This window comes from Amphritea sp., assembly GCF_048266285.1.
Classification (GTDB): Bacteria; Pseudomonadota; Gammaproteobacteria; order Pseudomonadales; family Balneatricaceae; genus Amphritea.
The window spans coordinates 115,344-228,592 of sequence record NZ_JBLWZV010000004.1 but is presented as its reverse complement, the minus strand read 5'-3'; the positions used below and the strand labels follow the sequence as shown (position 1 = coordinate 228,592).

Sequence of the window (113,249 nt, the reverse complement as noted above, 5' to 3'; positions counted from 1 at the left end):
CTTGTTTTTAATTAGCTGATAATCTGTGTTTTTGGACAATAACTGTTGAATAAAAGCGAACAAAGGTTGGTGTGATGGATACGATTGCTGCAATTCCCGTTTTTGTTGCTGTGGTTCAGTATGGTGGATTTTCCCCTGCGGCTCGCTTTTTGGGTATCTCTAAATCGGCGGTGAGCAAGCGTATTACGTTGTTAGAGCAGCAACTGGGGGTCAAATTATTGCACCGGACAACGCGAAAGCTGAGCTTAACGGAGGTGGGGGAACGTTATTTTGAGCATGCGCTTAAAGCGACCGAGGCCGCCCGTGACGCAGAAGATGCAGTGGCCCAACTTCAGGGGGAGCCGCAGGGACGTTTACGAATAAATTCACCGATGTCGTTTGGCCGGTTGCATATGGCACCGATGATCCCTGAATTTTTAAAACGCTATCCTAAAATCAGTATCGACCTGGTGATGGATGATAAACGACTCGAGATGGTGAGTGGCGGGTTTGATATCGCCATTCGTGGTGGTGAATTATCGGATTCTAGCCTGATTGCCCGTCGACTTGGCCGTTTTAACAGTGTTTTATGTGCCTCTCCTGAATATCTAGAGACTCAGGGTTATCCGTTAGTACTGGATGACCTGTTAGAGCATAACTGTCTCTCTTTTAGTTATTCCAATGATGTGCGTGAATGGCACTTTACGAAAGATAACCAGCGGCAGTCGGTAATGGTGTCGGGTAACTATCAGGTTAATAACAGTGAGGCGTTGCAGGAAGCGGTGCTTAGAGGGTTGGGTATTGCGCGCTTACCGACCTTTGTGGCTGGGCCGGATATTCGCGCTGGCAGACTGGTGGTCTTGTTTCCTGAATATCAGATGCCGGTGCAGGATTATAACGCGGTGTTTATTGAGCGACAGTATATGCCTGCGAAGGTGCGGGTATTTTTAGATTTTGCCATCGAGTATTTTGGCAGTGAGACGCCCTATTGGGAGCAGGGTATCGCTATCTAACGCAGTATTGTTGTCTTTTGCTCAACATTGTTTTTATTTTAAGAGTGGTTATTAATCATTAATAAACAATCTAATCTATTTGTCAGATGTGGTGATCACGGCGTTGAGTGGTGACACCTTTAATAATCGATCAATAGATGAGGGTTTAATAATGGAATTTTTTGCAACCGTTGCAGCACGTCGCGCGATCAAACACTATGCCGATAAACCGGTGACTGAAGCTGACTTTGAACGCATCATGCAGGCAGTATTGCTTTCTCCTACTTCATATAATATTCAGCATTGGCGGTTTGTTCGGGTCACTGATTCGCAACTACGTACTGAACTTCAGGCTGCTGCTTGGGGACAAACACAGATAACCGAGGCTGCTGAGTTGGTGATTGTGTGTGCTGACACTCAAGCCTGGTCAGATAACCCTCAGCGTTATTGGGCCAATGCTCCGGCGGATGTGCAGGCGATGATGTTGCCTATGCTGGCCTCTTTTTATCAGGGCAAAGGGTTGTTACAGCGTGATGAGGCGATGCGTTCTAGCGGAATGGCGGCACAAACCTTTATGTTGGCGGCTAAGGCCTTGGGATATGATACTTGCCCTATGATCGGTTTTGATAATGAGCGGGTGGCTGAGATGGTTAATTTACCCGCAGGCCATGTGATCAGTATGTTCATCACGCTTGGTTCGGCGGACAAGCCTGCAAACCCTAGGGCTGGGCAAATCCCGCTGACCGAGGTATTAATTGAAAACCGCTTTTAATGTTGCCGCAGGTTGCGTTATTCATCCAGCATGACGCAACCTGTTAGAAAGGGTTGTAAACAGCGGCATAGAGAGCGAAGCCTATCCAGCTGAGCCATAATAAGCCCCAGCTTAATCGACTCTGTTTGTAAATGGTCACTATCTCTGGAGCGTCTGAATTATTAGCGTTATTCGGCTGTTGTGCTTGTTGCAGTTTGCGCTTTTGTTTGTCTAATTCACGGGCTTTTTCTTTGTGACGCTTTTTGTATTCCTCGATTCCTTTCTGAATACCCTGAGCAATAAGTCTGGTTTGTTCTTTCGTTTGTCCTGGACGCTGGGTGGCTTTAGCCACCTGTAATGCTTCGGTTACCACCTGTCCAGATACTTTTTGTTTCTTAGCCATAGTCACTCCCTCGGTTTGAGCTGTATTATCTCACGATAACGGGTGACAATGTCTGTTAACAGAAATAAGGATATGTACATGGCCGCTTCAAACCTTCTAGCCTTAATTGACGATATCGCGTCCCTGCTTGATGATGTTGCCGGGATGACGAAAGTCGCCGCCCGTAAAACAGCTGGGGTGCTAGGGGATGATCTGGCGTTGAATGCTGAGCAAGTCTCGGGTGTTAAAGCCGAACGAGAGCTTCCGGTGGTTTGGGCGGTGGCAAAGGGCTCTTTTGTTAACAAGGCTATTCTGGTGCCAGCGGCGCTGGCGATCAGTTACTTTATCCCTTGGTTGATCGTGCCTCTGTTGATGATTGGCGGGTTGTTTCTCTGCTTTGAAGGCTTTGAAAAAGTGTTTCATGCGTTGTTCCATTCACCAGCAGAGAAGGCGGCCCATAAAGCGGAGCTAAAACACGCACTCGAGGATAGTGCAGTTGATTTGGTTGCTTTTGAAAAAGAGAAGATCAAAGGGGCAGTGCGTACCGACTTTATACTCTCCGCCGAGATTATTGTTTTAACGTTAGGCACGGTGGCCGGCGCGTCATTGGTTACCCAGTTGGGAGTGCTGGTGGGCATTTCGCTCATAGTGACGGTGGGGGTCTATGGATTGGTGGCGGGTATTGTTAAGTTGGATGATCTCGGACTTTATATGGTGCGTAAACCCGGTGCGGCCGACCTAACTAAAACTATTGGCCGTGGCATTTTAACGGCGGCGCCGATGCTGATGAAAGGACTCTCTGTGTTAGGTACGGTGGCGATGTTTATGGTGGGCGGCGGCATCTTAGTCCATGGTTTGCCGTTTTTACATCACTTTATCCAGCATTTGACCGAGGGGTTGAATGCGGTTGTTGTGATGTTGTTACCGGTATTGTTAGAAGCGTTGATCGGTGTTGCCGCTGGCGGTGTTGTCTTTATGGTGATTAGCTTGGGTAAAAAACTGGCGGGGAAAGCCGAGGCGGCTTGATCTTTAGTCGTTGGTTTTCTGACTGGAGGAGGGGCACAGGTGTTTGGGTTAAATAACCCTGAGCTAAGATAAAGGCAAAAAGTAAGCTACAAAAAGGGCCGATGCATTATATATCGGCCTTTTTTGTTTCGAGCAGCTAATTACTTAGCGGCTTCGTAAGCTGTTTGCGCTTCGATGATCGCAGCTTTAGCGGCGTCAACGCCTTCCCAGCCTTCAACTTTAACCCATTTGCCTTCTTCTAGACCTTTGTAGTTCTCGAAGAAATGCTTGATGCGGGCCAATAGAATGTCTGGCAGGTCAGTGACGTCTTGCACGTCTTTGTAGGCTTTGCTCAGTTTGTCGTGTGGTACGGCAACGAGTTTAGCATCTTCACCGGCTTCGTCGGTCATGTTCAGTACGCCAACGGGGCGGCAGCGAATCACAGAACCGGGTACTACTGGGTAAGGTGTTACTACCAGTACGTCCAGTGCATCGCCATCATCAGCCAAGGTGTTGTTGATGTAACCGTAGTTGGCTGGGTAGAACATAGGCGCCGCCATGAAACGGTCAACGAAGATTGCATCAGAATCTTTGTCGATCTCGTATTTAACCGGATCGCTATCCGCTGGAATCTCGATGATTACATTGATGTCGTTTGGCAGATCATTGCCAGCAGGGACTTTTTCAAAGCTCATGTGTCGCCTTCCTGTTTAAGTGTTAAATCTGTTTAGAATTCTAGGGCTGCATTATATACAGCCCTTGATCATAAGTTGAATACGACTTAAAGATCATAAACTGAGAATTCAGTTAGTCCTTAGCGTGATATTTCATCATGGTTTCGACTTCAGCTTTTGAACCTAGGCCGACGGAAACGCGTTGATGAATTTTTTCTGGCTGGACATCCATAATGTGCCCGTAGCAAGTTGTGCTTAAGCCGCCAGCTTGTTCGATAAGGTAACTCATTGGATTACCTTCATACATCAGACGTAGCTTGCCGGGCTTGCTTGGATCACGATTATCCCATGGGTAAAGGAAGATGCCGCCACGGGTGAGGATGCGATGAACTTCGGCCACCATAGAGGCAACCCAGCGCATATTATAACGTTTGCCCAGTGGGCCTTCTTCACCTTGAAGCAGGTCGGAAACATAGGCTTGCATTTCGGGTTCCCAGAAACGCTGATTTGACATGTTGATGCCAAATTCTTGGGTATGCTCAGGCACTGTGACATTCTCTTCGGTGAGAATGAAATCGCCACCGTGGCTCAGCGTAAACATCTGTACGCCGTTACCGGTAGTGAGAACCAATACCGCACAAGGGCCATACAAAACATAACCGGCGGCGATCTGCTTGCGGCCGCATTGCATGAAGGCCGCTTCTGAACCGCCATCAAGACCTTCAGGGCGTTCTAAAATAGAGAAAATAGTACCGACGGACACGTTAACATCGATATTGGATGAGCCATCCAATGGGTCGAACGTGACAAGGTATTTACCCTCTGGGTTACCGGCAACAGGGTAGTCTTCCTCTTCAGAAGCGATACCCGCAACAGTTGAGTTATCTAACAGCACGGCTTTAAGAATATCGTTAGAGATGATGTCCAGTTTTTTCTGGGTTTCACCCTGAACATTAACGCCTTCGGAGGTGCCCAATACGCCCGCCAGAGCGCCTTCACGCAGTTTAATGGCGATCTCTTTACAGGACAGCATCAGGCTGTCAATCAGTTCAATAAGATCATCGGGAGTGTCGTGGTGCTTGAGGTACTGGTTCAGCAGTCGCATGTGGCCAAAAAACCTGTGGATTTGAGGGGTTAAAAGTTGTGCTGATTTTACGCTGAATTAAGGGTGAATTACACCGTTGAGCGGGTAATTAACGTAAAAAAACGACAATTGTGTGAATCGTGATTTATTTTTTGCAAGTTTTTTTGTGATGCTTCAATAACCGGGTAGCTGAGTTGCTATGATCAACAATGAAAAAGAGCATAACCGAAGTGTCTTAACTGTTATTATGCTGACATTATTTTAGAGTCTAATTGCTGATCTGGAGAAGCTATCCGTGCATGTTCATATATTGGGAATTTGTGGCACCTTTATGGGTAGTTTGGCGGTGCTGGCAAAGGAGCTAGGCCACCGGGTGAGTGGTTCCGATGCCAATGTTTATCCACCCATGAGTACGCAACTCGAACAGCAGGGAATCAGTTTGATTGAAGGCTATGATCCAGCTCAGCTCGATCCCGCGCCGGATATGATTATTGTTGGTAATGCGATGACTCGGGGAAACCCCTGTGTTGAAGCGATGTTAGACCGTGGCCTACCTTATACCTCAGGCCCCCAGTGGTTATCAGATAACTTATTACGGGACAAATGGGTATTGGCGGTTGCAGGGACTCATGGCAAAACCACCACTGCGACGATGTTGGCTTGGCTGTTGGAATTTGCCGAGATGTCACCGGGTTTTCTGATTGGTGGGGTGCCGAACAATTTTGACCGCTCCGCGCGGGTGGGTGAGTGCCCCTTTTTTGTGATCGAAGCGGATGAATATGACACCGCTTTTTTTGATAAGCGCTCTAAGTTTGTTCATTACCATCCGCGTACCTTAGTGCTGAATAATCTTGAATTTGATCATGGTGATATCTTTGATGACCTCGCGGCAATTCAGCGGCAGTTTCATCATGTGGTCAGAATAGTACCCGCTAACGGTCAGGTGATTATGCCGGCAGGTGTCGCCGCGCTGGATCAGGTAATTGAGCAGGGGTGTTGGACGCCGCTTGTGAAAACCTCGGTGGGCACCGCTCAACAGCTAGATAGTGCAGCTGAATGGCAGGCACGTTTGCTTAAGGATGATGGTTCTGAGTTTGAGGTGTTGCATCAAGGCGAACTCGTTGGCACGGTGCGTTGGCAGATGACCGGCTTACATTCGGTTAATAATGGCTTAATGGCGCTGGTAGCAGCCCGTCATGTGGGCGTACAAATCACCCATGGGATTGAAGGCTTATGTCAATTCGGTGGTGTGAAGCGGCGCATGGAGCTGATCGGTGAGGTAGCGGGCGTTCGGGTATATGATGATTTTGCCCACCATCCCACCGCTATCGAAACCACCCTGCAGGGGATTCGCGCCCAGGTAGGTGATGCGCCGGTGATCGCCGTGATTGAACCCCGTTCTAATACCATGCGTATGGGTATGCATCGGCAGGCGTTAGCGGCCTCGGCAAGACTGGCGGATAAGGTTTATTGGTATCAGCCGGCTGGCTTGGAATGGTCATTACAGGATGTGGTTGATCACTGTGAGAACCCCGCAGTGTTGATGCGAGATACGGCAGATATTATTTCTCAGTTGGTTGCTGATGTTCAGCCGGGCAGCCATATCGTGATTATGAGTAATGGTAGTTTTGACGGAATTCACCTGCGTCTGGTCGACGCATTACAAATACAGCAGCAAGGCTGATGGAGTCGAACGTGGCAGAGGCTTATAAAGACAGAATTACGCTCGCCATCACCGGGGCGTCAGGTGCACAGTATGGTTTACGCTTGCTGGAATGCTTGATTGCCGCTCGGTGTCAGGTGTTGGTGATGATCTCGAAAGCCGCACAGGTGGTTATCGCGACGGAAACCGATGAACGATTGCCCGGTTCTGCTAAAGAGCAGGAGGTCTGGTTGACGCAGCGGTTTGCGGCGACGCCGGGGCAACTGCGGGTTTATGGCCGAGAGCAATGGATGGCACCGGTGGCATCGGGGTCAGGCGCGCCGAGTAAAATGGTGGTGTGTCCCTGTTCGACAGGTACATTGTCGGCTATCGCGACGGGGGCGAGTAACAACCTGATTGAGCGGGCGGCAGATGTGGCTCTTAAAGAGCGTCGGCAGTTAATTCTTGTGCCACGGGAAGCGCCTTATTCTGAAATCCATCTAGAGCATATGCTTAAATTGACGCGGATGGGCACGGTGGTAATTCCTGCAAGCCCTGGTTTTTATAACCGTCCACAAAGCGTTGAAGATATGGTCGATTTTGTCGTGGCGCGGATTCTTAATCAGTTGCAAATAGAGCAGCAGCTGATGCCGCGTTGGGGTGAGGATAGCCTTTCCTGATCATAGCGCTTAAAATGCAGCGCTTTTGAGGCGTTGCTGCGTCAACCTGTTTACTTTGACATACCGGATAATTGAGATGGCCAAAATTCTTGCCCTGGATACATCCACAGACGCCTGTTCTGTCGCGCTTTCGATTGATGGCGAAATTCAGGAAGATTTTCGTATTATTCCACGCCAACATACCCGCCAGTTATTACCGATGGTCGATGAGATGCTGACTACGGCAGGGCTTAAAGTTAAGCAATTGGATGCCATCGCGTTTGGCCGAGGACCGGGTTCTTTTGCGGGTATTCGTATCGCCACCGGTGCCGCCCAGGGATTAGCATTTGCGGCTGAGCTGCCGGTCTTGCCGATATCGACCTTGGCGGCGATCGCCCTGAAGGCTGCTCGGGAATATCAGGTTGAGCGGATTGTCAGTACGCTGGATGCGCGGATGAACGAGTTGTATAGCTGTGATTACGAAATGCGTGACGGTTTGCCCGTTGCGTTGCGTCATGAAACGGTTAGTGCACCAGAAAATATAGTTGTGCCTGCCGGCGAACGGTGGTTTGCCGCAGGAAAAGGCTGGGTCTATCTCGATAATATGTCGGCTGAGGTACAGCACGCGGTCGGTACCCCGGTACTCGATATCTATCCTTCGGCAGGGCTGATGTGCGAGCTGGCGATGGATGCCTTTGCCCGTGGCGAAGGGGTGTCAGCGGAAGAGGCTCAACCTATTTATTTGCGCGATACCATCTCTTGGAAAAAAATCAGTGAGCAAAAAAAGAAAGGCCAGTAAACCTCTGTTTTTAACAGAACGATTTTATATTCACGGGCTGTGCTAGTTAAGCGAAGTGCGTAGCTTTGGTTGTTCAACATCCTGTGCGCAGTTAATAAGTGCTTTCAATTTAAAAGATTATTAGGAGATTCTTTATCATGGATTGGTTTCAGGTGGTATTTTTGGCGTTATTGCAGGGCCTGACTGAATTTTTGCCGATCTCAAGTTCTGCGCATCTGATTTTACCGTCACAGCTGTTTGGCTGGACCGATCAGGGCTTAGCATTTGATGTGGGTGTGCATATTGGTTCTTTGACTGCGGTAATGATCTATTTTCGTCAGGATATCTGGCGCATGATTGTCGCTTGGACCGGCAGTTTGGCCGGGCGGGGCAAAAGCACCGATTCTCGCTTGGCTTGGTATGTGATTTGGGCGACCTTGCCGGCGGTTGTGGCTGGTTTTATGTTTAACTCGGCGGTCGATCATTATGGGCGCAGTATTTTAGTGATCGCTGGTGCGACCCTTATTTTTGGTGCACTGCTTTGGTGGGCTGATTTTAGTCGGACAGAGGTTCGTCCGTTAGAAAAAATTACCCTTAGGGATGCCGTTATTATTGGTTTAGCCCAAGCGGTGGCGTTGATTCCAGGAACATCTCGTTCCGGTATTACTATTACGGCAGGGCTGATGTTGGGGTTGACTCGCCAATCGGCCGCCCGGTTCTCTTTTTTGCTATCAATTCCGGTTATTCTTGGGGCTGGTTTACTCAAAGGCGTCGAGCTGGTGCAGACCGGTACACTGGACCAATGGACAATGGTGTTAGGGGGAACCGTACTTGCCGCGATCAGTGCCTATGCCTGTATCCATCTGTTTTTGCAGTGGTTGGATAAAATCGGCATGTTGCCCTTTGTTATTTACCGATTGTTACTGGGCTTCGTGTTGCTCGGTGTTTATTTTATGGTCTGACCTGATGGCAGACGTTGATTTTAAAAAGGTGCCGTTTTGACCCCGCAATCCGAACCCGTTAACTCCGCTGGTATTGCCCTGTGTTATGTCGATGAAGCAGGGCAAGAGGACGCTCAGCAGTTAGCGAGTCGTTTGAGCCTGCCGTTGTTAGACCAATATGATCTTAGGGATGAGCAGTTTTCTCAGTTGCTGATCTGCGAGTCTGGTCGTCGCTGTTTGCAGCAAACGGGCCGTAAAGCGCCGGGCCCGGTGTTGGCGGATTTTGTTTCGGGGGCGGTGGCACATCGGCGAAAATTTGGTGGCGGTAAAGGGCAGATGATTGCCAAAGCGGTCGGAATTAAAGGATCGGTGCGTCCACAGGTAGCCGATGTTACTGCCGGGCTTGGGCGCGATAGTTTTGTGCTAGCAACCTTAGGCTGCGAGGTGCAGATGGTGGAGCGTTCACCGATTATTCATGCGTTGCTAGAAAGTGGCTTGCAGCAGGCGCAGAGGGATCCAGACGTGGCGGACATTGCGGCTCGGATGCAACTGGTGAATGCCGATAGTATTGACTGGCTAGCCGATCAGTTAACCACTGAGTGTAAGCCGCAGGTGATCTATGTCGATCCGATGTTTCCGCATACCGATAAGTCAGCATTGGTGAAAAAAGAGATGCGGGTGTTTCGTGATATTGTTGGTGACGATCAGGACTCGGCGACTCTGCTTGAGCGGGCGTTAGCACTTGCGGAATATCGGGTGGTGGTTAAACGTCCCCGTAAAGCGCCCACCATTGAGGGGCAGGCCCCCAGTTATCAGCTTAATGGTAAATCCAGTCGTTATGATATTTACACCTTAAAAAGCTTGTTATAACCGGGCGGCTTCTGGCGGTACTCGCTTAATAATGGGGAGGAGGCACATCATCTTCAGGTGCACTGATTTGATCGGGTGCAAACTGTTTCACCTGCTGGTGGAGAGTTTTAATAATTTGCGTTAAGCGTGCAATTTCAGCCCCCTGATTAGCCATCTCTGCACTCATTTTATCTAGCGCATCTTCCTGAAAAGCGACCCGTGATTCCAGATCTTCGAGTAACTGTTGTAGCTTCATAAAATTGTCATTTCCCCTACGTGTTTTGCCCAGTGGCAATTAATTAGTCGTAATTATACCTTATTCTGGTGCTGTATCAGTGTTTGGGGGGCTAAGCTATTGAAAAAAAGCATAAAACTATGTATATAGAATGGTCTGGGTTCTATTTATCCTGAACTCTGTTGATATTCAATAACTTTAATTAATTATAAGAGATCTATATGAGTGTTAATCAACTTATACGTAGTGTAGTTGTCAGCGCACTCGCCACTGCCATTATCCTTTTTGTACAAGGATCATTGCCAGGTGAAGGCGGGCTGCCGGTTTTTAATATTCTTGTTGTGTTTGCGGTTGTACTCGTTAGCTGTGTTATTGCTGGCTGGGGTTCCGGTAGTGAAGAGGAAGCGGATGAAAATGATGATCGCGAGTTAGGTACTGTAAAGTGGTTTAATGTGTCAAAGGGGTTTGGCTTTATTACCCGTGAAAATGGCGACGATGTGTTCGTTCATTTTCGTAATATTCGGGGGCGCGGTCACCGTTCGCTGACCGAAGGTCAGAGTGTTCGGTTTACGGTGAAAGAGAGTGATAAAGGTTTACAGGCAGAAGATGTGTCTGTTGCCCGCACCTAAGCTAGCCTTTGATTAAAAACGGGAGCATTGGCTCCCGTTTTTTTATGCCTGCGAAAGTCTTATCGCCATCGGTTATATCGATTAGATTAAATTAAGATCGGCGCAACGCTTAAATAAGGCTTCCCGGCTGCAATAACCTGCGCTAATCATCTCCAGCCCAGCATCAGTTTGCACGCCGAGGAAAGGAAATCCTTGGACACCATGCTGCTGACAGAAGCTAAGATCATCAAAGAATGTTTGAGCTGTTTTCTCGCTGCTCATTTGAGCGATAAATTGTTCGCGGTTTAAACCGATCTTTTCTGCTAGGCCCGCCAATACTGGAACATCGGATGGGTTCTGTGCTTCTTGATAGTAGGCTTGCTGAATGGCTTCAGTCATCAGCATGCCGTTGCCCGTCATCATCTGTTCGGCGCTGATGACCGCCCGGCAAGCAGGGTAGGTGGATCTACGGGGTTGGCATCTCTGCCAAAATTCATAGTTAAACGGTGCCCCTGTGCGTTGCTCGATGTTGCGCCATGTTTGGGCAATCGCTGTTTGCATCTGTGGCTGCATGGGTTGGTCACTGTCGGGCGCTAAGCCGCCCATATGGCAAACAAGCTTTATCCCCGGACGTAACTGGCTGATCATCTCTTTTAGTTGAGGGTGAAAGGCGTAACACCAGCTACACATAGGGTCCATAACGTAAATCAGCGTCATATAAGGCTCCGCCCAGAAGGCTTCATTAATTGAGGTTTTAGTTATATCAGATAAAAAGACGTAATTAATGATAAATATTGTTTATTTGCATTGCATAAGTGCCGATGTATCAGTAGTATACGCCCCACGTTGATGCGGGGTGGAGCAGCCTGGTAGCTCGTCGGGCTCATAACCCGAAGGTCGTCAGTTCAAATCTGGCCCCCGCTACCACAACGGAAAATCAGGCTAACCGAAAGGTTGGCTTTTTTTTCGTCTGAAATTTGGCTTGTAGAATATCGTTAGGAAAGCGTCGGGCTCGGCTCTCTATAAAAGCCTAGGAAGGTCATCAGTTCAAATCTAGCCCCCGCTACCAACGTAATAATTAAAGGTGCATCGAAAGATATGCCTTTTTTTGTGCGTGAAATTTGAGAATACATCGATCATTGTAAGAAAGGCGTCGGGCTCGGCTCTTTATAAACGCCTGGGAAGGTCGTCAGTTCCAACTTAGCCCCGGCTACCACAACGGAAAATCAGGCTAATCGAATGTTCAGCTGTCCAAAGAGTTGATTTACCCGATCATACTGTCGAGGTCTGCTTTGCGGATAACATGACAGTAGATCATATTGATGATTTCTAGTTCCTGTTGGTGAATCTCATCAGTTGCGGCGGCACAGCAATCATCAACCACCAGTACTTCAAAGCTTTCATCGGCTAGGCTTCGTACCGTCGATGAGATGCATTGATCGGTAAAAATGCCCGCGACAATGACCTGCTTGATCCCTATATTATGAAGTGTCAGTCGTAGGTTGGTGCCGGTGAGGGCTGAGTCTGTGGTCTTTAACACGGTGATTTCATCGCCGATCGGGGAAAGCGCTGACACAATCTGACTATCTTCACGTGCCTGTGGTAAAAGTAAGTAGTTAAAGCCAGGTTTTTTCTGACTAAGAGAGCGGTCTCTGCCATTCTCTGTTTGGCAAGCGATACGGGCAAAGATGACTTCTATATTATGTTGTCGTGAAAAGGCGATTAACTCGGCGGTGTTAGGGATAACGGTGTTATTCATCCGCTGGAAAAATGGCTGCCAGCGCCGATTTTCTTGCGTATCGTCTTTCGCCTCAAGGTAGGTGTTCTGTATGTCGACGACCAATAGGGCTGTTTGCTGAGGTTGCAGATGGATATCTTCCGGTTCCTCTGCGGTGGCATAGTAAAAAGATCGATAGGCTGTTTTCCAGTTCCACGTCATTTGTTTCTCCTGAGTAATATCAATATGTTGCACAACTACATAGACTGAGTTAATTTAATTTCATGGTTACCAATAAAAAAACAAAGCGTCAGAAACGCATCATTGAAGAGCTTGGTTTTCAGCCTGGATTGCGTATTACTGAGTTGGCTGAAAAGTTGAGTGTCTCGGCAGAAACTGTTCGTCGAGATCTGGATGAGTTGACCGAGCAGGGGATTATTGATCGAACCTACGGCGGTGCTGTGATACGCAAAAATATGCAAGAGCCGGTGTTGAATGAACGTCAGAACTTGATGGTGGAGGAGCGTCAGAAGATTGCCCGCGCCGCCGTGCCTGTTCTGATGGGTGGTAAGCATTTTATGATCGGTTCGGGTGCGACTACCGTGCATCTCGCTAGGCGTATGGCGTACGAGATGAATAATATTACCGTGTTTACGCACTCTTTTGGGGTTGCTACGGTGTTGTCGCTGAATCCGACCATTAAAGTGTTGATGGCGCCAGGCTGTTATTTTGCGCCAGAAGGCGCGTTGCATGGATCGCAAACTATTCGTTACTTGCAAAATTTCCGAGCTGATTGGGCGATCTTGGGAGCCAGTGGCCTTGATCTGGATGGCGGAAGTGATGCCGTCATTGAAGCCGGTGAGGTGTACGGCGCGATGATTGCCCGTTCGACCCGCACCATGATTGTGGCGGATCATAGTAAGTTTAATCTGACTTTTGCCGCTAATTATTGTCGCTGGGAGGAGGTAGATGCGCTGGTCTCTGATGTTCGCCCGACGCAAGCATTGGCCGATGTTATTGAGGCGGCAGGAACATCGGTCGTCACGTTTGATAAGTGAGTCACCGTGTAAGACGGACGCCTCTGTATATGTCATACAATTCAACTAGGTAGCCTGCCCAGCACTGTTTTTATTGCCTCTATGAAATAATCGGCTTCTTCAAGGTTCAGGCATAAAGGCGGACGTATTTTGAGAGTATGGCCATAAGGGCCTGCAGCACCGATTAATACGTGCTCATCACGCAACCCATTGATAACCTGTGTTGCCAGTGACGGGGAAGGCTCGGCCGTAAGTGGGTCGCACAGGTCTAGGCCGATAAATAGACCTGCACCTCGAACTTCACCGATACGTAAGTCAGTTTCACTCAGCTTGGTGAATTGCTGTTTTAGGTAGCCACCAATATTTTTTGCATTCGCTTGCAAGCCCTCCTGTTCGATAACATCCATAACGGCCATCGCTGCTGCCGCGGCGGCGGGTGTGCCTCCAAAAGTATTGAAATATCCTACATCGTGACAAAACGTTTCCAAAAGGTCTGGTTTGACCACCAGAGCGGCGACGGGGTAACCATTGCCCATCGGCTTTCCCATGGTAACCATATCGGGTATCACGTTATGCCGCTGGAAACCCCAAAAGCAGTCACCGGTGCGGCCAAAGCCGGGTTGTACTTCATCGGCGATATAGAGACCTCCCGCCTGGTGTATGGTCTCGATGGCGGGCTTTAAAAATCCGGCGGGATCACTAAACACCCCATCACTGGAAAAAATAGAATCGCACAGTAGTGCGGCAATGCCATAACCCCTCGTCTTTAATAGTGCTATCGCTTCTACTACGGCTTGATTAAAGCCTGTTTCAACATCATTACCAAAGGCGGCAGTACAGGGGGCAGGCACTGTTACCACATGATCGGGGCAGGAGCCGTTTTTAAGCGCGGAAGGCGACACCTGTGTGACATATTCTGTATTGCCGTGGTAAGCGGTCGAGGTGACGATAAAACCTTGAGAGCCGGTATTGGCTTTCGCGATGCGCATGGCTAGATCATTGGCTTCGCTGCCGCTACAGGTCATCACGACATTTTTTAATGTCGATGGCAAAGTCGACTTTAGTTTTTCCAGATAGCTTTCGGTGACATCACTCAGGTAGCGAGAATTGGTGTTGAGTGTTGCTAATTGTTTGGCAATTGCCGCGGACACCTGCGGGTGGCAATGACCAACAGAGGGCACATTATTATAAAAATCAAGATAGCGAACGCCGGCGGCATCCGTCATCCAGCAGCCGCTGGCGGATACCATCTCTATGGGTTGTTTATAGAACAATACTGAGGCGGCGCCGATATTCTCGGTACGGCGTTTTAGCAGAGGGTTGGCGATAGCTTCCTGATTTCTGGCATCGAAAGCATTCATATCCAGAATGCCACGTTTATTATTCGACATGCGCTTTACCACTATTGATGACTAGAGATGTATTGTGCCGCCATATTGACGGTGACAGCAGTGAATTCGGTACCCAGCTCTTGGGCTGTAGGTGTTTCACTATGACTGGCGAGCCAGGCTGTTAACAACACGCGGCGTAAAAGAATAAAGGTTGGAAACATCGCTTCATCGACGGCTGAAAGCGGGCGGTGATCACGATAACCTTGAATCCAGGCTGATTGCAGGCTGGCTACAAGAGGATCGTCCTCTATAAAACTGATGGCTGCAGCAAAGTCATACATAAACCAACTGAGGCCGCAATCATCGAAGTCAATCACTCCTAAGCGGTTACCGTCGACCAGTAGGTTGGCTAGCCGCAAATCGGCATGTACTAGGCCAAAGCGACGATCTCCCATGCCGTATGCTTCGAGTTGATGGCGGATAATCAAGCAGGCTTCTTCGATAGTCTGTCGGCCGGAGTCAGTCAGGCCAGCAGCGGCGCGCCAATCACCCCATAAGGGGCTGGCACCTAACATGGTGTCGAAGTTCCACGTTTTGCGGACAAAGGTAACTGGCCGAACCCAGTTTTGTGAATGATTGTGCAGCTTGGCGCTAATGCTCCCCAGTTGCTGAAAGCCATTGATGAGTTCGGAGTCGGTGGAGGGTTCTTTTCCCGACATAAAGCTGAAGGCAACCACATCGCGTATTTCATTGTTAGTGCTAAATGAAGCAATAGCGGTCCCCGCCTGTGTCGCGATGGGCTTAGGCGTGTCTACAATCTCTTGCTGTCTTAGATCATTAATCCATAACAGTTCTGACTGAATTTCCTCTCGGGTGTGATAGCCCGGGCGATGAACCCGTAGTATGAGCTGTTTATCTTGTGTCGGGTCATAGGCTAAACAGGTCATATTTTCCGAGATGGTCAATAGTCGTACTTCAGTCTGATCAGATAAACCCCATTCACCGACCAAGCTCTGAGTCCCACGGAGTAGCTCATCCAGTAATTGATCGTCATATAAACCACTCATAAAGGGTTTCTCCTGGGGCTATTGTTTGATTGTTGTTGTTGAAGGTTAAACATAAAATGTTTGACTTACAACATTTATTGATGCAATTTGTGTGTACTTGATCAAAATGTAGCCTGATTTGTTGCAGTGTAACCCATTGCATTTGAATCCTGAGAATTGATAAGAGGGATAGACAATGAAACTTTCTAGACGTGATTTCGCCAAAGCATTGGCGGCTTCAGCCGGTATGGCTGCACTGGGTAATCCTTTTGGGCATTTGAATGCAGCTGAGAGTGCTCACCTGAACATTCTTTGTTGGGAAGGTTACAACACAGATGAGGTTTTGGGACCGTTTCGTCGCCTTAACCCAGGGGCAACTATCCGCGCAGAGAGTGGGACATCCGACCCCGATATGATTAATAAGTTACGTGCCGGAGAGGTTAATGTCTGGGATCTGATTAACGTTAACCAGCCTTGGGCTCGGGCTCAGCTTTACCCTGCTGGCTTGATTAAGCCGCTTAATAAAGAACGCTTTATGCCTTACTTTGACAAGATGGCCCCTGCTTTTAAAGAACCTTATCCATTGGCGTTTGCTGACGATGGTGAGTTGATTGGGATGCCGCAACGTTATGGTCCTTTCTCCTTTGTTGTCAATACCGACAAAATTAGCCAGAAAACCGCTGAAGAAGAGGGCTGGAACCTATTTCTTGATCCAAGTATGAAAGGTCGATATGGCGTTCTTACCTATGATAATTGGAACGTCATTCATATGTGTATTACGGCGGGCGTGAATCCGTTTAAACCTCTACAAGAGGCCGATTTTGTTGCCTTTAAAGAGACCGCTGAAACCATCTTTGGTGGCGCTAAGCTGCTATCGGATGACTTAGTGGCGATGAATACCGCACTGGTGAATGGTGAAATTGACGCATACTTCACCGGCGGGACCTATACCGCTAGCCCTGCTCGTCTCGATGGTTTGTCAAATATTCGCGCCATTACGCCGAAATCAGGCCCGATTGACGGTAAAGGCGGCGTTGCTTGGATTGAGTTGACCTCTTTGGTGAACAACCCTAAGCCAACAACCTTGGCGGAAGACTTTCTTGAGTTTGTGCAACAACCAGAAATTGCTAAAGCCGTCGGTTTTGCCGAAGGCACCTATAACCCAGTAAGCCAGATGGGTGACCCGAAGGTATTTAGTTTGTGGTCTGCTGAGGAGCTGGATGCGATCCAATGGGACACTATTGAAGAGGAGATGTCGCTATCGGTTGAGTATGACAAAGTGGCGTCATATGACGAACTGATCACCATTTATAACGCCGTGAAACGGGCTTGATGCTATGCCGGCAACCTTAAATCATTAGCTAAGTCTGTAATAGTTTAAGGCTGCCGGTTCGGTTGAGGCCGGAAACTTCACGGGCAACGGTTATGACATGTTTATAGTTTGGATGAGAATCAATGAAGGCATTACCGATTTTAAGCATTGCTGGGTTGTATAAAAAATTTGGTGAGTTTACGGCCCTCAATAGTATCGACCTTGATGTGAAAGAGGGGGAGTTTTTAGCCATCGTCGGACCTTCTGGCAGCGGTAAAACAACCCTGATTCGGTTGCTGGTGGGGATGGATGAAGCAAACGAAGGTACCATCTGGTTGCGTAATAAACGCATCGATACAGTGCCAGCTAATAAGCGGCCCACCTGTATGGTATTTCAATCATTAGCGCTGTTTCCCCATATGACGGTGGGACAGAATATTGAGTTTCCTTTAAAGATTAAAGGGGTTAATGCGGCAGAGCGTAAGCAACGCGCCTTAGAATTATTAGATCTGTTGCGCTTACCTCAAGATTACTATGACAAAGGTGTCAATCAATGTTCCGGCGGAGAGAAGCAGCGGGTGGCTTTAGCGCGGGCATTGGCGTTTGATCCTGAAATACTCTTTTTTGATGAGCCGCTATCGGCATTGGATTACCGGCTACGTAAGACATTAGAGAAAGAGTTAAAAGATCTTCATGCCCGTACCGGCAAAACCTTTATCTATATTACTCATAGCCTTGAAGAAGCGATGGGTATGAGTGATCGTATCGCGATTATGCGCAAAGGTGAATTTGAGCAAATAGCGCCTGCCGATGAAATTTATACTCAGCCTGTCAGCCGTTTTGTTGCCGAGTTTATGGGTGATGTAAATTTGTTTGATATCGGCCATTCAGCGGCAGATGAACTTCAGATCTCTAAGGCGGCAGCTAGTTCGCTGAGTTTACAGGATGAGGTGGGGGCACTTATGGTGCGCCCAGAAAATGTAAAATTTATCAGTGCGGATGGTGATGCCGACCTTAAAATACAGGGAACAATTACAGCCGACTTTAATCTTGGTTCACGCATTCAGTATGAGGTCCACACCCCTCATGGTAAGCGCTTAATTGTTGAGGCTCTGCGTGATGATATGTATCAGGGAGCGCTGAATGATGAGGTCACATTAGGCTGGAGCGCCAACCACAGTCACTTGATTAGGGAGAGGGTCTAATGCAACGTTTAGATCAACGCTTAGGAGCCTTGTGTGCGTTGCCGATTATAGTGCTGTTAACCTTGTCATTTTTGGCGCCTTTAGGCGTGGTGGCAGCTTTTTCTATTATGCCGGAGAAAGTCTTCTCACTGGCTAATATGCCGGATTTCTCAGCCTACGCAGAGATTTTTAAACAGGGTTATTGGAAATCGCTGGCGTGGTCTTTAGGCATGGCGTTTGCGGCGACGTTATGTTTGCTTATTATTTGTTGGCCGTTAGCCTTTGCCATGGCCAAAGTATTTAAAAAGTTCACGCTTGTGCTAACCATTGGTGTGGTGATGACGCTGTTTGTCTCTGAAAATATCCGCATGTTTGGTTGGGTGCTGACACTCATGAAAGGTGGGCTGGTTGAAGGCTATCTGCGCCATTGGTTTGGGTTTGGCTTTGATGGACTGCTGTATAATGTGCCCATCATCGTTTTTGGTCTCGTCTATGTTTACTTTCCCTTTATGCTATTTCCTCTGGCGCAGGGTATTTCGATGGTGCCCGATGATGCTCGTCAGGCAGCGGCAGATTTAGGTGCTAGCCGCGCACGGATTTTTTGGGAGATTGATTTACCGCTGGCCGCACCTGGTATTGTGGTTGGCGCGTTACTCACCTTTGTCTTGGCCGCTGGTGCACTGGCTGAATCCAAGCTGTTGGGCGGGCAGGCGGTGATTGTGATCGCCGATGAGATTGAAACTGCCTTCACCTATGGGCAAAACTGGCCCCTAGGGTCCGCTTTATCAATGCTGCTTATTACGCTGATTGGCGGGTTGTCATTGTGGGTGGTTAGCCGTGTCGATCTGGATACTATTATGGGAGGCAAGCGCTAATGGCTCAGTCATCACGAACAAATCGAGCATTATTGGTTTACGGTATTGCGGCATTGGTGTTTCTTTACCTACCATTAATTGCGGTGTTTTTTGCTTCTATATCGAAAGGGCGTTATCTCTCGTTCCCTATTCGTGCGTATGACACCAAGTGGTATGGCGCAGCATTGCAAAGTGATACGGTGACTGAATTGTTACGTATCTCGTTACAGGTTGCCGGCATCGTAACCATTATTAGTATGGTCGTGGGGTTCTTTGGCGCACTGGCGTTTGCCCGTTACCATTGGCGTTTTAGGAAGCTTTATCAGAAACTGATTCTGCTGCCGATTTTCTTTCCCCAAACGGTTTTAGGCTTGGCTCTGTTGATGTGGTTTAACGCCCTTGAGGTGATTCCGACCTGGCATACGGCGGTGATTGCGCATCTTGTTTGGATCTCACCAATCGCAACACTAATTATCTCGATCAGGGCGTTTAGTTTTGATCCGACACTGGAAGAAGCTGCGCGTGATATGGGCTGCTCAACATTTCAGATCATGAGGGAGATTACAATTCCTTTGTTGATGCCGGGTGTTATTTCAGCAGGATTGTTTGCTTTTCTACTGAGTTGGGGGAATTTCCCGCTATCGTTATTTACCACGGGTGCGGATTCAACGTTGCCGGAATGGTTATATGCCAAGATGGTGTCTGGTTATTCACCGCTGGTGCCGACGGTCGGTATCTTGACGGTGCTTTCTTCCGCCTTGGTGTTAGCGATTGCACTGATAGCGCCCTCTGTGCCGGCGTTTTTAGCACGTTTTAAAAAGCCAAATACGCTTTAAGGAGATGAGTGATATGTTAACTTCTATCGCAGGAAAAACCTGTATTGTAACCGGTGCATCGAAAGGCATTGGTAAAGGTATTGCTCACGTTTTTGCCGCACAAGGGGCAAAGGTGATGATCGTTGCTCGTGGAGAAGCCGACGCGGTAAGCGCCGTTAAAGAGATTGTGGCGGCAGGCGGCGAGGCTGACTACTGTTGTTGCGATATGTCTGAATGGAGTCAGGTTGAAGCGATGTTTGCTAAGACTGCTGAGGTGTTTGGTAGTGTCGATATCGTTTGTGCTAACGCCGGTATTTTTCCACAGGTGAAAATTGCCGATATGAACCCGGACGATTGGGATCATGTGATGTCGACTAATTTGAAAAGCACATTTCTGACGGTGAAAGCAGCAATCCCTTATTTTGAAAAAGCTGGAGAGGGTCGAGTGGTGGTTACTTCATCCATTACGGGTCCTGTCACTGGGTTTCCTGGTTGGTCTCATTATGGCGCATCAAAAGCTGGGCAGTTGGGCTTTATGAAAACCGCCGCGATGGAACTGTCACGCTATAACACCACCATCAATGCGGTAATGCCTGGCAATATCTATACGGAGGGTTTGCAGGGATTAGGGCAGGATTATCTGGATACCATGGCTGCGTCTATTCCACTGAAGCGGTTGGGAACAGTGGCGGATATTGCTAATGCTGCACTGTTCTTTGCCTCTAAAGAAGCGGCGTATATTACCGGTCAGCAGATCATTGTTGATGGCGGTCAGATTTTACCTGAATCGTTGGAAGCGATCGCCGAGATTTGATTGGCTAAGGGAAAGGCACTTATTTTAAGTCGAACTGAATGATGTTGCGGGCGTATCGGGTGGCCTTGAAGGCGTTGTTGTAAGCTGTCGTGATAGTGAGGTGCTTAGGCCGTTTGGTCATTCGGTATTACCCGATATGATTTGTTAGGCAGAAAAACTAGCCCATCAATGATGGGCTAGGTAGAAGCTGAGAGCGTGGTTACTTTTTGAAGCGCTCTTCCGCTAGGGTATTCGCAATCTCACCGGTGGGGCGTTGTTGTTCGTTGGCGCGATTGAAAATCTCGCTGAGAGTGTCGTCAATCGTTTCGATATGAGCACGCACTTTGTTGTGATCATGGCCGATACGATCATAGAAAATATCGATGATACCTCCGGCATTCAGCACATAATCGGGTGCATAGAGAATGCCCCGTTCACGTAACATCTGATCATGGCGCGGTGCGGCCAATTGATTGTTGGCTGCTCCTGCTATAACACGGGCTTTGATCTGTGGAATAGTGTCCTCGTTGAGGATTGCGCCGAGTGCACAGGGCGCAATAACATCCACATCCAATGATAAAATTTCACTTTGTGCCACTGGGGTAGCGCCAAACTGCTGCACCGCGCGTTGTACCTGATCTGGATGGATATCGGTGACATAGAGTTCTGCGCCAGCGTGGTGTAGATATTCTGCCAGCCGATAACCGACATTACCGATTCCTTGAATGGCGACTTGAAGGCCGTTCAGTTCAGTGCGGCCTAGTTGATGGCGCACCGCCGTTTTTAAACCGATAAAGGTGCCATAGGCAGTGGCAGGTGAAGGATCGCCGTTACTCGGTTGACCATCGATACCTAAGTGCGCGGTGATACCGGCCACGTTGTGGGTATGTTGTGCCATGACTTGCAGGTCGGCGACAGAGGTTCCCGAGTCTTCAGCGGCAATATACTGATGCCCAGTGCGTTCAAGAAAACGCCCCATCGCGGCTAACAGATCCGCCGTTTTATGCTGGCGCGGATCGCCGATAATGACGGATTTACCGCCGCCGAGATCTAGGTTGGCGAGGGCTGATTTATAGGTCATTCCCCGGGATAGGCGCAGTACGTCGTTGAGGGCTTCCGCGTCCGAGCGGTAGTTCCACATGCGACAGCCACCTAGCGCTGGGCCGCGATGGGTATTATGGATAGCGATAATGGCTTTTAGGCCGGTTATCTTATCGTGGCAGAAGACTACCTGTTCGTGGTTATCAAATTCGGTATGACTAAAAACAGACATAACGGTTTTCCTGAAGCTGCTGAGTGTTGATGTTTAAACCGCGACCTGTGACTGTGTGCTGTCCAGTTGGCGAATGCGTCCTAATAGTTGCTGACGTGTCTGCTGTGCTTTTTCGTAGGCGGCATCTTTCACCGGACCATAGCCACGAATAACGGCGGGCAGTCTCGCCAGTTCAACGGCATCTTGAAGGTTATCAACACTAAGATTGTTCATGATGGCGGCGATATCCTGTTCATATTCACGGATTAAGCGTCGTTCAAGGCGACGGTCAGCGCTGTAACTAAAGATATCCAGCGGTGTACCTCGCAAGGTTTTGGCGCGCGCCAGCAGACGGAACAGCGGTAGAATCTTTTCGCTGAAGGTGCGTTTTTTAGGTCGCTCTGTGGCGCTATTAATACGTGATATCAGTGGTGGTGCTAGATTAAATTCGAGTTTGAAATCGCCTTCAAACTGGCTTTCTAGCTGCTGCCTGAAATCGGCAGACGTGAGTAAGCGCGCCACTTCATATTCATCTTTATAGGCGAGCACTTTGGCATAGTTTTCAGCCACGGCTAGACTCAGTGAGTGGCCTTTTCCCAGTGTTTTTTCAGCATCACTGACCTGTTTGACCAGCGTTGCATAGCGTTTTGCCAGTGCGGCATTTTGATACTGTTGCAGGTGCTCAGTTTCCAGGCTGACCAGTTCATCGAGTCCTGGCATCATTTTGACTGGCTCGATATTGGTTGCTGGGGTGGCGATCTGCTCAACTTGTTGCAGATTATGGGCGGCACGACGTCCCCATAACAGTGCTTGTTTATTGGCATCGGCGGCAACACCGTTCAGTTCGATCGCCTGTTCGATAGATGCCAGTGTGAGTGGAATCAACCCTTGTTGCCAAGCATAACCGATGCAGAAAAGGTTAACCGCCATACCATCACCGAGTAGATTGGTGGCGAGGGTGGTGGCATCGAGGCAGAAACTGCTCTGTGGCTTAGCGGTATTACGGATAACCTGTTCCATCGCTGCATTGGGCACCTGCACATCCGGATCTCGGGTAAACGCAGCGGGCATGGTTTCATGGGTGTTGATGACCACTTGGCTGCGTGCGCGGTCGAGTTTACCCAGTGCCTCTTCACTCGCGCCGACCATCAAATCAAAGCCGATGAGTAAGTCTGCCTCGCCCGCAGGAATGCGCACGGTATGAATCTGCTCCTGCGTATCGGCAATACGTATGTGACTCATGACGGCGCCAAACTTCTGGGCTAGACCGATCTGATCCAATACCCCAGCACCTTTACCTTCGATATGTGCTGCCATTCCGAGCAGGGCGCTCACGGTGACAACGCCGGTGCCACCAACGCCGGTGAGTAGAATATTGTAGGGCGTAGAGCATTGAGGAAGCTGTGGGGTGGGCAGTTCAGGGAAGCTGCTGAGCTTGCCTAAAGGTTCCGGTTTGCGCAGCTTGCCGCCCTTGACAGTGACAAAACTGGGGCAAAAACCACGCACACAACTGAAGTCTTTATTACAGGCGGATTGATCGATCGCCCGCTTGCGACCACGGCTGGTTTCTTTGGGCAGTAACGATAGACAGTTAGATTGCACGCCGCAATCGCCACAGCCTTCGCAGACATCCTGATTAATAACGACTCGTTTTTGCGGATCGCTTAACTCTCCGCGCTTACGGCGACGACGTTTTTCGGCGGCACAGGTCTGATCGTAGACCATCGCGGTACAGCCGGGAATATCACGTAGTTCTAGCTGAACCTGTTGTAAGTCATCTCGATGGTGAAAAGTAACGCCTTCAGCAAAGGCTGAACGGCTAGGGTATTTATCCGGTTCATCACTGACAACGGCGATGCGGTGCACCCCTTCGCCATAGAGCTGGTGGGTAATCTGTTGTACGGTGAGCTGACCATCGATCGGTTGGCCGCCCGTCATGGCGACGGCATCGTTGTATAGCACCTTATAGGTGATATTGGCCTTAGAGGCGATCGCGGCTCTGATGGCTAATAAGCCTGAGTGGAAATAGGTACCATCGCCGAGGTTTTGGAATACATGATTGTTGTCGGTAAAGGGGGCTTGGCCTATCCACGTTGCGCCTTCGCCGCCCATTTGGGTAAACGTATCGGTGCCGCGATCCATCCAGGTGGCCATATAATGACAACCGATTCCGCCTAGCGCGCGGCTGCCTTCGGGTACGACGGTCGAGGTGTTGTGCGGACAGCCAGAGCAAAAGTGAGGCGTACGCTCTAATAGTGCCCGAGGCTGTGACAGTTCATATTCTTTCTCTGTCAGGAAGGCGAGCCGCTGAGTAACTTGTTCACTGTTATAAAACGGTGCGATACGGGCGGCAATGGCACGCGCAATCATCGCGGGGGTGAGTTCGCTGAGGCTAGTTAGTAGCTCATTACCGAGCGTATCTTTTTTGCCGACAATGGTCGGGCGGGTCGTTTGAGCACGATCTTGCCAGCTATAGAGGTGTTCTTTGAGCTGGTCTTCGATAAGACCGCGCTTCTCTTCAATGACCAGAATTTCATCTAAACCATCGGCAAACTCATAGATGCCTTCGGGTTCTAGCGGCCATGGCATCGCCACTTTATACAGGCGGATGCCGAGTTCGGCGGCTTGCTGGTGGCTGATACCCAGGTCTTCCAATGCTTGTAAGACATCCAGATAGGATTTGCCGGTGGTGACAATGCCAAAACGAGGCTGCGGGGTATCAATAATAATTTTATCTAATCGATTATGGCGGCAAAATGCTTGTGCGGCACGAATTTTATAGCGATGTAAGCGCTCTTCCTGTTGCATGGGTTTGTCGGGCCAGCGGGCATTAAGGCCGTCGGCGGGTAGCTCGAAATCATCAGGAGTATTGATGGCTAAGCGATCATGATCTAGATTCGCTGAGATTGCTGAATCCATCACTTCTGCCAGCGCTTTCAAACCAACCCAGCAGCCGCTGTAGCGTGACATTGCCCAACCGTAGAGACCGTAATCCAGCATCTCTTGGATTCCGGCAGGATAAAGCACCGGGATCATCGCATCCATAAAAGCGTAATCGCTTTGGTGTGGTAGGGTCGATGATTTGCAAGCATGATCATCGCCGGCAATCGCTAGCACACCACCGTACTGAGAGGTACCGAAGGCATTGGCATGTTTCAGCACATCGCCAGTACGATCGACACCGGGGCCTTTGCCATACCAGAGGCCGAACACGCCATCGTAACGAGCGCCTTCAAAGACGTTAACCTGTTGTGATCCCCAGACCGCCGTTGCGCCGAGGTCTTCATTTACCCCCGGTTGAAAGACGATATTTGCGGCTTCTAAGTGGTCGCGTATCTGCCACAGTGTTTTGTCAAAGTTGCCTAATGGCGATCCCCGATAACCAGAAATAAAACCAGCGGTGTTGTGGCCTGCTTTTTTATCGCGCGCGGCTTGCAACATCGGCAGTCGAGCTAACGCTTGGCTACCGGTGATATATACTCGGCCCGATTGCTTGTCCCACTTATCTTGTAAAGAAACAGAATTTGTCATGCGGATGGCTCCAGGTTCTGAACGGCACAGGTCTGTGTTTCGTTACAGAACGAATCAGAAAATAGGTCAACAGATCAATGATGGATCAGATGCTAGACGGCAAACTATGTCGATGATGGATAATCGGTTTTCGCGCAGCGAAAGATGCGTTGGAGTAGGTTATTGCAAAAGGTAACGCAGATTGGCACAGCAGGGTGCGCCGAAAAGAGTGGCGGTTATTCATGGTGATTACCTTTAGCCTTCGCTGGATCACAGCTAGGTCTATATATTGTTTTTATTTTACCGGGGATAAGCCGGTTGGTATTTTAGGCTCTAGTGTCACCCTTCTGAGGTGCACTTGAGCTAAACATTAGTCCGGGTTGTGGGGCAAGTCAACCAAGAAAATGATCTGTAATATGGCTGATATTTAAAGTTAAAGTTGTAAAAGGCGATAGATGCAGGAAATTATCCTGTTTGGGTAATTTGAGATAATTCCCGGCTTTCGTTGAAATTCAACGGATATCGCTGATGATCAGCATTTTTAGCGCTTAGAAGTTTGTACTGAAGTTTTTTTGATTTTAGAGGATATTCATTTTTACAGAATCGCTGTTTTTATCGCGATGTAATGCTGAGTTAACTACTTTATCAGGGTGCTTATTAAAGAACCGAATCGGAGGCCTTTCTTGTTTTATTTCAGGCTAAGCAAGCCGGGTCTCGATGAGCTTATTTTTCCGTTGTGGCGATGGGCAGAGTTATTCATAACAGCCTGTAGACTGTTATGCCTTTGGGCTTCGCTGCTGCGCACCTTAATGCAAGTCGCGCTCTAAGCACAGCTTATGAATTGACGACCTTCCTTAGCGTTTATAGATAGTCGGGCCCGACGCTTTTCTTACAATGATCGATGCATTCTCAAATTTCAGACGAAAAAAAGCCAACCTTTCGATTAGCCTGGTTTTTCGTTGTGGTAGCGGGGGCTAAGTTGGAACAGATGACCTTCCCGAGCGTTTATAAAGAGCCGAGCCCGACGCCTTTTTTACAATCTTAGATGTATTCTCAAATTTCAGACGAAAAAAAAGCTAACCCTTCGGTTAGCCTGATCTTCCGTTGTGGTAGCGGGGGCTAAGTTTGAACTGATGACCTTCCCGAGTGTTTATAGAGGGTCGAGCCCGACGCCTTTCTTACAATGATCGATGTATTCTCAAATTTCAGGCACAAAAAAAGGCATATCTTTCGATACACCTTTAATTATTACGTTGGTAGCGGGGGCTAAGTTGGAACTGACGACCTTCCCGAGCGTTTATAAAGAGTCGAGCCCGACGCTTTTCTTACAATGATCGATGCATTCTCAAATTTCAGACGAAAAAAAAGCCAACCCTTCGGTTAGCCTAATCTTCCGTTGTGGTAGCGGGGGCTAAGTTGGAACTGACGACCTTCCCGAGTGTTTATAAAGAGCCGAGCCCGACGCCTTTCTTACAATGATCGATGTATTCTCAAATTCCAGGCACAAAAAAAGGCATATCTTTCGATACACCTTTAATTATTACGTTGGTAGCGGGGGCCAGATTTGAACTGACGACCTTCGGGTTATGAGCCCGACGAGCTACCAGGCTGCTCCACCCCGCATCAACGTGGGGCGTATAATACAGAGCACCCACCCCCTTGGCAAATGTTTTAGCTAAATTTATTCAATAATCTTAATAAATAGATTTGGTCTCGCCAAAATCGGTCGGCAAGAGGATAGGCAACACTATCGGCACACGGCTACATTAACAGATTGGTTGCCAGTAATAGCATAAGCCCCATCCCCAGCACATCGGTGAAGGTGGTGAGAAAAATACTACTGGCCATGGCGGGGTCGGCGCCCCATTTCCTTAAGGTCAGCGGTACCAGTACGCCAAAAATACCACTGCCGATACAGGCACCTATCATTGCGATAAGAATAACTAAGGCAAGGGTTGCTGGGTCGCCAGTGTTGCTCAGGGTGGCGTAGACCCACATGGCTAAAGCGGCAACTAAACCCACGAAGAAGCCATTCATCGCACCGAGAATGACTTCTTTTCTTAATATTTTAGTCAGAGGCATGTCGCGAAGCTCACCCAATGTCATACCTCGTAAAGTGATCGCTAGGGCTTGGCAGCCGGTGTTACCACTTTGGCCTGCCAGCACGGGTAAAAAAACCGCGAGGACAACGATACGCGCGATGGTGTCTTCAAACATTCCGACAACAAAGGCCGCAGCAAAGGCGGTTAGAAGGTTGATTTGTAACCAAGGGTGGCGCATCCGAAAGGCTTTAAGGATGGGGGTTGATATGCGCTCCTCTTTATCTACACCGACCATTGCACCCGCTTGGGCACTGATCTCGGTGGCGACATATTCAAATAATCGCCAGCCATAGATGAGCCCTAGCAATACCCCTTTTTCATCGGTGACGGGGTAGAGGCGGTGTCGTCTGGCCAGAGCGGCGTTCACCGCTTCTGGCATGCGCACCTCTGGGGTGAAACGAAACGGTTGTGGTGTCATGATCTGCTCTAGTGTTTGCCCTGGACTAGCGAGCAGTAGATCGCGCATGGCCAACACGCCAAGCAGTATATTGCTGTCGTCGGTGACATAGAGGTAAGTGATAGTGATCGATGGTGGCATTTTTACAATATAAGCGAGGGCGCTGGCAACAGTATCATCCGGCGATAAAATGCCAAAGGGCTCGACCATTAAGGGGGCGATGGTGCCGTCGATACCTTCAAGAGGTTCCGTGGGGTTGTTCTCCGTTGGCGTATGGTCGGCGAGGTGGGCCGCTATATCGAGCGCGCAGTCATTGGGAAGCTGATTGAGTGTATGACGAATCTCATCGGGTGTTTCCTGAGCCAATAAAGACGCAGCTAATGCTGGATCCATCTCGGTTAATGCCGTAGGGCCTGCAGGTGTTGCGGAGTGTTCGGTATTCATTCAAGCGATCCTTTAGCCGTTAATGCCAGCGCCAGCTTAATATTCTTGATCTTACCGTGATGGAGTTGTTGTCTGAACCATAGTTCAGGCAGCGGGGATGCGCCATTAATGATGGTTCATAGAACGATATGGGTGATGCCTCTCTGGGGGTATGAAGAGAGGCTTTCTTTACGGCGAAGGTTAGAACGCGGTGAGTAAAGAATAGACAATTGAGATATTTATACTTGTGAAAATAGGGTAATATTAGTTAAGATGTTAATTATAACTGAGCTAGGTATCCAACCGTCGCTAATGGCTGGTGGAATCGCTCAAATGAAAGCAGCCTATACTGGTAGGTCGAATCGATAACGGTTTGATGGGTTCAGGAATCGCCTGCAGCAATAAAATAAGAGGATAGTGAGATGGGCAAACTGGCGCTCGTAGCTAAGATTACACATGTTCCAAGTATGTATCTGTCTGAGCTAGACGGTCCGCAGAAAGGTACTCGTCAATCGGCCATTGATGGTCATATCGAAATCGGTAAGCGCTGTCGAGAACTCGGGGTTGATACCATTGTCGTATTTGATACCCACTGGTTAGTGAATGCTAACTACCACATCAATTGTGGACCTCATTTTAAAGGTAATTATACCAGTGGTGAACTGCCGCACTTTATCTCTAATATGGAGTATGAGTACGATGGTAATCCTGAGTTAGGCAAGATATTGGCAGAAGAATGTAACCTGCAGGGTGTTGAAACTCTGGCTCATGATGCGACCTCTCTAGCGCCTGAGTATGGCACATTGGTACCTATGCGTTATATGAACGAAGACCGTCACTTTAAAGTGATTTCGGTATCGGCGCTGTGTACTGTCCATTACCTCAATGACTCAGCTCGTCTCGGTTGGGCGATGCGTGAAGCGATTGAAAAGCATTACGATGGTACGGTGGCTATTTTTGCCAGTGGCTCTCTTTCACACCGCTTTGCTCAGAATGGTCAGGCGCCCGAGTTTGCCAATAAAATCTGGAGTCCGTTCCTCGAGACGCTGGATAAAGAAGTGGTTGAAATGTGGCAGCGGGGTGATTGGAAAACCTTCTGCGAGATGCTGCCTGAATATGCCGCTAAAGGTCATGGTGAAGGCTTTATGCATGATACCGCAATGATGCTGGGCGCATTGGGGTGGTCTGATTATGAAGGTAAGTCTGAGATTCTGACACCGTATTTTGGTAGTTCAGGTACTGGTCAGATTAACTGTGTCTTCCCTGTGACGGAGCAGGATGGTTCAGCCGTGCCAGGCCCTCAGGCATCGGTAACAGGCAAGTTTGAGCCGGGTTCCAGCCGTTTGTAAAGTGTTGATTGAGAAGGCTTAACGCTTTTTCTTTCCCTCTGAAAAAGGCTCGCACATGCGAGCCTTTTTTGTGGTTTTTATAACACTTCAAAGAAGTGCATTTCGACGAGATCGGGCCTGCGAATGCCGGTGCCGATAAACATCCGTTCACAGATCCATTTTAAGGAGAGGGAGTCGGTTTCAAATGTTGGGCTGCATCTAAAATAGATTTCTGAAGGATCAACCGGCTCCCCTTTGATCAAGCGCGCCGTTATTTCCGGTTCTGCTACGCGAATCGCACGGTTGTGCACATAGATACGCTCACCGCTGTCTAACTCTAAGACGTAATGGGCATCGAGGTTCGCCATGCGAGGAGTGAGGATGAGCTGATAGTCGGCCCCGCCTGAGAGTACTTTGCCGGACCACCCATGACCTTCCACCGTACCCCCCGTAATAGGAATGACCCGTCGTTGCCCATGTTGAGCATGGCCAATTTCTTGAGGAGTATCGACCTTCACCTTTAATTCGGCAAAATGTTTTAGCGTCGGTGCTGTATGCATAATAGCGGTTTCCTTGGTAGGTTGATGATGTTGAGTGTTTCGTATATCGATAACTTTTGAAAGTAATAATGACCATGTTTTGCCTATAGGAAAAATATTGAGGGGGCCTACATTACTTTGTATTCTTATGTATAGTCTTTTTGTTAATATGTTAATTAGTATGTATTGTTTAGAATGTCAACAAATCATAGAATGTATCGCATTCGCGGTGATGATAATGATACTTGGCCCGAAAAATATGAGAGTCGATTCTGGTTGTTATCAAGCAGAAGTCTAAACAGCTACATTTATGGAAAGATCCCAATGTGAGTTTTGTGACGGCGGGGTTTGCTCAACGTGTAATCAATCAGGAAACTGAAAAAATGAAAAAAATAACAAAGTTGCTAGCAACCGCCGGTGTTTGTGCTGGCATGTTTATGTCTTTCAATGCTGCGGCGGTGACGACGCTTAAAGTGGGTACTTGGTTGCCTCCAACCGCTCCCCAAAACGCCGTTGTTTGGCCTACTTGGGCGAAGTGGGTTGAAGAAGCCACTGAAGGACGTGTGAAAGTCGAACTGGAATATGGCCTAGGCCATCCTAAGTCGATGTTTGACTTGGTAGAAGATCAGGTAATCGATGCGAGCTTTACCGTTAACGGTTATGTCCCGGGTCGTTTTGCATTGGGTAATATTGCTGAGCTACCTGGCGAGAGCCCTGATGCTGAAAAAGCGTCCGTTGCATTATGGAAGGTACAGCAAAAGTATTTTAATGCGGCCAACGAATATGATGGTCTGAAGCTGTTGGGCTTGTTTGTACATGGTCCAGGCCAGCTGCATACCACTTTCCCCGTGAACTCCCTCGCGGATCTAAAAGATAAGAAAATGCGCATTGGCGGCGGTGTCGTTAATGAAGTAGGGGATATATTAGAAGTGACTCAGGTTGGCGCGCCAGCACCTAAGATCTACGAGATGATGCAGCAAGGTGTTGTTGAAGGTGTTTTCTTACCGGTGCTTGATCTGAAATATCTGCGTGTGGCTGAGGTATCAAAATACCTGACCGCTTTCCCTGATGGAATGTATACTACAACCTTTAGTTTCTTTATGAATCCGGATTCCTTCGATGCATTGAGTGAGAAAGATCAGCAAGCGTTGATGAGTGTTTCTGGTGAGAAACTATCCCGTTTAGCAGGTAAAAGCTGGGGGGATGCTGATCTTGACGGCTATGCTGCCGCAGAAGAAAACGGCATTAAGGTTAATAAGCTGAGCGCAACAGATCCAATGGTTCTTGAATTTGAAGCGAAAACAGCCGGTATGGCAGATGAGTGGGTTGAACGTGCGAATGCTAAGCATGTTGACGGTAAAGCGGCTCTGGAAATGTACCGTTCACTGGCTAAATAACAGCCGGTAAAACGTATCGATCGTTTTTACCGAGGGGTTGGCGGTTATCTCTTTTATTGAGGTAACTGCCAGCCCTTTTTTTGTGCCGGGAACCCTCTTATCCGCGTTTGCAAAAGCGGGTTATTCGGCAGAGCGTTGTTAATGTAATCGTGAGTAGAAGAGGGAGTGGCGTGATTAGTTTGAATTGCTGGCTTGATGCTTATCGAGTTGTCTGATTAAACCGTAGAGCGCGGCAATATAAGGCGTTTGTTTACCGAGTTTCTCTGCTATCTCATAGACAACACCTATGAGGGCTTGATATTCCAGTGGTCGACCGGCTTCGACATCCTGTAGCATTGATGTTTTAAAGGCACCGAGCTTGCGGGTTGCGGCATTTCTTTCTTCGGGTGTTTGTTCAACGACGCAGCCTAATGCGTTACCTATCTCTAAGGCTTCGGTCATCGCTTTACAGCAAAACTGATTAAGCAGTGGGTCGTCGAGGATGCAGTCGGCGGTCGCGCGCGTTAACGCCGATATCGGATTCATGGTCATATTACCGAGTAGTTTGAACCAGATATCCTGTTGAATCTGCGGCGATATAGTTATCTCAAAGCCGGCTTGTTGAAGTAGTTCTGCGACCTGGTTGGTCGTTGGGGATATGCCGTATGGCTCACCAATAATAAGGTGGTTGCCCATATTGAGGCGAATCACACCCGGTGATATAGCGGCTGCGGCGACATGAATAACACAGCCGATCACCTGGTGACTGGGGATAACGTGGCGTAGATTGCCCTGTGGATCGACTGTTTGGAGAATCTTATCAGCGGGGGCCTGAGTTAGGCCATCGAAGAACCACCAAGGCACGCCATTCATTGCCAGCAGTACGCGTGTGTGTTCGCCGATGAGTGGGCTGATACTTTGGATAATTTGATTGAGTGCCGGTTGTTTAACCGCAATGATAATGAGATCTTGGATGCCGAGTTCATCCGGCTGTGACACCGCCGTCACCGGATAGAAACGGGTATTATCATGCTCAGAAAGGCCCACGCCATGTTGCTGTAAGGCTTGCAGTGTGGCCCCCCGGGCAATGACTGATACGTTAGCGTTAGCCGCACTGAGTCGTGCTGCTATGAGTCCACCGATTGCACCTGCGCCGTATACGCATACTTTCATAGAGGGGGCCTGTACTCGATTAACGTTTGAATGAAGGGTCCTGTTTTTCAACGAGTCGCTTCATGGCGGCGAATACATCTTCGCCAGCACCAAATTTAGGGTCAAAATTGAGAGAATCCGCAGTGCATTTCTTCACAATCGCTTCAGGAATCTCTCGGACTTTGCCCATTGCCATTGACGCACATTGTACCTCACACGCACGGTTGACCAACCACATGAGTGAAAATGCTTGAGCTAAGCTTGCACCAATGACGACAGGTCCGTGATTACGCAGCATCAGGACGGGTTTATCGCCGGCACTGGCAAGAATGCGCTCACCTTCATCGAGGTGAACGGTGATGCCTTCAAATTCATGATAAGCCACTTTATTGTAAAGTTGCGCCGAGTAAAAGTTGCTATAGGAGAGGCCGTCTTCTAAGCAGCAAACCGCCAGTGTAGCTGTTGTGTGTACGTGCATGACGCAGTGGCCGTCGGCAACTTTGTCATGGATTTGGCTATGGAAGGTAAAGCCTGCTGGATTGATTGGCCAGTCAGAATGGTCAACGATGGTGCCATTCACATCGACTTTAACTAGGTTCGAGGCGGTAACTTCACTGTAGTGCAGCCCAAATGGATTGATTAGAAAGTGTCCTTCCTCACCGGGAACGCGCAACGAGATATGGTTGTAGATCGATTCGTCCCACTTCATATACGCAAAAATACGATACATCGCCGCTAAGTCAATACGAGCATTCCACTCGGCTTCGCTGAATCTTGATGGGCGTTCATAATAACGGTTAGATAAAGACATAGGCTTTCCTCACATTTATGCTGTGTGCTTGTTGGTTAATATATTAATCAAAACTGGCGCAATAAAAAGAATAATAAATATTGGTCGGTTCAATATTTTTCTTATATGCTGGCATGATGAATACCAAACAATTGATCTATTTTCTGAAAACCGCTGAGTTATGCAGTATAGCTGCAGCGGCTCGTGAGCTTGATATTGCTCAGCCGAGTATCAGTCTACAGCTAGAAAATCTGGAGCATGAGCTGGGCACCTCGTTGTTTGATCGGGACTATCGCGGGGTGCGGCTAACCGAAAGTGGTCAGCTCTTTAAAGCTCATGCGCAGTCTATTATGCGTCAGGTTGATCAGGCCAAGCTAGATATCCGTCAGTCGGAGCAGGAGCCTGCGGGTCGGTTAGTTTTGGGAATGACTCAGCCGATTGGTAATGTGGTGTCTGTGCCGCTGCTGAAGCTGGTTGAGCAGCGTTACCCAAAAATAGAGCTGGATCTGTTTGCCGGGCTGTCTTATAGCTTGTCTTCGCAGCTATTGAGTGGCGAGATTGATCTGGCAATCTCATCACCGGATGGTAGCGATACGAAACAGCTTACCCGCGAGCAATTATTTAAAGAGAAACTGTATTTGGCGATGGGTGATACGCCGCAAGTTAGTTCGCAGAAACCGTTACGCCAGCGCAGCTGTATATCGTTTGCCGAATTGGCAAAGCATGAAGTGATTGTTACCGGACGGCAAGATTCGTTGGGCTATGTGTTGCGCCAGTATGAGCAGCAGGTGGGAGTTAAGGTACGGCATCGACCCGGTTTTGGGCAGTTGATGACGACACTGCGATATGTATCCGATGGCTACGGTATGTTATTGAGCCCATCCTCCTCTTTTTATCACTTAGAGGAAACAGGGCAAATTCATGCGCTTGAAATTATCGAGCCGGGTATGGAACGTGATGTTTATATCACCACCGCCGCCAACCGGCCTCGCACTTCGTTAATGCGCGCTATTATTCCACTGATTTACGAGGTGGTGCAACAAGAGCAGCAAGCGGGTCGTTGGCGAGGGGAGTTTATTCCTGAGGTCGGCTAAGTTGAGAGGGTGGCAAGGGATGAGTTCACAGCGGGTCGCGTTAAGAGAGAGAGGTCTATTCCGTTCAGTGAATAAAAAGCCACCTGTCAAGAGTGGACAGGTGGCAATGCTCAGCTGACTTTAGAAACGAAGGGGGCTTCTAATGTCAGCTAGTCCTTTATTTCATTAGAATTGAATATTGATACCCGCTGCGACATTGTCAGGGGAAGTATCATAGTCTGCGGCTTCAACCCAAGCGGATACGTGCTGACTAAACGATTTCTTTACCTGTAATACAACGCCATTATTATCATTTGTATTGATATCGGAATCCTTATTTACGTAGCCTGCGGCAAGAGATAGGCTCCCATCCAAATGATAACGGCCTACAACACCGTAAGCGTCGAAATCTCCAGCTGAGCCGAAGGTGTCTTGATTTGATTCATAGGTAGCACCGATGCTGATATGGTCAAAATCATAGCCGGCGGTTAAGGCGTAGCGGGTATAATCTTCATTGCTACCCCCTAGGGCTTGATTCGCTTGGACAACACCGAAGCCAATATTGAGTTTTTTATCGTCATACAGCGCCCGCACCGCGAGCACATCGGAATCGACTCCATTCGCTTCTGGAATCGAAATCGATGAGAAGGTCACTTTGATATTATTAACGGCGGGTGTTATGTAGGCTATCACATCCTGAGCTTCTGCCGCTTGGTTAAAAATGGGCATGCCGGAAGGTGCGACACTGCCTGAGTGGGTTTCGTTATATTCAAAGATATTGATGTTGCTGTATAGGTCTCTAAGTTGACCACTGGCTGTACGGGGTGCAATGACAAAGGTGCCATATGCGGTGGGAATGATAACTTTGGCATCTTTGATGTGAATATCAGCTTCACCTTCAGTACCGCCAGTGTCCTTGCTATTGATCGCATCAGAAATATCAGCATTGATCATGTAAATCATTTTGAAGCTATCGAGTTTAACAAGCCCTTTGATACCGAGCTCGAGTTCGAAGGCTTCTGGATCGAAATCTTTATCCTCAACAGCAACAGCACCTAAACTAGAGAATAGGGTTAGTTTAGGTATTGGGAATTCAGGCTCGGAGGCTTGAGCATGACTGGCTAGAGTAATGGCAAGGGAAAGCGAAGCAATAGAGATCGTAAGTGTTTGTTTCATTATTATAATATTCCAGTTTTTTATTTATTGTCTTTGTAGTTAATATATTAAATAAGTATGGAGTATATGTTTTTTATATTTCACTAGATGAAATGCAAACGGGTTTTTTTACAGTTGATTGTTTTGAGTATGGTATGTGTTTGTGAATGTGTTAATGAAATATGATTAGTTATTTGTTGGTTCAGCTCTAAAGATGCTTTTAAGTTGGATGGGCAGGGTACTATCTTAAAATACTGTTAATTATAATAATGCTTCTATCTCATTAATCGTGTTTTTTATTTTTATAATGATTGTATTATCTACGTGTTGTTGGTCGATAGATTGTGCTTCCCAAGAGAGTAAGATAACACCGATTATGACATTGAGTTTCGTTACCGGGAACACAATGGACACTCTACTCGAACGGTCTGAGCTGACATCAGAGGTGATTGGCTTCTGATATAGATATGTTTGTGTCTTGATTAATTCAATTTTTTGCTTAAGCCAGAGAGGATCACGGTCGAGTAGAAGCGCTTCTCTGCCTCCTTGTGACCTTATCTCCTGTAGTAATGACGCGCGTGCGGCTTGTGGTAGAAATGCAAAATAGGTTAACCCCGCTTCAGAGGTTAGCATGGGCAGTGTCGTTTCATGGGAATAAGAATCTGTTAATGGCTGAGTAGCAGGCTGTGTCGAGCTAATAAGGCTCATACGGTTTGCTTGCGGAGCCCAGAGCTCGACGGTTGCCGCTAATTCTGAACAGAGTCGATTGATTATAGGCGTTGCAGCAACCGACAGCTTTAAATGGCGTGCATTTTGGTTGATGCAGTTGGAAAAAATATAGCCACCCATTTCGTCCGAGCGTTTAACCCAGCCAACATCGATTAAGGTTTTAAGAATTCGTAGTAGCGTCGCTTTATTAATTTGGGTGGAGTGGTGAAGTTCCGCCAATGTTATGGGGTTATGTCTAATGATTTCTTCAAGAACAAACATACCACGGGCAAGCGCATTGATAGATTTACTCATTGTGTTAGCCTGAATATTGTCTATAGGGCATCTGCAGGTAATAAACCTGTCATTGAACTGGTTTAAAAAGCTGGCCCTAGACCTTCTTGCATAGAAGGTTGAAAGGCCAGAAAGTATCGCCAGGATAAAGCAAATGGCAGTGCTGAATGGTTAGCTTCAGATCTGCCGAATATTATTTATAATGTTAGCGCTGCGGCATATCGGCGGTGTTATATACCAGGCTGACGGTTGCATCGCTTGGAATAGCCGGCATCGTTTCATTCCACATTAGCCATTGATGTCGCATCTCCTCCAGTTTTTCAGGATAAACCTTTTTCAGATTTGCCCGTTCTCTTGCATCATTAGTGATATTAAAGAGATATTCATGTTCATCGACTTTTAAATATTTAAATTCACCGACGCGTAGTGCGCGCTGGTCTCGATGATTCATGCGCCAGTAGAGGGGTCTTTCAAATAGTTCAATGTCGCCGGTAATAACGGGTAGCAGCGAAACACCATCAACGGGATAGCTGGGATCATACTCTCCTTGGCCGATTTCCAGTAGGGTGCGTGACCAGTCCATTGTCATGCAATGTTGCATGCTCGTAGTACCCTTTTCGATACCCTTGGGCCAGCGCGCGATCCAAGGAACTCGAATGCCGCCTTCGGTAAGATCCATTTTGCCGCCGACCAAAGGCCAGTTATCGGAGAAGCGCTCACCGCCATTGTCGCTGGTAAAGACAATAATTGTATCTTCAGTCAGGCCATGTTGCTCTAAGGTATCCATGATCTTGCCGATACCTTCATCCATGTGGTGAATCATCTTGCGATAGGTGTGAATATTACCGCCTTCTAGGTGATAGAGAGTAGAGATCTCTTTTGATAATTCTTCATCATCTCTGCTTTCCCAAGGCCAGTGGGGCGCTGTGTAATGAACACTCAAAAAGAATGGTTTTTGTTCGTCATCTATTGCACGTCGGTTAATAAAATCGACCGAGTGTTCTGAAATAAGATCAGTGAGATAGCCGATCTCTCGATGTTCTTCTTCATTTATCCATAGATCGTGATCACCATAACCACTCTTGTGGCTAAAGTAGTCTGCAGCACCCGCCATAATGCCAAAGAATTCATCATAGCCAGACGCCCGAGGTCCGAAATGAGGAGGGTATCCTAGATGCCATTTACCCATGAGGCCGGTGTAATAACCTGCTTTTTTCAGCTGTCCTGGTAATGTTGGGATATTGGGGGGTAAGCCAAGTACGTCGCTACCCTTGGATTTAGTGTTGATGGGCTCTTCCAAAGCACCACGTAAGCGGTACTGGTAAGCCATGCTCATTAGGGCGAAGCGGGTAGGTGAGCACACCGGTGAGTTGGCATATCCATCAAGAAATAGCATGCCCTCTTCAGCTAGCTTATCAATATTTGGCGATACCTGACCGAATTGAGCTTCTCGGCCACCATAACAACCCAGATCGGCATAGCCCAGATCATCGGCCACAATGTAGATAATATTTGTCATTAGACAGCTCCTTTTGTACGGGGCAGAAATTTAAGGTCTTTACGCTGGTGCCAGAACCAAAGAATAAGCGCGAGACTTATACCTACTTGATCCCAAATAACACCTGGGGCGAATAACATAATGGCTGCCGCTAATCGGGCAGCAATTTCGTAATAACGGAGTTTGTGAATATGAAACCCACTCAGTGCTGTGGCCGTCAGCATGATGCCAACAATTAACTTAAGCAGCAGCCAGCACCATGTCAGCAAGTCAAACTCCACACCGGCTGCGCCGACAGTCAATAACATCGGATTGAAGGCAAAGGTGAATGGAATAATGAAAATCATGATACCGACTCTAGATGCTTGTACTGATGTCCCTATTGGGCCGCCCCCGGAGATACTTGCTGCGGCAAAAGCGGCAATAGCAACGGGTGGTGTGATGGCTGATGCAATGGCGATAAAGAAGACAAACATGTGGGCGGTTAGGGGAGCTAGTCCTAGTTGTTCCATGGCAGGAATAGCAATGGTTGCAACCGTGACATAGGCAGGCAATGTCGGCATACCCATACCTAATACAATGCAGCAGAAAGCCGCGAGTAAAAGTGAAATAAGCAGCGAGTCGGTGACGAGACTTGTCAAAAGAATACCGAATTTCACCGGTACACCGGTTGCTGAAAGTGCCGATATAACGATACTGACAGCAGCGATGGCCATCAATAATCCTGCAAAGGTTTTACCCCCGTCACAAAGGCTCTGAAGTAGTATGGCGGGTTTAGTCCGAACGGCTGGGTTAATTAGGCTCAGCGGTAGCAGTAATGCGAGTGCTGAAATAGATGCGCCGGAAGGCGAGAGCCCATATATCAGTAGCGAAACAATCAGACCGATAGGTAAGAAGATGAGTAACAAGTTGAGATAATCTTGCCGTACGGGTTGATCGACACCGGCAATCTCGTCATTGGCTTTAATACCTAGGCGGCGAGACTCAAATACGATCATGGCAAACAGACTGCCATAATAAGCAATAGCCGGAACCAGTACTGCGATAATTACCGTGAGGTAGCTGACACCGACAAAGTCTGCCATGACCAGTGCCGCAGCACCCATAATGGGAGGCATAATCTGTCCGCCGGTAGAGGCAGCCGCTTCCACAGCACCGGCAAAATTAGGTGAAAAACCCCGTTTAGTGATCATCGGGATGGTGACAACCCCGGTCCCCACCACATTACCAACGGCACTACCAGAGACGGTGCCAAATAAGCCTGAAGAGAGTACAGCGGCATGTGCAGGGCCTCCCGCAGTACGTTTCATCAATGAAAAGGCAATGCGGATCATTGAGTTGCCGGCACCGACACTCTCGAGCATCGAGCCGAGGATAATAAAGGGAAATACGGTGGTAATCACAATGCTAAAAGTACTACCTAAAATGCCTGAGTCGAGGCTGTAGAGTAAGTTTTGTGCCAACGTTTCAGCGATGCCGGTGTTGATCGTTTGTAGAGGGCCAGGCCACCAGTGACCCGTCGCCATATAAAGAATGCCGAAGATTCCTAGCAGCGCGACGGGGGCTCCCCATAAGCGCCAGCAATAGAAGAGAGCACCACCAGCCGCGATTAAAGCGATCCACATCTGTTCATTATCAAACAGAAACATACCGTCATCGAGCATGATGCTGATGTTGTAAAAAGAGAGGCATGAGCCTATTAAGCCAATAGCGAGGACAACGCTCGTTAATGCGATCCAAGCATTAGTCTTTCCATCACGATATTGTTTAACAATGCCTAAGGTGACGACCAATATACAAAGGCCGAAGAATGTTGCCCTGAAGAAAATCATCGGGAAGGGACCCAAGCGAAAATCCCCAATGGCGGGCATGATGTTGGCAAGACCGTATAACGTCACAATAAGACAGAGAACGGAACTCATCCAAAATAATGGATCAAAGGATGGCTTTGATGAGGGATGCATAGATAACTCCGTAAGCAGGCGGGAGCCTGCTTATATGGCGGTAATTAAATGATTATTGAATGAGCAGCTTGGGAGGAATGGTTATACCCGCTTCTCTGTAATAGCGAATAGCGCCTGGATGAAGTGGTGCATTAACCCCGGCAAAATAGTCGGTGTCTGAAAGCTGTGAAAGCATCGCGTTGTTTTTGGCGACCTCTTCACGGTGTTCAAAGTAAGTCTTTGTTAATTTGTAGGCGATCTCTTCAGAGAAGTCTTTATGTGCTGTCATCATCATAAGTGTTTGCCAGCTTATGACGGGTGATTTATTAACTTGCCCAGGGTAAGTGTTAGGAGGAATCACAACCACTTGCAAGCCCAAACTCTCATCCGGAACCTGACTCACATCGGCTAAACTGAGTAAGCGAATGTCGTGAGACAGGCTTAGTTCGGCAAGTGTTTGTGAGCCAATGCTTGTATTGGCTACGTAAAGGTCGAATTGACCATCTTGGAAGCTTTGTGTGGCCGCTCCCCATGGCGCTTTAACCGGATCATATGTGCCCTCGACAAGGCCGCCTTTGGCGCCTAGGGCTATGACTTGAGCATTAGCAGCACCAGCAGGGGGGCCTATATAGACTCGCTTACCTGCCGCGTCAGGCCAATTTTTAATATTGTCATCGGCCCAGGAGATTGCATGATAGGTGCCACCCGGTATGCCGAACAGCGAGCGAACATTGGCGGCCAAAGCGCTAGCTTTGTCTCCCATCTGCTTATAGGGACCTGAATTTTTTGTCATTGCGTTATATGAGAGGGGTGGAGCGACTGCCAGATCCAGTTTGCCTGCGGCGACTTTAAGCAGTGATTTAGTCAGTGTCTGGTTTAGCGATAATTGCAGCTCAATATCATTATTGGCCCAGTAGCCCGCCATCGCTTGTGGAATCATTCCAAGCAAACTATTGGGGCTCGCAGATTCCATTGAAACTTGCTCTGCTTGTGAGGTGGTAGCGGCCATAGAGCCGATCAATGTTGCAGCACATAGGCTGTTACGTAGCCATTTAGTGGAGTTAGACATAGAAGTTACCGAGTTATTGTTGTTTTAAATTTCGTAGATAGGTTACGGTAGGTTGAATGCGTAGTAAAATGATTATTTGTTGCTCCAATCAATCAAAAATGAATATCTGAAGCCTATGAATCCTAAGCACCTCTCTTATCTTGCAACTATTATTGATAAGGGCTCTATCACCGCCGCATCAGATGCGTTGCGGGTGGCCCAGCCAACATTGACCCGAGCAATGGCAACCCTAGAAATGCAGGCGGGCACGCCGCTATTATTGAGAAGTCGTTACGGTGTAAAAAGCACGCCTTTTGGTGAAGTATTGGCAAGGGAAGGGCGATCGATTATTCAAAGTTTACAGTTGGCGCAGGAGCAGGTGGCACATCAGAAACTGGGGGTTAAATCTGAATTTAGAATAGCAACCGGGCCATTATTAGGGCTTGGTGTCATGCCGGATATTCTTGAGCGCCTGACTCAGGCGCATCCGACTTCAGCTTGTACTGTTACCTGCGGTTCACCGGCCATTACATTACCGCAAATGTCTGAAGGCCGCTTTGATATTATGTTGGCCCCCACAACTGATGATCGTTTTATTCAAGGCGTTCAACGTCGGTTGGTGATGGAAGATCATATTGGGATCTTCTGCGATAAGAGCCACCCACTGGCGCAAAAGAAAATCGTTAAAATTGAGGACCTAGAGGCGTCTGACTGGCTCAGCCTTGGTTTAACTACTACCTTTGAAAATCAGGTATTAGAGTTGTTGATGACGGCTGGTTTAAAGGAAATTAGGACAAAAATAGCCTTTGGTAATGATGCCGCTATTTTGGCGACTATGTTGTCACGTGGTCGTTATTTGGCTGTATTACCACGTATTCCTATGGCTGCTTTGCCTGCGTCACTTGGTGATTTTGTCGAGTTAGAACTGGATCTGACAATTAAAGTGAAGCGTTATCTTTACCTATGGGTTAGGGAGGATGTATTGGATAGCCCAATTTTTCTCACCTTCGAAGAGGCTATGGCAGACTTTGTTAGTATGATAGAAGCAAAATCAGCTTGAGGACGTTGTTTTTTAGCTGAGCGATTAAGGTTTTGTTAGCATCATCGCAATTGCGCTATCGACCATTTCATCCAGTTGGCTTTGTTCAGTATAAATACCATCATTTAACAGCCGGCAAAGCCCGTGCAATGTTGCCCAACAGACTTGTGCGGTTCTTAACGGTGAGTCGCTTAAACGAATAACATCTTGTTCACAAAGGCGTTCAATCCAGTTTAACCAGCTCTTGAAGTGTTGGCGGGATATGATTTGCAGGGCTTCGGTGGGTGAGCCATGTCGCCAGATCTCCCGGCCAAACATCAGATCGTACTGCTCCCGGTGCTGATAGGCGCGTTTGATATAGTGGTGAAAATATTCGGTAAAAATGAGTTTTAATGGCTCGTTTTTCTCTCGGATTCTGACCTCTTCTAGCAGTTTTTCGACATTCTTAAACCCCTGTTCGGCAATGGCACACAATAGGGCGTTTTTATCTTTGAAGTGATGATAGGGCGCGGTGCGGGAAACACCGACGCGGTCGGCTAGTTTACGCATTGATAGGCTTTCACTACCGCCCTCGGCGATCATATCGGTCGCGGCTTGCAACAGTGTTTGGTACAAATCACCATGATGATAATTGCGTGTGGTTGCTGAGGTATTGGTCGTTTTCATCAAGGCAATTTATCAACCAATCTTGACAGTGTCAAAATATCGCTTTATCTTGACACTGTCCAGTTCATTGTAAGCGACTTTTTTGCTGTGTCTTTAACAGCCTGTGTTGGTCGTATGATCAGAAAATAAGAATATTGAGGAACCCATAACATGAGCCATACCAGCCAGAATTTTCCACATCTGTTAGCCCCGTTAGACTTGGTCTTTACCACCCTAAAGAACCGGGTGCTGATGGGCTCAATGCATATTGGCTTAGAAGAGAAGCCTGGTGGATTTGAGCGGATGGCTGCATTTTATGCCGAGCGCGTTCGAGGCGGTGTGGGCCTGATTGTGACGGGCGGTATTGCGCCTAACCAAGAAGGTGGTGTGGTGGCCGGTGGCGCTGTCATGGCGACTGAGCAGGATGTTGAAAATCACCGTATTGTGACCGATGCGGTACATGCCGATGGCGGTAAAATCTGTATGCAAATTCTGCATACGGGACGTTATGCCTATAATCCGAAATTGATCGCACCCTCGGCGATAAAAGCGCCGATTAATCCATTCCCCCCCCATGAAGTGACGGTGGATGAGATTGAACAGCAGATTGAAGATTTTGTTCGCTGTGCAGGGCTGGCTCAACAGGCGGGCTACGATGGCGTTGAGGTGATGGGCTCCGAAGGCTATTTTATTAATCAGTTTATCGCTCGGCGGACTAACCAGCGAGAGGATGACTGGGGTGGTGAATATGATAACCGGATTCGTTTTGCCGTAGAGGTCGTTAAACGCGTACGACAGCGGGTAGGCACTAATTTTATTATTATCTACCGTCTATCCATGTTAGATCTGGTGGAAGGCGGTAGTAGTTTTGATGAAGTTGTTGCTCTAGGTAAGGCGATAGAGCAAGCAGGGGCAACCATTATCAATTCCGGTATTGGTTGGCATGAAGCGCGTATTCCCACTATCGCGACGAAAGTACCTCGAGCGGCCTTTACCTGGGCGACCGCTAAAGTGCGTCAGGCATTATCGGTGCCGGTGATCGCCTCTAACCGAATTAATATGCCGGAGGTTGCTGAACAGGTATTAGCCCGTGGCGATGCGGATATGGTATCGATGGCACGGCCATTTTTAGCAGATCCGGAGTTTGTTCGTAAAGCAGCAGAAGGACGCAGTGATGAGATCAATACCTGTATTGGCTGTAATCAGGCCTGCCTAGATCATATTTTTGTTGGCAAGCTGACCAGCTGTCTGGTTAATCCCCGGGCTTGCCATGAAACTGAGCTTATTATCACGCCGGCCGAACAGGTGAAAAAGTTGGCCGTGATTGGTGCAGGTCCGGCAGGTTTGGCATTTGCGACCACGGCGGCTCAGCGAGGCCATGAGGTTACTCTGTTTGATGCGGCCGATGAGATCGGTGGGCAGTTCAATATTGCCCGAAAAATTCCAGGTAAAGAGGAGTTTAATGAGACGCTGCGTTACTATCGCCGCCGCATAGAGCTGGATGGGGTTAATTTAAAACTCTCCCACAGGGTGAGTGTTGATGAGCTGCAGCAGAGTGATTTCGACGAAGTGATTATTGCGACGGGTATTGTGCCTCGAGTGCCTGCGATTGAAGGAATCGACCATCCGAAAGTGATGGGGTATCTGGATCTTATTCGCGGTGCGAAGGTGGGCCAATCGGTTGCAGTGATTGGTGCCGGTGGTATCGGTTTTGATATCAGCGAATATCTGACTCATCAAGGGCCGTCCACTAGTCAGGATATTCCCGCCTTTATGCGTGATTGGGGTATTGATATGACGATGTCCTCCCGTGGCGGTGTTGAAGGGGTTACTCCCGCACCCGAGCCTGCGGCTCGGCAGGTCTACCTGTTACAACGCAAAGCCTCGAAAGTCGGCGGTGGTTTGGGTAAAACAACCGGTTGGGCGCATCGTTTAGGTTTGCAGAAGCGCCACGTAGAGATGCTTGCTGGGTGTGAGTACCAGCGCATCGATGATGAGGGTCTACACCTGAGTATTAATGGTGAAGAGCGGTTGCTAACGGTGGATAATATTATCCTCTGTGCTGGGCAGGAGCCGTTGCGAGTGCTAACGGAGGGACTGACTAAGCCGTATCATCTGATTGGTGGGGCTGACTTGGCGACCGAGTTGGATGCTAAGCGAGCCATTGATCAAGGAACACGTCTAGCGGTGCAGTTGTAAGCCCTGCTGTGTTTTAATTCATAGGGCTGCGTTGCTAGCCACTAAACTAAAAAAGCCGTCGATATCACTATCGACGGCTTTTTTGTTGGCTTTCATGTTTGCATGGGGTTTGCCCAGCAAAAGTGTTAATACTTAGATAGCGCAACCGCCGTGGCCATTCTTGGCATTATATTGTTGATGATATTCCTCCGCCCGCCAAAACTCAGCGGCTGGTGTGATCTCTGTCACGATGGGGTTGCCGAAGATGCCGCTCTTATCTAGCACGACCTTACTTTGTTCCGCCATGATACGTTGCTGATCATTATGGTAAAAAATTTCTGAACGGTACTGATCGCCGATATCAGGGCCCTGACGGTTAAGGGTGGTTGGATCATGCATCTGCCAGAATATATCCAACAGGGTGTCATAACTGACGGCCTGTTCATCAAATTCAAGCTGCACCACTTCGGCATGGCCGGTGGTTTTGTTGCAGATTTCTTGATAGGTGGGATTTTGTGTATGTCCACCCATGTAGCCTACAGCGGTTGAGGTAACTCCGGGTGTATTGGCAAAACGTGCTTCAACTCCCCAAAAGCATCCTGCTGCAAATGTTGCGGTTGGCATACTGTGACTCCTGTGAAAAAACCGATATCTAAGTGGATATTAGACGTTTTTTGACTGTTTTGGATCACTTTTTTCATATATTTATCGATGTTTCGGTGAGATGGCTTTTTCGTTAACGGTTGATGTCCTGTCATCTGTGTTGCTCGATGATGATGGTGACGTAGACGGGTCGTGCGTTGAAGCTGGCTATGGGGCGGTGTATCAAGGATTGAGTCGGTCTGTGCGGGGTTGTTATGTGATCATGATTTTGCCCATTACTGGAGCAGTAATCCTGCTTAACTGAGCTTTTCCTTTAGTCAGCACTTTGATCTTTGTCTCTTAATATTGAATAGATTGGTTTGAGGCCCCTACCTGTGCAGGGGCTTTTTATCCGTGTAAAAAGATGAGGGATGTGTGAATTACGCTTGTTGACGGGTTGCCGTGATCAGTACATCGCGGATGTTTATATGTTGTGGCTGCGAATACATAAACATAGCCGTACGAGCGATATCATCAGCGGCTAGTATTCCGCCCATCGATTCTTTCCAAGCCTCATAGTTATCAATAATCTCCTGCGAGGTGGTGTGACTCAGTAGTTCGGTCTCTACTGCACCTGGGCAGATCGTCATGATACGGACGTTGTGATCGGCAACCTCTTCACGCACGTTCTCACTGATGGCGGAAACAGCGAACTTACTGCCCACATACGCGGCATGATTCGGGAATGATTTTTTACCGGCAATCGAACTGATATTGATGATCGTACCGCTGCGGCGGGCTTTCATATCACTGAGTACCGCCTGCATGCTGTTCAGCACGGCGAGAACATTCACCTCATACATTCGCTGCCATTCGATTGGGTCTTGAGTATCGACTTGACCCAGCAGCATTACGCCGGCGTTATTGATCAGACAATCGACAGGGCCATGTATCCCTTCTGCTTCTTGGATGGCTGAGCGTAGCGCTTCGGCATCGGTCACATCGACCTGACGGCATAGAGTATTAGGTAGTTGTAGCGCTTGCAGGTTGTCTATACGGCGGGCGACGAGCAGTAATGGGTGTCCGGCGGCCGAAAATTGTTGTGCCATGGCTGCGCCAATGCCAGAGCTAGCGCCGGTGATTACGATAAGTGGTTGAGTCATCATTTTATCTCGGGAGTTAAATACCAAAAGGTATTGAAGTGAATCGATGTTGCAGATAATAGACCTCTGTATTAGGGTGATAAATATCCTCAATCTGAAATAATTGTTTGGTATATATGAACAATATCTCGTGGCGCGGTATTCGTGCCTTTATCTATGTCGCCGAGTCAGGCGGTTTTACGGCGGCGGCTGAGGTTTCTGGTTTTTCTAAGGGGCACCTGAGCCAATTGGTCTCAGAACTGGAAGCGGTATTGAGTGTGCAGCTGTTGTATCGTACAACGAGGCAGTTGCGGTTGACGGAGATCGGTCAGGGCTATTATGAACGCTGTAAATTGGCGATGCAGCAGTTGGATGCGGCGGCGGAATGGGCGAGTCAATCGACAGATGAGCTGAAAGGTGTGATTCGCATGAATGCGGTGGGTGGCTTGATCGGCGAAGAGCTGTTAGCGCCGCTGGTGATTGATTTTCAGCGACAGCATCCGGGGATCTGTGTGGATCTGGATTTTTCCAGTGTACAGGTGGATTTGATCGCTAATCATTATGATCTGGTGATGCGGATGGGTGAGTTACCGGACTCGAGTTTGATTGCTCGTAAGCTGCACCGGGTGACAACGCGTTATGTGGCCAGTCCCGATTTTTTGCAGAGTAATCACCCTATTGAAAATCCAGAAGATCTGAAAACATTGTCATTAATTTATGGCAGTGTGGATCACTGGACGTTGAGTCGGGGGAGCGAGCGCAGAACCGTGCATGTTGAGCAGGGTATCAAAGTGACGAGTGGCCGAGTGATGCGGCAGGCGGCATTGGCTGGATTAGGTGTTACGCGGCTTGCCGATGTGTATGTGCAAGCGGATCTCCAGCAGGGTCGATTAGTCGAGGTGTTGCCTGATTGGTCGGAAAATACACAGCTAACACTGTTATGTCCGCCGTTGCGACATCAGTTGAAGCGGGTGAGAGCGTTGAGCGAGTGGCTCAAAGGGCGATTCGAGGATCGTTATCAACAAGCTCTGCAACGAGGCGTTGATCACTAACGGGAGAGGGAGGCGGCATTTAAAGGTAAAAAAACCGGTCGATACGATAATATCGACCGGTTTAGACGCGTGACGGTGAAGTGTGTTAGCCGTTGGCTAATGCATCCAGTTTCTGTTTTAGTAGACCCTGTACTTGGCCAGGGTTAGCTTTGCCCTGAGACGCTTGCATCACCTTACCCATAAAGAAGCCGATCATCTTGCCGCGCTTATCGGGCTCAGCATTCACATACTGATCAACCTGTGGCTGATTAGCGGCGATGACATCATCGACCATCGATTCGATCGCACCACTATCGGTTACCTGTTTCAGGCCTTTGGATTCGATAACCTCATCCGCCGAGCCTTCGCCCGCCCACATCGCTTCGAACACCTGCTTGGCTATTTTGCCGGTAATGGTGTTGTCTTTGATGCGCAATAACAGACCGCCGAGCTGTTCAGCTGAAACCGGTGAATCTTTAATGTCGGTATCATTCTGATTAAGAAGCTTGGACAGTTCGCCCATCACCCAGTTAGCGGCTAGTTTGGCATCGCCTGCAGTGTTGGCGGCGGTTTCAAAATAGTGGCTCAGATCACGATAAGCGGATAGTACCATCGCATCATAATCACTCAGTTTATACTGCTCTAAGAAGCGCGCTTTACGAGCGTCGGGTAACTCTGGCAGCGTCTCACGCAACTGATTGACGTAGTCATCATCGATGACGATCGGCAGTAGGTCAGGGCAGGGGAAGTAACGGTAATCGTTGGCTTCTTCCTTGCTTCGCATTGAGCGAGTTTCATCTTTGTTGGCATCATACAGACGGGTTTCCTGAGTGATATGGCCACCGTCTTCGAGAATATCGATCTGGCGGATAATCTCGCCTTTGATCGCTTTTTCAATAAAGCGGAAAGAGTTGATGTTCTTACTTTCGGTACGGTTACCGAACTCTTCTTCACCCTTATAACGTACCGATACGTTGCAGTCACAACGGAAAGAACCTTCCGCCATGTTGCCGTCACAGATACCGAGGTTGGTAACGATGGCATGAATTTTCTTCACGTAGGCAACGGCTTCTTCGGCGCTGCGCATGTCCGGCTCGGAGACGATCTCTAGCAGCGGTGTGCCTGCGCGGTTAAGATCGATGCCGGTCATGTTTGGAAACTCTTCATGCAGCGATTTACCTGCATCCTCTTCCAAGTGAGCTCGGGTAACTCCGACACGTTTGATGGTGCCATCGTCGAGGGTGATATCCACATAGCCGGTACCAACGATCGGGTGGAACAGTTGGCTGGTTTGATAACCTTTTGGTAGATCGGGATAAAAGTAGTTTTTACGGTCGAACACCGAGGTGTAGCCGATCTCAGCGTCGATCGCTAAGCCAAATAATACCGCCATCCGCAGAGCTTCACCGTTAAATACCGGTAAGGTGCCTGGCAGCGCGAGATCGACCGCGCAGGCTTGAGTATTCGGCTCGGCACCAAAGGCGGTGCTGGCACCCGAAAATATTTTGGACTTAGTCGCCAGTTGGGCGTGAATCTCAAGCCCGATGACTGCTTCCCATTCCATTATGTAAACCTCTTATTGCAGCAAATTGACATGTTTGAGCAGCCATGCTGCTGCGTTAAATTCTGTATCGCATTAGGCCAGACGTTTATTGGCCGGGCGTTTGTGTGTGCCAGTCGGTGGCTTGCTGGAACTGATGCGCGGCATTCAGTAAGCGCTCTTCAGCAAAGTAGTTGCCGATCAGTTGCAGGCCTACCGGTAATCCGTTAGCAAAACCGCAGGGAACCGAAATGCCCGGCATACCTGCTAAGTTGAGCGATATGGTGAAAATATCTTCCATATACATGGCAACGGGATCGGAAGTCTTTTCGCCTAGTTTAAAGGCGGGATGCGGGGTGGTTGGCCCCATAATGACATCGACTTCGGACAGCGCGTTAACATAATCCTGCTGAATTAACCGGCGGATCTGTAATGCTTTCTTGTAGTAGGCATCATAGAAGCCTTCTGACAGCGCATAGGTGCCGACCATGATGCGACGTTTAACTTCTTCGCCAAAGCCTTCGCCGCGGCTACGCTTGTACATATCTTCGAGATCGACGGGGTCTTCACAGCGATAACCGTAACGTACGCCATCAAAGCGTGACAGATTGGAAGACGCTTCAGCCGGGGCAATAATATAGTATGCCGGAATCGCCAAATGAGTATTTGGCAGACTGACTTCTTTGACCGTCGCGCCGAGGGCTTCAAATTCACGGATCGCGTTTTGGACCTGAGCGGTGATCTGCGGATCGATCTCGCCGGAGAAAAACTCTTTAGGCAGACCGATCTTTAAACCCTTCAGGGAATCGTTCAGTTTAAGAGTGTAATCCGGTACCGGCTGATCCAAGCTGGTGGAGTCTTTTGGATCGAACCCAGCCATCACATTCAGCATCATGGCGGTATCTTCGGCGGTACGGGCCATTGGGCCGCCTTGATCGAGTGATGAGGCGTAGGCGATCATGCCGTAGCGGGATACGCGGCCGTAGGTCGGCTTCAGTCCGGTAATACCACACAGCGCTGCTGGCTGACGAATTGAACCACCGGTGTCTGAGCCGGTCGCCGCTGGCGTTAGGCCGCCGGCAATCGCTGCCGCAGAGCCGCCGGATGATCCACCGGGAACACAATCGGTATTCCAAGGGTTACGGGCAGGGCCGTAGAAGCTGGACTCATTAGAAGAGCCCATGGCGAACTCATCCATATTGGTTTTACCCAGGCTAACCGCGCCCGCACGATTGAAGTGCTCAATCACGGTGGCGTTGTAAGGCGAGATAAAGTTATCCAGCATCTTTGAGCCGCAACTGGTGCGAACGCCTTCGGTGCAGAAGATATCTTTATGGGCAACGGGCAGCCCGGTAAAGGCATCGGCATTGCCAGCTGCACGACGTTGGTCGGCGGCGTTGGCCTGAGCCAGAGCTTGCTCTGGGGTAACAGTGATAAAGCTGTTTAGTGTGCCGTCTTCGGCACTGATCCGGTCAAGGTAGTTCTGGGTCAGTTCTACACTACTGAATTCACCCGTTGCTAACCCCTGCGCCAGTTCGGCGAGTGTTTTGTCTAACATAACGTTTTTAAATCCTTCAAGCGGATGTCTGGTCCGGCATTACTCGATTACTTTAGGCACCTGAAACAGGCCTGCTTCAACGGCCGGGGCGACGGTCTGAAGATGATCGCGCTGGTTTCCTTCGGTTACCTCATCCAGACGTAAACGCTGAATAGCATCCATGGGATGTGCCATCGGCGTAATATCTTGGGTATCGACGGCTTGCATCTGGTCGACCAGGTCAAGAATATTGCTGAGGTTCTCGGCATATTCTTGAATATCTTGCTCGGCGATATTTAATCTTGCCAGATGAGCGATCTTTTCGACGTCTGTGCGGTCTAACGACATTATTGGATTCTCATTGCTGTGTAATTTGGTCTGATAACTAAATAAAGCGCTACGTTAACACATTTGCAGCTTGCCCAAAATCCCCGCCATTGCTACAGTGGGCCTGTTTTTTTGATCAAGTGAATGTGCAGTCGCACAATCTAAGGCGGACAACCGATGTTTAAGAAGATTCGAGGGATTTTTTCCAGTGACCTTTCCATTGATTTGGGCACTGCCAACACCCTTATTTATGTTCGCGATAAAGACATTGTACTGAACGAGCCGTCCGTTGTTGCTATTCGTCAGAGCAGCAATGGGGCACAGAAAACCGTGGCAGCAGTCGGTACCGATGCGAAACGGATGTTAGGTCGTACGCCGGGTAATATTACCGCTATCCGGCCGATGAAAGATGGTGTTATCGCAGATTTCCATGTTACTGAAAAAATGTTGCAACATTTTATCAGTAAAGTGCATGGCAACAGTTTTTTGACGCCAAGCCCACGGGTCTTGGTGTGTGTTCCCTGTCAATCGACACAGGTTGAGCGCCGAGCAATCAAAGAGTCGGCCATGGGTGCCGGTGCGCGTGAAGTATATCTTATTGAAGAACCAATGGCGGCAGCGATTGGTGCGGGCCTGCCCGTTGACGAAGCGAACGGTTCAATGGTGGTTGATATTGGTGGTGGTACCACTGAGATCGCGATTATCTCTTTGAATGGTATTGTTTACGCTGAATCTGTGCGAGTCGGTGGTGATCGTTTTGATGAAGGTATTGTTACCTACGTTCGACGTAACTACGGCAGCCTGATCGGCGATGCCACTGCTGAGCGGATTAAACAGGAGATAGGTACCGCCTATCCAACTTCTGAAACGCTTGAAATCGACGTGCGTGGTCGTAATCTGGCTGAGGGTATTCCTCGTAGCTTTACGCTCAACAGTAATGAGATTATGGAAGCGTTGCAGGAGCCTCTTTCGGCGATTGTTCAATCCGTCAAGAGCGCTCTGGAACAGTGCCCACCGGAACTGGCCTCTGATATTGCTGAACGCGGTATTGTGCTGACCGGTGGTGGTGCGTTATTGCGTAACCTCGATAAGCTGATCAGTGAAGAAACCGGTCTGCCGGTAATTGTTGCCGATGACCCGCTGACATGTGTTGCTCGTGGTGGTGGCCGTGCCCTAGAGTTGCTAGATAAGCATGCATTTGAACTGCTCACCTTTGAATAAGTCTGACTGATCTGAATGCTTGATTTACCCGATGTAACGGAACAGTTCCACCAGGGGGTGTTCCATCGCTAGTATCTTCATTAGCGGGTCCTTACGGACCCGCTTTGTTGTTCTTGTCGTGTTATCGCTGCTGCTGATTGTATTGGATCTAAAATGGTCCAGCATGCATCAGACACGCTCCTATCTTTCTTTGCTGATCACGCCGTTGCAATGGCTTGTCGACACACCGGCTCAGGTTGCTGATGAACTCAGTGATGTGCTGGTGGATCGTAGTCAGCTGACCGATGAGAACCGTCGTTTACGTCAAGAAGCGTTGCTATTAAAGCAACGGGTGTTACAGGTATCTGCCTTGACCGCAGAGAATGTTCGCCTGAGAGAATTGCTTAATGGTCGGCAGCGACTGGAGCAGGATGTCTTTTTGACCGAGTTGATTGGGGTGAATCCCGACCCGTTCCAGCACCAAATTGTCCTTAATAGGGGATCGGAAGATCACGCTTATGTGGGACAGGCGGTATTAGATTCCGGCGGTATTATGGGCCAGGTGGTCGAAGTAAGTCACTATACCAGCCGGGCGATGTTGATTACTGATTCACGTCACGCCATACCCGTTGAAGTGAACCGTAATGGTTTTCGCTCGATTGCGTTAGGTAATGGCTCGGTGAATCAGCTTGAACTCGTGCATGTGCCTGATACCGCCGATATTCGTGAAGGTGATTTGCTGGTCTCCTCCGGTTTAGGTGGGCGCTTTCCCCGCGGGTATCCGGTAGCGAAGGTGGTGAGTGTGCAGCGAGACCCGGGTGAGCCTTTTGCCCTAGTTAAGGCCGAACCTGCCGCGATGCTGAATAAAAGCCGTCATATTTTGCTGGTGGATATGCCGCCTAAAGCAGATGAATTGCCGGCGGTGGTCGAACCTGTTCATAGTGAAAAGATAAAACCAAAGCCGGAAGATGCTGAATCTGAAACGGCGGAGAGTGCCGGTGAATAATCAGGGCGGTGGCGGCTCGATTATACTAGCGACCTTTTTATTGGGTTATATACTCAGTCAGATGCCGTTGCCGCAATTTGCGGAATGGTTCCGTCCAGAGTGGGTCGCGATGATTTTGATTTACTGGGTTATGGCCTTGCCAGAACGAGTTGGCTTGGGCACGGCTGCGGTGGTCGGATTAGGGTTGGATCTTATCAAGGGCAGCCCAATGGGATTGAATGTTTTATCGCTGTTGATTATTGCCTATCTGACGTTGCTGTTATACAAACGTTTGCGCATGTTTCCGTTGATTCAGCAGGCGATCATGGTGATGATCCTCGTGGGCATTAATCAGCTGATTTTCAATTGGGTGCACAGCTTAATGGGCACTCGCAGCGATAGTCTGATTTTTCTTCTTCCTGCGGTCATGAGCGCTATTTTATGGCCCTGGTTATTTATTGTTCTAAGAGGCTTACGCAGAGCTTTTAGAGTCTCCTAATGCTGGCAGGCCTAGGTGAGTTCAACTGATCAAGGCCGCGTTTTATCCCCGGTGCTACCCATGTCTGAAACTACCTACAATACGCCTGAACTCATATTGGCTTCGGCATCCCCTCGTCGCTTAGAACTGCTGCAACAGATTGGTGTTGTTTGTCAGGTAAAGCCAGTTCATATTCCTGAAGTGCCACAACCCGGAGAATCCCCCGCTGCTTTCGTTGAACGTCTCGCGCGGGAAAAAGCTTGTGCTGGATTAGCATCTACGCTTGCCGGTGAGGTGGTGCTGGGTGCCGATACGGTAGTGGTGAGTAATGGGCAGATTTTGGGTAAGCCTGCCAATAGAGAAGATGCGTTACGTATGCTACAGCAGCTTTCGGGTGCCGAGCATCAAGTAATGACCGCTGTTGCGGTGACAAATCGGGAACGAATTCTCTGTCAGGTAGTCACTACAGATGTACGCTTTCAAATATTAAGCCAAGCTCAATGTGAGCAGTATTGGGATACCGGTGAACCCTGCGATAAGGCAGGAGCCTATGGTATTCAGGGGTTAGGCGCGGTGTTTGTTGCTGCGATTAAGGGGAGTTACTCGGCCGTTGTTGGGTTGCCTTTGACAGAAACAGCCGCATTATTAGCTGCGTTTAGAATTCCGGTGTGGCAGCGCAGCAGTTTAGCGTCTAAAGATGAGTCACTTTAGGTGGGCTGCTGATGTTGATGGTTCGAGTTATTGATCGCTTTTACAACTTATAGCTTTTAGTATTTATATGATGATTTTATAAAGTGTACGGTACTTACCGCTCGAAAAGAGCGTCTATCGCGTTAACGTACCAAGACAGATAATACTACGGAGCCAACTTAACGGTCTCCTAGGGATGGATTATGAGTGAAGAGATTCTGATTAACTTTACCCCGATTGAGACCCGTGTTGCGGTTATCGAGAATGGTATGCCGCAGGAGATCTACGTCGAGCGAGCTGAACGACGTGGTATTGTTGGCAATATCTATAAGGGTAAAGTGGTACGTGTGTTGCCGGGGATGCAGGCAGCCTTTGTTGATATTGGCCTTGAACGGGCCGCGTTTATTCATGTAGATGAACTGCAGCACCCGGATGAAGAGAGTGGTACATCCGGTAAATCAAACCTGACTATTAATCGCTTGTTGCGTGAGGGGCAATCCCTAACGGTGCAAGTTACCAAAGACCCTCTGGGCACTAAAGGCGCTCGCCTGACCACCAACCTTTCTATTCCTTCTCGTTACTTGGTGTATATGCCGGGTAATGAGCATATCGGTATCTCTCAGCGAATCGAAGATAACGAAGAGCGAGAGCGGCTTCGCGCGGCGGTTGAAGAAGTGGTTGCCGGCATGGAAGATCAGAATGCCAAGGTGGGGGGCTTTATTTTACGTACCGTCTCTGAGGGCGTTTCAGAGCCAGAATTGAAGCAAGATATTCTTTTTCTATGCCGGTTATGGGAATCGATCGCCCGTAAAGTGGAAGAATTCGGCGCGCCATCCTGTATTTATGAAGACCTACCTTTGAATATGCGAGCGCTGCGGGATATGGCCCATGCCGGGATCGAGCGTATCCGGGTTGATTCTAAAGAGACCTTTCAACGTTCGCAGCAGTTTGCCGAAGCCTTAGTGCCGGAAATTAGCAGTATTCTTGAATACTACCCCGGTGAACGGCCTATTTTCGATCTCTACAATATCGAAGAGGAGATTCAAAAAGCGCTGGGGCGTAAAGTTGAGTTGAAGTCCGGAGGGTATCTAATTTTTGATCAAACTGAAGCGATGACCACGGTAGATATCAATACCGGGGCATATGTTGGGCATCGAAACTTAGAAGAAACGATTTTTAAAACCAACCTAGAAGCCGCCACGGCGATTGGTCGCCAGCTACGGCTGCGCAATCTAGGCGGCATCATTATTATCGACTTTATCGATATGCTGGATGAAGATCACCAACGCCAAGTGCTACGAACCTTAGAACGGGTGTTGGAAAAAGATCATGTTAAGTGCAAACTAACAGGTGTTTCTGAGTTGGGCTTAGTGGAAATGACCCGCAAACGCACCCGCGAGAGTTTAGAGCATATTCTCTGTGAACCTTGTGAGCATTGTCAGGGCCGGGGATCAGTAAAAACCCCTGAAACTGTCTGTTATGAGATTTTTCGGGAAATTCTGCGACAACATCGGGCCTATGATACCGATTCTTATCTGGTGTTGGCATCCGATCGTGTCGTGGCAATGTTGCTCGATGAGGCATCCGACCATGTGGCTGAACTGGAAGCCTTCATCGCAAAAACAATCCGTTTTCAGGTTGAGCCGATGTATGGTCCTGAACAGTATGATGTGGTGTTAAGATAATAGTGTCATCCATTGTTTGGCTATTAAAGGCGCTGAATCGCTGGTTAGGTTGGGTTGTTGTTATCTCAATACTGGCGATAGCCTTACTCACCGTGGTGGTGCGTTTGTTGCTGCCTGCGGTATGGGATTATCGAGCTGATATTGAACAATATCTGAGTGAACGCTTACGCACTGAAGTGACCATTCGAGATATTAACGCCAGTTGGGAGGGTAAATTTCCCCGCTTGCTGTTACAAGATGTGGTGATTGCTGATCATCGCTCGCAGAATATTGGCCGGATAGAATTAGGTCAGCTGGTGTTGGGCTTTAACCCCGTTAGTAGCTTGTTACAGTGGCAACCGGTGTTAAGTAAAGTGGAGCTCTGGTCGCTGCATACCCAGGCGAAGCTGGTCAGTTGGCCCCACGCGGCAAAAACGAATACGACGGACGCCACCACAGAATCTTCATCGTCTGACCCATTAGCGACCCTATGGTTGCAACCTCATATATTTTTCTACGATACACAGATCGACCTAACCTTACCCTCTGGTAAGCAAATGTTGTTGCAGAGTGAACGGTTTAATCTAGAAAATAGCTCACATCAGCATCACTTCGCCGGTGAGCTACAGATAACCTATGAACAACGTGAAGCCGCGGCAACCTTAAGAATCGAATCCGATAGCCATCTTATTAATCCTGATACTAATTTTGATTTTTACCTTAAGTTGGCGGGCATCGATACACCGTTAATGGATGCCGCGCGGGAGTTGTTCCCGGTTCCTGCGTCACTCGAGCAGTTGGAGTTAAATAGCGAGATCTGGGGTAATTGGTCACAAGGGCGGTTGACGCGGATATTTGGCGATGTGGCCGGAGGGCGGTTACAGTTGCAGACGGATCAGCCATCCTTGGCGGAGCTGTCTATTCAAGACTTAGCCACCGGTTTTGCTTTGCTTCAGCCAGAGAAAGGGCGTTATCAGCTGCAGATAAACAACTTTGCGGCACGTATTAATAATCAGCCACTGAGTCTGCCGCAGCTGGTGATTAATCGTCAGCAAAACCGAGTCGAATCGGTCGCATTAAGTGAATTCAATGTAACGGAGATTGCCGCCTTTCTGGAAAATCAGCCGTTTGTACCGGAAGATCTGCGTAATGTGCTAACAACCATAGCGCCAAGCGGAATGATTCATCGTCTGCTACTGCAGTGGCCGCTGTCTTCATCGTCGTTAGCAGCATCAGAGGCTAAGGCTGAAGGGCAGATCGTTGCTACTGCTGTTACTGATATCGCTGTCGATAGCACCGCATCTGAGGCGGTCTCTACCGTAGTAGACTCTTCCCAACCGCTTGCTGAAACGGCCACGCCTGTGGTGTCCGATGATCAGTCTCAGGACTGGACACAGTTGACGCTGCAAGGGGACTTGGAAGAGGTTGCATTTAAAGGTGCCTATGGGGCACCCGCGATGTCCGGTGTTAGCGGATTACTTCAGCTTCAGTATGGCGTCGATGGACTAGAGGGGCGCATCGACCTGCGCAGCGATCGACTCGGTTTGCACTTTCCTGATGTGTTTGATCAAGGCTGGCTCTTTAGTGAAGCCGAGGGTGTAACTCACTTTAGTCTGGCGCAGAATATTTTGCACCTTAGTAGTGAATACGTTGAGTTACATAAAGAGGGGATTAATGCGAGTGGGCGATGGAGTTTATATCTGCCACTGGACAGTGAGATACAGAGTGAGTTGACACTGCTAATTGGTGTAAAAGACTCCGATGGTCGTTTGGCGCCTGAATTGATTCCCGATCATGAAATTGATCCGGGTATTAAAGCCTGGGTTGCTCAATCGATTAAACAGGGGAGGCTGAATCAGGGGGGCTTTATGCTCCATACTGGCACCCGGAGTATCCCTTCTCGTCAGTCTCCCACGGTGCAGATGTTTATGGATATCGCCAGTGCCGAGGTGGATTATCAATCAGGTTGGCCGGCGGTAAAAGCGGCGGATGCCTCATTACTGTTACGTGATCAAGGGTTAGCGATTAGCGTTAGTCGCGGGCAAATGTACGATAGCCAGGTGGAGCATGGTTGGGTCTATCTGCCGCCGGGTTCTCAAGATCTGCACATTATTGCGAGTATCAAAGGTGATAGTGCTGATATCGCGTCGACCCTGTTGAATAGTCCGGTGCTTGAGGGTGGCAATGCCGAGTTAAAAAACTGGGCCCTTAAAGGGCCAGCTCAGACCCGCTTGAAGTTGAAGATCCCGCTGAGTGGTGGTGATCCTGATGTTGATGTCAGTTCTGCATTCACAGCTCTACAGCTCGTTTCAAAGGTGCGCAACTTGGCTATCAGCCAGTTAGCTGGGCAGGTGAATTATCGTAACGATAAGGGCTTATATGCTAAGTCACTCGAGGGCATGTTTTTTGGTCAGCCATTAAAAGCCGACATCATCTCCAGTGGTCAGGGAGCGGCTGAGAAAATTACCGCTCGCTTAAAATCTGCTATCCGTTTGTCTGAGCTAAAGGACTGGACTGGGATTGAGATGTTAGCGTTGGCTGAAGGGGTGCAAACCTACGAAGCTGATCTAGATATCTGTTTACGCTCTGGTTGTTCGGGACTGACGCTGAAGTCTGATTTGCAGCAGACAAAATTAGATCTTATTGCGCCCTATGATAAGCCCGTAGGTAAGGCGTTGCCTTTACTGTTACACACTGACTTTGAATCGCCACAAACCGTGAATATTCGCGCGGGAGATGAGTTGAGTGCTTGGCTGCAGCTTGAGGGTGATCAGTTGAGTCGGGCTAATCTGGTACTGGGGGCCGCAGACGCGCGCCCGAGTGCCTTTGCTGGCTTGAAAGTGAGTGGTCAGCTTAAACAGCTAAATTATGAGCAGTTAATTGGCATGCTTGAACGGGCGGGTATCTTCGGTGATGCGGCAACTAACGCGAAGGGCGGCAAGAGCTCTGAACAGCCAGTAATGCCCGTGCAGGCGGATATTGAGGTTGCCGCGCTAAGCTATGACTACCTGCAGATGAGTAACGCACGTATCTTGCTTGAACGACGTCGCGATGGCTGGGATATTGGTGTATCGGGTGCTGATCTTAATCTGCAGGTGAACCTTCCTGATGACAGTGCTATTGCGCCGCAACTCCTATTTGCCAGCCTTAATCTTGATGGTCTGTTACCAGCGGATAGTGATCAACCGCCCGCGTTGACGCCGGATGACCAGCCATCTATGCCGGGCCGTTTGCAGCCTGGTGATGTGCCGGATCTTGATGTTGAGATTGGCGATCTCAGGGTCAAGGGTAAGCACTGGGGACAGTGGCATTTTAAAGTACGTAACCGCGAGCAGAGCATGTATATCGAGGATATCATTGCTCAACTACCCGACTTTAATGCCCGTGGTGATATTATCTGGCGTCCGGGAGAGGTTAGTCAGAGTGCATTAACTCTGAAGGTTGAAGCAAAAGATCTGAGCCGCACTTTAGAGAATGTTGGCTATGAAAAGGTGCTGCAAACGGAAAAGGTGACCGCTAATATGCAGTTACAATGGCCAGGCGCACCTTGGGAGTATGCTTTAGCCAGTGCTGATGGGGCGCTAACCTTCGATGTTCGTAATGGTCGGTTGATTGAAGCGGGGAGTGGCACGGGCCTTTTGCGAGTGTTTGGTATTCTTAATATGAATGCGCTAGGGCGGCGACTCAAGCTTAATTTTGCGGATCTATTCGCTAAAGGGGTTAGTTTTGATCGTATGCAGGGGGATTATCGGATAGTGGATGGTGTTGCTTCGACAAATACGCCTTTCGTTATGCGCGGCCCTTCGGTTGATATGGCGAGTAGTGGTGATATTGATCTGGTTAATGAGACCGTGAATCAGCAGATGGCGGTAACCTTGCCGGTGACCGATAATATTCCGTTAGCTGCCGTGTTATTAGGTGCGCCGCAGATTGCTGGATTAGCCTTTCTGTTGGATAAGCTGATTGGTGATGAGGTGAAAAAGGAGATTGCCACCGTCACCTATACGATGGAAGGGGACTGGAGCGACCCGAAAGTGGAATTGCTCCTGAGGCCAGATGCGAAACAGAAACAGGATGGTCTTAAATAAAGACTTTAACTCAAGATCTGAAGTAACGCTCTTAAGTTAAGTGAAGCTCTTAAGTAAAGCCTTACTGCGTTATTGCCCGTCGTGATCGAGGCCTCGCTTGTGAGTGACCTCGATCGAAAGCCTCGCTGAGCGGTGACAACTTATACGTCAGCTCGTTCGCGCAGGTATTTAAAAAGCTTTTTCGCTGCGACTGGAGGCTTGCCAAGGCTGGCTTCTTTTTTGGCGTTGCGCAATAGCTGGCGCAGATGCTGAATATCAGCCCCGGCATCTTCGGTTAAATAAGCTTGCAGATCGGTGTTATCACCCAGTATTAATCGATCGCGCCAGCGTTCCAACTTATGAAAGATCTGTAAATGGGCTTGCTTGCCGGCATCGAACTGATCTACTGCTGTTTGTATTTCGTCGGCATCTTCGCCGCGCATCAGTCGGCCGATGTACTGCAATTGGCGTCGAGTGGCCTCAGAACGTGGCTGAAGGCGCTGTGCCTCCTCTATTGCCACCCGCAAAGTATCACTCATAGGCACTTTGGCTAGTTGTTCTTTGTTCAGTTCAGGCAGTTTGGCACCCAGCTCTTGTAGGTGTTCCATCTCCCGCTTACGCTGGGATTTTGACACCCACTCTTCATCGAACTCAAGTTCGTCATCGGGGCGGAAATCGTCATTTTGACTCATAAAACTCTCTTGTGTAGGCCGTTCTAGCTATAAAAAAACGCAGCTAGACCGAGGAATGCAAAAAATCCGACTACATCAGTAATCGTGGTTAGTAACACACTGCCAGCTAATGCCGGATCAATACCCCAGGTTTTTAGGAGGATCGGCAATAGAGTACCAGCCAGTGCGGCTGCGAATAGGTTAATCATAATAGCACAGGCGATGATGATACCGATGGTTAGGTCTTCGAACCAGAGGATTGCGATGACCGCAACGACCACGGCCCAGAGTAGACCGTTCAATAGACCTACGATCATTTCACGATTCAGCAGCCAGCCCGCATTGGAGCGCTCTACATGGCCTAGTGCTTGGCCACGAATCATCAGGGTTAAGACCTGGCTACCGGCAATACCGCCCATACTGGCGACAATTGGCATTAATACGGCCAGCGCCACTACCTTGCCGATGGTTTCCTCGAACAGGCCGATGACCGCAGAGGCGAGAAAAGCGGTAATCAGATTAATACCTAGCCACACGGCACGGCGGCGGGTGGTTTTCATAATAGGCGCGAAGGTATCTTCATCTTCGTCCATACCCGCCATACTCATCAGCGAGTGGTCTGCATCTTCCCGGATAACATCGACCACGTCATCGATGGTGATACGTCCGAGTAGCTGATTGTCTTCGTCAACCACGGGTGCAGAGACCAAATCTTCTTGTTCGAATAGTTTGGCGACCAGTGTATCTTCCATATCCGCCGGGATAGGCGGTTTATCGGTGACCATCATCTCTCGTACGGTGCTGGATGGGTCGCTGACCAACATGCGTGTCAGAGGGAGGCTGCCGATATAGGTGTCTTTTCGGCTGACGACAAACAGGCTATCTGTCATATCAGGGAGTTCAGCGTGTCGTCGTAAATAACGCAGCGCCGCTTCAATCGTGATATCGGGCCGGATGGTGATGGTATCGGTGTTCATCAAACCGCCAGCGGTATCTTCCGGATAGGAGAGTACTTTTTCCAGTCGTTCGCGGTTTTGATGATCCATCGAGCGCAGCAGTTCGTGCATGACCGTTTCCGGCAGCTGCTGCATCATATCGGCTAGATCGTCGGGTTCGAGCGATTCAGAGATGGCTAGCACCTCTGAGGTATTCATCTTACTGAGGATCTCGGCTTTTACATCATCGCCGAGTTCCTGCAAAACATCCGCTTCGATGTCTTTATGGATCATGCTCCAAAGTAAGCGCCGTTCTTTAGGCGGTGACTTTTCGATTAGATGGGCGACTTCGGAGGGGCGTAGTGTTTTATTTAGGGTGTAACGTATCTGTCTGAAAGCACCTTCTTCAAGGGCTGTGTTCAGCTTATCCAGTTCACTTTCGTTTACATTGGCGTTCATGGCCGGACCCCGGTCAGACAGATAGAGACAGATTGCCTTGCAGTCAGTCAGTGATCACCGATAACTGCAGCATTAATCGTTGTGGGCATTATAGCGTATTGTTTTTAAACGAATAGAGGGAGGGCGGTTATTCTTCTTCATCAAACCGGTTGTTGATCAGTGCAACAATGGCATCCATCGCCTGTTGTTCGTCTTCACCGCTGGTAGAGATATTCAGCTCAGTGCCTTTACTGGCGGCTAACATCATGACCGACATAATGCTTTTGCCATCCACCTGTCGGCCATCTTTGGTGAGCTGGATATCGGCTGAGAAGGAGGTGGTTACATTGATCAGCTTTGCCGCCGCCCGGGCGTGCAGGCCCAGTTTGTTGATAATGGTGATCTTGGTTTCCAGCATTGATTAATACCTTTAATCAGTTCAGTTCGCGGTGGCGTATCTGGACATTATCCATAGTTGTTCGGAAATGACCAGCGAGACATTCGCTGATAAAAACAGAGCGGTGTTGACCTCCCGTACAGCCTATGCCAACACTGATATAACTGCGATTATTTTTTTCAAACAGTGGCAGCCACTTTTCTAGAAAAGCGGTGATGTCAGCGAGCATTTCTTGCACTTCAAGCTGTTGCTCGAGGAATTCTATGACCGGTTTGTCTTGGCCGCTATAACCTCGCAGGTGAGGCAGCCAGTATGGGTTAGGCAAACAGCGCACATCGAAGGTGAAGTCTACATCCAGCGGGATACCGTGCTTATAACCGAACGATTCGAATTGTAATGACAGTTCTTGCTCTTGTCGTTGGGCAATACGCAGTTTAATACTGTCTCTGAGTTCATAGAGTGACAGGTGGGTTGTATCAATACGGATATTGGCTAAATCGGATACCGGTTCGAGTAACTTTTTTTCATAGCTGATCGCCTGCTGTAAACCTTGGGAATCATTGGACAGGGGGTGCTTACGCCGAGTCGTACTGTAGCGTTTTAGCAGGGTTGTCTCTGAACTATCGAGGTAGAGTATTTCGCAGTCTAGTGCGTCTATTTCCCGCAGTTGTGTATAAATATCGGGAAACTGTTTCAGGTTGCTGTGTTGGTTACGGGCATCGATACTGACGGCAAGCTGATTAGGATGGTCTGGGTCGGATAAAATCTGATTGACCAAATCAGGTAGCAGCGGGGCGGGAAGGTTGTCGATGCAGTAGAAGTTAACATCTTCCAGTGCTTGCAGGGCGGTTGATTTACCTGACCCTGAGCGGCCGCTGATGATAACTAGTTTCATCTGGCTAGACCTGTCTAGCTCCGGTGGCGACAGTGAAGAGTTCTTCAGCTGAGCCCGCGTTTCTAAGTTGCTGACGGAAGGATGCCTGACTGAATAGCTCGGCAAGATTACCCAGCGTTTGTAGATGTTGATCACAGGCTTCGGAGGGCACCACCAGAACGAAGAGTAAGTCGACCGGGCTGCCATCAATGGCATCGAAGTCGATCGGTTCTTTTAACTGAATAAGTAGCGCAGTGGCTTTCTCACACTCATCCAGACGACAATGGGGAATGGCCACGCCTTCACCGATGCCTGTACTGCCGAGTCTTTCACGGCCAAGTAGGCCAGCAAAGATCGTTTCAGTTTCAAGCTCAGGGTGCAGATCGGAAATCTGTTGGCTGGCAATTTCGAGGATACGTTTTTTACTACCCCCCTCTAGAGCACAGAGTACTCCAGAGGGCGCTAATAATTCTGAAATTAGCATCGTATAATAGTTACTTGTGAGTTTTCATCTTTTCTTTGTGTTTAATGATCTGACGGTCAAGCTTGTCGATCAACCCATCGATGGCGGCGTACATATCTTCTTGTTCGTCGGAAGCAAACAGCTGACCACCGGCTACGTGAATTTCACCATCAGCTTTTTGGCGCGTCTTCTCAACGCTTAGAGTTACCTGTGCATTGGTGATGTTATCGAAATGCCGCTCCAGCTTCTCAAATTTATTCTGAACATACTCATTCAGGGAATCAGTCAATTCTACGTGGTGACCGGTAATATTGATCTGCATGGTAATCTCCTAGTGTTATTGTACCGGGTTGCCGCCCGGTTCCCATGATAAAAAAAGTCATTAAACTAAACGTTTTCGTTCATTAGAAGGTGGAATGCTAAGCGATTCTCTATATTTTGCAATGGTTCTTCGCGCAACATTGATACCTTGTTCCTCAAGCAGTTGGGCAATCTTGTTATCGCTTAAGGGTTTTGTTGGACTTTCAGCGACCACCAATTTCTTGATGAGCGCCCGAATAGCGGTCGATGAGCAGGTGCCACCGTTCACTGTAGTGACATGGCTGGAGAAAAAATACTTCAGCTCAAATATACCCCTTGGGGTATGCATATATTTCTGGGTGGTCACCCGAGAGATGGTCGATTCGTGCATTTCGACCGCCTCAGCGATATCGTGCAGCACCATCGGACGCATCGCCTCATCGCCATGCTCTAGAAAACCTTCTTGGCGGTGTACAATTTCACGGGTGACCTTCATTAAGGTATCGTTCCGGCTTAATAAGCTTTTGATAAACCAGCGAGCTTCTTGTAGATGGTTTTTCAGATAGGTGTTGTCAGGGCTGGTATCAGCGCGTCGGATCAAATCTGCATAGCCATCATTAATGCGTAGTTTAGGCGCAACTTCCGGATTCAGGCTTACCTGCCAGGCACCTTTTTCTTTGTAAACCAGCACATCGGGAATAACATATTCCGATTGCGAGCTAGTGATCATTGAGCCGGGTTTAGGGTTCAGGGTGCGGATCAGGTTGATCGCCTGTAGTAACTGTGGCTCTCGCATCCGGGCTTTGCGCATCAGCTGTTTGTAGTCATGATTACCCAGTAAGTGGATATATTGAGTGACTAGTTTTAGCGCTTCGTTGCGATATTCGGTGTCATTGGGTAGTTGCTGTAGCTGAATGGCTAGGCACTCGCTTAGATCGCGTGCGGCTACGCCGGGTGGATCAAACTGTTGGATGCGTCGCAGTACCGCTTCGATTTCATCCAGTTCAATGCCGTTAAGTTGCTCATCATCTTGTTGATGGAAATATTCCAGGATCGAATCGAGTTCAACGTTGAGATAACCGTCAACATTAATGCCGTCAATAATATTGGTGGCGATCAGTTCGTCGATGGGACTCATCGGCGTGAGGTTTAATTGCCAGTTCAGGTGATCTTGCAGGGTTTCATCCGCAGTGTCATTCGACTCCATCTCCATATCGGAGAAATCATGGGATGATGAAGATGAACTAGAGACCGTCTGATAAGTGTCTTCCCAATTACTATCGGTCGATAGTTCATTGGGAATATCTTCATTCCAGTCGCTATCGGTGGCTTGAATCTCTTCAGACTCGGTGGTTTTGGCCGATGCTGAGACGGATTCATGATTGCTGACTTCTGCATCAGAGCTCGCTTGCTCGGCGGCATTATCTGAAGCGCTATCCTCTTCCGTTACTTCTAGCATCGGGTTCGATTCTAGTGCTTCCTGAATCTCCTGTTGCAGATCAAGCGTCGATAATTGCAGCAAGCGAATCGCCTGCTGTAATTGTGGGGTCATGGTCAGATGCTGACCCATTTTTAGTTGTAACGCTTGTTTCATAGAGAGTCGCTTATATACCTGTTACAGCTTGAATTGCTCACCGAGATAGGCTTCCCTGACCTGCTGGTTGGCAAGAATATCCTCTGGCGATCCTTCTGCAAGAATATAACCTTCACTGACGATGTAAGCTTGTTCGCAAATATCCAGTGTTTCGCGAACATTGTGATCGGTGATTAAGACGCCAATCCCCTTACTTTGTAAGTGCTTTACGGTTTGTTTTATATCACTGACTGAAATTGGGTCAACACCGGCAAAGGGCTCATCTAACAAGATAAAAGTGGGCTCAGTTGCCAGTGCGCGGGCAATTTCAACCCGTCGCCGTTCTCCACCGGAGAGGCTCATTCCCAAACTTTTCGTTAGATGGGAGATATGAAACTCTTCCAGTAGTTCGTCTAATTTTTGTTTACGCTCAGTCCGGCTCAACTCTTTACGGGTTTCCAGAATAGCCATCAGGTTATCATGGACGCTGAGTTTTCGGAAAATGGAGGCTTCTTGTGGCAGGTAACCAATACCTTTTCGCGCTCGGCCGTGCATCGGCTCTTTGGTTAAGTCCAATTGATCAATTTTGATCCGGCCTTTGTCGGCTTCCACTAGCCCAACAATCATGTAAAAACAGGTTGTCTTACCCGCCCCGTTAGGCCCCAATAAACCAACGATCTGGCCGCTATCGACGCTCATCGAGACATCTTTTACAACTGCGCGGCCTTTATAGCTCTTTGCTAGGTTGAGTGCTTCTAGTCGACTCATTAGTTGTTGAGTTCCCCAGTAGCTGTAGTTTCAGATTCATCCAACGGTGTTGCTTTAGGCTGAATGACAATCTGTACACGTTCGCCGTTAGCGCTCTCATCCCTGAATGCATTTACTGTGCTTTTCTTCATATTGTAAACAATTCGGTTACCGCTAAATACATCAGCCCCTTGCGAGACTTTTGCCTGGCCGGAGATGGTTAGCTCTTTTGTACGAATATTGTAATCGAGAACCTCACCGTATGCATGGGTTACCTCTTGGTCGGCGGCAGAGCGTTGTTGGAACTCGGCGGGGCGTCCTTTGGCAATAATCATGCTGATGGTGTTGTTGGTTTGTCTTAGTTCTATGCTATCACCGCTGACTTTCATGCTGCCCTGGGTCAACAATACATCGCCTTTGTAGAGAGTGATGCCGGTTTGATCATTACGCGTCGCGCTGTCTGCTGTGATGTGAATTGCTTTGTTGGCATCACCGGGTAGAGCCATTGCCACCGGTTGCCAGCTGAGCAGGACCACGCATAAGGCTTTGCTTATACGGTTAATTAACATGATATACCCCGGTAACGTCTGACAGGAGGTTAAGAATGCCACTGTCGGTGTCGATTGTCATGCCCACGCTGGTGGTTGTGCCCGAAGGGCTTGTGATAGTCACCAGCTTATCGGTCTTGGCAATATTGTCTTGTGGCTGAATAATTAATGTTTCGGTACGTAGGCTGTTTGCCACTGCCATATTAGGGTTGTCTTGAAATAATACCTCGCCTTCGAGAATAACGCTGTCATCGTTGTCGCTGATGAGTCCTCTGAGGCTGCTGATCTTACGCGTGGGCTGCTGAGTGTTGTATATTTGCATCTCAGGATTGGTCACTAATATCTGTTGTGAAGCCGGCTGATGTTCCAGCTGAGTTGAACTTAATTGCTGCTTTAGCTGACCGCTCGGCGCAAAGTCTCTGATCCGTCCATTGACGATATAATAATCGGATTGCTGATAGGCTGGATTCGGGGCCTTTTTCAGACTAACGGAGTGACGTTCAGTATCCATCCCCAAATAGATAACCGCAGGGATCAGAATAGCAGCGGCTGCAATTAGCCGGGCGCGTCCGGTCAGCATTTATAAATACTCGTTGAACAGGGCTTCCAGTTTGCCCTGGCCTGCCAGAATTGTTTCGCAAAACTCACGGCCCGCACCGTTGCCTGCAGTACGCTGGGTACACCAGTCGGCATGCGCGGCAACCAATGGATGACCACCATTGACGGTGGCGCCAAAGCTGACGGCGCGAATGGCAGCGAGATCGGGTAGGTCGTCACCGATATAAGCCGTTTGTTGTGCGCTAAAGCCGGTATCCTGCCAGAGTTCTTGCAAGGCGGTGAGTTTATCTTCCCGTCCCTGATAGAGGTAATCGATTCCCAAGGCTTCGGCTCGGCGTTCAACTTGAGGTGAACAGCGACCGGTAATGATGGCGGTTTTGATGTCACCTTGGGCGAGCAGTTTTATACCGAGCCCATCTAAGGTATTGAAATTCTTAACTTCGCTGCCATCGGCTAGGAAGTTGAGCTTGCCATCGGTGAGTACACCATCGACATCAAATACCACCAATTTGACCGTTTGTAACTTGCCAATCAATGCTTCATTAAGGTCGTTGGTGAGCTTTTTAACTACAGATGCTGGCATCAGATGACTCCCGCTTTGAGCATGTCGTGCATATTTAAGGCGCCGACTGGGCGACGGGCATCATCAAGTACGATCAAGGCGTTAATCTGTTTGTCCTGCATAATTTGCAGGGCTTCAGCCGCGAGTATATCGCTGGTCACGGTAGTGCATTCGGTGGTCATTACCTCGGTAATCGGAGTGCTTTTCATATCCACGTCATGATCAAGCGTACGACGTAGGTCACCATCGGTAAATACGCCTTGTAGAACGCCTGTATCGTCGACGACGGTGGTCATGCCCAGGTGTTTGTGGGTGACTTCCATCAGCGCTTCTTTGAGCATAGTAGAATGAGTGACTTTCGGGATGTCATCGCCACTGTGCATAATGTCGGATACTTTTAACAGCAGGCGTCGTCCTAAACTACCACCGGGGTGAGAGAAGGCAAAGTCTTCAGCACTGAAGCCTCTGGCTTCTAACAAGGCGATGGCCAGGGCATCACCGATGACCAGTGATGCGGTGGTGCTGGATGTCGGTGCCAGCCCCAGAGGACAGGCTTCTTGGCGGATGGCGACATTCAGGTTGGCATCGGCGCTGCGCGAGAGAGTTGATTCAGGGTTGCCAGTAATGCTGATCAGCGGTGCTTTCATCCGTTTGATGAGTGGCAATATCGATAGGACTTCGCTGGTTTCTCCCGAGTTCGATAGAGCGATAACCACATCCGCACGGGTAATCATACCTAGGTCGCCATGGCTGGCTTCACCGGGGTGTACAAAGAATGACGGTGTTCCTGTGGAGGCCAATGTCGCAGCAATTTTGTTGCCGATATGGCCGCTTTTACCCATGCCCGTGACGATGACCCGCCCTTGGCATGTCAGTGCTAGTCGGCAAGCTTTACTAAAATCATCATTAAGATGCTCTAGCAGATCATTAACGGCATCCCGCTCTAGCTCAATGGTACGCTTGGCGGAGGCTAAAAAATCCAGTTCTGTATTTATCATTGTTTATTCACAACTCTGTTTGCAGTCGTGAAGGCTGCAGTCCGATAGATGGGTTAAGCGCTCATATTGTATAGTAGTGCAAGATAACCTGCATAGGCTGCCAGTAGTATTCCGCCTTCGAAACGCGAGATTCGGGGTGGGCGCTGATAGATGGCTAATGCGACAAGTAGGAGTGTTAGGCCCAACATTGACCCATAGTCTCGCCAGAGCACCGCTGAATCCAGCTCAATTGGCGCGAGTAAACCGGGTACCGCCATTACCGCCGCTATATTAAATATATTAGAGCCAACAATATTTCCCAGTGCAATATCGGTATGGCCTTTTAGGGCGCTGGCTACCGAGGCTGCGAGTTCGGGTAGGCTGGTACCGATGGCGACAATGGTGAGGCCGATGATCAGGTCGCTTACACCTAAGGTGGTGGCTATTTCGGTGGCACCCCATACCAGTAGGCGAGAACTGCCTGCCAGCAGTAATAGTCCTGTAATGAGCCAAAAGATGGCCCAGAGGGTGGAGAGTTCTGGTAACTCCTCCTCTTCATCATTAATTTCGTCATCGCTGGCGTTGCGCTGGAAACGGGTAAATAAGTACAGGCAGGCGACCAGTGATAAACACAGAATAATCGAATCGATATGGCCTAGATAGAGATCGTAGAGTACGGCGCCGGCCAATAACGTGATGGCTAATAATAGCGGAATTTCTTGTTTGAGCACTTTGGAGCGTACAGGCAACGGGGCAATCAGGGCGGTCATCCCCAGTACCAGACCAATATTGGCGATGTTGGAGCCCAGAGCGTTGCCGACGGCAAGGTCGCCGGCACCGGTGGTGGCTGCCATGATTGAAACCAAAATTTCGGGGGCCGAGGTGCCAAAAGAAACCACCGTCAGACCGATTAACATCGGTGACATGCCCATGTTTTTGGCAGTTCCGGCGGCACCGATAACGAAACGGTCGGCACTCCAGACTAAAATAATGAAACCTAAAAGTAGTGCAATAATGGGGTATAGCATCGGTTTAGTTGTTCAGCTGTGGTTAAAACGGAGGCCTATTTAATGAGTAATCGGATCTATGTGCAAGAGGTTGCTGCCGTTGAGAGCGATTTTATTCACGTTTATAGGCAAGGGTGTTACAATCTGCGCTCTTTTTTGATGGCAATGTCGTGGTGTCTACATCGCTGACTGTCCGCTTATTTGTAGTGGTTAGAGGAACTATTTGAGGCGGTGAACATCTCATTCCTGCTGAAACTCTTTATTTTATTGTCCTGACTTGAGTCACCGTTACTATGGATTTTTTCGACGATATCATCATTGATATTAAACAGCTTACCTTTAGCCGAGGTGATCGTTATATCTGTAAAAATATGGATATACGTATTCCCCGGGGGAAAGTGACGGCGATTATGGGGCCGAGCGGAACGGGTAAAACGACGCTACTTAAGCTGATCGGTGGTCAACTCAAGCCTGAAGCGGGTTCTATTTTGCTCGATGGCGATGATATTCCTCGCTTGGGGCGCAACGAGCTATTTAACGTGCGTGAAAAAATGGGCATGTTATTTCAAAGCGGTGCGTTGTTTACTGATATGACGGTGTTTGAAAATGTAGCCTTTCCACTGCGGGTGCATACCAAACTGCCGGAAGATATGATCCGCGATATCGTCTTGATGAAGTTGCAGGCGGTTGGATTGCGTGGCGCGGCAGAACTAATGCCGAGCGAACTGTCTGGCGGTATGGGGCGCCGAGTGGCTCTCGCTCGAGCCATTTCGCTCGACCCTGCCTTAGTTATGTACGATGAGCCGTTTACCGGACAAGACCCGATCGCGATGGGGGTGTTGGTTAACCTAATCAAGACCCTCAATCAGGCATTGGGGCATAGTAGTATTATTGTGTCTCATGATATTAAGGAAACCCTCAGTATCGCAGATTATATCTATATTATTGCCGATGGCGGGGTGATTGCTCATGGCACGCCTGAGCAGTTAGATCAAAATGATTCTGAGCAGGTTCGCCAGTTTATGAAAGGCTTACCTGATGGGCCTGTGCCGTTCCATTTTCCGGCCAGTGATTATGAGACTGAACTGATGGAGAGGCGTTAATGCAGTCAGTAACGGCAAACCTGGCGCAGCTAGGGCGCTCTACGATGGAGCGGGTGACGGCGATTGGCCGTGCAGGGCTGGTGTTGATCCATGCCGTGGTAGCGCGCCCTGATCCGCTGACGTCATTTCCTCTGCTGATTCGTCAGCTATATTCCGTCGGTGTGCTATCGATGGTCATTATCATAGTGTCGGGCCTGTTTATTGGTATGGTGCTGGCGCTACAGGGCTACACTATCTTAGTCGACTACGGCACAGAACAAGCGGTTGGGCAGATGGTCGCTTTAAGTCTGGTGCGGGAGTTAGCCCCCGTGGTGACCGCGCTGTTGTTTGCCGGTCGAGCCGGCTCAGCCTTGACCGCTGAAATTGGTTTGATGAAAGCCACTGAACAGTTGTCTAGCATGGAAATGATCGGTGTTGATCCTTTACGGCGGATTATTGCACCCCGTTTTTGGGCTGGACTGATCTGTTTGCCTATTCTGACCATGATTTTTAGTGCTGTCGGTATTTGGGGTGGACTGTTAGTTGGGGTTGATTGGTTGGGGGTGTATGAAGGGTCTTTTTGGGCCAACATGCAAAACTCAGTCGACTTTTTTGATGATGTAGTGAACGGATTGATTAAATCCCTCGTATTCGGGGTCGTGGTGACTTGGGTGGCTGTTTTTCAGGGGTATGATTCGGTGCCCACTTCTGAAGGCATTAGCCAGGCGACGACTAAAACGGTGGTGTATTCATCCCTCGCTGTCCTAGGGCTGGACTTTATTCTGACAGCTTTGATGTTTGGAGATTTGTAAGACATGCGTAATCGTGGAATTGAGCTGGGCGTGGGTGTTTTTATGTTAGTCGGGATTTTATCCCTGGCCATGCTGGCGATTAATGTCAGCGGTCTAACCCTTGCGAAGCAAGAGGGCTCATATAAAATTTATGCCCGCTTTGAAAATGTCGGCGGCCTTACTGCTCGCTCAAAAGTGACGATGTCCGGTGTGGCCATTGGTCAAGTCACCAGCATTAGCATCGATCGTCAAAAGTTGATGGCGATCGTCGAGATGGAGATTAATTCGGATGTCGATTATCTGACATCAGATAGCTCAGCTTCGATTTTGACGGCCGGGCTGCTGGGGGAAAAATATATCGGTATTACTACCGGTGCCGCTGACGATGAGATATTGAAAGAGGGTGACTTCATTGAAGACACTCAATCTTCGTTGGTGCTCGAAGAGTTGATTGGCAAATTTCTCTTTAATCAGGCCTCTGAGTAATTGTGATTAAGTATTGCCACCTAACTATAGGAATCGTAAAAATGAAATATATTAACCGTTGGCTGGTACTGCTGACGCTGATGTTTACCTCGGTTGCCGTACAGGCATCGTGGGACGAAGCGCGAGCGACTATTGAACAAGCTTCATCTCAGATGATGAAAGTGCTGGAGAATAAGGCGCTAAAAGCACCAGAGCAAAGCGAAGCGCTGATTGCTGAGATTGAAACCATTCTTAACCCTGTGGTGGATTTTGACTATGCATCGAAGCGGGTTATGGGCAAATACTACAACCGTGTTGATGAGCAGCAACAGCAGCGTTTTTCCAATGTATTTAAAGATACGATGGTGCGCACCTATGCAAAATCACTGACCGGCTTTGATATCGTTAGATATGAAGTGGCGCCGGAAGGTCATCCAAGCCCTGATGCAGACAAACAAGTGGTTAGCGTGCATGTGTTTGCTTCGAATGGCCAGCAGTACACCTTGGTGTATTACATGCTAAAGCAAGATAGCGGCTGGAAATTGGTGAATGTATTGGTCGATGGCATTAACTTACGACTGAATTTTAAAAACCAGTTTGCCGATATGGTGTCCCGTACCAATGGTGATGTTAAACAGGTGATCACTGACTGGAAAGCAGCGATTGCCAGTAACGGTAGTAAGGATAGTTAATGGCCTCTCAGGTTGAAATTAGTGCCGATGCAATCCTGTTAAAAGGTGATTTACTGTTTAGTACGATCATCGCGGTGCGAGCGGCGCTTGAAAAGGCCTTTGATCAGGCTGGTCAAACGGTGGTCATCGATTTTGCCGGTGTCGGGCGGGTCGATAGTTCGGCAGTATCGCTCTGGCTCTGTTTAGAGCGTAAAAGCCGAATTTTACAGCGGTCTTTAACCGCACGAAATATTCCTGCTGAATTGAGGGCTATTGTGCGGTTGGTCGGGCTAGAGGATTCTGCTCTTCATCCATAACGACAGGCTTTAGCATACATTGTTATACGATGGCTGTTTAACTACAGTCGTCGCCTTTTGTCACACTTTCCGCTATCATTGCCAACCTATTATTTTCCCCCAATTCTCATTGGTGTCATGCATGCAAATCGAAGATGTAAAACGTATTCTGGAAGAAAAACTAGAAGGCTGTGAAGTATTCCCTGAAGGCGAAGGTTGTAATTTTCAGGTCACCGTTGTTGGTGATATCTTTGAAGGTCAGCGCCCAGTTAAAAAACAACAGATGGTCTATGGCTGTCTTTCCGATCAGATCGCTGATGGTAGTATCCATGCTCTGACCATTAGAACTTTTACTCGTGCCCAGTGGGCAGAACAGAACTGAAGCGCAGAGAGACCCTATTTTAATGGATAAACTGATCATTACCGGTGGAAGCCGCTTAGAAGGTGAAGTACGCATTTCTGGAGCGAAAAACTCCGCTTTGCCTATTTTGGCCGCTACACTGTTAGCTGACGAACCGGTTACTATCAGTAATCTGCCGCATCTACACGATATCACCACCATGCTGGAGTTACTCCGGCAGATGGGCGTTGATTTGACAGTGGATGAAAAGCTCAATGTCGAAATCGATGCAACAACATTAAATTCAACGATTGCACCTTATGACTTGGTGAAAACCATGCGGGCTTCGATTTTGGTGTTGGGGCCTTTGTTAGCACATTTTGGCCATGCCGAAGTGTCACTGCCGGGCGGTTGTGCTATCGGTAGTCGTCCGGTGGATCTGCACTTGAAAGGGCTTGAGGCGCTAGGCGCCGAAATCACCGTTGAAGAAGGCTTTATTCGGGCCACCTGTGATGGCCGTCTGAAAGGTGGGCGGGTCTTTTTTGATATCGTCACGGTAACGGGCACCGAGAATATCCTGATGGCGGCATCGCTGGCCGAAGGGCAATCCATTATTGAAAATGCCGCCCGCGAGCCTGAAATCGTCGACTTAGCTGAGTTTTTGATCGCCATGGGTGCCGATATTACCGGCCATGGTACCGATACCATTATCGTTAATGGCGTGGCCTCGCTGAAAAGCTGCACCTTCCCGGTGATTGCCGATCGGATTGAAACCGGCACTTACCTAGTGGCCGCCGCAGCAACCCGCGGTAAGGTTAAAGTGAAAAGTACACGCCCCGATATTCTCGATGCGGTGTTACAAAAACTGATTGAAGCCGGTGCTGAGATTGAGTGTGGTTCGGATTGGATCAGTCTGGATATGAAAGGCAAACGGCCTAAAGCGGTCAATTTAACCACTGCACCTTATCCGGCTTTCCCGACCGATATGCAAGCCCAGTTTGCCGCCTTGAATGTGATTGCCGAAGGCGTTGGCGTGATCAAGGAAACGGTGTTTGAAAACCGTTTTATGCATATGCAAGAGATGCAGCGCATGGGGGCGAAGATTACCATTGATGGCAATACTGCGATTACGGAAGGGCGTGAAGTGCTCACCGGTGCTCCTGTTATGGCAACCGACCTGCGGGCTTCTGCAAGCTTGGTGATTGCGGCGATGGTCGCCACGGGTGATACAGTTATCGATCGTATCTATCATATCGACCGTGGTTATGAGTGTATTGAAGAGAAACTCCAGTTGCTGGGGGCAACCATTAAACGGGTGCCAGGCAATCGGAACGCAGCGCCAACCGAGAGTTAATATCGCGCTGAACTGAGTCCTTAATGTGTTTATCCCTTAACGGACTTTAGCATTAACAGAACAGGCGGTGTCTGTACTGAATTTTTAAGTGGTAACGAAATAGCAACTATGAAACAGAACTTGACCATTGCGCTATCTAAAGGGCGTATTCTAAAAGATACGCTGCCGCTTCTTGAAGCAGCTAACATTATTCCGGCTGAGGATATTTTCAGCAGCCGTAAGCTGATTTTCGATACCAACCATGACAATATTAAATTGGTTGTTATCCGTGCCACTGATGTCCCTACCTATGTTGAACACGGTGGCGCTGATATGGGAGTTGCGGGTAAAGATGTGTTGTTGGAATACGGCTCTAAAGATCTATATGAACCGTTAGATCTGGATATTGCTAAGTGCCAATTAATGGTTGCCGGCATGAAAGATGCGACTGACGTTGAAGGCCGCATGAAAGTCGCTACGAAATTTGTCAATATCACCAAAGAGTATTTTGCCCGTCAGGGGCGTCAGGTTGATATTATTAAACTGTATGGCGCGATGGAGTTGGCTCCCATCATGGGGTTAGCGGATCGCATTGTTGATATTGTTGATACGGGTAATACGTTGCGGGCTAATGGTTTAGTGCCGATGGAAGACATCTGCTATATCAGCTCACGTTTAGTGGTGGGTAAAGCGGCTTTGAAAATGAAGCATCGGCAGATACAACCGATTATTGAGCAATTAGCCGCCGCAGTAGAAGCACGAAAAGATAGGTCGGAATAACCATGACCCAACCAAATATTTTAAGATTAGACAGCCAGCAGGCTGATTTCAGCGAACAGTTGGATAAATTGTTAGCTTGGGAGTCGGTTTCTAATAAAGACGTTAACCGAACGGTTGAAGATATTCTTGAGCGCGTTAAAGCCGAAGGCGATAGTGCGGTAGTTGAATACACCAATCGTTTCGATCGGCTGAGTGTTAGCACTATGGCCGAACTTGAGTTTACTCAGGATGATTTAAATCAGGCATTGGCAGGTTTGCCAGCCGACCAGAATAAAGCGCTCCGTGTGGCTGCTCAGCGGGTGCGTGATTATCACGAACGCCAGAAGGGTGAGTCATGGGAGTATCAGGAAGCTGATGGTACCCTGTTGGGTCAAAAAATCACGCCGATGGATAAGGCCGGTTTGTATGTCCCTGGTGGTAAAGCATCTTACCCATCATCGGTGTTGATGAATGCGATTCCGGCCCATGTTGCCGGTGTTGAAGAGCTGATTATGGTGGTGCCAACGCCGGATGGTGAAGTTAATCAGTTGGTGCTAGCGGCAGCTGCATTGGCAGGTGTTAGTCGCGCCTTTGCTATTGGTGGTGCGCAAGCGATTGCGGCGCTAGCCTATGGTACTGAAACGATTCCTAAAGTGGATAAGATCGTAGGCCCAGGTAATATCTTTGTCGCTACGGCAAAACGCGCAGTGTATGGCACCGTAGGGATCGATATGATCGCGGGACCATCTGAAATCTTGGTGATTTGCGATGGCGGTACTGATCCTGATTGGATCGCGATGGATCTATTCTCACAGGCTGAGCACGATGAAGATGCGCAACCGATTCTGATCAGTCCCGATGCGGACTTTCTAGATAAAGTGAGTGCCAGTATCGAGAAGCTGCTGCCAACCATGGAGCGCAAAGCGATTATCGGTCGCTCTCTAGCTGATCGTGCAGCGCTAATTAAAGTGGCGGATCTTGCCGAAGCGGCCAAGGTTAACAACCGAATTGCTCCGGAGCACCTAGAGTTGTCTGTTGAAGACCCTAAGGCGCTGTTACCGTTGATTAAGCATGCGGGTGCGATCTTTATGGGACGGTACACCGCTGAGGCATTAGGCGACTACTGTGCTGGGCCTAACCATGTGTTACCCACCTCCGGTACTGCGCGTTTCTCATCACCTTTAGGGGTGTATGATTTCCAGAAACGTTCATCGCTGATTATGTTTTCCGAGGATGGGGCTTCAGAAATGGGCAAAGTTGCTTCTGTTTTAGCACGAGGTGAAAGCCTGACCGCTCATGCTCGTTCTGCTGAATATCGTATTAAAGAGTAAAGCCTGAGTTTTGTTGAAATAGCTTCACTTAATATCACGTTATAAAAAAAGCCCATTATGGGCTTTTTTTGTGCACGGCGATTATTTATTACGGCGTAGGGGTTTCGCTGTTATCTGTCTTCTCAGCAGGAATCTCTTTTATGGGGTTCTCAATCGCAGGGCGTTCAGCGACAGTTACTTCTAGTTCAATGACCTCGCCATTACGCCAAACTTTCACCGGCAACACGGTGCCCGGTACCATGCGAGCCACGCTGTACATGGAGTTAAAGCTATTGACGATCTTCTTACCGTTGATCTCCAACAGAATATCCCCGGGTAATAAACCCGCTTGATGTGCCGGCCCATCACGGAAAATACCGGCAATAATGAGGCCCTTGGTATCTTTTAGTCCAAATGACTCTGCCAGCCCTGGAGTTATCTCCTGTGCCTCAACGCCGACCCAGCCACGTATTACTCGACCATGTTCTATGAGGTCTTGCATGACTTGCTGGGCCTGATCGGAAGGGATGGCAAAACCTATGCCCTGAGAGCCGCCGGAGCGGGTAAAGATCGCAGTATTGATACCAATCAGGTTGCCTTCGGCATTGATTAGAGCGCCACCGGAGTTGCCTGGGTTGATCGCTGCATCAGTCTGAATAAAGTCTTCATAGGTGTTTAGCCCCAGTTGGTTGCGGCCGGTGGCGCTGATAATACCCATGGTTACGGTTTGGCCAACGCCAAAGGGGTTGCCGATAGCCAGCGCGACATCGCCGACGCGCAAGTTAGCAGAAGAACTGACGGTGATGCTAGGTAGATCGGTGAGGTTGATTTTAAGTACGGCTAGGTCGGTATCCGGATCGTTGCCAACTACCGTAGCGGTAGCTTCTCTACCATCTTGCAGTGCTACGACAATACTATCTGCACCGGAAATAACATGATTATTGGTGGCGATATAACCCTCAGGGCTAAGAATTACGCCGGAACCGAGGCTAGATTGTATGCGCTCTTTATGACCCGCTTTAGCATCATAATATTTACGGATATTGGGGTCGTTATAGATCTGTTGATTGGTACTAGGGATTACCGTGCGTGTATAGATGTTGACGACGCTGGAAGCAGCATGATCCACTGCATCGGCGTAGGAATAGGGGCCTAGAACCTTGCTTGAAGGCGCTCCTGCCTGACGTATCTGAACGGTGCTGGTTTGGGGAGCAAACATGTCAGGTAGGTAGATCAGCAGCGCCACGGCGGCGAGGATTCCTGACAGGGTAGGCCAGACCAGAAAAGCAAAACGTTGAATCAATTAGAGATGCCTTTATAAACAGTGATAAAGTTATTCAGCTATTTTAGAATTATACGGATAATAAAACCTTTTTGGGAAGATTAAGACAAGATTATGGCGGTATCACTGAAACAGTTGGTTAATTATTGTAATTCTTTGTTGAGCCCTGAAAAATACCGGGATTACTGCCCTAATGGTTTGCAGGTTGAAGGGCGTCATGAAGTTGGTCGGATTATTTCCGGTGTGACCGCGAGCCAGGCGCTACTTGATCGAGCGGTAGAGCTGCAAGCCGATCTTATTTTGGTACATCATGGTTATTTTTGGAAAGGTGAGGCTGAGGCCATAACCGGTATTAAGAAGAGCCGGCTGCAAACGTTATTAGCCAATGATATCAGTTTGCTGGCCTATCATCTGCCGTTGGATGGTCATCCACAGTTGGGTAATAATGCCTGTTTGGCTGAACAATTAGGCTTACAGGTTGATGGCGGATTGGAACCTGATAATCCATTGAGCATTGGCTTAACCGGACGTTTGGTACAGCCATTAACGGCGTTGGCGTTTCGTCAGCAGATTGCGGCTGCGCTTGGGCGCGAAGTACTGCATATTGAGGGTGGTCCTGAACGGATTGAAACCGTTGGTTGGTGTACCGGGGCGGCTCAGGGGTATATCGATCAGGCGGCGGCCCTAGGTCTAGATGCTTATCTTTCTGGCGAGATATCCGAACCGACGGTGCATAATGCGAGAGAGTTAGGTATTCACTATTTTGCGGCGGGGCATCATGCCACAGAGCGCTATGGTGTTCAGGCGTTGGCAAGCCGGCTGGCACAGGAGTTTGATCTTGAGCATGAGTTTATTGATATTCATAACCCGGTATAACTAGAGCCAAAGTGCAAACATTAAAAAAACCGGCATATTTGCCGGTTTTTAGGATTAAATATTAGATCGTTAGTTAGCAGAGTGTTTTGTTCCTTTGTCGCTGACATGAGTGCCGGGAATTTGATCCTTTAGCAGTGGTGGAATAACTTCCTCCAATGCTTCCTCTTCGCTGTCGGCTTTTTTCTTCAAACCATATTTGTCTGACAGCATACCCTCTTCATCGGGCTTTTTAGGTGCATAGTCACGGGGAGGTTCGACGACTTCAGGCTCATCGACTGCGGGTTCTGTTACGACTGCCGCCGGTTCAATATCGCCTTTAGTTTCAACGGCTTCGGCCAGCGGTTGTTCCTCAATTTGTGGCTTGCCATCGCTGCTCAGTTTATCTGGTGAGTGTACGCCCATGCAGAGCGTTTCTGAACCTTGAGCCAGATGTTGGTGCACCTGCTTATAGCTTTCAGTCAGATTATTGACCAGTTCTGCGGTTTTCTCGAAGTGACCGTTCACCTTCTCTTTATAGTCACTTAGGTCGCGTTGCGCCTCATTGAGCTGATTAGTCAGTTTCTTCTGACTGGAAGTGTCGCCGGAACGCCCCATCAGGTAGCCGATGAGTGCTCCTGCTAACAGGGTGACAATACCAATAATCCAGACGCTATTCTCTTCCACATTAACTCCTTAAATGCACTGATTTATAGCTGAAGAATACCGCAATTACCGGATAAATCCTATGCTATTTTCGCCTGATTATGACCTCTGTTAGGTTGGCTTTTTGGCTTTCCATTGCTGTGCTTGACTGGATTTCTCCGTCAGGTAGGCCACCTGTTCTGCTAACACGGCACAGGCTTGGTCGGCATCATGTTGGCTGAGAGCCTGCAAAATGCGCTCATGTTGATCGATGATGACGGAGCGCTCGCGAAAGCGAAAGGTGACCATATTGCTAATCGGTTGTAACGCCTCGATCACACTGAACATAATAAAGCTCAGCAGAGGGTTACCTGAAGCCTCGGCTATCTGGCGATGAAAGCGTACATCGGAAGCGCAAAACTGTTCAGGTGTGAGAGCGTCATCCTGTTGTTCCGTCAGTTCTCGCTCAAGCGCCTCGAGTTGTATGCTGTTGATACGGGGCGCAGCGAGCTGTAAGCAGTTTGTTTCTAAGAGTAAGCGAGTCTGATTGATATCGTCCATGGAAAAGGCATCCATACCAACCAATAAAGTGGTGGCGCTGGTTAAGGCGTCACTGAGGTCGGTCGTCGATGGACGATTGATAAAGGTGCCGCCGGTGGGGCCGCGCCGGGATCGAACGAGGTTCTGGGCGGCTAAACGTTTCAATGCTTCACGAATCGTCGGACGAGAGACTTTATAGCGCAGCGCTAGCTCACCTTCTGTAGGTAAGCGATCATCGGCTTTTAAAGAGCCATCCATAATGGCTTGGCGGATCTGCTGTGCAATCTGGCTGGATAAGCTGGGGGTGATGTCTAAACTCACAGAATCTCTCCTACTGTTGGTGCCAGAATTAAATGCGATACCACCGTTGAACTACCAATGGGTGTGAAATCGGTCTAGATAAGTCGTGTGGGAGAATTCAATAGTGAATAGAATTGCTCCTTGTAATCCGAGTTGGCCTGTTAAACCAATAAGTAAGCCTGAATAATCAATCAGTTATTATTGATGAACGGTTATTTTATCGCATAACGAAGTGCTGAAACAAGCACAGGGCTGAACCTGAGCTGATGCGCCAAGAGTGAATCACTTTTGGTGTTGGATTTAGATTCGCAGAGACGGAAACTATAGGAGGGCGCTAAGTTCGTCAGCGGGCAAAGGTGACCTGAGTTTTGTCACCTTTGCCGAGCGGTGGGTTATTTTGCTCCTTGGCCTATGCGTTGCTGGTCAACTTCTTTATTGTAAAAACACTGATGTTGATGGAAGGTTTCTGCCGTTTGTTCAAGGTTTCCCTCATAACGAGGATCTTGTGGTCGTTCATGGCTATTCATAAAGGCGGCGACATCCCAAGCTTGCTGATCGGTTAAGCTATTGGGTTTACCAAGCGGCATATTTGCTTTAATAAAGCCTGCTGCCGTATTGATGCGATGCATACCCGCTCCCCAGTTAAAAGAATCTTTACCCCATAGAGGCGGAAAGGCATAACGACCATCGACCTGTGTTCCAGCGCCGTTTTCGCCATGACAGATAGCACAGTTATCTTGATAGATGGTCTTTCCTCGACTAACGCTGGGTGTTTCGGCTGCTTTTGCGAGTTTAGGATAGCCACGTCCAGGTAACGCTTGTCCGGTTGGTGCGCCGGTTGATAGCCAGTAGTGATAGGTTACCAAGGCGGTCAGTTCTTTGCTACCAAACGGTGGTGGAGTACCATTCATACTGTAGGTAAAGCAACCCTGAATACGTTCATCGATAGTATTAACGTGATCATTTTTCTTGCGATACGCCGGATACATAGGAAATGCACCCCAGAGTGGTGCTGCATTGGCTTGCCGGCCTTTATTTAGGTGACAGTTCGCACAATTCAGCTCATTACCAACATATTGGCCGCGCAATTGTTGTGTATTGGTAAATAACGACAGGCCATAACGTACCGCTTCACCAAAGGCATTATTGGGTATATCAGCCTCATTTGGCGGAGTAAAGCTCGCCGGGCCTTTAGGCGCTGCGGGTAATTCAACTTGGTAATCCTTTTCTTCGGCAAGGGCCGGATTGAATAGCAATGAGCTGAGTAATACTGCACCTAAGAGGCGGGATGCTAGCCGTCCGTTGTGACCTTGTAGCGGTCTACTGTTTGTCTTCGTTAGCCACATAAAAACCCCCAGCGTTGTTAATTGTCAGTTGCAGTTAGGTTAGCCAGATAGGCGCTCACTGCTTTTATCTCAGTCTCGCTGAGGCGTTGCGCTATGCCTACCATCAGTTGATTGGGATCGTTACTTCGCTGTCCAGAACGCCAGCTATTAAGTTGTTGCTCTATATAGGACGCATGCTGACCGGCTAAAGCTGGAAAGTGCGTGCCAATACCCTTAGCTTGGGCGCCATGACAGGAAAAACAGGCGGGCACATCATTTGTCCAATTACCATTTTGAGCGAGTTGTTGGCCGGCTGAGATGAGTGATTCATCAACGACGGTTGGCTTCATACCTGATGTCGATTGCTGGGCAAAATAGTTAGAAACGGCGCTTACCTCATCGGCTGAAAGTGCTGTCGCGATGGGCGTCATTATTGGGTTGTGACGTTGTGCGGTGGTGAAGTCATGTAGCTGCTTTTGCATATAGGCAGAGTTTAACCCCGCTAGATGTGGAAATCCGGCTTGAGCTTGACCTGCACCATTGGCACCGTGGCAGATAGAACATGCCATAGCGCCGCTGCTATTACCCTGCATTACGATGGTTTTCCCTAGTTCGCTAGCAAGTGTTATGGGGGTGAATGCCACCAATATCATCAGCACAATGCTTTTGTTTTGTGTCAACATCCGCTTGCTCTCCAGTTATTGCGTTATCCTGACTTAATTGTAGTATAAGTTTGAAGATTGTATGGGCAGAAGGGCTTCTTAAATAGATGTTTTAGATTGGCGGTTATGGCGCTGCTCGTTTATTAAAATAGGCGAAAAAATATTGCCTTGATTATCTTGATATTAGACTAAAGGCTGATTTGTATGACAAATAGAAATAGGGTATAAATTTGCCATCTATTCATTTGTAAGACAAATAGAGATGCGGATTACCTGTTGTGCTGACTGATGCGAAGCATCATCGAGAGAGGTTTATGCCCCTTCATCGTGCTGATAGCTAACGAGCAAGTCTCCTATCGAGTCTACATCGAATCACGAATCGAAAAACCGTTTGAAGTGAGGTGAACTATGTTTAATGCTCTGGTATTGGAACAGAAAGAGGGGAAAACACTCTCTTCGGTCAAAACACTGGAATTGAGTGACCTGCCGGATGAAGATGTGCTGGTGGAGGTTAGCTACTCCTCACTGAACTATAAAGACGGTTTGGCGGTAACGGGTACGGGTAAAATTGTGCATAAGTTCCCGATGGTGCCGGGGATTGATCTTGCTGGGGTGGTTAAAGAATCTCGCAGCCCTGACTATCAGCCCGGAGATCAGGTGATTATGACCGGCTGGAGTGTCGGTGAACGATACTGGGGCGGTTATAGCCAGTATGCTCGAATGAAGCCCGAATGGTTGGTTAAAATGCCTGAGGGGATGGACGCCGCTAAGGCGATGTCGATCGGTACCGCAGGGCTGACGGCGATGCTCTGTGTGATGGCGTTGGAAGAGGGCGGTATTACCCCGGATCGTGGAACTGTGGTCGTCACGGGTGCTGCGGGTGGTGTGGGTAGTGTTGCGGTCGCTATTCTGAGTCAGCTGGACTATACCGTTGCGGCTGTTACGGGGCGTGAGTCGACCCATGAATATCTGCGTGGATTAGGTGCCAGTGAGTTACTTCCTCGTAGTGAAATGGCGGAACCGGCTCGGCCTCTTGAAAAGCAGCGTTGGGCCGGTGGTATCGATACGGTGGGTGACACCATGTTGGCTCGAGTATTGGCTGAGACCGATTACCGCGGCACAGTAGCGGCCTGTGGTCTGGCGGGTGGTTATAAGCTGCCGACCACGGTGATGCCCTTTATTTTACGTAATGTGCGCTTGCAGGGGGTGGACTCGGTGATGTGTCCTGTGGATATCCGTACAACCGCTTGGAATCGTTTACTTACGGATCTGCCTGATAATGCACTGGGTGAGATCGCCAATGTGATCGGCTTGTCTGACGTGCCTCAGGCCGCGGCGGATATCGTTGCGGGTAAAATACAGGGGCGTACTTTGGTTGATCCGAATAAATAAAAGAGCCGCCTGACTTGGATTAGGTTCTTTTGACTACCTGACCTTTCGGTGGATAATCGATATCTATGCTGCACTTGGCATAACCAAAGGAGACCTTGCTGTCTCCTTTTTCGTTTTACTTACCTGTTTACACTGCCCGTTTTTCAGGGAGCTTCTTCGGTTGCCTTATGATCCTATCGGATTCTGACGTCACTCCAAAAGGTCGCTATATTATTGCTGCTTCAGTGGTTTAGGCTCCAGACTAAATTTGTGGCAGTGAGCTTCATAACGTTTTTTCAGCTCAGGCTCACCTAAGAGATTGCCGGGTTCGTCACAGTAGGAGCCGCTGCCATCGAGGGCTTTGCCTTGCCATTTCTGTTCAATCGCTGTGCGCTCGCTTTGCTGCTTAAACCAATGGATGAAACGGTTGGCTTGGGCTAATAAGCGATAGCTGGAGGCGCTACTATTAACAACCATGGTGTAGAAAAAAGGCCGAGGAGCTAAGTTGCCGGGTATGATCTCAATCTTATCGAACCAAGGGCTGGCAGGGTTTTTACACGCCCAGTAATAAATTGGCAGATCAATCCCAAAGGCATCAACGATACCATCGGCCAGACAGTGGTGAATGCGAGATTGGTCGGAGTATGCGATCAGGTTATTGAGGGTAATATTGCCACCAGACTTTTTCTCGTTACTACTCCAGCGAATGCCAAGGTCTTCTAAGATCATTAAGGCCGCAGGGTCGTTGATCACGCCGACAACTTTATCCTGTAGATCGTGGATTGAATTGATTCTCTTGTCCCCTTTGCGGCGGGCTAACACCCAAGGCAGATAGGTATAAGCATCGGAGTAGGCAACATTGTCATATTCAGCCGAAGGCGGTAATGCGCTGATGACGATATCGGCGGGTGGTTGGCCAAATTTCTTGCCTGACGTTAGCAATTCTGTGCACATATCCCAAGGGGCTTCGATAAATTCACACTCAACGCCCAGATAGCGGGCAAATGCTAACGCGTAATCGACATCGAGGCCCTTGAGTGGCTCACCCAGTTTTTCGCGGAATGACAAGCCGACAAAGTTAGGTTCAATGGCAACGCGCAATTTACCACGACGCAGTACATCGTCTAGTTGATCGTGCCCAGCATCGGCCACGAGGTGTAATTTTTTGAGTGTATTATTGATCGCGAAAGAAGCAGAAGAGATATCGGCACTGTGGATATCTACTTTATCCAACCCTTGGGACATCTCTTCGACAACATGATTAATCAACTGGTTTTTGTTGCTGATTCGTTGCATTGAGCCATTGCTCATCTCGAGGGTTTCAAAGATGACCGCGGTATTCTCCATGACGGCGCTCAGTTGTGTGGCGATGGAGTTAAATAGTTCGGTTAATTGCTCTGTGGCTGATTGAGTAACATTGACGAAATTATCGAGTTTTTTGGTATTGGCTAAGCTGATATTACTTAGCTCAGTGTTAACTTGGGAGAAGTCGAGTTGCTTGGCGGCTTGATGTGCTTGCTCTGTGGTGACGTTTGCTAGGCGTCTGACTTCATCGGCCACAACAGCAAATCCTCGGCCATGTTCCCCCGCTCGGGCGGCCTCAATAGACGCGTTGAGTGCTAACAGATTAACCCCTTTGCCTATTTTAAGAATACCGTTAAGTACCTCGCTCACATTGCTGGATTTATCCGCAAGGGAGCGGCTGATCTCATCCAGTGATTGGTTAATCGAGCTGTTTACGTCCTGTACTTCTGTTTCAATTTGCTGCTGCAGTGAGCTGACTGTGGCGTTAGAGCTGTTTAAATAGTCGTTAGCGACGTTTAACTCGGTATCTAGTTTTGCAGCTCGTTGATTAATCTCTGAAAGAAAGTTTTCCTGAGCCTCTAACGCTCTGAAAACTTGGCGAGAGAGCTGTGCTGTTTGGCTGCTAATTAGCTGCAATGCACGATAGAAGCGCTTTTCATCGTCAGAGAAGTATGGAACATCGATAGTCTGGGTTGGGGGATCGATAATAGGCGTATGAAGATCCGAAGCGGTACTGTTTGATGTGCCAAAGAGTTTATTCAATAGTGTCATTGCTAATTCCATCAGGAGTACCTAATAAGACTATCTACAAGCAAGTCTTGTTCCACATGAATATAAAATTCATATTAGGAATAATTTTAGTGTATTACCATGGTTTTATACTGTGACTGAATGGTTCTGGCGCTATTGAAGAGTATGCCGTCGTGATAAGTCATCGAAGATACGATGTTGTAAGTTATTTTGCACCATCTTTGAGCCCGCTGGCACATAAACGTGCAGCGGGCGGCAGAGTTAGCTTTTTCGTTGAATACTGATTATGGGGCTGGTTATATGGCAGTTTAGCCAAACTGCCCATCGAGCCTTGGTTTCAATAGTATCGGGGTATAAGGAATCAGGAACAGCAGCCAAGATAGCACCCATAGACCGCCAGAGATATGCACACCCATCATATGCAACTCTGGAATCATGGGCATAAAGACCCGAACAACACCGGCGATAATCATCAAGATAAAAGCGACGATCGTTATCTTCGCAAGCTTTAGTGGCCGGGCAGTGTGTCCGAGCGATACGCGGGCCATCATGCCAATCGTCATCGAGCCGATGGCACCGGCAGCAAAGGCATGGATTGCTAGATAAGGGGATAGTGAGATGAATCCCGTTAGCGCATCCAGCGCAAACCCTAGGGGTATAAACAGATAGGCTAGGTGCAGAATCCAGATCAATGGGTTACGTATCATGCGTAACTTGAACCAACCGATCAGTCGTACTAGGTGTAGGACTGCGTTAAGGGCCGCTAAAATAGATGTAACGAGGATAAGTTGAAAGACATCGGCCAGTAGCCAAGCCGCGGCTAAAGGGATAACTGCATGCTCAAGCCAAGTATAGCGTTTCGCTTCAAATGCGAGGGCGCGCTCGGTAAAGAATGGAATAACCCGTCCACCTAGTACCACGATAACCATGATGATCAGGCCCAATTCTAGTTGCAAACCAGTCGCCAGTGTCGTTTCAGTGATGCCGAGTAGTTGCAGATGGATCAACAGGTTAGCAATGGTCATCGCCAACAGAATCACGGTAAAGACAAGGTTGCGATAATTACCTGAGCGGATAATGGGGATGCCAATCGATAATGCGATCATGGGTAAAAACAACAGATCGGTTAGTGCGATTAACAGATCCGGTAGCGGTGTGACAAATTCCGCTATGATGGGTAGTAAACGGCCAGCGAGCCAGAGCAAAAATAATCCGGCAAGCTTTGCACCGAACGGTGTCTGTATCGAAGTCCAGTTGCGAACGGCGGTTAACAGAAAGCCAGCGATCACGGCCACGGCATAACCAAACAGCATTTCGTGGCCATGCCATATCTGGCTAAGCAGATAATAGCTGTAAGTCGTTTGGCCTTTTCCTAATAGCATTAGCCAGTGGATCATCAACAGCATGCTGGACAGTGCGGCGAATAAAAAGAAGGGGCGAAAGCCTAGGTTGAACAGCGCCAACCCGTTACCCTGACGTGGTTCTTGAATTTGCATAAAATTTACACCCTGACGATCTGTTCAAAGAACAAAATCATAAAATATTGTTAAATTTCAATGGCTACAATGATATTTTTCACCGTCGGCTAGGGTAGAATCGAGGTTCTGTTTGACTCACTCTACTTCCGGCGATTCGTTATGCGGCTAAAGTTACCCGTTTTAATCTTATTTGTATGCAGCCAGTGTTTATTCACTTTGGTAGCGCAAGCAGGCATTAGTGTGACAGATAATCATGGTCGGGTGATTGATATTGCTCAACCGGCTAAACGGGTTATCGCGTTAGCCCCACATATTACCGAAAGCTTATTCGCTATTGGCGCAGGTGATCGTGTCGTTGGGGTGGTGAGCCACAGTGATTACCCACCCCAAGCGCTGGATATTCCCATCGTAGGGGATGCACAAGGTTTTAATTTAGAAGCGATTATTGCCCTGCAGCCGGATCTGGTGGTGGCTTGGGCGGGAGGGAATCCGCTTTTGCCGCTGCAGCGGTTAGAGCGGTTAGGTATTCCTGTGTATTACTCAGATCCTAAAGTGTTTAGTGATATTGCTCATAACCTGCGAGCGCTTGGGCGGTTGCTACAACGACCAGAGGCGGAACCGCTGGCTAGCGAGTTTGAACGGCGCTTACAACAATTGCAGCACAGCTATGCCTCGCGGACAAAGATACGGGTTTTCTATCAACTCTGGCATCAGCCACTGATGACGCTGAATAAGAGCCAGATGATCAGTCAGGCTATCGATCTGTGTGGCGGTGAAAACCTGTTTGCTGATCATCGAGAAGCGGTTCCTCATCTGGGCATAGAATCTGTCTTACAAACCGATCCACAGGTCATCTTAACCGGTGAAAATGTGCCTGACGGTTGGGAGCAACAATGGTTGGCTTGGCCTAAATTGGCGGCGAGCCGTTATCAGCAGTTTTATCGTTTGAATGAAGACCTGTTATACCGGCCAACGATGCGTTTGTTGGACGGTACGCAACAGATGTGTAATGTGATTCAGCAAGCTCGGTTGAAAATAGATCAAGACTAAAGCTGGCTGAATCGTTATCTTTACTAGGCATTAATAACAGGGCTTGCTAAGCCTTATGGTGCAAACCGCTGCCTTACAGGTCTTATTCGGTTAATCCTTTAAAAAACGATTTAGTGTCCTTGGCTGCTTCTTTGGTGGCATCCCAAGCCGTTTCTGCGCCAGCTTTAGTGCTGCAGGCTGCCCGTTCGGCAACACACTTGGATTTACAGCCGGTGGCCGCCGCTTCATCGGTGATGTGTTTAACTTCGCACTTTGTTTCACACCAGTTTTGATCATCGGCGCAATCCGCTTGTGCCAGCGGGGCTAACATCATGGCTGAAAGGGCAAGGGTCAGTGGGGCGATTGAACGCAACATATAGGTCTCTCTCAACAGTTGTCAGGTTTCATTTTAGGTTTAGTAAAGCTAAAGCGTCTATGGCGGTTATTTAGCCGGCTTACGTGGCTGCCATAAAACTTCTTCTCCGCCATGCTGGCGGGCTAGAAGACGAGCGGCGACGAATAGCAAATCAGAAAGCCGGTTCAGATACTTCGCACTAATCTGATTGACCGTTTCCTGCTGCGCCAGTTCCACTATACGTCTTTCGGCCCGTCGGCATACGCTTCGTGCTTGATGACACAGTGCTGCTGCGCGGTTGCCGCCGGGGAGGATAAACTCCTTTAGCGGTGGCAGAGTGCTGTTCATCGCATCGATCTGTTGTTCCATCTCGGATATCACCGCATCATTGATTACAGTGTAACCCGGGTCGGCAACGGCTAACTCGCCTCCGAGGTCAAACAGATCATTTTGGCACTGTAACAAACGTTGCCTTAACGGTTCCTGAGCGGGTAGCTCAGCAATCAATACGCCCAGTAGGCAGTTCAGCTCGTCGGTATCGCCTAGGGTTTCGATACGTGGGTGGCACTTATCTACTTTATGACCATTGGCCAGCGACGTGGTGCCTTTGTCACCGGTACGGGTGTAGATTTTAGTCAGACGGTTTGCCATATTAACTCCCAATAAAAAGGCCGGGTGCTATAGCCCGGCCTCTGGTGTTCAGCGATAAATGTGCTTAGTGATTAGAAACTGTAACGGGCCGACGCAGTGACTAAGCGATCCTGGGTATTATACCCGGGATTGGTTTGATATACCTTGTCAAACAGGTTTTCTACCCGTGCACCTAACAGCCATTCTGGGGTGATTTGATATTGCGCGAACAAATTAACTGTCGTGAATGCTGGGAGTGAAGCGCTGTTATCCAAAGTGGTGTAGCGTTTGCCCTCCCAGAGTAATTCGCTACCACCTGACCAGTTGTTTTTAGCATATTGGATCTGCCATTTAACAGTGTCTTTTGGCCGGAAACGTAGCTGTTTTTTGCTGTTAGCATCAATCGCGTAGACATATTGATAGCTCAGTTTATGATTCCAGTTGCCATAGCTAATTTGATAGCTAGCATCGGCACCTTCAATTTCCGCTTCAGCGGTATTGACCATGGTTGACCAGGTGTCATTAATTTCGATCAGGTTATCAATCTCTGTTTTATACAGGCTGACTTCCCAGCGATTCTGTTTATTACCCGAAAAGGTGATTTCAGCGGTGTGAGATTCTTCAGGTTCTAGATCTGGGTTGCCCTGATAACCCCATTGTGAAGGGTAGTAAAGGTCATCAAAAGTCGGAGCTTTATACGCGGTGCCATAGCTTAATGCGACGGTCAATGGCTCAAACTGATAGGCATAACCTAGACTGAAAGTGGAATTATCGCCAAACTGTTCATCGTCGGTATAACGACCGCTTGCTTCAACTTGATAGCGCTCCCCTTGATGCAACAAACCAATAAAAGCGGCTTTGGTTTCACGACTCGTCTCGCTGTAGTTTTCGCTGCTATCACCTAAGTCGTCATCGAGGTAATCGATACCGGCTGAGAGGGTACTATTATTGATGAAAAAGCTGTTGAGCCAGTTTATTTGAGTTCTTTCAGTCACATAGCGAGAGCCATTTTTACGGCTGATACCATTGCCGTAAGTCAGGTTATCATCTCTGACAAAGGCGGTTGTGACACTGCTTTCAAAACGCTCGCCGGTGTAACTCACTTGGGCTGAATAGAGTTCGTTTTCAAAATCGGACTCATTGCCGCCATAAGACGTATCAAACTCACTGTTGCCTTGCCATTTAGCGGCTTGCAGGGTGAGATCGAACTGTTCGCTTAGTTGTTGGTTTACCGTGATGTTCGCGGATAGGTTACGATAACCATCTTTATCTGTCTCGGCGTCATCTTTTACATCGATACCATCATCTTGATCGCTGGATACTGATAATAAGATGCTGCCGGTATCACTGTATTGTTTAGAGATATTTCCGGCGATTTTCTGGGTACCTTGGTCGCCAAGAGTAACGGCAACCGAGCCAGTTGCGTCTCCAGTCGGTTGTTTGGTGAAAATTTGAACAATGCCGCCAATGGCATCAGAGCCATAAAGCGCAGAACGTGGCCCTCTGACAAACTCAATTCTTTCAATTTGATCAATTGGGATTAGTTCTAAGCGTGTGCCGGCAGCAGAGGGTGTACCAATGCGAATACCATTGAGCAGAACTAACGTATGATCTGACTCTGTACCACGAGTATACATGGCAGCAGCCTGTCCGCGGGCACCACTGCTGGTGAAGTTAACGCCGGGCAACAGGTTGATGGCCGCTTTAGCTGAGCTAACTTGAGAACGCTGTATATCTTCTGCGGTAATAACCGAGACGGAAGCAATGGTTTCTGTAATCGGTTGCTCAATGCGGTTGGCAGATACAACGATCGTTTCCAGTGTTTGAGGATCGAAGGTGTTGTTTTCTTGTGCTACAGCGGCAGCAGAAATCAGTGAAGTACCCAGCAGTACGGCCTGATAAAGGGGGAGTCTGTTCATTGTATTTCCTGTTTAGCGCACCCACCGTGCACTTAAATAGTGGACTGACTACTGGCCGGTCTCCGGGCTTGTAACTTGATCGGTGATGAGCCGATCATCGAACAACAACTGACACCTTCCCATCACAGTGGCTATATCAGTTTTGCAGTTACTTACCGTTGCGGGGGCAGCGCTGGACTTGCTCTGTTGAGGAGCGCACCAGTCTTCCCGATTAACCCTTACTGTAGAATCAGCGTTGGGCACCAGTAGAACGAGGCGCTACTCTATGTTGCAGTTGCGCTCTGGTCAAATGAAAATCAGTCAGGCATCAATGAATCAGGGTCATCTGCCCCTCTTTTTTAATCAATCTCCGGGATATGTTTATGACTAAACTGGGGTGTGCGATCCATCGCATCGGCGACGATGTTACTGTCGGGTTTGAGGTCTTTTTTATCTTTTTTGTCCTTGTAGGGTAGGGCGTTAAGAACAATCTTCATAACGCTTAAACGGGCCCGTTTTTTATCATCAGACATGATGGTGGTCCAAGGGGCGTGCTCCGTATGGGTATAGTGATACATCGCCTCTTTCGCTTTGGTGTAATCTGCCCAGCGTTCAACGGAGGCGATATCCATAGGACTGAGTTTCCACTGCTTCAAAGGGTCTTCTCGGCGCTCTTCAAAACGACGAAACTGTTCCCGCTGGTTCACTGAGAACCAAAATTTAAATAGCCATACACCACTTTCAACCAGCATCTGTTCTAGCATCGGTGTGTGTTTGAGAAATAACTTATATTCCTCTTCGGTACAGAACTCCATGACTCGCTCAACACCTGCGCGGTTATACCAAGATCGGTCGAACAGGACGATTTCACCAGCGTTGGGAAGCTCTTGCATATAGCGCTGGTAATACCATTGGCCTTGTTCAACGCTAGAGGGTTTGTCGAGTGCGACGATACGGGCGCCCCGTGGATTCAGGTGTTCGGTGAACCGCTGAATCGCGCCACCCTTGCCAGCGGCATCGCGGCCTTCAAAAATGATAATCACTTTTTGGCCGTTTTTTTTAATCCAGTTCTGCATCTGTAGCAGTTCTATTTGTAACCTTTTCTTCTCTTTTTCATAATCCTCACGGGACATCTTTGTGTCGTAGGGGTAATCCTCCCCTAGGCCCAGTGATTGGCGTGTTTCAGATGCGCTCATATCCTGCTTTTTCTTGGCCATGCTAATATCCTTTGTAAATCCCGTTATGTTTAAAAAGCTGTGTTTAGTTTGCGGCGGCTTCGCTGAGGCCGCGAATGGCTTCCAATACAAGCTGGTTCGCTGGAACAGGGATGCTGGCCTGGTCGGCAATAGCGCAGAAATAACCGGTAATGGTTTCAATCTCACTTGGCCGCTGATGGCTGATATCCTGCTGCATGGAGGAGTAGTTTTCCCCCGTTAATTCGGCCACATCCCAAGCTTGTTCCATCAACTTACGTTCAAATAGCGTGATTCCCAATGCATGGGCAACATCATCCACCTCTTTGCAGAGCTGGGCCATCGCGGCTCGCCGGTCGGTGTACTTGATTAATTCGCCGTTACGGCAGTTATACAGCGCAGTCAGGGGGTTAATGGCGCAATTAATGGCTAGTTTGCGCCATAGAACGCTCTGGATATCGGTCGCTAAGCTGAGTTGATCATCCGCGGCGGTCAGTGCTTGATAGAGTTGCTCGTTACCGGTGTCCGATAGACGACCTATCTGAGTGGCGCCGATACCGGCTCTGATCAGCTGCCAGGGGCGTTCAAAATAGGCACCGTCGGTAGTGCTGCCAGCCCATATTTCTAGCTGCGGATGGTTCGCGGCCAACTGCTGTTGTGGCCCCATGCCGTTGTGGAGCAATAGGATTCGGCTGCTATCACTCAGGCGTGACTGAATTGAGGCGAATGCGGCCGTGACAGCAAATGATTTTGTGGTGACCAGCAGGTGAGTGATAGATTCATCGTTATCCGCCAGTGCTGCCGGGGGATTGAAGTGTTCAGTGTTTGTCTCATCGGTGAGTGTAAAGCCACCTACTTGACGATAGTGCGCTAGTTTTTCAGGGGTATGCAGAATCAACGAGACTTGGTGGCCCGCCTTTTCTAGTTTGCTTGCCCAAAGTAACCCGATAGCGCCAGCGCCCAGAATATGCCAGTGCATAGGTCAGAATCCTGTACTGAATTGGGGTATGTGTCTGACCATCATAACGGTATGATAGGCAGGATCAAACGAATTTGCCGCCAGCGGAGCGGTCGCAGTATTTTAAGGAGTATTTTGGATGCCATCATTTGATATTGTTTCTGAACTGGATATGCATGAAGTGACGAATGCTGTCGACCAGGCGAATCGGGAACTGGGCACTCGCTATGATTTTAATAAAGTTGATGCCAAATTTGAACTCGCCGGTGAGGTGATTACCTTGCAGGCCGAAGTGGATTTCCAGTTGCAGCAGATGATGGAGATTCTGCGCAACAAGCTGGTGGGACGTAAGATAGACACGAAAAGTCTGGATATCGGTGAGGCGCAAACGGTTAACATGCGTGCCCGCCAACTGGTTACGCTAAAGCAGGGACTCGATCAGCCGTTGAGTAAAAAAATTATCAAGATGATCAAAGATAAAAAACTGAAAGTACAGGCTCAGGTTCAGGGTGATCAGGTGCGGGTGACCGGCAAGAAGCGTGATGATCTGCAAGGTGTGATGGCGATGTTGCGAGAGGCTGATCTCGAGCTGCCGCTGCAATATACCAACTTCCGGGATTAATCTTTCCTATACACGGCAGCGTTCAGCTGCCGTTACTTTATATCGGCTAGGCTGACACAGGTTTAGACTTCATTCCAAGGATTTTAAGTGGACCCGGTAAACGCGACTGAGAACAAACAACACTGGTCGGATGCGGTTTTAAACCGTCGCACCCTGATCTGTATTTTTACCGGATTTTCTTCCGGTATGCCTCTTTATGTATTGTTTCAATTACTGCCGGCCTATCTGCGTGCGGAAGGGGTTGGGCTGAAAGAGATCGGTTTATTTGCTTTGGTGACCTTCCCCTACACATGGAAGTTTATGTGGGCACCACTGATGGATCGGTATATTCCGCCTTTTCTTGGTCGTCGTCGTGGGTGGATGTTATTGATGCAATTGGCATTGCTCGGTTCGATTGCCTGTTTAGGGCTGTTTGACCCGGGCATGTCGATCATGACTATTGCCTACCTCGCCACTGCTGTTGCTCTGTTCAGCGCCAGTCAGGATATTGTCTTGGATGCTTATCGCCGGGAGTTATTGCCGGAGCAGGAGTTAGGCTGGGGCAATTCGGTGCATGTGCAGGCTTATCGAATCTCAGGAATAGTACCAGGTGCTTTGGGGCTTATTCTCGCGGATATCATGCCCTGGAGTAGCGTTTTTATGATCGTCGCGGGCTTTATGATACTGGGCGTGTTGATGACCCTCGTCGTCAAAGAGCCTATTACCGCCCCCCGGGCACCGAAAACCCTAAAAGAAGCGGTGGTCGAACCCTTTAATGAGTTTATTACTCGGTTGGGCTGGACCGGCGCACTGCAGATTCTCTGTTTTATGTTTCTATATAAGTTAGGCGACAATATGGCTACCGCGTTGTCGACGCCGTTTTATATTGATATGGGCTTCAGCCTGACGGAAATAGGGGTTATCGCCAAAGCATCAGCGTTATGGGCATCCGTGGTTGGGGGGATTCTTGGTGGCCTATGGATGATTAAACTGGGTATCAACCGGGCACTGTGGATTTTTGGGGTTGTTCAGGTTGTGACGATTCTTGGTTTTGCACTGTTGGCCGAATTAGGTCCGGATAAACTGGTACTCGCGGTGGTGATTAGCTTTGAATATCTCGGTGTGGGCCTCGGCACGGCGGCGTTTACCGCGTTTATCGCTCGTACGACCAGTATCACCTTTGCGGCCACCCAATTTGCGCTGTTTACCGCGTTAGCCGCCTTACCTCGTACGTTTGTAAATGCCCTGACGGGTTATATTGTCGATGCTGTTGGTTGGAATATGTTCTTTTATCTCTGTGCGTTGTTGGCGATACCGGGGATGCTGTTATTACTCAAAGTTGCACCTTGGCATGAGGTTACAGCGAAACCGAATAGCGTACCGGAATAAACTGAAAGCAACATATTAAGGTGCGACTATTATTTAAAAGCGACCAAGTTTAATTTTTACTTTGATTATAAGTTGACAGTTATATGCGTCCTCAAGATCGCGTAACACGAATAAGATAGAGTTTGAAAAGCACTTAACACTCCGTTGTTAAGTGCTTAGACAAGCCAAGGGAGTGATGGATGGATCAGTTTTTGAATGCCTTACCCAAGGCTGAGTTACACCTTCATCTAGAAGGTTCATTAGAGCCTGAGCTGATGTTCGCACTGGCAGAGCGTAACGGTATTGCATTACCATACTCATCAGTCGAACAGCTAAGTAACGCCTATAATTTTGGCAACCTGCAGGATTTTCTTGATCTCTATTATCAAGGGGCTGCAGTGCTACAAACCGAGCAAGATTTCTATGATCTAACCTGGGCCTATATTCAGCAATGTCAGGCGCAGCATGTTATCCATATTGAACCGTTTTTTGATCCCCAAACTCACACCGCCAGAGGCATTGCTTTTGACACGGTGATTAACGGTATCAGCCGGGCTCTTGAGGATGCTGAGCGTGAGTATGGTATTAGTTATGGTTTGATTATGTGTTTTCTCCGCCATCTGAGCGAAGCAGATGCGTTTGAGACGCTGCAGCAGGCAACCCCTTTTCTGGATAAGATCATCGCGGTTGGTTTGGATAGTTCGGAGCTTGGCCATCCGCCGGCGAAGTTTGCACAGGTCTTTGCTCAGGCACGTGAGCTGGGATTACTGGCGGTTGCCCATGCTGGCGAAGAAGGCCCGGCACAGAATGTTATTGATGCTCTGGATATACTTAAAGTAGACCGTATTGATCATGGTGTCCGAGCGATCGATGATACCGCCTTGATGCAGCGTTTAGCCGAGGAAGATATCGCATTGACCGTTTGTCCATTGTCGAATACTCGGCTGCGAGTTTTTGACGATATGAGCGAACACAATATCCTGCAGATGCTAGCGCAGGGCGTTAAGGTCACCGTTAATTCTGATGACCCTGCCTATTTTGGTGGCTATCTCACCGAGAACTTCATGGCCCTCGAAAAAAGCTTAGGTATGACCCGTGAGCAAGCGATACAGCTAGCGCGTAATAGTTTTGAATATAGTTTTGCCACACCTGAGCGAAAGGTCGAACTGCTTGAGCGTTTAGAACGTTTTTCGACGGCCAAGTGACTATGCCGTCGGGGTACGCTTTAAGCTGTCGCTGTTAATAAAAAACCTAAGATAGCGTCTCTGTCCCGAATCAGGTGACGGGCTTCTGGTTGGTAAATCACCTGAATATCGGTGAGGTTCGCTTCTAACCGTGTTTGAGTGACTGCAGAATTGAGCAGTACGTCTTTACCCGCAACGATCGCCAGCGTCGGGGCTTTGATGGTTTGTAGGGCTTGATCATTAAAGATAGGTAGCTTATCCATACGGGGGATAACATGTTGGCTGATCAGCGTAAAAAACTGCTGAAATTTCAGCGTTGTCGCCGATGGGTTTTTCTCTTCAGGGCCGAAGATCATCTCACGTACTTTCCGTTTGCCCCATTTGCCCAGCAACATCAGTGGTAGGGCTTTGAGAAGAAATTTCCGTTGTGGGCCAACGCCGCCGGGCACTAACAGGGCGAGTCGATTGACGTTTTCTGGTCGGCGATTAGCGTAGTCCAGTGCCAGCCAGCCACCGAGTGACTCACCTACGATGGCAACATTAGACAGCGATAACCCTTGCATCACCTCATCTAACCATAAAGCGTAAGCATCACCGGCCATGGGTAGACGAACCTGTGCGCTTAAGCCTGGCTCGCCAATCATATCGATCGCATAGATGCGAAAATGCTTCGACCATTCCTCTATATTCGGTAACCAAGCGGTGGCGTTAGACATTGCCCCGTGCAGGAGCAATAGCGGCGGCAGTATCGCGTCACCACAGGCCAACACATGGGTATCCCCGTGGTGGGCTGGCAAGGTTAGCGATTCAAAAGCAACCGGCCAGAGTTTAAGCACCTCGTTATAGCATTGTTTGACCGCGTGCTCACCGTCGGTTGATTTGTATATTGTCATGGTGTTTCCAAATAATATGGGAGTGAAAGTATGATTAAGCGGCTGATTTTGCGGCTGTTCTATAGAGATAATATCGGTATTTGATCTAACTTACAGTGTAAATTGGCTGATCAGCCTAATGATTTAATAAAAACAATAGGCTGAGTACTGTGTCGCTGGTGTTAAGGGCTAAAGTTTCAGTTCGCTGATGTGATGGGGCTCTGGGTATATGCCGTTGGCGATAATCGCGAGTTGATATTGATCGATGCTGGCTTCATAAAGGTGCCACGGGGTATTTCCCGTTTTCAGGTCTTGATAACACAGTGAGGTAAGAGTCACTTGAGATTGCTGTGCAGAGGGAAGCGCTTTATAGAGCGCTTCTTTGGCACACCACAATTGGTAAAAATAGTTTTTTCTGGCTAACGTTGCTTTAGGCATCGCACTTATTTCATCAGGGCTCATAAATAGCTCAGCTGCAGAGATAAAATCTCTGGTGCTTTTTTTATATTCCAGATCAATTCCAACGTTATTGTCGCTCAGTGCAAAGCCGATGAGTGTTTTGCTATGGGTCAGACTAATGTGGGCGGTTGGTAGGTTGTGGATAAGCGGTGTAGAGTGACGCCGTTCCTCTATTTGCCAGTAGCTAAGGGGTTGATTAAATCGCTCGCTCAGTGCCGTGCAGATCAGCAATCGACTGAATAGATATTGTTGCGCTCTGCGAGGATGTTGCAGTTCTTTGTAATAACGTTGTTGCGTGAGAGGCAGTAGAGAAAGGTATTGTTGTGTTTCTTTGTCATGATGCGCTGAGATTCGGTAATACCAGAACTGCAGCGCACTCTTTGTTTCGTTAGCGGGCAAGTTTAACGACATCACCGTTCAGTGCAACACCGGCCATGATAGCACCCGCATGGCATTCGAATTCACTGTTACTGCTGTATTTCTGTTTTTTGTAATAGCTGACAATATTAACGACGGCATTACCCCCTTCGGCTTTGGCTCTTTCTTGTAATGCCAGTAGAGCTGATAGGAATACCCAACGACATGCTTCTCCATCACTTTTGCCAAAAGCATTGGTTTTTTTGTTGGTGGTGAAGTTACCGAAAGAACTTAGTTTTTTAGCGTGTTTTTGGTGGCCGAAATACAATTGAATAGTGGGATCCAGGCGTTCTTTAAAATCAGCAGATTGCATCGCGTCTTCAATTGAGAGCATCAGCTTTGAATCACGGCTGTAAGCCTCTGGGGCGAGCAGTAGAAGGGTCGAGGTTAGCAATGCTATAAACAGTTTCACAGGTTTTTCCTTGAAGATCGTTTCCATTAAGTGCATGGATTATAGGGAGATAAATGATCCGCTTCAATGATCTTTAGGTTGCATCACTGAGGCGAGCAGGTAAAATTCCAGCCTGAAAATTAGGGATAATATTTTAACATATGCGATTAAATGGCTAATGCTACGGTCGTTGACGGAGTAAGTCGCTTGTTACGTTTTAAATTGCAATCATGGAATGCATTTGCCCCAGGACTTGAAAGTCATCATGCTTGGCGCGAATGGCTATTGCATCCATCAGATCTTCCCCTTGAGTTGGGAAAAACATCGCTTAAGCAAATTCCACCCATGCTGAGACGGCGCTTTACCCCGTTGGGCCGGTGTGCCGCTGGTGCCGCTTTACCCGTGTTGAGCGATATCGATGCGATTCCCGGGGTGTTTGCTTCTCGCCATGGTGATACCCCTTTAACGCTGTCTCTGCTTGAAGGTATTGCTAACGGTGAGCCGATGTCGCCAACGGGTTTTAGCCTTGCCGTACATAATGCGCTAAGTGGCTTGTTATCGATTGCGCGAAAAGATGTGAGTGAGGTGACGGCGATTGCGGCAATGGAAAATCTTATTCCTAATGCGCTTATTGAAGCGGCCACACAACTCCAGGAGCAACCTCAGGTGCTCTGTGTCATTTATGATGTGCCGCTGCCTGAGCTTTATCAGGCCTATAGCGATTCTGTCGACTTCCCTTGTGCAGTGGCGATGATTTTAACGCGTGATGAGGGTGATGATCTTGTCGTACAGCGTGAAAATAGCCCGAGTGGTACTGCTCATCACGATGATTTTATCGGACTGCTGAGGGTCTTGTGTGGCTTAGACACGAGTGCCCGCTTCGTTTCAGATTCCAGCGGTTGGCGGGTCAGTCGCGGATGAGGTGCTTGGCTAATCATATTAATCATATTTGGCGTTGGTTCGGTACTGCGTTTAGTTTTTTTGTCTTCGGTCTTGGCGGAATTCTTCTGCCATTATTTGCGGTTCCTGTGCTGTATCTTATACCCGGTAGCAAACGCCAGCGGGAACGTAGAGCTCAGGGCATTATTCATTATTCGTTTCGTTTTTATATTGGCATGATGAAGTGCTTAGGTGTTTTGAGTTATGAACTAGAGGATGTGGATAAGTTGCGTCAGGCTAAATTGATTTTGGCTAACCATCCTTCCCTGATTGATGTCATTTTTTTGATTGCCTTAGTGCCTAATGCCAACTGTGTTGTGAAAGGTGGATTAGTGCGTAACCCTTTTACACGGGGGCCGATTAAGACGGCAGGTTATATTATTAATGAAAATAGTGAAGCGGTTATCCTTGCAGCAGCAGAGGCGTTTGCTAAGGATGATGCCCTTATTATTTTTCCGGAAGGTACACGCACTACGCCACAACAATCATTAAGTCTGAAGCGTGGAGCTGCAAATGTGGCTATTCGAACCGCTGCCAACATCACACCCGTTCTTATCGAGTGTGTTCCGACCACATTGAGCAAAGAAAATCGGTGGTATGATGTGCCGTCCCAAAAAGTTCATTTTCGGATCAAAGTATGTGCAGAAATTCCGGTGGAACCTTATCTAGCTGAGAGTGCACCATCGGTAGCTGCTCGGAAGCTGACAGCGGATTTGACAGAGTATTTTAATAAGGAGTTGGTACTGTATGAGCAATCTGCAGCTGGAAATTAAACAGATGATCATTGAAACATTGGATCTGGAAGATATTGAGCCCGATGAGATCATTGATGACGAACCATTGTTTGTTGACGGTCTTGGGCTTGATTCGATTGATGCGCTAGAGATTGGTTTAGCATTGCAAAAGCGTTATGGCATTAAGCTTAAGGCTGATTCGGAAGATACCCGTGAGCATTTTGCTAGCGTCAATGCGTTGGCTGTTTTAATTGAATCACAACGCACGAGTTAAGAGGTTGGTATGACTGATCAAGAACAAATTTATCAGAAAATCTCGGCGGTGCTTGTTGAGCTGTTTGAGATTGATCCGGCGGCGATACACCCTGGCGCTAATCTGTATCAGGATCTCGATATTGACAGTATCGATGCGGTTGATCTGGTGGTCGAGTTAAAAAAAATGACAGGCAAGAAGATTAAACCTGAAGACTTTAAATCGGTTCGGACTGTGCAGGATGTGGTAACCGAAGTTGAAAAGCTGCTTGGCTGATGTCGATAGCTTTCAAGGCTGGGGTTCTGCTGCTGACACTCGGGTATCCCTTTATCGTTTATTGGGGATTACAGCGTTTTAACGCTGCTCTATTGTTGCCGTTGCTCGCGATGGTGTTGGCGCTGCGGTGGCTGGCGGGGGAGCAGCGTAGCGAACGTAAGGTGATTGTCGCCAGTGCGATAGGCGTGACTTTGATCGCTATTATCGGGGGGATACAGCAGGGTTTGAAGTTTTACCCTGTGCTGGTGAATTTCAGTATGTTGGTTATTTTTGCCAGCAGTCTGTATGCCCGGCAAACGGTGGTTGAAAAAATGGCTCGGCTGAAAGAGCCTGACTTATCGCCACAGGGCGTTGCCTATACCCGTAATGTTACCCGGGTTTGGTGCGCCTTTTTTGTGTTCAATGGCGCGGTGTCTGCGGTGACTGCGGTCTGGGCATCGGAACAGATATGGATGCTGTATAACGGTTTTATCGCTTATATCCTCATCGGTTTACTGATGATAGTTGAATGGATGGTTCGGCAAAGAGTTAAACGGAATTGATGAGCAGATTATTATCACTGGCGGATTGGTTAAACACAGCTCCAGCTGGCACTATTGCCTATACGGCGAATAGCTCGGTCAGTAAATCTGATTTGGAAAGTCGGATTCTCCATTGGATCAATGTGCTGCCGGCTAAAAGTGGTCAGCGTTGGGCGCTCTATCATCAGGATTCAGCGGAATTTCTGGCGATGTTATTGGCGCTTTGGCAGCTCGGTTGTACCGCCTGTGTACCCGGTGATAATCGACCGGCGACCCGTGAGCGGTTAAGTCTTCAAGTACAGGGGTTTGTTGCTGATTTTTTGGATGATGTTGCTCACAGTAAATCAGGGTCAGCGGCTTATAGTGATGGGTCCAGGTTTGCTTGGCAAACTCTTTCTGAAGATTTTCCTGCGCTTGAAATTTATACATCAGGTTCGACCGGGGAACCTAAAGCGATACAGAAAACCGTAGCTCAGCTCGATAGTGAGTTAATGGGATTGGAAACCCTCTGGCCAACTGATCATGAGGCTGTGGTGATTTCAACCGCGACTCATCAGCACTTTTATGGCTTGATTTTTCGTTTGTTATGGCCACTTGCCAGAGGACAACGTTTTGAAACGGAGCAGTGGCAATACACCGAAGACCTGTTTAGCCGCGGGTTACGCTATCCTTCGTTTGCGTTAGTATCGACTCCATCACACCTAGGGCGCTTCAATACTGCTGTCGCATGGGCTGAGGTGGCTGATCGTTGCTGCTCGGTGCTTTCATCTGCAGCGCCTCTGAAACAAAGAGATAGTGTGCAGATTGCCCAATTACTGCAAGCGCCGGTGCGAGAGATTTATGGTAGTTCTGAAACCGGAGCCATTGCGTGGCGACAGCAGTCCTGTAGCGGAGATGAGCCTTGGCAGGCATTACCCGGCGTACAGCTATCACCGACGGATAACGCGCTATTGTTGGTGACTGCCGACCAGTTGGCTGGCGTCGCATTTGAAATGTCGGATCAAGTAGAGTTTATTGCTGAAGGACGGTTTCATCTACGCGGGCGGGTTGATCGGATTGTTAAAGTAGAAGGCAAGCGCGTATCTCTGACCGAAGTGGAACGGATTGTTCAGCAGTCTGATCTGGTTGAGCAAGCTAAGGCTTTGATACTGAACCGTCAGCGAGTGGAGGTTGCTTTAGTGATAGAACTGACTGAAGCGGGCGAGCAGCTGTTAGGCTTGTCAGGCAAGCGAAAACTGCAGCAGCAACTCAAACAGCATCTACAAAACTTTTTTGAACCGGTGTTGTTGCCTCGACGTTGGCGTTTTATTCAACAGATGCCCTATAACGCGCAAGGGAAGTTACCCATGGATAATCTACAAGCGATGTTTATATCGCAAGAGGTGAAATGGCCAAATTTGACGAGTCAGGTGGTGACGGAAAATAGCGCCGAACTGGTTTGTCAAATACCCGCTAATCTTATTTATTTTGATGGGCATTTTGCTGGGAATCCTATCTTGCCCGGTATCGTGCAGGTGCATTGGGCGGAGCATTATGGGCGTCAGTTGCTGTCGCTGGTAGGGCAATTTGATCGGTTAGAGGTTGTTAAGTTTCAGCAGGTTATATTTCCTGAATCGACTATTAATCTGACGCTTGAATATCAACCTGAAAAAGGGAAACTCAATTTTCGTTTCTATTCCGACAAAGGAGCCCACTCCAGTGGCCGGATCTGTTTTAGCTGAAGATGATTTCAAGCCGGTAGTGGTTATTCCGGTGTATAACCATGAAGACGCTATTGGCGTCACGCTGGTGGATGTTTTACGTTTCGGCTATCCCGTTATGCTGGTGGATGATGGTAGTTCGGCTATCTGTCGTGATGTGCTGGTGAAACTATGTGATCAGTATGCTGAGCGGGTCAGTTTGATACGGCTACCCCGCAATAGTGGCAAAGGAGCTGCAGTGAAAGTTGGGCTTCAGCAGGCTCTTGAAGCTGGTTATAGCCATGCGGTGCAGGTCGATGCCGATGGGCAACATGATCTAGAGGATATGCCACTGTTTATGGATACCGCTCAGGCCTCACCTGAGGCGTTGGTTATCGGTTATCCCCGATATGATGAGTCAGTACCAACGCACCGTTATTTAGCTCGCTACCTAACCCATGTTTGGGTGTGGATTAATACCTTGTCATTTTCCGTGAAAGATACGATGTGTGGCTTTCGGGTTTATCCGTTAGCGCAAGTGGTGTCGTTATTGCGAGAAGATGGCTGCGGTGATCGCATGGAGTTCGATACTGAAGTTGTTGTGAGGTGGGTGTGGCAGGGTCTAGCGGTCGAAAACCTGCCGACAAAAGTGCATTATCCGATCGATGGCGTTTCCCATTTTAATGCGGTAAAAGACAATATACTTATTTCGCGGATGCATGCAGGATTATTTTTTGGCATGTTACAGCGCCTCCCGCGACTACTACGGAATAAGTTAAATGGCTGATGCGAAAAAACATTGGTCAGGCGTCGCAGAGGCAGGTTCCTTGCTTGGAATGCGGTTTTTGCTGCTGGTTTATCGGCTATTTGGGCGCTGGGGATTTAGACTGATTTTACTGCCGGTGATAAGTTATTTTTATCTTACTCGGCGTCAAGCAAGGCAGGCGTCGGCTGAATATTTAACTAGGTTATTAAAGACTTTTCCCCAGTGTCATCAGGCGGGTTTGAGCACTGTTCGGCACTTTTGGTGCTTTGGTGAAATATTACTGGATAAACTATTGGTTTGGATGGGGCGCATTCACCGTGAGGATGTTGTTTTTGCAACACCTGAAGTTTTTGAAGAGGTTGACCGAAGTACCCGTGGTGGCGTGATTTTGGTGTCTCATCTGGGAAATACCGAAGTATGTAGTGCGTTGGCTCACCAACTTCCTAATATCAAAATCACTATGCTGGTGCACACTCGCCATGCGGAAAAGTTTAATACTTTGATGCAGCAAACCAATAGCAACGCTTGTATTAATTTGATGCAAGTGACCGATATGACGCCAGCCACGGCGATGCTTTTATCCGAGCGCGTTGCGGCGGGCGAGTATGTGGTTATTGCCGCTGATCGTACACCTGTGAATGGCACTGGCCGTACTTCGACGGTTGATTTCTTAGGTGCTCAAGCTGCTTTTCCTCAAGGGGCCTTTATCCTCGCAGGGTTGTTGGGCTGCCCTGTCTATCTGTTGTTTTGTTTGAAGCATAGGCAGCAATATCACCTTTATTTGGAGTCATTTGCGGCGAAAATCTGCTTCAATCGGCGTAACCGTCGTGAACAACTTCAGAGTGCGGTGCAAGCTTATGCGAAGCGACTAGAGCATTATTGCCAGCTAGCGCCCTTGCAGTGGTTTAATTTCTTTCCTTTTTGGCAAGTAGTGTCGCCTACTGATGAATCCCAGGATTAATGGTTTTATGCAACGAGAGTCGTTTAGGAAATCGTATGATTGAAACAGAGGTTAGCATTGAGATCCCGTTTCATGATGTTGATGTTATGCGGGTTGCTTGGCACGGGCACTACGCTAAATATTTGGAAATCGCCCGTTGTGAGTTGTTCGAGCAGTTTGACTATAACATTCCGCAGATGGAAGCATCAGGTTATGCATGGCCTGTGATCGATATGCGTATTCGTTATGCTCAGCCGTTACGTTTTCAACAGAAAGTTAAGGTAAAGGCAACGTTGGTCGAGTGGGAACATCGATTGAAAGTGAGTTACCTGATCAGTGATGCCGAAACCGGAAAAAGGTTGACGAAAGCCTATACCGTTCAAGTTGCGGTGGATATGAACAGTGGTGAAATGCTTTATGTCTCGCCAGATATTGTGTTGCAAAAGTTGGGGCTGATATCGTGATACGAGGCTGGGTGTTAGGGCTATTATTGGGTTGGTCAATGATTGGGCAAGCTGCGGATTTTACGTTGTTGGAATCCCTCACGAGTGCCCCGCAAACATTACAAGGACGGTTTACCCAAGTTAAGTTGGTTAAAGCCTTGGATGCTCGGTTTGAATCATCCGGCCGTTTTGACTATCAACGGGATAGCTCGATCCGCTGGCATACACTCGAGCCCATCGATAATTTACTTAACTTGACCCCTCAGACTATTTCTAATCAGCAAGGTACTACGGTGCTATCCAAGCTTGATAGCCAACAGAATCCAGTGGTGACTGTTTTCAGTGATATCTTTTTTGGTGTAATGACCGCTCAGTGGCAGACCCTCGCCGAATACTTTGAAATGAATGTTGAGGGTTCTAAACAAGGTTGGACAGTGACATTAATACCTATTGATAGCAGTGTTGAGCAGGTCGTCGCTAAGGTTGAGCTGCGGGGTGATGAGTTGCTGCGAGAGGTGTTGCTTTTCGAAGCGACAGGGGATCAAACACAGATTAAATTTCTTGATTTACAGCCATGATTAGATGGTTGCAGCAGCGATTAATGGCACTGCTATGGCTCATCGTTGTGTTGAGCGTTACGCTGGTTGCGCTGCGACAAGGGCCTACCTTTGATACCAGTTTGATGGCGTTGTTACCCGTCACTGAACAGCGGCCGGAGATTAGTCAGGCAGTCGACCAACTGAGTGCTGATTTTTCGGGGCAGATACTACTGGTCGTTTCGGCGGATGATCGTGATACAGCCCGCCAAGCAGTCACGATGGCGGCGCAACGGTTACAGACATTGTCGGATATTGCTCGTATTGATTGGCAATTGAATGATTCCGCAGAGGCCAGTAATGAACTCTATTCTTTTCGCTTTTCTGTATTAAGTGAGAGTGTCCGCTCTAGACTCATAGCGGGGCAAGGACAACAGCAATATCAAGCCGCCTTGCAGCAACTGTTCAGCCCTTTGTCGGGCCGTGCTTTAGATCCCATTGGCGATCCTTTTGCGCTCTATGCCGATCTACAAATGAGCCGTCAATCGAGTTTACAGATAACCTTGGAACAGGGATTGTTTCGGTTAACCGCCAGTGACAAACCAGCGTATCTGATTCGTCTTGATCTACATCCCGATCCCTTCTCTCTGCCTATACAGCAGCGTGTATTAGCAGTGGTAGGCCCGCTTGATCAAGCCTTAGCATCGCTTGGCGCTCAGCTTTTCCGTTCAGGTTTGATTTGGCATGCCGCTGCGGGGGCTCAGCAGGCCAAAAGTGAAATATCGACGATAGGGGTGGGGTCTATCCTTGGTATTACCTTATTGATATTGTTGGTTTTTAGGCGTTTTAGTGCTTTAGGATCGGTTTTATTGCCGGTCTTAGTCGGCTGCTTAATGGCTGGTGCGGTGACATTGCTCAGTTTCGCGAATATCCACCTGATAACGTTGGCTTTTGGGGCAGGGCTAGTGGGAGTGTCGGTCGATTATGCACTGCATTTTATGTGTGAAAGGCAGGTCCAACCCGCTGATCTAGTAGTGAAAAAGCTATTTGCTGGCTTGTTTTTGGGCTTGGCCTCAAGTGTGATTGCTTATGCCGGGCTTGCCTTAGCTCCGTTTCCGGGTTTACGACAGATGGCGGTGTTTTCCGTGACGGGGTTAATCGCTGCTTGGTTGACCGTCTTGCTGTGGTTGCCGTTGATTAACCGTAACACCTGTCATCGTGCGTTACCTTCTGCTGCATGGTTAAATCGGTGGCGCAAGGGCTATCCGCGTTTGGCATCGCAGCCGTTACTGATGGGCGGTTTTTCCATTGTCGCTCTAATTAGCTTGATGATTATTGGGCAGGGGCAGCCGCAGGATGATATTCGCTTGCTGCAAACCTCTTCGGCAGAACTCTTAAATGAAGACCAGCAGGTACAGCAGTTACTCGGTAATAGTAGTAGTGCGGCATTTATATTGATTACTGCAAACAGTGTGGAAACCGTATTACAAACCGAAGAGCGGCTACGGTCGCAGCTTGATGAGATGGTTAATAGCTCCGAGCTAGCAGGTTATCAGGCTCTATCGAAAATGTTGCCGTCACGACAACGTCAAATTGAAAACAGTGAATTAGCTAGCGAATTATATCGACAATACCTCCCTGAACTCGCCAAGGTGCTGCATTTTTCTGAAACCCAGTTGGAGGCGACTGAAGCCGCGCTAAGGCAAGGGCTGAGCCAGCCGTTAACGCCGTCGGTATGGCGGCATTTAGCGACCAGCGAAGGCTGGCGTCAACTGCTTGTCAGTGATTCTTCCGGTGCTGCGGCGAGTGTTATTCGTTTTACGGGCACGTTGAACCCCGCTCTCAAAGCACAGCTAACGTTATTGGCTGATGCTGAGTCAGGGGTCTATTGGGTTGATCGTGTTGCTAACATCACTGACCTATTGTCAGATTATCGACAGCAGATCATTCAGTGGTTGTTGGTCGCCTATGGGGTGGTTATCGCGCTATTAACTGTGCGATATCGCTATGATTTATGGCGGATTATTCTGCCACCACTGATGGCTTCTTTAATTACCTTTGCAGCTTTGATACTGAGTGATGGTGGTTATAATCTGTTTAATTTGATTGCTTTGATGTTGGTGTTGGGCATCGGCCTTGATATGGGGATTTTTCTCTATGAAGCGGCGGACAGTGATCATACTTGGTTGGCTGTCAGTCTATCCGCCATCACGAGTTTATTGGCGTTTGGTTTATTAACCTTTAGCCAAACTCCCGTACTTTATCATTTTGGCATTATTGTGTTACCCGGACTTTGTTTAGTCTGGCTAATTGCACCACTGATGCGCAGGTCACAATCGGAGATTAAAGAATGACTGTTTCACAGGGATGTTACGACGTCGTTGTTATTGGCGCAGGCCCATCGGGGGCTGTTGCTTCAGCCTTATTGGCGGACTATGGCTACCGAGTGTTGGTGCTGGAAAAAGAACATTTCCCACGTTTTTCAATTGGTGAGAGTCTACTGCCTCAAAGTATGGCCTTCCTCGAACGGGCCGGTATGTTGCAGGCGGTGGTCGAGGCCGGTTTTCAATATAAAAATGGCGCCGCTTTTTCCCGGGCTAACGAATATGACTGTTTTGACTTTCGTGAAAAATTCACCTCAGGTTGGGGGACGACGTTTCAGGTACAGCGAGAACGGTTTGATAAGGTGCTAGCCGATTGCGCTAGTGCGCGCGGAGCTGAGGTTCGTTATGGGCAGACAGTGATTGCCGTCACCTCAATTGAAAAGGGGATGCAAATTGATGTGGTGTCCGACGATGGTTCTATTTTTCAGGTGAGTGCAGGTTTTGTGCTTGATGGCAGTGGCTTTGGCCGGGTCTTACCACGGCTAATGCAATTGGAAAAATCCTCAAGCCTTGCTTCACGGGTGTCACTGTTTACTCATATTGAGGACAATATTCGTGATCATCGTTTCGATCGAAACAAGATTTTGATTACAGTTCACCCCCATCATCCAGCTGTATGGTATTGGTTAATTCCTTTTAGTAACGGACGGGCATCGGTTGGGGTGGTATTACCAAGAGAGACTTATGCTGCGTCTGAGGGCTCTGAAGGTGACATACTGCAGCGATTTATCGCAGAAAGTGGGCTGCTAAATGATTGCCTTGCTCAAGCTAAGTTTGATACTCGTGTTGGTATGGTCGATGGCTATTCCTGCAATGTGGAAAGTCTCTATGGCGACAACTTTGCTTTACTCGGTAATGCCGGTGAGTTTCTTGATCCGGTGTTCTCCTCTGGCGTCACTATCGCTTTAAAGTCGGCCTCGCTTGCTGCTGAGGTGGTGCACCGACAGTTGCAAGGGGTGAAGCCTGATTGGCAAACCGAATATGCCGATCCGTTGATGCGTGGGGTGAATACTTTCAGAACCTTTGTAGAAGGTTGGTATGATGGTCGGTTGCAAGATGTTATTTTTGCAGCGGATAAAAGTGAACAGATTAAGGCGATGATCAGTTCAATTCTTGCCGGTTATGCTTGGGATGAGCAGAACCCTTATGTGCGAGATCCTAGTCGCTTGACGACCTTGGCTGAATTATGTCGAAAATGAAGCTGTTATTCGTATCGTTGCTTGTTCTGTTATTGATGACAGGCTGTAGTGTTATTGGTACTAGTAACCGTCAGGCCGAGATGAAGCTGCTTCAACCCGTTGATGGGCCGTCTCCGGTATTGCTGACGCAACGGGTGACATTAGATAGCTGGGGGCAGCAACAGCAGTTTATTGCGATCGGGCGGTTTACCTATGCCCAGACTCAATTGGTGGCGCTTCTGCCAACGGGGCAACAACTACTCTCTCTTGAGTTTGATGGGCAAGAGTTAACGCAGCGCGCGGCTGCCTCGATTGAGTTGCCGGGTCACGATATACTGGCGTTGATCCAGTTCGCGCTTTGGCCTGATGATACTTTACAACGTAGTTACCGCGCTGAGCAGGGATGGACTGTAGCATTAGCCGATGATCATCGGCAGTTAAGTTACAACGGTAAGCTTTGGCTGGATGTAGAGTATACGGGGCAGCAGGTGAATATAGATAATCAGTTGGCGGGATATCGGGTCATTATAGAGACTCTAGAACAGAAGGAATTGCGACCTTGAAGCGATGTTATCTCAACTCAATGGCGATGCTCAGTGCTTTAGGTGATTCACCGGCACAGGTTTGTGAACGCTTGATATCAGGTCAGCCTGAGTTAACGTTCACGGATCAATTCAGCTCAAGCGAAGTTCTTCCGCTCGGCTTATATGGCGGTACATTACCCGAGATTTCATTTAGTGACACGAAATGGCAGAGTCGTAATAATCGTTTTGCTTTAGCTGCCCTGCAACAGATTCGCAGTGATATTGACGCCGCGGTAAAGCGCTATGGGGCGGATCGTGTAGGTGTCGTTATCGGTACATCGACATCGGGTATTGGCGATAGTGAAGCATTTCTTAGTCATCGGGCGCAGACGGGCCAATTGTCTGATGAATATGATTATGGGCTTCAGGAAATGGGGGCCACCGCCGCTTTTGTAGCAAAGCAATTGAATGTGAACGGGCCAATTTTTGCTATATCGACAGCCTGCTCATCGGGCAGTAAAGCTCTGGCGTCTGCTCGTCGGCTAGTTCGCTCAGGCCTTTGTGATGCCGTGATCGCCGGTGGTGTTGATACATTGTGTCATTTGACCGTGCAGGGATTTTCGTCCCTAGAGGCGGTGAGTAATCAGCCCTGTAATCCGTTTAGCGTCAACCGAAATGGCATCAATATAGGTGAAGCTGCCGCCCTGTTTCTAGTAACAACAGAGGCGCAGGGGGTTGAGCTAGTTGGAGTTGGTGAAAGTTCGGATGCACATCATATTTCTGCACCCGATCCTTCCGGTGGGGGTGCTGTACGCTGTATGTCTGCAGCATTAGCCGATGCCGGCATTGCTGCAGAACAGATTAGTTATATCAATTTACACGGTACGGCGACTGCCTTGAATGATCAAATGGAGGCGCTGGCGGTAGCGGCGGTGTTTGGGTCATCAGCTCAGTGTAGTTCTACCAAACCGTTTACCGGTCACACGCTCGGTGCAGCCGGTGCGCTTGAGGCGGCGATCTGCTGGTTAGCACTACAGGAAGGCTTTACGCCAGTGCATCATTGGGATGGTGTTTACGATCCTGAGTTACCGCCGATCAACCTTGTGACAGAAACAAATACCACTGAGATACCCGAGTATATGTTGAGTAATTCATTTGCTTTTGGTGGCAATAATATATCGTTGATATTAAGAGGGTTGCGATGAAATCTGACTATCAGGTCGCAGATCTCGTCCCTCACTCTGGACGGATGAGCTTGTTAACAGAGATAACAGGTTATGGGGATGATTGGCTGACCGCAGAGGTCGCCATTAATGCAGATAGTATGTTTGCCGATTCTCGAGGGGTGCCCGCGTGGGTTGGGCTGGAGTATTTAGCGCAGGCTATCGGAGCCTATGCGGGTTTACAAGAAAGACTTAAAGGTGAAGCGCCGAAGTTGGGCTTTTTATTGGGCACCCGTAAGTATCTGTGTAGCGCAGATTATTTTCTTTTGGGTGATCGATTGGCACTGAGGGTGATCAGAAATATGCAGGCTGAAAATGGTTTGAGTGCTTTTGAATGTCATTTGCAGGGCCGAGACGTTAGCGCTAGCGCCAGCCTGAATGTCTTTCAGCCTGAGGATGGAGAGCAGTTTTTGAAGGATGCGAATCAATGAAAGGCACAGTATTGGTAACAGGTTCAAGCCGGGGTATCGGTAAAGGCATCGCACTGCGACTCGCTGAAGATGGTTATGATATTGTGCTACATTGTCGAACCCAACGTGAGGATGCCGAAGCGGTGGCAACTCACATTAAGGCGCTAGGACGGCAGGTTCGGATATTACAGTTTGATATTGCTGACCGTGATCAAGCACGGGACGTTTTAGAGCAGGATACAGAGGCATTTGGTGGCTATTACGGGGTTGTCTGTAATGCCGGTGTCGCTCGAGATAATGCCTTTCCTGCGATCCCTGGGGATGAGTGGGATGAGGTGCTTAGAACCAACCTAGATGGTTTTTATAATGTACTTCATCCGGTGATTATGTCGATGATTCGGCGGCGGAAGCCTGGTCGTATTGTGACAATGTCGTCGGTATCCGGTGAAATGGGCAATCGTGGTCAGGTTAATTACAGTGCGGCAAAGGCTGGTATTATTGGTGCAACCAAAGCCCTTGCCGTTGAGTTGGCAAAACGTAAAATCACCGTCAATTGTGTTGCTCCGGGGCTCATCGAAACCGAAATGACCGAGCGGTTGGTGTTGGATGAAGCGATGAAGATGATTCCAATGCAGCGGGTTGGGAGTGTCAGCGAGGTGGCGGGTACTGTCAGTTTTTTAATGTCTGAAGATGCTGGGTATATTACTCGGCAGGTGATTTCGGTTAATGGTGGAATGCATTGATGAAGCGTGTTGTTGTAACGGGAATGGCGGGTTTTTCTCCTATAGGGAATGACTGGCAAACAATTAAGAAAAACCTGCAAGGCGTGAAAACCGGTATTGTCAGAATGGATGAATGGGATATCTATGATGGCCTAAATACTCGTCTTGCGGGCCCTGTTACCGATTTTTCTATGCCCACCCACTATAAACGTAAAGATCTACGTAGTATGGGGCGGGTTGCTCAATTTGGCGTCTACAGTGCTGAGTTAGCGTTGACTGATGCTGGTTTGTTGGGCTCTTCAGAGTTGGGCCAGGGACAAGTCGGGGTCGCGTTTGGTTCGTCTGCCGGAGATACAAATGCTTTTGTCGATTTCGGTAGAATGCTGATAAACCAATCG

At 48.5% G+C, this 113,249-nt stretch carries 112 protein-coding genes, 2 tRNA genes and 1 riboswitch (1 of these 115 only partly in view); of the genes, 60 read left to right on the top strand and 54 right to left on the bottom strand.

Features of this window, described 5'->3' with window-relative positions:
* Nucleotides 1-74: 74 nt before the first annotated feature.
* The gene (locus tag ACN0T0_RS07975) at nt 75-992 is read left to right on the top strand and encodes a LysR family transcriptional regulator (RefSeq protein ID WP_417224877.1); all 918 of its coding nucleotides are present in this window, start codon (nt 75-77) and stop codon (nt 990-992) included.
* Between the two features lie 151 nt (nt 993-1,143).
* The gene (locus ACN0T0_RS07970) at nt 1,144-1,743 is read left to right on the top strand and encodes a nitroreductase family protein (RefSeq protein ID WP_215952580.1); all 600 of its coding nucleotides are present in this window, start codon (nt 1,144-1,146) and stop codon (nt 1,741-1,743) included.
* Nucleotides 1,744-1,786: 43 nt separating this feature from the next.
* On the opposite strand, the gene ACN0T0_RS07965 is transcribed toward ACN0T0_RS07970, so the two are convergent.
* The gene (locus tag ACN0T0_RS07965; RefSeq protein WP_417224875.1) at nt 1,787-2,125 is read right to left on the bottom strand and encodes a DUF2956 domain-containing protein; all 339 of its coding nucleotides are present in this window, start codon (nt 2,123-2,125) and stop codon (nt 1,787-1,789) included.
* A gap of 78 nt (nt 2,126-2,203) precedes the next feature.
* Between ACN0T0_RS07965 and ACN0T0_RS07960 the strand changes: the two genes are divergently transcribed.
* Nucleotides 2,204-3,130: a DUF808 domain-containing protein gene (locus ACN0T0_RS07960; protein ID WP_417224873.1), complete on the top strand. Its 927-nt coding sequence runs from the start codon at nt 2,204-2,206 to the stop codon at nt 3,128-3,130.
* A gap of 140 nt (nt 3,131-3,270) precedes the next feature.
* Here ACN0T0_RS07960 and ppa read toward each other — a convergent pair whose 3' ends face one another.
* Nucleotides 3,271-3,804 carry an inorganic diphosphatase gene (gene ppa, locus ACN0T0_RS07955; protein ID WP_417224871.1) on the bottom strand — a complete coding sequence of 178 codons (534 nt, stop codon included), beginning with the start codon at nt 3,802-3,804 and terminating at the stop codon, nt 3,271-3,273.
* 112 nt (nt 3,805-3,916) lie between these two features.
* Nucleotides 3,917-4,888: a class 1 fructose-bisphosphatase gene (locus ACN0T0_RS07950; protein WP_417224869.1), complete on the bottom strand. Its 972-nt coding sequence runs from the start codon at nt 4,886-4,888 to the stop codon at nt 3,917-3,919.
* Between the two features lie 274 nt (nt 4,889-5,162).
* On the opposite strand from ACN0T0_RS07950, the gene mpl reads away from it, so the two are divergent.
* From mpl to ACN0T0_RS07925, 5 genes are all read left to right on the top strand, one after another.
* Nucleotides 5,163-6,551 carry a UDP-N-acetylmuramate:L-alanyl-gamma-D-glutamyl-meso-diaminopimelate ligase gene (gene mpl, locus ACN0T0_RS07945; protein ID WP_417224867.1) on the top strand — a complete coding sequence of 463 codons (1,389 nt, stop codon included), beginning with the start codon at nt 5,163-5,165 and terminating at the stop codon, nt 6,549-6,551.
* Entirely contained in the window at nt 6,551-7,189 is a 639-nt protein-coding gene (locus tag ACN0T0_RS07940) for a flavin prenyltransferase UbiX (protein ID WP_417224865.1), read from the top strand. Before mpl ends, ACN0T0_RS07940 begins: the two co-directional genes overlap by 1 nt.
* A gap of 76 nt (nt 7,190-7,265) precedes the next feature.
* On the top strand, nt 7,266-7,967 hold the full coding sequence (gene tsaB / locus ACN0T0_RS07935) for a tRNA (adenosine(37)-N6)-threonylcarbamoyltransferase complex dimerization subunit type 1 TsaB (protein WP_417224863.1): 702 nt from the start codon (nt 7,266-7,268) through the stop codon (nt 7,965-7,967).
* A gap of 137 nt (nt 7,968-8,104) precedes the next feature.
* On the top strand, nt 8,105-8,908 hold the full coding sequence (locus ACN0T0_RS07930) for an undecaprenyl-diphosphate phosphatase (RefSeq protein WP_417224861.1): 804 nt from the start codon (nt 8,105-8,107) through the stop codon (nt 8,906-8,908).
* A 72-nt stretch (nt 8,909-8,980) separates the two neighbouring features.
* Nucleotides 8,981-9,757 (top strand): class I SAM-dependent methyltransferase, encoded by a 777-nt coding sequence (locus tag ACN0T0_RS07925; protein ID WP_417224990.1) that lies wholly within the window; start codon nt 8,981-8,983, stop codon nt 9,755-9,757.
* A gap of 25 nt (nt 9,758-9,782) precedes the next feature.
* Here ACN0T0_RS07925 and ACN0T0_RS07920 read toward each other — a convergent pair whose 3' ends face one another.
* Complete coding sequence (locus ACN0T0_RS07920) at nt 9,783-9,992, bottom strand: SlyX family protein (protein WP_417224860.1); 210 nt, start codon at nt 9,990-9,992, stop codon at nt 9,783-9,785.
* A gap of 200 nt (nt 9,993-10,192) precedes the next feature.
* Here ACN0T0_RS07920 and ACN0T0_RS07915 point away from each other — a divergent pair, with 200 nt between their 5' ends.
* Nucleotides 10,193-10,600, top strand: a complete 408-nt coding sequence (locus ACN0T0_RS07915; RefSeq protein WP_417224858.1) for a cold-shock protein — start codon at nt 10,193-10,195, stop codon at nt 10,598-10,600.
* 81 nt (nt 10,601-10,681) lie between these two features.
* On the opposite strand, the gene ACN0T0_RS07910 is transcribed toward ACN0T0_RS07915, so the two are convergent.
* Nucleotides 10,682-11,296, bottom strand: coding sequence for a DsbA family protein (locus ACN0T0_RS07910; protein ID WP_417224856.1), 615 nt, complete (start codon nt 11,294-11,296; stop codon nt 10,682-10,684).
* Between the two features lie 133 nt (nt 11,297-11,429).
* Between ACN0T0_RS07910 and ACN0T0_RS07905 the strand changes: the two genes are divergently transcribed.
* Nucleotides 11,430-11,506, top strand: a tRNA-Met gene (locus tag ACN0T0_RS07905).
* A gap of 337 nt (nt 11,507-11,843) precedes the next feature.
* On the opposite strand, the gene ACN0T0_RS07900 is transcribed toward ACN0T0_RS07905, so the two are convergent.
* On the bottom strand, nt 11,844-12,518 hold the full coding sequence (locus ACN0T0_RS07900) for a cysteine hydrolase family protein (protein ID WP_417224854.1): 675 nt from the start codon (nt 12,516-12,518) through the stop codon (nt 11,844-11,846).
* Between the two features lie 62 nt (nt 12,519-12,580).
* Here ACN0T0_RS07900 and ACN0T0_RS07895 point away from each other — a divergent pair, with 62 nt between their 5' ends.
* Complete coding sequence (locus tag ACN0T0_RS07895) at nt 12,581-13,354, top strand: DeoR/GlpR family DNA-binding transcription regulator (protein ID WP_417224852.1); 774 nt, start codon at nt 12,581-12,583, stop codon at nt 13,352-13,354.
* Between the two features lie 41 nt (nt 13,355-13,395).
* Here the strand turns inward: ACN0T0_RS07895 and ACN0T0_RS07890 are convergent, their stop codons facing one another.
* Together ACN0T0_RS07890 and ACN0T0_RS07885 are read right to left on the bottom strand one after the other, a co-directional pair.
* On the bottom strand, nt 13,396-14,724 hold the full coding sequence (locus tag ACN0T0_RS07890) for an aspartate aminotransferase family protein (RefSeq protein WP_417224850.1): 1,329 nt from the start codon (nt 14,722-14,724) through the stop codon (nt 13,396-13,398).
* Nucleotides 14,725-14,735: 11 nt separating this feature from the next.
* Entirely contained in the window at nt 14,736-15,731 is a 996-nt protein-coding gene (locus tag ACN0T0_RS07885) for a phosphotransferase enzyme family protein (protein ID WP_417224848.1), read from the bottom strand.
* A gap of 175 nt (nt 15,732-15,906) precedes the next feature.
* On the opposite strand from ACN0T0_RS07885, the gene ACN0T0_RS07880 reads away from it, so the two are divergent.
* The 5 genes from ACN0T0_RS07880 (at nt 15,907) to fabG (ending at nt 20,689) form a co-directional block, all read left to right on the top strand.
* Nucleotides 15,907-17,043 carry an ABC transporter substrate-binding protein gene (locus ACN0T0_RS07880; protein WP_417224846.1) on the top strand — a complete coding sequence of 379 codons (1,137 nt, stop codon included), beginning with the start codon at nt 15,907-15,909 and terminating at the stop codon, nt 17,041-17,043.
* Nucleotides 17,044-17,165: 122 nt separating this feature from the next.
* Nucleotides 17,166-18,227 (top strand): ABC transporter ATP-binding protein, encoded by a 1,062-nt coding sequence (locus tag ACN0T0_RS07875; protein ID WP_417224844.1) that lies wholly within the window; start codon nt 17,166-17,168, stop codon nt 18,225-18,227.
* A complete protein-coding gene (locus tag ACN0T0_RS07870; protein ID WP_417224842.1) occupies nt 18,227-19,081 on the top strand; it encodes an ABC transporter permease in 855 nt (284 codons plus the stop codon). Before ACN0T0_RS07875 ends, ACN0T0_RS07870 begins: the two co-directional genes overlap by 1 nt.
* Nucleotides 19,081-19,896, top strand: a complete 816-nt coding sequence (locus tag ACN0T0_RS07865; protein WP_417224840.1) for an ABC transporter permease — start codon at nt 19,081-19,083, stop codon at nt 19,894-19,896. Before ACN0T0_RS07870 ends, ACN0T0_RS07865 begins: the two co-directional genes overlap by 1 nt.
* Nucleotides 19,897-19,909: 13 nt before the next feature.
* Nucleotides 19,910-20,689, top strand: a complete 780-nt coding sequence (gene fabG, locus ACN0T0_RS07860; RefSeq protein WP_417224838.1) for a 3-oxoacyl-ACP reductase FabG — start codon at nt 19,910-19,912, stop codon at nt 20,687-20,689.
* 199 nt (nt 20,690-20,888) lie between these two features.
* Here fabG and ACN0T0_RS07855 read toward each other — a convergent pair whose 3' ends face one another.
* The 4 genes from ACN0T0_RS07855 to ACN0T0_RS07840 form a co-directional block, all read right to left on the bottom strand.
* Nucleotides 20,889-21,941 carry a Glu/Leu/Phe/Val dehydrogenase dimerization domain-containing protein gene (locus tag ACN0T0_RS07855; protein ID WP_417224836.1) on the bottom strand — a complete coding sequence of 351 codons (1,053 nt, stop codon included), beginning with the start codon at nt 21,939-21,941 and terminating at the stop codon, nt 20,889-20,891.
* 33 nt (nt 21,942-21,974) lie between these two features.
* Nucleotides 21,975-25,451, bottom strand: coding sequence for an indolepyruvate ferredoxin oxidoreductase family protein (locus tag ACN0T0_RS07850; RefSeq protein WP_417224834.1), 3,477 nt, complete (start codon nt 25,449-25,451; stop codon nt 21,975-21,977).
* A 1,525-nt stretch (nt 25,452-26,976) separates the two neighbouring features.
* Nucleotides 26,977-27,053 (bottom strand) — tRNA-Met (locus ACN0T0_RS07845).
* 138 nt (nt 27,054-27,191) lie between these two features.
* Complete coding sequence (locus tag ACN0T0_RS07840; RefSeq protein WP_417224832.1) at nt 27,192-28,373, bottom strand: magnesium transporter; 1,182 nt, start codon at nt 28,371-28,373, stop codon at nt 27,192-27,194.
* A gap of 401 nt (nt 28,374-28,774) precedes the next feature.
* On the opposite strand from ACN0T0_RS07840, the gene hpaD reads away from it, so the two are divergent.
* Nucleotides 28,775-29,701 carry a 3,4-dihydroxyphenylacetate 2,3-dioxygenase gene (gene hpaD, locus ACN0T0_RS07835; protein WP_417224830.1) on the top strand — a complete coding sequence of 309 codons (927 nt, stop codon included), beginning with the start codon at nt 28,775-28,777 and terminating at the stop codon, nt 29,699-29,701.
* 77 nt (nt 29,702-29,778) lie between these two features.
* Here the strand turns inward: hpaD and ACN0T0_RS07830 are convergent, their stop codons facing one another.
* The gene (locus ACN0T0_RS07830) at nt 29,779-30,240 is read right to left on the bottom strand and encodes a DUF3237 domain-containing protein (protein ID WP_417224828.1); all 462 of its coding nucleotides are present in this window, start codon (nt 30,238-30,240) and stop codon (nt 29,779-29,781) included.
* A gap of 362 nt (nt 30,241-30,602) precedes the next feature.
* Between ACN0T0_RS07830 and ACN0T0_RS07825 the strand changes: the two genes are divergently transcribed.
* Complete coding sequence (locus tag ACN0T0_RS07825; RefSeq protein ID WP_417224826.1) at nt 30,603-31,616, top strand: TRAP transporter substrate-binding protein; 1,014 nt, start codon at nt 30,603-30,605, stop codon at nt 31,614-31,616.
* 174 nt (nt 31,617-31,790) lie between these two features.
* Here the strand turns inward: ACN0T0_RS07825 and ACN0T0_RS07820 are convergent, their stop codons facing one another.
* Entirely contained in the window at nt 31,791-32,768 is a 978-nt protein-coding gene (locus tag ACN0T0_RS07820) for a 2-dehydropantoate 2-reductase (RefSeq protein WP_417224824.1), read from the bottom strand.
* Between the two features lie 19 nt (nt 32,769-32,787).
* On the bottom strand, nt 32,788-33,558 hold the full coding sequence (locus tag ACN0T0_RS07815; RefSeq protein ID WP_417224822.1) for a class II aldolase/adducin family protein: 771 nt from the start codon (nt 33,556-33,558) through the stop codon (nt 32,788-32,790).
* A 116-nt stretch (nt 33,559-33,674) separates the two neighbouring features.
* Here ACN0T0_RS07815 and ACN0T0_RS07810 point away from each other — a divergent pair, with 116 nt between their 5' ends.
* The gene (locus ACN0T0_RS07810) at nt 33,675-34,631 is read left to right on the top strand and encodes a LysR family transcriptional regulator (RefSeq protein WP_417224820.1); all 957 of its coding nucleotides are present in this window, start codon (nt 33,675-33,677) and stop codon (nt 34,629-34,631) included.
* A gap of 165 nt (nt 34,632-34,796) precedes the next feature.
* Here the strand turns inward: ACN0T0_RS07810 and ACN0T0_RS07805 are convergent, their stop codons facing one another.
* From ACN0T0_RS07805 to ACN0T0_RS07785, 5 genes are all read right to left on the bottom strand, one after another.
* Entirely contained in the window at nt 34,797-35,786 is a 990-nt protein-coding gene (locus tag ACN0T0_RS07805; protein WP_417224818.1) for a porin, read from the bottom strand.
* A 240-nt stretch (nt 35,787-36,026) separates the two neighbouring features.
* Nucleotides 36,027-36,788, bottom strand: a complete 762-nt coding sequence (locus ACN0T0_RS07800) for a helix-turn-helix domain-containing protein (protein ID WP_417224816.1) — start codon at nt 36,786-36,788, stop codon at nt 36,027-36,029.
* Nucleotides 36,789-36,972: 184 nt separating this feature from the next.
* Complete coding sequence (locus ACN0T0_RS07795; protein ID WP_417224815.1) at nt 36,973-38,286, bottom strand: sulfatase; 1,314 nt, start codon at nt 38,284-38,286, stop codon at nt 36,973-36,975.
* Complete coding sequence (locus tag ACN0T0_RS07790) at nt 38,286-40,229, bottom strand: TRAP transporter permease (protein WP_417224813.1); 1,944 nt, start codon at nt 40,227-40,229, stop codon at nt 38,286-38,288. The genes ACN0T0_RS07795 and ACN0T0_RS07790 overlap by 1 nt, the downstream gene beginning before the upstream one ends.
* A 52-nt stretch (nt 40,230-40,281) precedes the next feature.
* Entirely contained in the window at nt 40,282-41,277 is a 996-nt protein-coding gene (locus ACN0T0_RS07785; protein ID WP_417224811.1) for a TAXI family TRAP transporter solute-binding subunit, read from the bottom strand.
* Nucleotides 41,278-41,392: 115 nt separating this feature from the next.
* On the opposite strand from ACN0T0_RS07785, the gene ACN0T0_RS07780 reads away from it, so the two are divergent.
* Complete coding sequence (locus ACN0T0_RS07780; protein ID WP_417224809.1) at nt 41,393-42,316, top strand: LysR family transcriptional regulator; 924 nt, start codon at nt 41,393-41,395, stop codon at nt 42,314-42,316.
* Nucleotides 42,317-42,340: 24 nt separating this feature from the next.
* Here ACN0T0_RS07780 and ACN0T0_RS07775 read toward each other — a convergent pair whose 3' ends face one another.
* Nucleotides 42,341-42,961, bottom strand: coding sequence for a TetR/AcrR family transcriptional regulator (locus tag ACN0T0_RS07775; protein WP_417224807.1), 621 nt, complete (start codon nt 42,959-42,961; stop codon nt 42,341-42,343).
* Between the two features lie 150 nt (nt 42,962-43,111).
* Between ACN0T0_RS07775 and ACN0T0_RS07770 the strand changes: the two genes are divergently transcribed.
* A complete protein-coding gene (locus ACN0T0_RS07770) occupies nt 43,112-45,139 on the top strand; it encodes an FAD-dependent oxidoreductase (RefSeq protein WP_417224805.1) in 2,028 nt (675 codons plus the stop codon).
* A 132-nt stretch (nt 45,140-45,271) separates the two neighbouring features.
* Here the strand turns inward: ACN0T0_RS07770 and msrA are convergent, their stop codons facing one another.
* Both msrA and ACN0T0_RS07760 read right to left on the bottom strand, forming a co-directional pair.
* Nucleotides 45,272-45,742: a peptide-methionine (S)-S-oxide reductase MsrA gene (msrA, locus tag ACN0T0_RS07765; protein ID WP_417224803.1), complete on the bottom strand. Its 471-nt coding sequence runs from the start codon at nt 45,740-45,742 to the stop codon at nt 45,272-45,274.
* Nucleotides 45,743-46,140: 398 nt separating this feature from the next.
* Nucleotides 46,141-46,863, bottom strand: a complete 723-nt coding sequence (locus ACN0T0_RS07760; RefSeq protein WP_417224801.1) for an SDR family oxidoreductase — start codon at nt 46,861-46,863, stop codon at nt 46,141-46,143.
* 116 nt (nt 46,864-46,979) lie between these two features.
* On the opposite strand from ACN0T0_RS07760, the gene ACN0T0_RS07755 reads away from it, so the two are divergent.
* Nucleotides 46,980-47,894, top strand: a complete 915-nt coding sequence (locus ACN0T0_RS07755) for a LysR substrate-binding domain-containing protein (protein WP_417224800.1) — start codon at nt 46,980-46,982, stop codon at nt 47,892-47,894.
* Nucleotides 47,895-47,979: 85 nt separating this feature from the next.
* Here the strand turns inward: ACN0T0_RS07755 and gatB are convergent, their stop codons facing one another.
* The 3 genes from gatB to gatC all read right to left on the bottom strand — a co-directional run bounded on the left by gatB (nt 47,980) and on the right by gatC (nt 51,298).
* On the bottom strand, nt 47,980-49,437 hold the full coding sequence (gene gatB, locus ACN0T0_RS07750) for an Asp-tRNA(Asn)/Glu-tRNA(Gln) amidotransferase subunit GatB (protein ID WP_417224798.1): 1,458 nt from the start codon (nt 49,435-49,437) through the stop codon (nt 47,980-47,982).
* Nucleotides 49,438-49,522: 85 nt separating this feature from the next.
* The gene (gene gatA / locus ACN0T0_RS07745) at nt 49,523-50,971 is read right to left on the bottom strand and encodes an Asp-tRNA(Asn)/Glu-tRNA(Gln) amidotransferase subunit GatA (protein WP_417224796.1); all 1,449 of its coding nucleotides are present in this window, start codon (nt 50,969-50,971) and stop codon (nt 49,523-49,525) included.
* A 39-nt stretch (nt 50,972-51,010) separates the two neighbouring features.
* A complete protein-coding gene (gene gatC / locus ACN0T0_RS07740) occupies nt 51,011-51,298 on the bottom strand; it encodes an Asp-tRNA(Asn)/Glu-tRNA(Gln) amidotransferase subunit GatC (protein WP_126158413.1) in 288 nt (95 codons plus the stop codon).
* 156 nt (nt 51,299-51,454) lie between these two features.
* On the opposite strand from gatC, the gene ACN0T0_RS07735 reads away from it, so the two are divergent.
* The 6 genes from ACN0T0_RS07735 to ACN0T0_RS07710 all read left to right on the top strand — a co-directional run bounded on the left by ACN0T0_RS07735 (nt 51,455) and on the right by ACN0T0_RS07710 (nt 60,382).
* Nucleotides 51,455-52,498: a rod shape-determining protein gene (locus ACN0T0_RS07735; RefSeq protein ID WP_417224794.1), complete on the top strand. Its 1,044-nt coding sequence runs from the start codon at nt 51,455-51,457 to the stop codon at nt 52,496-52,498.
* Nucleotides 52,499-52,562: 64 nt separating this feature from the next.
* Nucleotides 52,563-53,483, top strand: a complete 921-nt coding sequence (gene mreC, locus ACN0T0_RS07730; RefSeq protein WP_417224988.1) for a rod shape-determining protein MreC — start codon at nt 52,563-52,565, stop codon at nt 53,481-53,483.
* Nucleotides 53,476-53,961, top strand: coding sequence for a rod shape-determining protein MreD (mreD, locus tag ACN0T0_RS07725; protein ID WP_417224792.1), 486 nt, complete (start codon nt 53,476-53,478; stop codon nt 53,959-53,961). The genes mreC and mreD overlap by 8 nt, the downstream gene beginning before the upstream one ends.
* A 60-nt stretch (nt 53,962-54,021) precedes the next feature.
* Nucleotides 54,022-54,651 (top strand): Maf family protein, encoded by a 630-nt coding sequence (locus ACN0T0_RS07720; RefSeq protein ID WP_417224790.1) that lies wholly within the window; start codon nt 54,022-54,024, stop codon nt 54,649-54,651.
* Between the two features lie 182 nt (nt 54,652-54,833).
* Nucleotides 54,834-56,315, top strand: a complete 1,482-nt coding sequence (rng, locus tag ACN0T0_RS07715) for a ribonuclease G (protein WP_417224788.1) — start codon at nt 54,834-54,836, stop codon at nt 56,313-56,315.
* Nucleotides 56,316-56,317: 2 nt separating this feature from the next.
* A complete protein-coding gene (locus ACN0T0_RS07710) occupies nt 56,318-60,382 on the top strand; it encodes a YhdP family protein (RefSeq protein ID WP_417224786.1) in 4,065 nt (1,354 codons plus the stop codon).
* Between the two features lie 140 nt (nt 60,383-60,522).
* On the opposite strand, the gene yjgA is transcribed toward ACN0T0_RS07710, so the two are convergent.
* The 13 genes from yjgA to ACN0T0_RS07645 all read right to left on the bottom strand — a co-directional run bounded on the left by yjgA (nt 60,523) and on the right by ACN0T0_RS07645 (nt 70,432).
* Nucleotides 60,523-61,053 (bottom strand): ribosome biogenesis factor YjgA, encoded by a 531-nt coding sequence (gene yjgA, locus ACN0T0_RS07705; RefSeq protein ID WP_417224784.1) that lies wholly within the window; start codon nt 61,051-61,053, stop codon nt 60,523-60,525.
* Nucleotides 61,054-61,076: 23 nt separating this feature from the next.
* Nucleotides 61,077-62,426 carry a magnesium transporter gene (gene mgtE, locus ACN0T0_RS07700; protein WP_417224782.1) on the bottom strand — a complete coding sequence of 450 codons (1,350 nt, stop codon included), beginning with the start codon at nt 62,424-62,426 and terminating at the stop codon, nt 61,077-61,079.
* 127 nt (nt 62,427-62,553) lie between these two features.
* On the bottom strand, nt 62,554-62,823 hold the full coding sequence (locus ACN0T0_RS07695) for an HPr family phosphocarrier protein (RefSeq protein WP_417224780.1): 270 nt from the start codon (nt 62,821-62,823) through the stop codon (nt 62,554-62,556).
* A gap of 16 nt (nt 62,824-62,839) precedes the next feature.
* Complete coding sequence (gene rapZ / locus ACN0T0_RS07690; protein WP_417224778.1) at nt 62,840-63,697, bottom strand: RNase adapter RapZ; 858 nt, start codon at nt 63,695-63,697, stop codon at nt 62,840-62,842.
* A gap of 4 nt (nt 63,698-63,701) precedes the next feature.
* On the bottom strand, nt 63,702-64,160 hold the full coding sequence (gene ptsN, locus ACN0T0_RS07685) for a PTS IIA-like nitrogen regulatory protein PtsN (RefSeq protein WP_417224776.1): 459 nt from the start codon (nt 64,158-64,160) through the stop codon (nt 63,702-63,704).
* A 10-nt stretch (nt 64,161-64,170) separates the two neighbouring features.
* On the bottom strand, nt 64,171-64,461 hold the full coding sequence (gene hpf, locus ACN0T0_RS07680; RefSeq protein ID WP_417224774.1) for a ribosome hibernation promoting factor: 291 nt from the start codon (nt 64,459-64,461) through the stop codon (nt 64,171-64,173).
* A gap of 60 nt (nt 64,462-64,521) precedes the next feature.
* Entirely contained in the window at nt 64,522-66,033 is a 1,512-nt protein-coding gene (locus ACN0T0_RS07675) for an RNA polymerase factor sigma-54 (RefSeq protein ID WP_417224772.1), read from the bottom strand.
* A gap of 21 nt (nt 66,034-66,054) precedes the next feature.
* Nucleotides 66,055-66,780, bottom strand: coding sequence for an LPS export ABC transporter ATP-binding protein (gene lptB, locus ACN0T0_RS07670; RefSeq protein WP_417224769.1), 726 nt, complete (start codon nt 66,778-66,780; stop codon nt 66,055-66,057).
* Nucleotides 66,780-67,328: a lipopolysaccharide transport periplasmic protein LptA gene (gene lptA / locus ACN0T0_RS07665; RefSeq protein ID WP_417224766.1), complete on the bottom strand. Its 549-nt coding sequence runs from the start codon at nt 67,326-67,328 to the stop codon at nt 66,780-66,782. The genes lptB and lptA overlap by 1 nt, the downstream gene beginning before the upstream one ends.
* Nucleotides 67,318-67,887, bottom strand: coding sequence for an LPS export ABC transporter periplasmic protein LptC (gene lptC, locus ACN0T0_RS07660; RefSeq protein WP_417224763.1), 570 nt, complete (start codon nt 67,885-67,887; stop codon nt 67,318-67,320). The genes lptA and lptC overlap by 11 nt, the downstream gene beginning before the upstream one ends.
* Complete coding sequence (locus tag ACN0T0_RS07655; protein WP_417224760.1) at nt 67,888-68,448, bottom strand: KdsC family phosphatase; 561 nt, start codon at nt 68,446-68,448, stop codon at nt 67,888-67,890. It abuts the gene before it with no gap.
* Nucleotides 68,448-69,425, bottom strand: coding sequence for a KpsF/GutQ family sugar-phosphate isomerase (locus tag ACN0T0_RS07650; RefSeq protein ID WP_417224758.1), 978 nt, complete (start codon nt 69,423-69,425; stop codon nt 68,448-68,450). Before ACN0T0_RS07650 ends, ACN0T0_RS07655 begins: the two co-directional genes overlap by 1 nt.
* A gap of 53 nt (nt 69,426-69,478) precedes the next feature.
* Complete coding sequence (locus ACN0T0_RS07645) at nt 69,479-70,432, bottom strand: calcium/sodium antiporter (protein WP_417224756.1); 954 nt, start codon at nt 70,430-70,432, stop codon at nt 69,479-69,481.
* Between the two features lie 272 nt (nt 70,433-70,704).
* On the opposite strand from ACN0T0_RS07645, the gene ACN0T0_RS07640 reads away from it, so the two are divergent.
* The 9 genes from ACN0T0_RS07640 (at nt 70,705) to hisD (ending at nt 77,479) form a co-directional block, all read left to right on the top strand.
* Nucleotides 70,705-71,514, top strand: coding sequence for an ATP-binding cassette domain-containing protein (locus ACN0T0_RS07640; RefSeq protein ID WP_417224754.1), 810 nt, complete (start codon nt 70,705-70,707; stop codon nt 71,512-71,514).
* Complete coding sequence (mlaE, locus tag ACN0T0_RS07635; RefSeq protein WP_417224752.1) at nt 71,514-72,305, top strand: lipid asymmetry maintenance ABC transporter permease subunit MlaE; 792 nt, start codon at nt 71,514-71,516, stop codon at nt 72,303-72,305. The genes ACN0T0_RS07640 and mlaE overlap by 1 nt, the downstream gene beginning before the upstream one ends.
* A gap of 3 nt (nt 72,306-72,308) precedes the next feature.
* The gene (mlaD, locus tag ACN0T0_RS07630; protein ID WP_417224751.1) at nt 72,309-72,770 is read left to right on the top strand and encodes an outer membrane lipid asymmetry maintenance protein MlaD; all 462 of its coding nucleotides are present in this window, start codon (nt 72,309-72,311) and stop codon (nt 72,768-72,770) included.
* A gap of 41 nt (nt 72,771-72,811) precedes the next feature.
* Nucleotides 72,812-73,441, top strand: a complete 630-nt coding sequence (locus tag ACN0T0_RS07625) for an MlaC/ttg2D family ABC transporter substrate-binding protein (RefSeq protein WP_417224749.1) — start codon at nt 72,812-72,814, stop codon at nt 73,439-73,441.
* Nucleotides 73,441-73,737 carry an STAS domain-containing protein gene (locus tag ACN0T0_RS07620; RefSeq protein WP_417224747.1) on the top strand — a complete coding sequence of 99 codons (297 nt, stop codon included), beginning with the start codon at nt 73,441-73,443 and terminating at the stop codon, nt 73,735-73,737. The genes ACN0T0_RS07625 and ACN0T0_RS07620 overlap by 1 nt, the downstream gene beginning before the upstream one ends.
* Before the next feature lie 121 nt (nt 73,738-73,858).
* A complete protein-coding gene (locus ACN0T0_RS07615) occupies nt 73,859-74,098 on the top strand; it encodes a BolA family protein (RefSeq protein ID WP_417224745.1) in 240 nt (79 codons plus the stop codon).
* Nucleotides 74,099-74,120: 22 nt separating this feature from the next.
* Nucleotides 74,121-75,410: a UDP-N-acetylglucosamine 1-carboxyvinyltransferase gene (gene murA, locus ACN0T0_RS07610; RefSeq protein WP_417224743.1), complete on the top strand. Its 1,290-nt coding sequence runs from the start codon at nt 74,121-74,123 to the stop codon at nt 75,408-75,410.
* 108 nt (nt 75,411-75,518) lie between these two features.
* Nucleotides 75,519-76,169 carry an ATP phosphoribosyltransferase gene (gene hisG / locus ACN0T0_RS07605; protein WP_417224741.1) on the top strand — a complete coding sequence of 217 codons (651 nt, stop codon included), beginning with the start codon at nt 75,519-75,521 and terminating at the stop codon, nt 76,167-76,169.
* Nucleotides 76,170-76,171: 2 nt separating this feature from the next.
* Entirely contained in the window at nt 76,172-77,479 is a 1,308-nt protein-coding gene (gene hisD / locus ACN0T0_RS07600) for a histidinol dehydrogenase (protein ID WP_417224739.1), read from the top strand.
* Nucleotides 77,480-77,567: 88 nt separating this feature from the next.
* Here hisD and ACN0T0_RS07595 read toward each other — a convergent pair whose 3' ends face one another.
* Complete coding sequence (locus ACN0T0_RS07595) at nt 77,568-78,758, bottom strand: S1C family serine protease (RefSeq protein ID WP_417224986.1); 1,191 nt, start codon at nt 78,756-78,758, stop codon at nt 77,568-77,570.
* Between the two features lie 96 nt (nt 78,759-78,854).
* Between ACN0T0_RS07595 and ACN0T0_RS07590 the strand changes: the two genes are divergently transcribed.
* Nucleotides 78,855-79,616, top strand: coding sequence for a Nif3-like dinuclear metal center hexameric protein (locus ACN0T0_RS07590; RefSeq protein WP_417224738.1), 762 nt, complete (start codon nt 78,855-78,857; stop codon nt 79,614-79,616).
* A 69-nt stretch (nt 79,617-79,685) separates the two neighbouring features.
* On the opposite strand, the gene ACN0T0_RS07585 is transcribed toward ACN0T0_RS07590, so the two are convergent.
* From ACN0T0_RS07585 to ACN0T0_RS07570, 4 genes are all read right to left on the bottom strand, one after another.
* Nucleotides 79,686-80,279 carry a YhcB family protein gene (locus ACN0T0_RS07585; protein ID WP_417224736.1) on the bottom strand — a complete coding sequence of 198 codons (594 nt, stop codon included), beginning with the start codon at nt 80,277-80,279 and terminating at the stop codon, nt 79,686-79,688.
* A 90-nt stretch (nt 80,280-80,369) separates the two neighbouring features.
* A complete protein-coding gene (locus ACN0T0_RS07580) occupies nt 80,370-81,098 on the bottom strand; it encodes a FadR/GntR family transcriptional regulator (protein WP_417224734.1) in 729 nt (242 codons plus the stop codon).
* 371 nt (nt 81,099-81,469) lie between these two features.
* The gene (locus ACN0T0_RS07575) at nt 81,470-82,423 is read right to left on the bottom strand and encodes a c-type cytochrome (protein WP_417224733.1); all 954 of its coding nucleotides are present in this window, start codon (nt 82,421-82,423) and stop codon (nt 81,470-81,472) included.
* 17 nt (nt 82,424-82,440) lie between these two features.
* Nucleotides 82,441-83,085, bottom strand: a complete 645-nt coding sequence (locus ACN0T0_RS07570; protein WP_417224731.1) for a c-type cytochrome — start codon at nt 83,083-83,085, stop codon at nt 82,441-82,443.
* A gap of 387 nt (nt 83,086-83,472) precedes the next feature.
* Here ACN0T0_RS07570 and ACN0T0_RS07565 point away from each other — a divergent pair, with 387 nt between their 5' ends.
* The gene (locus tag ACN0T0_RS07565; RefSeq protein WP_417224729.1) at nt 83,473-84,456 is read left to right on the top strand and encodes an MDR family oxidoreductase; all 984 of its coding nucleotides are present in this window, start codon (nt 83,473-83,475) and stop codon (nt 84,454-84,456) included.
* Nucleotides 84,457-84,666: 210 nt separating this feature from the next.
* Here ACN0T0_RS07565 and ACN0T0_RS07560 read toward each other — a convergent pair whose 3' ends face one another.
* Complete coding sequence (locus ACN0T0_RS07560) at nt 84,667-86,523, bottom strand: methyl-accepting chemotaxis protein (RefSeq protein ID WP_417224727.1); 1,857 nt, start codon at nt 86,521-86,523, stop codon at nt 84,667-84,669.
* Between the two features lie 275 nt (nt 86,524-86,798).
* Complete coding sequence (locus ACN0T0_RS07555; RefSeq protein WP_417224726.1) at nt 86,799-87,986, bottom strand: NnrS family protein; 1,188 nt, start codon at nt 87,984-87,986, stop codon at nt 86,799-86,801.
* Between the two features lie 222 nt (nt 87,987-88,208).
* Here ACN0T0_RS07555 and ACN0T0_RS07550 point away from each other — a divergent pair, with 222 nt between their 5' ends.
* Nucleotides 88,209-89,018: a cobalamin-binding protein gene (locus tag ACN0T0_RS07550; RefSeq protein WP_417224724.1), complete on the top strand. Its 810-nt coding sequence runs from the start codon at nt 88,209-88,211 to the stop codon at nt 89,016-89,018.
* Between the two features lie 82 nt (nt 89,019-89,100).
* Here the strand turns inward: ACN0T0_RS07550 and ACN0T0_RS07545 are convergent, their stop codons facing one another.
* The 5 genes from ACN0T0_RS07545 to ACN0T0_RS07525 all read right to left on the bottom strand — a co-directional run bounded on the left by ACN0T0_RS07545 (nt 89,101) and on the right by ACN0T0_RS07525 (nt 94,052).
* Complete coding sequence (locus ACN0T0_RS07545; RefSeq protein WP_417224722.1) at nt 89,101-89,373, bottom strand: hypothetical protein; 273 nt, start codon at nt 89,371-89,373, stop codon at nt 89,101-89,103.
* A gap of 66 nt (nt 89,374-89,439) precedes the next feature.
* The gene (locus tag ACN0T0_RS07540; RefSeq protein ID WP_417224720.1) at nt 89,440-90,003 is read right to left on the bottom strand and encodes a cob(I)yrinic acid a,c-diamide adenosyltransferase; all 564 of its coding nucleotides are present in this window, start codon (nt 90,001-90,003) and stop codon (nt 89,440-89,442) included.
* A 71-nt stretch (nt 90,004-90,074) separates the two neighbouring features.
* Nucleotides 90,075-91,901: a TonB-dependent receptor domain-containing protein gene (locus ACN0T0_RS07535; protein ID WP_417224719.1), complete on the bottom strand. Its 1,827-nt coding sequence runs from the start codon at nt 91,899-91,901 to the stop codon at nt 90,075-90,077.
* A 35-nt stretch (nt 91,902-91,936) separates the two neighbouring features.
* Nucleotides 91,937-92,163: riboswitch (cobalamin riboswitch) on the bottom strand.
* A gap of 76 nt (nt 92,164-92,239) precedes the next feature.
* The gene (gene ppk2, locus ACN0T0_RS07530) at nt 92,240-93,097 is read right to left on the bottom strand and encodes a polyphosphate kinase 2 (protein WP_417224717.1); all 858 of its coding nucleotides are present in this window, start codon (nt 93,095-93,097) and stop codon (nt 92,240-92,242) included.
* Between the two features lie 43 nt (nt 93,098-93,140).
* On the bottom strand, nt 93,141-94,052 hold the full coding sequence (locus tag ACN0T0_RS07525; protein ID WP_417224715.1) for a ketopantoate reductase family protein: 912 nt from the start codon (nt 94,050-94,052) through the stop codon (nt 93,141-93,143).
* 118 nt (nt 94,053-94,170) lie between these two features.
* On the opposite strand from ACN0T0_RS07525, the gene ACN0T0_RS07520 reads away from it, so the two are divergent.
* The 3 genes from ACN0T0_RS07520 (at nt 94,171) to ACN0T0_RS07510 (ending at nt 97,205) form a co-directional block, all read left to right on the top strand.
* Nucleotides 94,171-94,653 carry a YajQ family cyclic di-GMP-binding protein gene (locus ACN0T0_RS07520; RefSeq protein ID WP_417224713.1) on the top strand — a complete coding sequence of 161 codons (483 nt, stop codon included), beginning with the start codon at nt 94,171-94,173 and terminating at the stop codon, nt 94,651-94,653.
* Nucleotides 94,654-94,740: 87 nt separating this feature from the next.
* Nucleotides 94,741-96,021, top strand: a complete 1,281-nt coding sequence (locus ACN0T0_RS07515) for an AmpG family muropeptide MFS transporter (protein ID WP_417224711.1) — start codon at nt 94,741-94,743, stop codon at nt 96,019-96,021.
* 179 nt (nt 96,022-96,200) lie between these two features.
* Complete coding sequence (locus ACN0T0_RS07510; RefSeq protein WP_417224709.1) at nt 96,201-97,205, top strand: adenosine deaminase; 1,005 nt, start codon at nt 96,201-96,203, stop codon at nt 97,203-97,205.
* A gap of 20 nt (nt 97,206-97,225) precedes the next feature.
* Here the strand turns inward: ACN0T0_RS07510 and ACN0T0_RS07505 are convergent, their stop codons facing one another.
* From ACN0T0_RS07505 to ACN0T0_RS07495, 3 genes are all read right to left on the bottom strand, one after another.
* A complete protein-coding gene (locus tag ACN0T0_RS07505; protein ID WP_417224707.1) occupies nt 97,226-98,077 on the bottom strand; it encodes an alpha/beta fold hydrolase in 852 nt (283 codons plus the stop codon).
* A 168-nt stretch (nt 98,078-98,245) separates the two neighbouring features.
* A complete protein-coding gene (locus tag ACN0T0_RS07500) occupies nt 98,246-98,926 on the bottom strand; it encodes a 4'-phosphopantetheinyl transferase family protein (protein WP_417224705.1) in 681 nt (226 codons plus the stop codon).
* Complete coding sequence (locus ACN0T0_RS07495) at nt 98,904-99,371, bottom strand: excinuclease ATPase subunit (RefSeq protein WP_417224703.1); 468 nt, start codon at nt 99,369-99,371, stop codon at nt 98,904-98,906. Before ACN0T0_RS07495 ends, ACN0T0_RS07500 begins: the two co-directional genes overlap by 23 nt.
* A gap of 159 nt (nt 99,372-99,530) precedes the next feature.
* Between ACN0T0_RS07495 and ACN0T0_RS07490 the strand changes: the two genes are divergently transcribed.
* The 17 genes in view from ACN0T0_RS07490 to ACN0T0_RS07410 are tightly spaced (at most 38 nt apart) and all read left to right on the top strand, a layout consistent with a single transcriptional unit that may run on beyond the window.
* Nucleotides 99,531-100,244, top strand: a complete 714-nt coding sequence (locus tag ACN0T0_RS07490) for a beta-ketoacyl synthase chain length factor (protein WP_417224701.1) — start codon at nt 99,531-99,533, stop codon at nt 100,242-100,244.
* 5 nt (nt 100,245-100,249) lie between these two features.
* Nucleotides 100,250-101,035, top strand: coding sequence for a lysophospholipid acyltransferase family protein (locus ACN0T0_RS07485; protein WP_417224700.1), 786 nt, complete (start codon nt 100,250-100,252; stop codon nt 101,033-101,035).
* The gene (locus tag ACN0T0_RS07480; protein WP_417224698.1) at nt 101,010-101,270 is read left to right on the top strand and encodes a phosphopantetheine-binding protein; all 261 of its coding nucleotides are present in this window, start codon (nt 101,010-101,012) and stop codon (nt 101,268-101,270) included. Before ACN0T0_RS07485 ends, ACN0T0_RS07480 begins: the two co-directional genes overlap by 26 nt.
* A gap of 9 nt (nt 101,271-101,279) precedes the next feature.
* On the top strand, nt 101,280-101,525 hold the full coding sequence (locus ACN0T0_RS07475; RefSeq protein WP_215953843.1) for an acyl carrier protein: 246 nt from the start codon (nt 101,280-101,282) through the stop codon (nt 101,523-101,525).
* The gene (locus ACN0T0_RS07470; RefSeq protein ID WP_417224695.1) at nt 101,525-102,067 is read left to right on the top strand and encodes a hypothetical protein; all 543 of its coding nucleotides are present in this window, start codon (nt 101,525-101,527) and stop codon (nt 102,065-102,067) included. Before ACN0T0_RS07475 ends, ACN0T0_RS07470 begins: the two co-directional genes overlap by 1 nt.
* Complete coding sequence (locus ACN0T0_RS07465; protein WP_417224694.1) at nt 102,067-103,767, top strand: AMP-binding protein; 1,701 nt, start codon at nt 102,067-102,069, stop codon at nt 103,765-103,767. The genes ACN0T0_RS07470 and ACN0T0_RS07465 overlap by 1 nt, the downstream gene beginning before the upstream one ends.
* Complete coding sequence (locus tag ACN0T0_RS07460; protein WP_417224692.1) at nt 103,745-104,512, top strand: glycosyltransferase family 2 protein; 768 nt, start codon at nt 103,745-103,747, stop codon at nt 104,510-104,512. The genes ACN0T0_RS07465 and ACN0T0_RS07460 overlap by 23 nt, the downstream gene beginning before the upstream one ends.
* Entirely contained in the window at nt 104,505-105,452 is a 948-nt protein-coding gene (locus ACN0T0_RS07455) for a lipid A biosynthesis acyltransferase (protein ID WP_417224690.1), read from the top strand. Before ACN0T0_RS07460 ends, ACN0T0_RS07455 begins: the two co-directional genes overlap by 8 nt.
* A gap of 35 nt (nt 105,453-105,487) precedes the next feature.
* A complete protein-coding gene (locus tag ACN0T0_RS07450) occupies nt 105,488-105,895 on the top strand; it encodes an acyl-CoA thioesterase (protein WP_417224688.1) in 408 nt (135 codons plus the stop codon).
* A 38-nt stretch (nt 105,896-105,933) separates the two neighbouring features.
* Nucleotides 105,934-106,452 carry an outer membrane lipoprotein carrier protein LolA gene (locus tag ACN0T0_RS07445; RefSeq protein WP_417224686.1) on the top strand — a complete coding sequence of 173 codons (519 nt, stop codon included), beginning with the start codon at nt 105,934-105,936 and terminating at the stop codon, nt 106,450-106,452.
* Entirely contained in the window at nt 106,449-108,764 is a 2,316-nt protein-coding gene (locus ACN0T0_RS07440; protein WP_417224685.1) for an MMPL family transporter, read from the top strand. Before ACN0T0_RS07445 ends, ACN0T0_RS07440 begins: the two co-directional genes overlap by 4 nt.
* Nucleotides 108,761-109,993, top strand: a complete 1,233-nt coding sequence (locus ACN0T0_RS07435) for an NAD(P)/FAD-dependent oxidoreductase (RefSeq protein WP_417224683.1) — start codon at nt 108,761-108,763, stop codon at nt 109,991-109,993. Before ACN0T0_RS07440 ends, ACN0T0_RS07435 begins: the two co-directional genes overlap by 4 nt.
* Entirely contained in the window at nt 109,981-110,535 is a 555-nt protein-coding gene (locus ACN0T0_RS07430; RefSeq protein WP_417224682.1) for a DUF3261 domain-containing protein, read from the top strand. The genes ACN0T0_RS07435 and ACN0T0_RS07430 overlap by 13 nt, the downstream gene beginning before the upstream one ends.
* Entirely contained in the window at nt 110,532-111,701 is a 1,170-nt protein-coding gene (locus ACN0T0_RS07425; RefSeq protein ID WP_417224680.1) for a beta-ketoacyl-ACP synthase, read from the top strand. Before ACN0T0_RS07430 ends, ACN0T0_RS07425 begins: the two co-directional genes overlap by 4 nt.
* Nucleotides 111,698-112,150 carry a hypothetical protein gene (locus tag ACN0T0_RS07420; RefSeq protein WP_417224678.1) on the top strand — a complete coding sequence of 151 codons (453 nt, stop codon included), beginning with the start codon at nt 111,698-111,700 and terminating at the stop codon, nt 112,148-112,150. Before ACN0T0_RS07425 ends, ACN0T0_RS07420 begins: the two co-directional genes overlap by 4 nt.
* Complete coding sequence (locus ACN0T0_RS07415; protein ID WP_417224676.1) at nt 112,147-112,872, top strand: 3-ketoacyl-ACP reductase FabG2; 726 nt, start codon at nt 112,147-112,149, stop codon at nt 112,870-112,872. The genes ACN0T0_RS07420 and ACN0T0_RS07415 overlap by 4 nt, the downstream gene beginning before the upstream one ends.
* A protein-coding gene (locus ACN0T0_RS07410; protein ID WP_417224674.1) for a beta-ketoacyl-ACP synthase crosses the window boundary here: on the top strand, nt 112,872-113,249 show its start. Its footprint extends 849 nt past the window's final position; the window shows 378 of its 1,227 coding nt (coding positions 1-378); the start codon lies at nt 112,872-112,874; the stop codon falls past the right edge of the window. Before ACN0T0_RS07415 ends, ACN0T0_RS07410 begins: the two co-directional genes overlap by 1 nt.

Excerpts from the sequence above, each read along its gene's own strand:
- ACN0T0_RS07975 (WP_417224877.1), top strand. The coding sequence starts at position 75 with ATGGATACGATTGCTGCAATTCCCGTTTTTGTTGCTGTGGTTCAGTAT.
- ACN0T0_RS07970 (WP_215952580.1), top strand. The coding sequence starts at position 1,144 with ATGGAATTTTTTGCAACCGTTGCAGCACGTCGCGCGATCAAACACTAT.
- ACN0T0_RS07965 (WP_417224875.1), bottom strand. The coding sequence starts at position 2,125 with ATGGCTAAGAAACAAAAAGTATCTGGACAGGTGGTAACCGAAGCATTA.
- ACN0T0_RS07960 (WP_417224873.1), top strand. The coding sequence starts at position 2,204 with ATGGCCGCTTCAAACCTTCTAGCCTTAATTGACGATATCGCGTCCCTG.
- ppa (WP_417224871.1), bottom strand. The coding sequence starts at position 3,804 with ATGAGCTTTGAAAAAGTCCCTGCTGGCAATGATCTGCCAAACGACATC.
- ACN0T0_RS07950 (WP_417224869.1), bottom strand. The coding sequence starts at position 4,888 with ATGCGACTGCTGAACCAGTACCTCAAGCACCACGACACTCCCGATGAT.
- ACN0T0_RS07940 (WP_417224865.1), top strand. The coding sequence starts at position 6,551 with ATGGAGTCGAACGTGGCAGAGGCTTATAAAGACAGAATTACGCTCGCC.
- tsaB (WP_417224863.1), top strand. The coding sequence starts at position 7,266 with ATGGCCAAAATTCTTGCCCTGGATACATCCACAGACGCCTGTTCTGTC.
- ACN0T0_RS07930 (WP_417224861.1), top strand. The coding sequence starts at position 8,105 with ATGGATTGGTTTCAGGTGGTATTTTTGGCGTTATTGCAGGGCCTGACT.
- ACN0T0_RS07920 (WP_417224860.1), bottom strand. The coding sequence starts at position 9,992 with ATGAAGCTACAACAGTTACTCGAAGATCTGGAATCACGGGTCGCTTTT.
- ACN0T0_RS07915 (WP_417224858.1), top strand. The coding sequence starts at position 10,193 with ATGAGTGTTAATCAACTTATACGTAGTGTAGTTGTCAGCGCACTCGCC.
- ACN0T0_RS07910 (WP_417224856.1), bottom strand. The coding sequence starts at position 11,296 with ATGACGCTGATTTACGTTATGGACCCTATGTGTAGCTGGTGTTACGCC.
- ACN0T0_RS07900 (WP_417224854.1), bottom strand. The coding sequence starts at position 12,518 with ATGACGTGGAACTGGAAAACAGCCTATCGATCTTTTTACTATGCCACC.
- ACN0T0_RS07895 (WP_417224852.1), top strand. The coding sequence starts at position 12,581 with ATGGTTACCAATAAAAAAACAAAGCGTCAGAAACGCATCATTGAAGAG.
- ACN0T0_RS07890 (WP_417224850.1), bottom strand. The coding sequence starts at position 14,724 with ATGTCGAATAATAAACGTGGCATTCTGGATATGAATGCTTTCGATGCC.
- ACN0T0_RS07885 (WP_417224848.1), bottom strand. The coding sequence starts at position 15,731 with ATGAGTGGTTTATATGACGATCAATTACTGGATGAGCTACTCCGTGGG.
- ACN0T0_RS07880 (WP_417224846.1), top strand. The coding sequence starts at position 15,907 with ATGAAACTTTCTAGACGTGATTTCGCCAAAGCATTGGCGGCTTCAGCC.
- ACN0T0_RS07875 (WP_417224844.1), top strand. The coding sequence starts at position 17,166 with ATGAAGGCATTACCGATTTTAAGCATTGCTGGGTTGTATAAAAAATTT.
- ACN0T0_RS07870 (WP_417224842.1), top strand. The coding sequence starts at position 18,227 with ATGCAACGTTTAGATCAACGCTTAGGAGCCTTGTGTGCGTTGCCGATT.
- ACN0T0_RS07865 (WP_417224840.1), top strand. The coding sequence starts at position 19,081 with ATGGCTCAGTCATCACGAACAAATCGAGCATTATTGGTTTACGGTATT.
- fabG (WP_417224838.1), top strand. The coding sequence starts at position 19,910 with ATGTTAACTTCTATCGCAGGAAAAACCTGTATTGTAACCGGTGCATCG.
- ACN0T0_RS07855 (WP_417224836.1), bottom strand. The coding sequence starts at position 21,941 with ATGTCTGTTTTTAGTCATACCGAATTTGATAACCACGAACAGGTAGTC.
- ACN0T0_RS07850 (WP_417224834.1), bottom strand. The coding sequence starts at position 25,451 with ATGACAAATTCTGTTTCTTTACAAGATAAGTGGGACAAGCAATCGGGC.
- ACN0T0_RS07840 (WP_417224832.1), bottom strand. The coding sequence starts at position 28,373 with ATGAATACCGAACACTCCGCAACACCTGCAGGCCCTACGGCATTAACC.
- hpaD (WP_417224830.1), top strand. The coding sequence starts at position 28,775 with ATGGGCAAACTGGCGCTCGTAGCTAAGATTACACATGTTCCAAGTATG.
- ACN0T0_RS07830 (WP_417224828.1), bottom strand. The coding sequence starts at position 30,240 with ATGCATACAGCACCGACGCTAAAACATTTTGCCGAATTAAAGGTGAAG.
- ACN0T0_RS07825 (WP_417224826.1), top strand. The coding sequence starts at position 30,603 with ATGAAAAAAATAACAAAGTTGCTAGCAACCGCCGGTGTTTGTGCTGGC.
- ACN0T0_RS07820 (WP_417224824.1), bottom strand. The coding sequence starts at position 32,768 with ATGAAAGTATGCGTATACGGCGCAGGTGCAATCGGTGGACTCATAGCA.
- ACN0T0_RS07815 (WP_417224822.1), bottom strand. The coding sequence starts at position 33,558 with ATGTCTTTATCTAACCGTTATTATGAACGCCCATCAAGATTCAGCGAA.
- ACN0T0_RS07810 (WP_417224820.1), top strand. The coding sequence starts at position 33,675 with ATGAATACCAAACAATTGATCTATTTTCTGAAAACCGCTGAGTTATGC.
- ACN0T0_RS07805 (WP_417224818.1), bottom strand. The coding sequence starts at position 35,786 with ATGAAACAAACACTTACGATCTCTATTGCTTCGCTTTCCCTTGCCATT.
- ACN0T0_RS07800 (WP_417224816.1), bottom strand. The coding sequence starts at position 36,788 with ATGAGTAAATCTATCAATGCGCTTGCCCGTGGTATGTTTGTTCTTGAA.
- ACN0T0_RS07795 (WP_417224815.1), bottom strand. The coding sequence starts at position 38,286 with ATGACAAATATTATCTACATTGTGGCCGATGATCTGGGCTATGCCGAT.
- ACN0T0_RS07790 (WP_417224813.1), bottom strand. The coding sequence starts at position 40,229 with ATGCATCCCTCATCAAAGCCATCCTTTGATCCATTATTTTGGATGAGT.
- ACN0T0_RS07785 (WP_417224811.1), bottom strand. The coding sequence starts at position 41,277 with ATGTCTAACTCCACTAAATGGCTACGTAACAGCCTATGTGCTGCAACA.
- ACN0T0_RS07780 (WP_417224809.1), top strand. The coding sequence starts at position 41,393 with ATGAATCCTAAGCACCTCTCTTATCTTGCAACTATTATTGATAAGGGC.
- ACN0T0_RS07775 (WP_417224807.1), bottom strand. The coding sequence starts at position 42,961 with ATGAAAACGACCAATACCTCAGCAACCACACGCAATTATCATCATGGT.
- ACN0T0_RS07770 (WP_417224805.1), top strand. The coding sequence starts at position 43,112 with ATGAGCCATACCAGCCAGAATTTTCCACATCTGTTAGCCCCGTTAGAC.
- msrA (WP_417224803.1), bottom strand. The coding sequence starts at position 45,742 with ATGCCAACCGCAACATTTGCAGCAGGATGCTTTTGGGGAGTTGAAGCA.
- ACN0T0_RS07760 (WP_417224801.1), bottom strand. The coding sequence starts at position 46,863 with ATGACTCAACCACTTATCGTAATCACCGGCGCTAGCTCTGGCATTGGC.
- ACN0T0_RS07755 (WP_417224800.1), top strand. The coding sequence starts at position 46,980 with ATGAACAATATCTCGTGGCGCGGTATTCGTGCCTTTATCTATGTCGCC.
- gatB (WP_417224798.1), bottom strand. The coding sequence starts at position 49,437 with ATGGAATGGGAAGCAGTCATCGGGCTTGAGATTCACGCCCAACTGGCG.
- gatA (WP_417224796.1), bottom strand. The coding sequence starts at position 50,971 with ATGTTAGACAAAACACTCGCCGAACTGGCGCAGGGGTTAGCAACGGGT.
- gatC (WP_126158413.1), bottom strand. The coding sequence starts at position 51,298 with ATGTCGTTAGACCGCACAGACGTCGAAAAGATCGCTCATCTGGCAAGA.
- ACN0T0_RS07735 (WP_417224794.1), top strand. The coding sequence starts at position 51,455 with ATGTTTAAGAAGATTCGAGGGATTTTTTCCAGTGACCTTTCCATTGAT.
- ACN0T0_RS07720 (WP_417224790.1), top strand. The coding sequence starts at position 54,022 with ATGTCTGAAACTACCTACAATACGCCTGAACTCATATTGGCTTCGGCA.
- rng (WP_417224788.1), top strand. The coding sequence starts at position 54,834 with ATGAGTGAAGAGATTCTGATTAACTTTACCCCGATTGAGACCCGTGTT.
- yjgA (WP_417224784.1), bottom strand. The coding sequence starts at position 61,053 with ATGAGTCAAAATGACGATTTCCGCCCCGATGACGAACTTGAGTTCGAT.
- mgtE (WP_417224782.1), bottom strand. The coding sequence starts at position 62,426 with ATGAACGCCAATGTAAACGAAAGTGAACTGGATAAGCTGAACACAGCC.
- ACN0T0_RS07695 (WP_417224780.1), bottom strand. The coding sequence starts at position 62,823 with ATGCTGGAAACCAAGATCACCATTATCAACAAACTGGGCCTGCACGCC.
- rapZ (WP_417224778.1), bottom strand. The coding sequence starts at position 63,697 with ATGAAACTAGTTATCATCAGCGGCCGCTCAGGGTCAGGTAAATCAACC.
- ptsN (WP_417224776.1), bottom strand. The coding sequence starts at position 64,160 with ATGCTAATTTCAGAATTATTAGCGCCCTCTGGAGTACTCTGTGCTCTA.
- hpf (WP_417224774.1), bottom strand. The coding sequence starts at position 64,461 with ATGCAGATCAATATTACCGGTCACCACGTAGAATTGACTGATTCCCTG.
- ACN0T0_RS07675 (WP_417224772.1), bottom strand. The coding sequence starts at position 66,033 with ATGAAACAAGCGTTACAACTAAAAATGGGTCAGCATCTGACCATGACC.
- lptB (WP_417224769.1), bottom strand. The coding sequence starts at position 66,780 with ATGAGTCGACTAGAAGCACTCAACCTAGCAAAGAGCTATAAAGGCCGC.
- lptA (WP_417224766.1), bottom strand. The coding sequence starts at position 67,328 with ATGTTAATTAACCGTATAAGCAAAGCCTTATGCGTGGTCCTGCTCAGC.
- lptC (WP_417224763.1), bottom strand. The coding sequence starts at position 67,887 with ATGCTGACCGGACGCGCCCGGCTAATTGCAGCCGCTGCTATTCTGATC.
- ACN0T0_RS07655 (WP_417224760.1), bottom strand. The coding sequence starts at position 68,448 with ATGCCAGCATCTGTAGTTAAAAAGCTCACCAACGACCTTAATGAAGCA.
- ACN0T0_RS07650 (WP_417224758.1), bottom strand. The coding sequence starts at position 69,425 with ATGATAAATACAGAACTGGATTTTTTAGCCTCCGCCAAGCGTACCATT.
- ACN0T0_RS07645 (WP_417224756.1), bottom strand. The coding sequence starts at position 70,432 with ATGCTATACCCCATTATTGCACTACTTTTAGGTTTCATTATTTTAGTC.
- ACN0T0_RS07640 (WP_417224754.1), top strand. The coding sequence starts at position 70,705 with ATGGATTTTTTCGACGATATCATCATTGATATTAAACAGCTTACCTTT.
- mlaE (WP_417224752.1), top strand. The coding sequence starts at position 71,514 with ATGCAGTCAGTAACGGCAAACCTGGCGCAGCTAGGGCGCTCTACGATG.
- mlaD (WP_417224751.1), top strand. The coding sequence starts at position 72,309 with ATGCGTAATCGTGGAATTGAGCTGGGCGTGGGTGTTTTTATGTTAGTC.
- ACN0T0_RS07625 (WP_417224749.1), top strand. The coding sequence starts at position 72,812 with ATGAAATATATTAACCGTTGGCTGGTACTGCTGACGCTGATGTTTACC.
- ACN0T0_RS07620 (WP_417224747.1), top strand. The coding sequence starts at position 73,441 with ATGGCCTCTCAGGTTGAAATTAGTGCCGATGCAATCCTGTTAAAAGGT.
- ACN0T0_RS07615 (WP_417224745.1), top strand. The coding sequence starts at position 73,859 with ATGCAAATCGAAGATGTAAAACGTATTCTGGAAGAAAAACTAGAAGGC.
- murA (WP_417224743.1), top strand. The coding sequence starts at position 74,121 with ATGGATAAACTGATCATTACCGGTGGAAGCCGCTTAGAAGGTGAAGTA.
- hisG (WP_417224741.1), top strand. The coding sequence starts at position 75,519 with ATGAAACAGAACTTGACCATTGCGCTATCTAAAGGGCGTATTCTAAAA.
- hisD (WP_417224739.1), top strand. The coding sequence starts at position 76,172 with ATGACCCAACCAAATATTTTAAGATTAGACAGCCAGCAGGCTGATTTC.
- ACN0T0_RS07590 (WP_417224738.1), top strand. The coding sequence starts at position 78,855 with ATGGCGGTATCACTGAAACAGTTGGTTAATTATTGTAATTCTTTGTTG.
- ACN0T0_RS07575 (WP_417224733.1), bottom strand. The coding sequence starts at position 82,423 with ATGTGGCTAACGAAGACAAACAGTAGACCGCTACAAGGTCACAACGGA.
- ACN0T0_RS07570 (WP_417224731.1), bottom strand. The coding sequence starts at position 83,085 with ATGTTGACACAAAACAAAAGCATTGTGCTGATGATATTGGTGGCATTC.
- ACN0T0_RS07565 (WP_417224729.1), top strand. The coding sequence starts at position 83,473 with ATGTTTAATGCTCTGGTATTGGAACAGAAAGAGGGGAAAACACTCTCT.
- ACN0T0_RS07560 (WP_417224727.1), bottom strand. The coding sequence starts at position 86,523 with ATGGAATTAGCAATGACACTATTGAATAAACTCTTTGGCACATCAAAC.
- ACN0T0_RS07555 (WP_417224726.1), bottom strand. The coding sequence starts at position 87,986 with ATGCAAATTCAAGAACCACGTCAGGGTAACGGGTTGGCGCTGTTCAAC.
- ACN0T0_RS07545 (WP_417224722.1), bottom strand. The coding sequence starts at position 89,373 with ATGTTGCGTTCAATCGCCCCACTGACCCTTGCCCTTTCAGCCATGATG.
- ACN0T0_RS07540 (WP_417224720.1), bottom strand. The coding sequence starts at position 90,003 with ATGGCAAACCGTCTGACTAAAATCTACACCCGTACCGGTGACAAAGGC.
- ACN0T0_RS07535 (WP_417224719.1), bottom strand. The coding sequence starts at position 91,901 with ATGAACAGACTCCCCCTTTATCAGGCCGTACTGCTGGGTACTTCACTG.
- ppk2 (WP_417224717.1), bottom strand. The coding sequence starts at position 93,097 with ATGGCCAAGAAAAAGCAGGATATGAGCGCATCTGAAACACGCCAATCA.
- ACN0T0_RS07525 (WP_417224715.1), bottom strand. The coding sequence starts at position 94,052 with ATGCACTGGCATATTCTGGGCGCTGGCGCTATCGGGTTACTTTGGGCA.
- ACN0T0_RS07520 (WP_417224713.1), top strand. The coding sequence starts at position 94,171 with ATGCCATCATTTGATATTGTTTCTGAACTGGATATGCATGAAGTGACG.
- ACN0T0_RS07510 (WP_417224709.1), top strand. The coding sequence starts at position 96,201 with ATGGATCAGTTTTTGAATGCCTTACCCAAGGCTGAGTTACACCTTCAT.
- ACN0T0_RS07505 (WP_417224707.1), bottom strand. The coding sequence starts at position 98,077 with ATGACAATATACAAATCAACCGACGGTGAGCACGCGGTCAAACAATGC.
- ACN0T0_RS07500 (WP_417224705.1), bottom strand. The coding sequence starts at position 98,926 with ATGTCGTTAAACTTGCCCGCTAACGAAACAAAGAGTGCGCTGCAGTTC.
- ACN0T0_RS07495 (WP_417224703.1), bottom strand. The coding sequence starts at position 99,371 with ATGGAAACGATCTTCAAGGAAAAACCTGTGAAACTGTTTATAGCATTG.
- ACN0T0_RS07480 (WP_417224698.1), top strand. The coding sequence starts at position 101,010 with ATGAGCAATCTGCAGCTGGAAATTAAACAGATGATCATTGAAACATTG.
- ACN0T0_RS07475 (WP_215953843.1), top strand. The coding sequence starts at position 101,280 with ATGACTGATCAAGAACAAATTTATCAGAAAATCTCGGCGGTGCTTGTT.
- ACN0T0_RS07470 (WP_417224695.1), top strand. The coding sequence starts at position 101,525 with ATGTCGATAGCTTTCAAGGCTGGGGTTCTGCTGCTGACACTCGGGTAT.
- ACN0T0_RS07465 (WP_417224694.1), top strand. The coding sequence starts at position 102,067 with ATGAGCAGATTATTATCACTGGCGGATTGGTTAAACACAGCTCCAGCT.
- ACN0T0_RS07455 (WP_417224690.1), top strand. The coding sequence starts at position 104,505 with ATGGCTGATGCGAAAAAACATTGGTCAGGCGTCGCAGAGGCAGGTTCC.
- ACN0T0_RS07450 (WP_417224688.1), top strand. The coding sequence starts at position 105,488 with ATGATTGAAACAGAGGTTAGCATTGAGATCCCGTTTCATGATGTTGAT.
- ACN0T0_RS07445 (WP_417224686.1), top strand. The coding sequence starts at position 105,934 with ATGATTGGGCAAGCTGCGGATTTTACGTTGTTGGAATCCCTCACGAGT.
- ACN0T0_RS07440 (WP_417224685.1), top strand. The coding sequence starts at position 106,449 with ATGATTAGATGGTTGCAGCAGCGATTAATGGCACTGCTATGGCTCATC.
- ACN0T0_RS07435 (WP_417224683.1), top strand. The coding sequence starts at position 108,761 with ATGACTGTTTCACAGGGATGTTACGACGTCGTTGTTATTGGCGCAGGC.
- ACN0T0_RS07430 (WP_417224682.1), top strand. The coding sequence starts at position 109,981 with ATGTCGAAAATGAAGCTGTTATTCGTATCGTTGCTTGTTCTGTTATTG.
- ACN0T0_RS07420 (WP_417224678.1), top strand. The coding sequence starts at position 111,698 with ATGAAATCTGACTATCAGGTCGCAGATCTCGTCCCTCACTCTGGACGG.
- ACN0T0_RS07415 (WP_417224676.1), top strand. The coding sequence starts at position 112,147 with ATGAAAGGCACAGTATTGGTAACAGGTTCAAGCCGGGGTATCGGTAAA.